Source organism: Pseudomonas sp. LTGT-11-2Z, from assembly GCF_003691445.1.
Classification (GTDB): Bacteria; Pseudomonadota; Gammaproteobacteria; order Pseudomonadales; family Pseudomonadaceae; genus Aquipseudomonas; species Aquipseudomonas monteilii.
This window is the reverse complement of the sequence record NZ_CP033104.1, coordinates 2,298,704-2,414,046: the sequence shown is the minus strand read 5'-3', so window position 1 is coordinate 2,414,046 and position 115,343 is coordinate 2,298,704. Positions and strand designations below refer to the sequence as shown.

Below are 115,343 nucleotides of genomic sequence, written 5' to 3'. Positions count from 1 at the left end.
TACAGGAAATTGTCGAGAGCCTGTAGGGACGAAACCCCGTTGTGGCTAGGTATCACGCGGGGTTCAGCCAAGATTGAATGAAACGATTTGAAATGCAGCTTGTAGGATCTTTTACCGCGCAACGTAGGAGTATTCGCCTCGAAGGGATTTCCCTGTATGAAACATCAGTTTCTGCAGCAAAATCGAGCTGCTACGGTCCGATTTTCCTACAACGGCACGGAAGCCCACAGCGTGAGAAAAGCATGGACCCGTACAATGCCTCGGCCCTGAAGCTGCAGAAGAATTTGCTGAACCTGCGCCTTGAGCGCGATCGCCTGAAAAGGGAGGGTAAGTACAACGAGGCGGACAAGTTGGCTGAACCGATCGCCAAGATAGAGGCGGCTATCCAGCAGTTACCGGATAGCTTCAAGCCCGTGACCTTGCAGTGAGCTGTACCCTTTCCTGGCCCCACAGGATTACGCTGAAGCTGAAACCAGCGCAAAACCTGTGGGAGCGGGCAAGCCCGCTCCCACAGAGACCGCGCAGGTTTTTAGAGCATCTGCACCCTCAGAACAGCTTGACCGTGTAACTCAGGATCAGCCGGTTCTCATCAATGTCCGTGCGGTAATTGGAACGCGCCATCACATTGCGCACCCGTATCCCCAATCCTGCCAACGGCCCGCTTTGCACCACATAGGCCAGGTCCAGATCACGCTCCCGATCTCGTCCTTCAAAGCCCAGCCCGGTGTCCACATCCCGCCCCTTCACATAGCGCAAGGTTGACGTCAGGCCCGGAATGCCCAAGGCGACAAAGTTATAGTCGTGCCGCACCTGCCACGACCGCTCCCCCGGCGCCGAAAACTCGTAGGTCGGCAGCGTGTTGCCCATCGGGTTGGTGTTGGCGCCCACCTGGATAAAGCCGTCATCACCGCCAATCTGCTGGTACCCCACATAGAAGGTATGCCCGCCGGTCTTGGCCGAGAACAGGCTGAACAGTGCGTGATTGTCGTAATCGCCGGCAATCTTGCGCCCGTCCTCGCGGGCATCGAAGTAGCCGGCATTCACCCCCAGCGTCCAGTCACCCAACGGCTCGGCATGCTTGAAGCTGTAGAAGCGCTGCTGGTAGATGTCTTCCAGCTGCGCCTGCCATACGCCAACACTGGTACGGTTGTCGTTGAAGGCATAGTCGGCACCCACGTAGTTGAAACGGTCGCTGGTAAAGCGTGCCAGCCGCGCCGAGTTGATCGGATCGTTGACCAGCGCGTACATCTTCTGGCTGTTGGACGAGTCACGCAAGCTGGTGGAGCGGAACTGCCCGGCATTCAGGGTCAGCCCGGCAAACTCGCGGGACTCCAGCATCGCCCCTTGGTAGGTTGGCGGCAGCAGGCGCAGGTCGCTGAACAGCAGCACAGGCAGGTTGGGCATCAACTCGCCCACCTTCAACTCGGTCTGCGACACCTTGAACTTGATCGCCGCACCCAGGCGGCTGTACTCGTCCGCCGACTTACCGCTGTCCAGGCTGGGCAACAAGCCGGACTTGGCATGCGCCGGGCTGCTGTCGAGCTTGAAGCCAAGCAGGCCGGTAACATCGACACCGACGCCCAGCGTGCCCTGGGTATAGCCGGAGCTGGCATTGAGGATGAAACCCTGCGCCCACTCCTGGGTACGCGATTGGGTGCTCGCCCCCTTGATGTCAGCGTAGTCACGGCTGAAAAAGTAATTGCGCGCCTGCAGCGTGGCACGGGCGCCTTCGATGAAACCGGCCTCTTCAGCCGAAGCCTCGGCACACAGCGCGGCGGCAATACAACCGCCGGCCAGGCGCGCAGACGAAGAAAAACGCGGTGCAGTGGAACCTTGCATGGGGCTACTCCTGGATTCGGGCAACAGCCACCCGGCGCGGTGGCCTTGAACGGCCACCGACGTGCGGGTTGCTTTGAGAGAGGGTGTGCAGGCGGGCACCCGGCCCGCCTGCTCTGCCATTGCGTGAAGCGCTGGGCCGCTAGCGGTTGACCAGCTTCGCCGGCAAGGCAATAACCAGGAAGCAGCTGAGAATCAGACAGCCGGCAAACACCCACAGCGCTGCGTGAGAAGTACCGGTCAGGTCAGTGACCAGGCCCATCAGCGAGTTGCTGACCAGGCCGGCGATATTGGCCACCGAGCAAGCCAGGGCGAAGCCGGTAGCCGCAGCCGTGCCCTTGAGGAAGGTGGCCGGCAGGCTGAAGAACACCGGCACTGCGCCAATGATGGCCGCCGAAGCGATGGCGAACAGCACCACGGTCATCACCAGGTTCTGGCTGAACAAGGTACTGCTGGCCATGGCAATCGCACCGATGATGAACGGCACGATGATGTGCCAGCGGCGCTCGCGGTGGCGGTCGGAGCTGGCCCCGATCATCAGCATGCCAGCCAGCGCGGCCAGGCTCGGGACGGCCGTGAGCAGGCCAATGTGGAAGGTATCACTGACGCCCGCATCACGAATGAAGGTTGGCATCCAGAAGCCCATGGCATAGGCGCTGAGCAGGATCGAGAAATCGATACCTCCCAGCATCCACACCTTCAGGTTGAAGAAGCCGTCGCGGAAGCTGTGCTTGCTGTCTTTGCCCTCGGCATCGTCAGCGGCCAGGTCTGCCGCCAGCTGGGCCTTGTCGTCATCCGACAGCCACTTGGCCTGCTGGAAGTGGTTGGGCAGTGCCCAGAACGTGAGGATGCCAAGCAGCACGCTGGGGATCGCCTCCAGCAGGAACAGCCACTGCCAGCCATGCAGTCCATGCACCTGGTCGAAATGGCCCATGATCCAGCCAGAAATCGGCCCGCCAATCACGCTGGACAACGGCAAGCCGATCATGAACAGGGCAATGATGCGCCCTCGCCGGTAGGTGGGGTACCACATGGTCAGGTAGTACAACACGCCCGGCAGGAAGCCAGCCTCGGCAGCCCCGAGCAGAAACCGCAGGATGTAGAACTGGGTGGTGGTGCTGACGAACATGGTGCAGGCCGACAGCAAGCCCCAGGTGATCATAATGCGGGCGATCCACAGCTTGGCGCCAACGCGCTGCAGGATCAGGTTGCTCGGCACTTCGAAAATGATGTAACCGACGAAGAACAGACCGGCACCCAAGCCGTAGGCTGCAGTGCTGAACTGCAGGTCTTCGAGCATTTGCAGCTTGGCGAAACCGACGTTGATGCGGTCGAGGTACGCAGCGAGGTAGCAGAAGCACAGGAAGGGTATTAGCCTCCAGGTGATCTTGCTGTACAGCGCTTTGGTGCCATGGTCGATGTCACTGTGGACCGTGGTTGCATTCGCAATTGGCATTTCCTGTCTCCTGGCGGGCGACTTTGTGGTTGTTTTAAGGCCAGCAGTTTTCGACGCGCCGGGCACCCCGCGCACTATACGCGGCGCGCCCTGGCAACGCCTGAAGACCCCGAGTGCTCCTGCGGGGCGACCGCCCGGACAGCAGGCGGTCATGGACGGGCTTCCGGCACCGCTCCTTGATTGTTATTGGGTAAGGGCTGCCCGGCGTTCAGCCGGCCAGGTGCCGCAGGTGTTGCATGGCGTCTTGCCGGGTGACGACATCCCCATACTTGCTGTCGATGTCGAACAGGTTGGCTTCATGCGGGTCGTTGTGGCGGTCACCTACGCACTCGCGCACCACGATGGTTCGAAAGCCGTGCTGCATGGCATCCACTGCACTGGCGCGGATGCAGCCGCTGGTGGAACAGCCGGCCAGCACCACGGTATCGATCCCTTGTGCATGCAGCAGCGGGGCCAGGCTAGTGCCGAAGAAGGCACTGGCGTACTGCTTGCTCAACACCACCTCCCCCGCCTGCGGTGCAACGGCCTCGCAGAAGGCAGCTAGCGGGTTGCCTTCGACCATGTCCTTCATCACTGGCGCCTTGCGCACCCACACACCTCCGTCGGCAAAATGCGGCGGCTGGTAGCGAATGTTGGTGTGCACCACCAGGGTACCGCAGTCGCGGGCCAGCGCCAGCAGGCCGGCAGCCTGCTCAACCGCCGCGACAACACCCGGGGCATACAGCGGAGCGCCAGGTGTGGTGTAACCCTGCATGAAGTCGATCATCAACAGGGCTGGCTTGCGGCCGAAGCCAATGCGCTGGCCCCAGACCCCCTGATAGTTGTCACGGGCGCTTTGTGTATCGCTCATGTCCGCCTCCCGGTTTCAGTAAGCGCCCGACAGCAAGGCGCCAGCACCCGGCACAATCGGCTCCAGGTCCAGCGCCTTGAGCATGGCGTAGGTGGTGGCGATGGCGGCGGTGACCACAGGTTTGCCGGTTTGCGCTTCGACCTTGGCCACGGCTGGCAGCGATTGCATCTGCACGCAGGCCGAGAGTACCACCACATCCACGCCTTCCAGGTTCATGCCGGCGACGATGCCTGGCAGGTTGGCCGGGTCGTGGCGGGCCACGGCGAGGTTGTCGGGGATTTCCAGCGCGCGCCAGTCCAGCACTTCAAAGCCTTCCTCGCGGATGTAGTTCACCACCAGTTCGGTCAGCGGCTTCATGTACGGGGCAACGATGGCAATGCGCTTGGCCTTCATCACATGTAACGCTTCTACCAGCGCACCGGCACTGGTGATGACCGGCGCCAACGCATCATTGTCGGCGGTGGCCTGCTGCAGGCGTTTTTCCGATTGGCGGTGGTAGCCCAGGCCCATGGCCATGATCGCCACCAGGCAGGCGTAGCCCAGCACATCGACCTTGGCGTCGGACAGTTCCACGGCGCAGCGGTCGGACTCGGCATCCATGGCGGCCAGCTCTTCCTTCTTCACCTGCTTCATGCGCATGCGGCTGGAATGGAAGGTGAAGCGCTCGGGGCGGATGGCCTGGCGTGCATTGAGCATCGCCGGAATCTCGGTTTCCATGGTGGTGTTGGAACTCGGCACGATCTGGCCGATGCGGTATAGCTGGGTCATGTCTCGTGCTCCGTCAGACAAGGGGTTGGTCGAGGAAGTCGCCAAAGGCGGCGAAGAAGCCTTCAAGGTCATCCCAAGGGATCATGTGGCCGGCGTTATCTACCTGTACCACCTGGATATCTGGCTTCAGCTCGCGGATTTCGGCTATGTCGCGGGGCTCGATCACCCCGCCGCGCCCCGCCACCATCAGCAGCGCCGGCTGGCGCACGGCAGGCAGGTCCTGGTGGATATCCACCTCGTGGAAGTCATCGAAGGCGCGCACGATTGCCGGCTCGTAACAGGTGTGCAGCCACTCGGCGCGCAGGGCCAGTTGCTCGTCGCTCCAGGTGGCACAGAAGGCGCGCATGTCGTCGCCGCTCATGCCAACCGTGGCTTGGCGGATCGAGTCGACATACCACGGCAACTTGCTCGGGTAGACGCGGCGCCCCGGCCCGGATACCGGAGGATCAACCAGCACCAGTCGCTGTAACCCCGACGCCCCTTGGGCAGCAGCACGAATGGCAAAGCGCGCCCCCATCGAGTGCCCGACCAGGTGATAGCTGCCCAGGCCCAGCGCAGCAGCAAACGCGGGGATGTCTGCGGCACAGGCGTCCGTGCCGTAATCCAGCCCAGGCCCGCTCTCCGACAACCCACGCCCACGCACATCCAGCACATAGGTATCGAAGTACTGGCCAAGGCGCTCGGCCACGAAGCCCCAGGTAACCGCCGGGCTGGTGATGCCCGGCACCAGGATCAGCGCATGGCCCTTGCCGCCGTAGCGCAGAAAATGCTGACGGATGCCATTGGCGCTGACGTTGCCGCCGGCGACGAAGGTACTCATGCCGCCTCCCCGCTTTTGAGCGGCTGCCCGTAGAGGTCGTAGCCATAGACCCAGGCCGGGTCTTCCTGGGTGTAGAGCCAGGTGTTGGCATTGGATACCGACTGCACCTGCGATGCCCGCTCCTTGCGGTTGGCCTCGTACAGGGCGAACGCGGTGCGGTGGTCGGACAGCCCGGTCTCTTGCAGGCAGCGGGTCAGCATGGCCGCATCCTCGATGGCCATGCAGGCACCCTGGGCCATGTGCGGCTTCATCGGGTGGCAGGCGTCACCCAGCATGACCAGGCGGCCACGGCTCCACAGCGGCAACGGGTTGCGGTTGCGCAGCGGCCACTTGGTGATCGATTCGGTCGCGTCGATCAGCTTCTGCACGGTGGGGTGGTAACCCTCGAAGGCGGCGCGCATTTCCTCCTGGCTGCTGTCCACATAAGCCCCCTGGAAGTCCCAGGCTTCATGCGGCACACCGGTGACGAAGTAGTACTCGTCACGCTTGCCGGTGGTGTAGTAGACCATCATGTGGCGGTCTTCGGACCACCACTTCACGCAGGGCTCGAACACATCGGCATGCTGCGCCAGGTTCACCCCGCGGATCAGTGCCCGGTGCGCGACCCAGCCGCTGTAGTTCGGCGCTTCAGCGCCCAGCAGTTCTTCGCGGATCTTCGAATGGATGCCATCGGCACCGATGACGATGTCAGCCACGGTGTGCGTGCCGTCGGCGAAGTCCAGGCGGACCTGGTCGCCTTCGTCGACAATCTTTTGCAGGCGCTTGCCGAAGTGCACGGTGCCCGGCTTGATCGCGTCGATCTGCAGCGCGTGCAGGTCGCCACGGTGAATGGTGATGTAGGCGGCGCCGTACTCGCGACGGGCAAATTCGCCCAGCGGAATGCGCGACAGGTAATCACCGGTATTGCCGTCGCGGCTGAACCAGAAGTCCGGGTGCGAGCCCATCAGCTCCAGCTTCTGCTCCAGCCCCATGCGGCGGAAGATTTTCATCACGTTAGGGCCGATATGAATGCCCGCGCCAAGGCGGGTGAATTCCGGCGCCTGCTCGAACACCTCGACATCGAACCCAGCCTGTTGCAGCAACGTGGCGGCGGCTGCCCCACCCAGACCCGCACCGACGATTGCGATTTTCTGCCTACCCCGCATGGGTATCTCTCCTCTTGTTCTGATGTGTGGCCGGCGGCTCGACCGCCTGACGATTTAGAGCGTATACGCTGTAATTGAATTTTGAAAAGAGGGGCAGGCAAATATTTTTCAAACAGCTGATCGAAAAGTTCAGCCAAAGCTCTGTTACCGCAATCACTGGACTTATGTGTGAATAGGTAACGTTTTACAGATAACTTGCGCTCACCGGCGGGATGCGCTTTCATCTGCAAAAGTAGGGTGTACACACTATTAATTTGCACCGAGATGAAGCGCCAGGCACTGCCTTGGTGCAGCACCTCTTCCTCATCAACGCCGCCCAGGAGAACCCCGATGCCGGTGAGCAATGCGCAACTGACCCAGATGTTCGAGCACGTACTGAAGCTGTCCCGCGTGGACGAGACGCAGAGCGTCGCCGTGCTCAAGAGCCACTACTCCGACCCGCGCACGGTCAACGCGGCGATGGAAGCTGCGCAGCGTCTGAAGGCCAAGGTGTATGCGGTGGAGCTGCCCGCGTTCAACCACCCCACGGCGATGGGCAACGACATGACCGCCTACTGCGGCGACACCGCGCTTACCGGTAACCTGGCGGCACAACGGGCACTGGAAGCGGCCGACCTGATCGTCGATACCATGATGCTGCTGCACTCGCCCGAGCAGGAGCAGATTCTCAAGACTGGCACGCGCATCCTGCTGGCCGTAGAGCCACCGGAAGTGCTGGCGCGCATGCTGCCGACCGAAGACGACAAACGCCGCGTGCTGGCTGCCGAAACCCTGCTGAAACAGGCGCGCAGCCTGCACGTGCGGTCCAAGGCCGGCAGCGACTTCCACGCCCCGCTTGGCCAGTACCCGGCCGTGACCGAATACGGCTATGCCGACGAGCCAGGGCGCTGGGACCACTGGCCCAGCGGCTTCCTGTTCACCTGGCCGAACGAGGACAGCGCCGAGGGCACACTGGTGCTGGACGTGGGCGACATCATCCTGCCGTTCAAGAACTACTGCCGCGAGCGCATCACCCTGGAGATCGAGAAAGGCTTCATCACCGGCATTCATGGCGGCTTCGAGGCCGAGTACCTGCGTGACTACATGAAGTACTTCAACGACCCCGAGGTGTACGGCATTTCGCACATCGGCTGGGGCCTGCAGCCACGCGCGCAGTGGACGGCCATGGGCCTGCACGACCGCAACGATGGCATGTGCATGGACGCCCGCGCCTTCTACGGCAACTTCCTGTTCTCCACCGGCCCCAACACCGAGGTCGGCGGCAAGCGCAAGACCCCGTGCCACCTTGACATTCCGCTGCGCAATTGCGACATCTACCTGGATGACCAAGCCGTGGTCCTGGCCGGCGACGTGGTCGCACCAGAGGAGTCGCGGGCGCGATAGGGGTTATACTGGCCGGGCGCTCCGCTCTTGGCGGCCGGCCAGCCTCTTTCCACCCAGCCCAAGCCATTCTATGTCGATAAAAACCACCCCCAGCAGCGCCCCGCTTGACAACACCCCCTACGACGTTACCGAACAGGTCGGCCACTTGCTGCGCAAGGCTTACCAGCGGCACACGGCGATCTTCCAGCAGCAGGCTTGCGACCCGCAGCTGACCTCGATCCAGTTCGTCACCCTGTGCGCCCTGCGCGACCACGGCCCCAGCTCCCAGGCCGAGCTGATCAAGGCGACTGCGGTGGACCAGGCAACCATCCGCGGCATCGTCGACCGTTTGAAGGCACGCGAATTGGTGCAGTTGTCGCCAGACCCGAGCGACCGGCGCAAGGTTATCGTCGAGCTCACCGACAATGGCGCTGCCTTGCTGGACGAAATGATCCCCTGCGCCCGGCAGATCAGCGAGCTGAGCATGGGCAGCCTGAATGCAGGTGAGCGTGTGGCTATCCTGTACCTGCTGCGCAAGATGATCGACAGCGACGAGAACGCCGGCTGACCTCAAGCTTTGGGGCTGCTACGCAGCCCCAGTCACAACTGCCCTCCCAAAAAATCATCCCTGGCCCGCTTCTTGCTCACTCATTTCATGTAGTGAGTACTTACCGAATTTCTCTCCCCGTTTGAGTCCTTCGGTAGCGCAAGCAACCTCCAGAGATGAGCCAATAATGCAAACAACCCTCTCCCTGCGGGTCAACGGCCAAGCCGTCGAAACCAGCGCCGCGCCCGACACACCGCTGCTGCTGGTCCTGCGCAACGACCTGTGCCTGAACGGCCCCAAGTACGGCTGCGGCCTGGGCGAATGCGGGGCGTGCACGGTGATCATCGACGGCGTGGCTGCACGCTCGTGTGTCATTCCCTTAGCTGGCGCCGAGGGCCGTGACATCACCACCCTCGAAGGGCTGGGCAGCAAGGCCGCGCCGCACGCAGTGCAACAGGCGTTCATCGACGAACAGGCCGCCCAGTGCGGTTACTGCATGAACGGCATGATCATGACCGTCAAGGCCTTGCTCGACCGCATCCCAAACCCCAGCGACGAACAGATCCGCAATGAACTGCGCGGCAACCTGTGCCGCTGCGGCACCCACGTCGAAATCCTGCGCGCCGTGCGCCGCGCTGCCCAGACCCGGAGCAAAGCATGAACCACTCTCAACAGGTGCCCAGCCGTGAGCAACTGCTGGCCAAGACCGGCGTGCTGCTGATCGTCGACCAGATCACCCCGCCCTCCGGCCCCGTGGCCAAGGGCGTAACGCCCGTGGTCAAGGAACGCGAACTGGCGTTGTTCATCGCCGTCAGCGACGACGGCATGGTCTATGCCTTCAACGGCCACGTCGACCTGGGCACCGGCATTCGCACCTCACTGGCACAGATCGTTGCTGAAGAGCTGGACCTGCGCATGGACCAGGTTCACATGGTTTTGGGTGACACCGAACGGGCGCCGAACCAGGGCGCAACCATTGCCAGCGCCACCTTGCAGATTTCCGCCGTGCCTTTGCGCAAGGCCGCGGCCACGGCGCGGCGCTTCTTGCTGCAACAGGCCGCGCAACGGCTTGCTTGCGCCCCCGAAGCCCTGCGCATTGAAGAAGGCGCGGTGATCGCCAGCAATGGCAGCACGCTGAGCTTTGCCGAACTGGTGCAAGGCGAAAACCACCAGCGGTACATCGCCGACGATGCGCCGCTCAAGGCCATTGAGGACTACCGCCTGGTCGGGCGCAGTGCCGCACGGGTGGACATCCCCGGCAAGGCCACTGGCGAGCTGACCTACGTGCATGACATGCGCCTGCCCGACATGCTGCACGGCCGGGTCATCCGCCCACCCTACGCCGGCCACGACAGCGGTGACTTCGTCGGCAACAGCCTGCTGGCGGTCGACGAAACTTCCATCGCCCACGTGCCCGGCGTGGTCGCGGTGGTGGTCATCCGTGACTTTGTCGGTGTGGTGGCCGAGCGCGAGGAGCAGGCCATTCGCGCCGCCCATGACCTGAAGGTCAGCTGGAAGCCCTTTACCGCCAAGCTGCCTGACCTCAGTGATGTTGCCCAGGCCATCCGCGACAACCCGCGGGTGCAGCGCACCGTGCTGGACAAGGGTGATGTCGACGGCGGCATCGCCAATGCCAGCCAACGCCTGAGCCGCAGCTACCTGTGGCCGTACCAGTTGCATGCTTCTATTGGCCCGTCGTGCGCGCTGGCCGACTTCACCGATAACCAGATCCGCGTGTGGTCCGGCACGCAAAACCCGCACCTGCTGCGCGCCGACCTGGCCTGGCTGCTGGAATGCGCCGAAGACCGCATCGAAATCATCCGCATGGAGGCTGCTGGCTGCTACGGCCGCAACTGCGCCGACGATGTGTGTGCCGATGCGGTGCTGCTGTCGCGTGCCGTGCAGCGCCCGGTGCGGGTGCAGCTGACGCGCGAGCAGGAACATGTGTGGGAGCCCAAAGGTACCGCGCAGCTGATGGAGATCGACGGCGGCCTGAACGCCGATGGCAGCGTGGCCGCCTACGACTTCCAGACCAGCTACCCGTCCAACGGCGCCCCAACCCTGGCGCTGCTACTGACCGGCGCCGTGGAACCGGTGCCGGCACTGTTCGAGATGGGCGACCGTACCTCGATCCCGCCGTATGACTACGAGCACATGCGCGTCACCATCAACGACATGACGCCGCTGGTGCGCGCCTCGTGGATGCGCGGTGTATCGGCCATGCCCAACAGCTTCGCCCACGAGTCGTACATCGATGAGCTGGCCTTCGCGGCGGGTGTAGACCCGGTCGAATACCGCCTCAAGCACCTGTCCGACCCGCGCGCCATCGACCTGATCAAGGCCACCGCCGAACGCGCCGCATGGCAGCCGCATACCCAGCCCATGCAAACGCAAGCCGAAGGTGACGTACTGCGTGGCAGGGGCTTTGCTTATGCACGCTACATCCACAGCAAGTTTCCCGGCTTCGGCGCGGCCTGGGCGGCGTGGGTGGCTGATGTCGCGGTAGACCGGCGCACCGGCGAGGTCGCCGTCACCCGTGTGGTGATTGGCCACGATGCCGGGATGATGGTCAACCCGGAGGGCGTGCGACACCAGATACACGGCAACGTCATCCAGTCCACCAGCCGCGTGCTCAAGGAACAAGTCAGCTTTGAGGAGTCGACGGTGGCCAGCAAGGAATGGGGCGGCTACCCGATCCTGACCTTCCCCGAGTTGCCAGCCATTGACGTGATGATGCTGCCGCGCCAGCACGAACCGCCGATGGGCAGTGGCGAGTCGGCCTCGGTACCCAGCGCGGCCGCCATCGCCAACGCTATTTTCGACGCCACCGGCATCCGCTTTCGCGAACTGCCGATTACGGCGGAACGGGTGCGCGCAGCGCTCGGTGGCGAGGGCCAGGAGCCTGATGCCCCCACACAGGAACACCCCACAAAGAAGCGCTCGAAGTGGTGGTTCGGCTCGCTGGCCGGGGTATTTGGCGCAGCCCTGGGCATGCTCGCCACTGCCCTGCCCTGGCGCGCTGAAATCGCCCCGGTAACCCCGCCTGGTGCCGGCAGCTGGAGCGCGGCGATGCTCGAACGCGGGCGCCAGGTGGCGGCAGCCGGTGACTGCGCCGTGTGCCACACGGTCAGCGGCGGCAAGGTCAATGCGGGGGGGCTGGCGATGGAAACGCCGTTCGGGACGCTGTACAGCACCAACATCACCCCCGACCCGGAAACCGGTATTGGCCGCTGGTCATTCGCCGCCTTCGAGCGGGCCATGCGCGAAGGCATTAGCCGCGATGGCCGGCACCTCTACCCGGCCTTCCCCTACACCTCGTTTCGCAACATCAACGATGCCGACATGCAGGCGCTGTACGCCTACCTGATGTCGCAAACCCCGGTACGCCAAGCGGCGCCCGCCAACGACATGCGCTTCCCGTTCAACCAGCGGCCGCTGATGGCGGGCTGGAATGCGCTGTTTTTGCAACGCGGCGAGTACCAGCCCGACCCGCAACGCAGTGCGCAGTGGAACCGTGGCGCTTACCTGGTCGACGGACTGGGCCATTGCACGGCCTGCCACTCGCCACGCAATTTGATGGGGGCGGAGAAAGGCGGCGGCAGCTACCTTGCCGGCGGCAGGGTCGACGGCTGGGAAGCCCCGGCACTGAATGCCCTGGGCAAGTCGGCAACGCCTTGGAGCGAAGACGAACTGTTCACCTACCTGAGCACCGGTTTTTCCGAAAAGCACGGTGTGGCGGCAGGCCCGATGGGGCCAGTGGTCAGCGAGCTGGCCACATTGCCCAAAAGCGATATACGCGCCATCGCCCATTACCTCAGCTCGCTCGACGGCGAGCCTGCGACGCTTGCAGCCAACGCTGCGCCGCAAGCGGATATCCAGGTGTCGCTGAGCAACGGTGAGCGGGTATTCAAGGGCGCGTGCCTGGCCTGCCACAGCGATGGCCTGGGGCCGAAGCTGTTGGGTGTCAGCCCGTCGATGGCGGTGAACAGCAACGTCCACAGCGACCTGCCGGACAACCTGCTGCGCGTGGTACTGCACGGCATACCCACCCCGGCAACCCGAGACCTTGGCTACATGCCCGGCTTCAAGGACAGCCTGTCGGACCGCCAGGTCGCCGACCTGGCGGCCTACCTGCGCCAGCGCTTCGCCGCCGACAAACCGGCCTGGCAAGGGCTGGCAGCCAAGGCCGCGCACATACGCGCCAACCCTGGCAGCCACTGAGGGTCAGCGGCGCAACCCGCGCAGGGCCAGGTCGCTGATGAAGGCCAGCCAATCGGCCTTGGCCTGCGGGTCGGCCAGGTCCACGGCCAGGAACGAGCTGAGGGTATGGCGGTTGGAATTATAGAAATAGCAGAGCGAGGCAATCATCAGGTAGGCGTGGGTGATGTCGATGTCGTTGCGGAACAGGCCCTTGGCCTGGCCCGCCTCGATGATCGGCCGCAGCACGCCGACCGCCTCGCCAGACAATGCCTTGAGGTTTTGCGACTTGCGCGCGTGCTGGCCCTGGTGAAGGTTCTCGGTGGCAAGAATGGTGACGAATTCGGGGTGGCGCACGTAGTAGTCCCAGATGAACGCCACCAGCTCACGCAGGGCTTTTTCCGGGTCGTCGAGGTCGATGCGCAGCTTGGCTTCGGCCTGGTTGAAGCTGGCGTAGATGTGCTCCAGTACACTGATGAACAGCTTCTCCTTGTTGCCGAAGTAGTAATAGATCATCCGGTCGTTGGACTTGGCCAGTGTGGAGATCTGCTCGATACGCCCACCGGTGAAGCCTTCCTTGCTGAAGACCTTCACCGCGGCCTTGAGGATGTTGTCCCGGGTGCGGTCGGCCTGTTGGGCGCGTACACCGGTTTTGCGAGTTTGCATGTCGGTCCCTGTGGGGCTGGCCAGATACCCAACACTGCCACAGACGTTGGGCCATTGCGCGGCTTTTTCGGCTGGGCTGAGACGATATGAGCGAGGTAGCGGAGCATGCAGCATCTCGACCTGCAGGTGATCGACAAAGCCCTGCAATGGGCCAGGGCCGGGGACACGGTGTGGCTGTGCACGGTATTGTCCACTTATGGCTCGGCCCCTCGCTCGCCTGGGGCGATGCTGGCTTGCCGCAGCGCGCAGGATTGGGTCGGTTCATTGTCTGGCGGCTGTGTCGAAGAGGAATTTCTCGGCAACCTGGCGCAAGGTGCATTTACCCAGCAGGCACAGGTGGTGCGCTATGGCGATGGCCAGGAGCAGAGCCGGCGCTTGCGCCTGCCTTGCGGTGGCGTATTGGTGGTGCTGGTGGAGCGGCGACAGGCGGACGGCGCATGGCTGGAACACCTGCAATCGCTGCAAGGGGCGCTGTTGGGCCAGCAGCGGGTGACGCGCAAGGTCAGTTTGCCGGCAGGTGATTTCAGCTTGCATGGCGACAACGGCGGGGCCGTACGCATGGACGAAAGCGCCGTGCATATTGGCATCGGCCCCGCACTACGGCTGGTGCTGGCCGGGCTGTCGCCCGTCGCCGAAGCCTGCGCCGACATTGCCCGCACGCTGGGCTGCGAAGTCATCGCCTGCGACCCGCGTGAAGAGATGGCGCATGTCGAGATAGAGGGCGCACAGATGCATCGGGTGCTGCCCTCACTGTTTATCGCGGCGGGTGGTTGCCATGCAGCGACTGCCGTGGTGGCGCTGACCCACGATCCGAAAATCGATGACCTGGCGTTGATGGAGGCGGTGCATACCCCGGCGTTCTACATCGGGGCGATGGGCTCGGCGGCCACCTCGGCCCGGCGTGCCGAGCGGTTGCAGCGGATAGGCGGGTTGACCGCCAAACAGATAGAGCGACTGCACATGCCAATCGGGCTGGACCTGGGCAGCAAGTCGCCAGCGGAGATCGCGCTGGCGGTGATGGCGGATGTGCTGAGGGTGTACCGGGGCAAGGCGCGGGATGCGCTGTGAGCGGCACTAAACGAGATGGGTAGACTCGCATATGCACGCCAGCATAGGCGTAACTGTTTACGCAATCACTGCATAGAATGAACCTGTTGTATCTTTGATCACTCTTAAAAATCCTTATCCCTCTGGTGAGCGCGTGTCAGGCAGTTCATCAGATGCAGCCGCATGGCAGCACGGGCAGCACCGGCATCCTTGCGGGTGATCGCGGCATGCACTTGCTCGCGCTCCCGCGCTTCCAGTGCCCGCTGCTCGGCATCACCCCCTGATACTGCTGGCTGGGCCGCGGCCAGCAAGGTATGCCCAAGGTGGGTCATGGTGTCGATGAAAAAGCTGTTGCCCGTGCATTGGGCTATCTGCAAGTGAAACTCGAAGTCGGTACGCATGCAGGGCACAGACTGCGTATCGACGGCCCCATCGAGCGCCGCCCGCATGGCAGCCAGTTGCTCCGGGGTTGCACGCTGGGCAGCAATGGCGGCCGCCTCGACCTCAAGGCAAAGCCGCAACTCGATGATCGCCACCGCGTTGTATGCACCGCCCATTCCGGGGCTGGCACTCTGGAAGTCACCTGCCGGGATGGCGTCTACCACGAAGGTGCCGATACCACGGCGGGTTTCTACCAGGCCTTCGGCCTGCAACCGTGACATGGCTTCGCGCACCACGGTACGGCTTACGCCCCGCGCTTTGGTCACGGCTTCTTCGGTGGGCAATTTGCTACCCGCCGGCAATTCACCCGAGAGAATCTGCTGCGACAGGTCATGCACCAGTTGCTGTGCGAGATTCAGGCGTTTTTCCGGGGGGGCAGAAGCCATTGGGCGAACCTTTGCAATACGGAAGAGCCCGGAGTATACCCGCTGCCCGGGGCCAAAACGCACTATACTGGCCGCTGCCCACACAAGAGCACAGCAATGCCGGACCCTACCACCAGCCCCACCCAACCGCCCCGCCGCCTGGCCGAAGCGCTGGTCGAACGCTTTGCCCAACGCATGCGCGAGGGCACACTCAAGCGTGGTGACAAGCTGCCGACCGAAGCGACGCTGATCGAAACCGAAGGTGTCAGCCGCTCGGTAGTACGCGAAGCGTTGTCGCGCATGCAGGCAGCGGGCCTGGTCGAGACCCGCCACGGTGTAGGCACCTTCGTGCTGGACATGCCGGCACCGGAGAGCTTCAACGTGGGGCCGGCAACCATCAGCCTGCTGTCCGATGTGCTCGACCTGCTGGAATACCGCCTCAGCCTTGAAGTGCAAGCCGCCGGCATGGCCGCCGAACGGGCCACGCCGCAAGCGCTCGAAGAATTGCAGCAAGCATTGGAGGCGCTGATGCAAGGCCCGGAAAAGTCCGGCAGCACGACCAACGCCGATTTCCAGTTCCACCTGAAAATCGCCAAGGCCGCAGGCAACCAGTACCTGATCGACATCATGAAGCATCTGGGCACCAAGATGATCCCCCGCACGCGCATGAACTCTGCCTACACCGGGCAGAGCAACCGCAGCACCTACCTGGCCGGCATCAACGCCGAACATCAGCAGATCTACGACGCCATCGCCAGCCGCCAGGTCGACGCGGCGCGCGCCGCCATGTACCTGCACCTGAGCAACAGCCGTATGCGCCTGCGGGAGGCGCAACGGTTACAGGCATTCTACAGCGAGGCCTGAGGCTACGGTGCGGGCTCCACGTCCGTGTAGGCAAGCCCTTGGCTGCCCTGTACCTGCCAAGGGTTGGCGCCACCGGTATCGGTGAAGCGCAGCCCGTCGAAGCGCGAATCTTTCAGGCCATCGATCTTCACCGGGGCCGGCCCACTGAAGCGCACCCGCTCGAACACCAACCCCTGGTGCCAGGCGCCATGACCGCTATCGCCTTTCACCTCGATGGCGGCGGTGCGGGCGTTTTCCACGCTCACGTCACTGACCGTGATATCCCGGAACTGCCCCGCCACCGTCGAACGTTTGTAATCGAGCTTGGCATTCGGGTCGTTGTAATCCAGGGTGAAGATGAAGGCCTGTTTCGCTGTGTTGCGGATGGCCGAATCACGGAAGGTAACGTGACGCGCACCACCGCCCATGAAGTTGGTGCTTTTCATGCGCAGCCCGGCATCGGTACCATCCGAGACGTTGTCCTCTGCCAGGATGTTCTGAATCCACGCGCCGGTATGGCTGCCCGCCACGACCATGCCATGGCCTTTGCGGAAATAGTTGTTGAAGATCCAGGCATCCTCCTGCGCCTTCTGGTGGACCGCATCCGCCCCGGTACCGGCGGCAAAGTTGACGCAGTCGTCACCGGTGTCGAAGAAGTTGTTGAATACCAGCGCGCCACGACTGTTGGCAAACTCGATACCGTCGCCGTTGTTGGCGTCGTAAGTACGGTGCGTGGTGTTGGCCAGCACCACATTCTGCGTTTCCAGGTTCATGATGCCGTGATAGGCCGGGTTCACCACCGTGAAGCCGCCATAGAACACGTTTGTCACATTGCGCAGGGTGATCAGCGACGAGCGCATCTGCCCGTAGGCATCCTTGACGTTCATGCCCTCGGCCACCGCCCGCGCCACCTGCGCCTTGGCCAGCACGCCGTCGTGCATATAGCGGGTGTTGTCGCTGGGCAGGTAGAAGGGCAAGGCTCGCCCGCGCTCGTCGACCACGTCCGGGTTACGCTTCCAGCCATTGCCGTCGATGGTGCCCTTGCCGACGATGCGGATGTTCTCGAAGGCCTGGTGCGCATGCGGGTCGCGCGGCAAGGCATTGATCAGCGAAGCCGGGCGCACGGTGGTGGAATACGGGTACTGGATATAGCCCTGGCGCGGGTAGTCCTCGGCACGTTCGGAACCCAACAGGGTAGCGCCCTCGGCGATTTCCAGGGTCATGTCGCTCTTGAGGTAGAGCGCCCCGCTCTTGTACGTGCCGGCAGGCAGCAACACCTTGCAGCCTTTGCTGCACGCATCGATGGCGCGCTGAATGGCAGCCGTGTCGAGCGCCTTGCCATCGCCCTTGGCGCCGTAGCGCTGCACGTTGAACAGTGCCGGTACGTCGGTGGTTCGCTGCACCACCACGGGGCTGTCAGCAGACTCTTTGCCATGGCGATCGACCGAGCGCACGGTGAAGCGGTACTCGGTATCGGGTGCAAGCCCCTGGGCGGTGAAGCTGTGAATGGCGATGCGGTGGTGGAAGTTGTGCAGGTCCTGCTCGTAGAACCGGTCAATGTAGGGTTTGGCCGGTGACACTTGATCGTTGTTGGCGTTGCTGGCCCCCAGCAATCTGCCATTGGCATACACGTGGTAGTCGACGATTTCGGCATGGCTGGCGGGCTTTTCCCACACCAGGATGATCTGCCGGTCGTCGTAGGCCAGCGTCGGCACCTGGACCTTTGCAGGGGCCTCTACGGCCCACAGTGGCAAGCTGCTGCCCATGGCCAGGGCAGCCACGGCAGCACGCACCCGCCAAACGGGCGCAGGGTTGGCATTCGGCATGTTCTTGTCTTCCTTGTAATTGCCGGGTTCAGGCCGACATGGCCGGGGCGGCGTCGGCGCTGAAGTCGCGGCTGGCTTGCACCAGCATTCGGGTGTAATCGTGGGTGGCCTGGTCCTGGCTCAGTGCCCGACAGTCCAGTTGCTCGACGATACGCCCCTGCTGCATCACAGCGACCTTGTCGCACAGGTGGCTGACCACGCCCAGGTCGTGAGTCACCATCAGGTAGGTGAGCTTCTCGCGCTGACGCAGGTCCGACAGCAGGTTGAGGATCTCTGCCTGCACCGACACATCGAGGGCCGACGTGGGCTCATCGAGCAACAGCACCCTGGGCTCAAGGATCAACGCCCGGGCGATAGCCACGCGCTGACGCTGGCCGCCAGACAACTGGTGCGGGTAGCGGTAACGGTAGCTGTCGTTGAGGCCTACCTTGATGAGGATGTCGTTGATGCGATCGTTGCGCTCATCCATGCCGTGGATCACCAACGGCTCGCGCAGTGCAGTGTCGATGGTATGGCGCGGGTGCAGCGAGCCATAGGGATCCTGGAACACCATCTGCACCTTGCGAAAGTGCTCCTTGGGAAGCTTGTGCTGCAACGGTACACCGTCGATGCTCAGGGCCCCGCTCCAGTGCCGGTACTGGCCGGCCAGGCAGCGCAGCACCGTGGTCTTGCCAGAGCCGGACTCCCCTACCAGGCCAAAGGACTCGCCATCTTCGACACTCAGGTCGACATTGTGCAGCACCTGGTTGAGCGCGGCGCCAACGCCAAAGCTCAGGTTCAACGCGTGTGCTTGGATCATGGACATGGTCAGTTACCTCAGCAGGAGAGCCACAGCGGGTCGCGTTGCAACACGGGCAAACGCGGGCGGCGGTTGTCCATGCTTGGCAAGGCGGCCAGCAGGCCTCGGGTGTAGGGGTGTTCGGCACGGTGCAGGTCACTGGCCGCCAGCGACTCCACCACGCGCCCGGCATACATCACCAGCACCCGGTCACAGTAATTGCGCACCAGGTTCAGGTCGTGGCTGACGAAAATCAGCCCCATCTGCTGCTCTACCACCAGCTCTTCGAGCACGTTGAGCACCTGCTGGCGTACCGACACATCCAGCGCCGAGGTCGGTTCGTCGGCAATGATCACTTCCGGGTTGGTGATGACCATCATCGCGATCATGATGCGCTGGCCCATGCCGCCGCTCACCTCATGTGGATAAAGGTTGTAGACGCGCTTCGGGTCACGGATATGCACCTTGTCGAGCATCTGCAGCACCCGTTCACGGGCCTCGCTGCGGCTGGCCCTGTGGTGTGCCAGGTAGGCCTCGGCAATCTGGTCGCCAACGCGCACCACCGGATTGAGCGAGTACTTGGGGTCTTGCATGATCATCGAAATACGCTGGCCGCGGATTTTCTGCATGGCCTTTTCGCTGGCACTGAGCAGGTCGACATCGCCGAACTGCAGGGCTTTTGCGGTGATCTGCGCGCTGCCAGGGTGCAGCTTGAGCAAGCTGCGGCCAACCGTGGACTTGCCCGAGCCGGACTCACCGACGATGGCGAGCTTTTCCCGGCCCAGGGTGAACGACACGTCACGCACCGCGTGCATCACTTTCTTGCCGTTGACGAAGCGCACATTGAGCGATTCGACATTGAGTTTGAGCGCTGACATAAAGCCTCCGGTTATTCGCTACGCGGGTCGAGAATGTCCCGCAGGCCATCGCCCAGCAGGTTGAACGCCAGGCTCACCAGCATGATTGCCGCACCGGGTACCGCTACCAGCCACCAGCATTCGAGCATGTAGCGCCGCCCCGTGGAGATCATCGCCCCCCACTCCGGCAACGGCGCCTGCGCACCCAGGCCGAGGAAGCCCAGCGCCGCCGCCGTGAGGATGATGCCGGCCATGTTCATGGTCAGGCGGATGATCACCGACGACAGGCACATCGGCACGATGTGGCGCAGGATGATGCGGGTCGACGACGCGCCCTGCAGCTCGACGGCCACCACGAAGTCGGCCTTGCGCAGCGACAGGGTTTCGGCGCGGGCCAGCCGTGCGATCGGTGGCCAGGAGGTTAACGCGATAGCCACCACCGCATGCTCAAGGCCAGGGCCCAGTGCAGCGATGAAGGCCAGCGCCAGCACCAGGCTGGGGAACGAAATGAAAATGTCGGTGACGCGCATGAACACGGTATCGACAATGCCGCCGAAATAGCCCGACACCGTGCCGATGAACAGCCCGATGGGGCCGACGATGATCGTCACCAGGGCGATGATGTAGAGGGTGATGCGGGCACCGTAGACCAGCCGACTGAAGATGTCCCGTCCGTATTCGTCGGTGCCGAACCAGTGCGCGGCGCTGGGTGCCTGCAAGGCGTTGGCCAAGTTCTGGATGACCGGGTCGTGGGTGGCGATCCACGGCGCGAACGCCGCCACCACGACCAGCAGCAAGGCCACCAGCAGGCCTGCCAGGGTCATCGGGTTGCGCACCAGCAGGCGCAGCACCCGAAGGCTGCTTTTGCCAAGGGCCTCAAGGCTGGACGCGGGGGCGTCGGCCTGCCGCTTGGCGGTGGTTTCGGTAGAAGAGATGTTGGCAATCATCGGCATGTTCTCGATGTGGAATCATGGCCACTCGGGGTACCCACAGGTGCCCCAGGCGGTTCTCAACGTTGCTTGTAGACGCCCAGGTAGCGGGTGGCTTCGGCGTCATCGCCGCTGAAGCCCTTGACGTCGGCTGCGCTCACGGCGGTGTCGGTCATCTGGGAAATCATCATGATCGGCCCCACCTCCTCGTCGTACAGCTTCTGCGCCTGCTGGTACATGCCCAGGCGTTTGGCCGCATCGCGCTCGACACCTACCCGGTCGATCAGGTCATTCAGCGGGGGGCTGAAGAACGACGCGCGCCAGCCCTGGAAGTTGGGCAAGCCAGCGCTGTCACTGTTGTCGGGGTTGTAGACGAAGGTGCGCAGGCTGAAATACGGGTGCGGGTAACGCTCGGCGCCCCGCGCCACGATCATTTCAAAGTTGCGGGCGCGCATGGCGCCATACACCTGGTTGCCGGTACCGGTGACGATACTGGCCTTGATGCCACCTTCGGCCAGGGTCGACTGCATGCGTGCGGCGATATCGATGAAGGGCGGTTCGGACAGCGTGCGGATGGTTGTGCTGAAACCTTGTGGGTAGCCCGCCTCGGCCAGCAGTGCCTTGGCTTTGGAAACATCCAGCTTGTAGCCAGGGTCTGGCAACCGGGCCTCGAGCCCAAGCTGCATCGGTTGCTGGTTGAGCTTGCCGTAATGCGGCATCACCTGCTGGTCCAGGCCCTGGTAGTCGATCAGGTTGCGCACCGCTTCGCGGACTTTGCGGTTGGCAAACTCCGGCTGCTTCATGCTCATTGCCACGTAGTACAGGGTGCCGCGCTGCAGAGCCTGCACTTGGAGTTTGTCCGAGCTTTCAATGGCCTTGATATCCGGCGCCGCCATGCCGTAGGCCAGGTCCAGGTCGCCGCGTTCGAGCATCAGGCGCAGCGACTGCGACTCGGTCATGTGACGCACCAGCACCCGTTTCATCTTGGCCGGGCCTGCCCAGTAACCGTCGAAGCGGGTCATCACCAGCGCATCGTTGGCGCTCCATTTGGTCAGGGTGAACGGCCCGCTGCCGGCTTCGTTGGTGACCAGCCAGGCCGCGCCCAGGTCACCGTTCTTCTCATGCTCGAGCACTTGCTGGCGGTCGACCACCACAGCGCTGGGTGACACGGCCAGCGAGTCGATCACCAGCAAAGGGTCTACCGGCTGCGGCAGGTCGATCACCAAGGTATGGCTGTCGGTCGCGCGGATCAGCGTTTGAATGTTTTCGACACTGTAGCCGTAGGCCTTCCAGGTGGTGGCCAAGCCATAGTTGAGCTTCATCACCCGGTACAGCGACCAGGCCACATCCTCGGCAGTGAGCGGGTTGCCGGAATGGAACGTGACATCAGTGCGCAGGCGGAAGGTAATCTGCTTGCCGTCTTCACTGACGTCCCAGCGTTCGGCCAGTTGTGGCAGGTGCTTCTCCGGGTTGCCCTGGTCGCGCTTGATGAGCGTGTCGTAGAGGTTGGCATTGATGCCAGAGGCATCCAGGCCGGGCGCGTTGGCCGGGTCGATGGAGAACAGGTTGACCATGCTCATGCCGACGATCAACTGGTCGGCAGGGGTTTTCGCCTGCACCGCAGCGAGCGGGCCGAGCAGCAGCACCGCGCCCAGCACAGCCATGCGCAGCGGCGGGAATACAGTCTTCATGGGGCATCCTTCTTTTTATAGTTATTCAATGTGTTCACGCTGATTGGGGGCTAGCGGGTCCTGGGGTCGAACACCTTGTACAGGGCATCGCTGATCAGGTTGAGTGCGACGAAGATCAGGCCGATGATCAACACGCAGCCCATCACCGCGTTCATGTCACCGAGCATCAGGCTGCTGGTGAGGTACTGACCGAAACCGGGCCAGGCAAATACGGTTTCGATCAGCACCGCCCCCTCCAGCAACGAGCCATAGGCCAGGGCGACCACCGTGAGCAACTGCACGAGGATGTTGCGGAACGCGTGGTTCCAGACCACCTGGCGGCGTGACAGCCCCTTGACCCTGGCGGTGATGATGTATTCCTGCGACAGCTGCTCGAGCATGAAGCTGCGGGTCATGCGGCTGATGTAGGCCACCGAGTTCAGCCCCAGGATCAACGCCGGCAGGACGATATGGCGCAACGCGCTGGTGAAGGCCTCCCAGTCACGCGCCAGCGCCGTGTCGATCAGCAGCAGGCCGGTAACCTCATCGACCATGCCGTCATAGGCCAGGTCGATTCGCCCTGCCCCACCTGCCCAGCCCAACCAGGCGTAGAACACCAGCAGCCCCATCATGCCGACCCAGAAGATGGGCGTGGAATAGCCGAACAGGGTAATCACCCGCGCCACGTGGTCGCCGACCCGGCCCTGGTTACTGGCCGCGACCACCCCCAACGGCAGGCCGATCAGCACGCCGAACAGGATTGCCAGGGTCGCCAGTTCAATGGTGGCCGGGAAGACGCGTTTGATGTCTTCGAGCACCGGGTGGCCGGTGAGCAGCGCATTGCCGAAATCACCGTGTAGCAAGTCGTTCAGGTACAGCCCGAACTGGACCCAGATCGGTTTGTCCAGGCCCATCGCCCGGTATACCTGGTCGTAGGTGGAGCTGTCGGCATCCGGGCCGACCACTGCCAGCACCGGGTCCAGCGGCATGACCCGTCCGATGAAGAACGTCAGCGCCAGCAGGCCAAGCAAAGTCACCAGCACCGTGCTGGCCCGGCGAGCGGTGCCCGAGACACGGGCACCCATTACAGAGGCAGTCGAAGCACACATAACAAGCTCCTGAAAAAGCATTCACCAATCACGCAGGCTTTGCCTCAACGCGACTTGTAGACGTCTTTGTAACGGGTGGTGGCCGCGGTATGGCCCTGGTAGTCCTGCACATCGTGGTAGAGCACTACGGTGTCGGTCATCTGCGACACAGGCAGGATGCCCCCCACCTGCTCGTCCAGGGTTTTCTGGATTTGCTGGTACTGAGCCAGCTGCTGCGCCTTGTCGGGCTCGACTTCCGCCTGCTCGATCAGGCGGTTCAGCTCGGGGCTGTAGAACGAGGTACGCCAGCCCTGGAAGTTGCTCAGCTTGGCTTCGTCACGGTTGTCCGGGTTGTACACCAGGGTGCGCAGGCTTGAATGCGGGTGCCGCTCAGCGCCACCACCACCGCGCCCGACCAGGATGTCGAAGCTGCGCTCACGCATGGCGCCGTAGATCTGGTTGCCGGTACCGGTGACGATGGTGGCCTTGATACCGGCCTGGGCCAGGGTCGACTGCAGGCTGGACGCAATGTTGATGAAGGGCGGCTCGGTGAGCACGCGGATGGTGGTCTTGAAACCCTCGGGGTAACCGGCTTCGGCCAGCAGCTTTTTCGCTTCGGCCACGTTCAGGGCATAGCCCGGATCATCCAGCCGTGCTGGCAGGCCAAGCGGTAGCGGGCGCTGATTGAGCTGGCCATAGTGCGGCATCACCGTCTGGTTGATGCCTTGATAGTCGATCAGAAAACGCACCGCCCGGCGCACGCGCACATCGTCGTAGGGCTTGTTCTTCACGCTGAGGGCCACGTAGTACAGGGTCCCGCGCTGCACGGTCTGGGTGCGAACGTTGTCAGACTTCTCCAGCGCCTCGATGTCTGGCGCGGACATGCCCTTGGCCAGGTCCAGGTCACCCCGCTCCACCATCAAGCGCAGTGACTGCGACTCGGTCATGTTGCGCATGACGATGCGCTTGAGCTTGGCCGGGCCGCCCCAGTACCCGTCAAAACGGTTCATCAGGATGACATCGTTGGCGCGCCACTCCTTGAGCGCGAACGGCCCGCTGCCCGCCGCGTGGGTGGTCAGCCAGGCACCGCCCATGTCATCGCCCTTCTGGTGCTGCTGCACCACCTTGCGGTCGAGGATGAAAGCGCTGGGCGAGGTAGCCAGGGTATTGAGCACCAGCAACGGGTCAGTCGGCCGTGGCAGCTCGATGACGAAAGTAGCGTCATCGACAGCGCGCATGTGCTGGTCGACATTGTCCGCCGAAAACCCGTAGGCCTTCCAGGTCGACGCCAAGGCCAGGTTGAGTTTGAGTACACGCTGCAGCGACCAGGCGACATCCTCGGCACTTAGCGGGTTACCGGACTGGAACGTCACGCCCTTGCGCAGGTTGAACGTGAGGGTCTTGCGGTCATCGCTGACCTGCCAGCTTTCAGCCAGCGCCGGCAGCAGTCGGTCCGGCTGACGCACGTCCTGCACCAGCAGCATGTCGTAGAGGTTGGCATTGACCTCGGACACATCCAGCCCAGTGGCCGCCGCCGGGTCGAGGGACAGTAGATTGATCATGCTCATGCCGACGATCAACTGATCTGCCGGGGTTTTCGCGAAAGCAGCAGGTACCGAGGTCAGCGCCAGAGACGCAGCAAAGACCCCCGCCCAGAGTGTGGGGATAACGCTCATGTGAGATCGCCTTTTTATAGTTATTGGACGCTCGGGCGGCACGCAGCGACGCGTGCCGCCATGACGAATCAGAAGCTCTGCAGCGTATTGGTTTCGACGTAGTCGAAGTCGATGTCCTCACCCAGGCCCGGCAAGTTCGACAGGTGCACGAAACCGTCTTCGTCCATCGGGTCGACCAGGCGTTTGAGGTAGGCAGGTACCTCGTCATAGTCAAGGTACGGGTGCAGCAGGCCGCGCTCGTACCAGGTGCAGTTCTTGATCGCCCCCACGACCGCCAGGTTGGCGGCACCGTTGCCATGGATCTCGCAATCCATGCCGAATGATTCGGCCATGTGCGCAACCTTCAGGCACGGTGCAATGCCCCCCACACCGGCAACCCCCGCTCGCAGGATGTCGCACACATCGTTCTTCACCCAGCTGGCCCGGCTCAGGTGCTTGCCACCGAGGCTTTCCGGGCCAAGCACCGGGATGTCCAGCTGCCCGGCCAGCCAGGCGTAGGACTCGGCGGAATCTTCCATCATCGGCTCTTCGAACCAGGCGAAGTCGAGCTTTTCCAGGGCGCGGCCGATGGTGAGGGCTTCGGTACGGCTGTACCAGTGATAGCCATCGATCATCAGCGCGATGTCCGGCCCCACGGCCTCGCGTACGGCGGCGCATGCCTTGATGTCCATGCTCACGCTGGGCGCGAACGACACCGGTGGCATCCAGGTGTGCAGCTTGATGGCCTTGTAGCCGCGCTTGACCAGGGTTTCGGCGAAGCGACCGTACTCCTCCGGCGTCGACAGGCCGCCCGGCAACTCATCACCGCACATGGTCGAGCCATAGGCCGGCACCTTGTCGCGGTAGCCACCAATCAGCTTGTGCACCGGCAGGTTCAGCTTGCGCCCGGCCCAGTCCCACAGTGCCTGCTCGACCAGCGCCAGGGCGCGGTCAGTCAGCTGGCTGGCGCTGCCGCGCTGCCAGTGGGCCAGGTCGTGCCAGATTTTTTCACGGTCGAAGGCATTGGCGCCAACCAGCACCTTGCGCACGAAGTTATCCAGCACATAAGGGCGAATGAGTTCGGGCGCACCCAGCGCATAGCCTTCGCTGCCGCACTCGGTCCTGATGCGCAGCAGGGCCATTCTGGCCTGGGTCACATCACCTGGGTGGGCATGGCCGGCGCTGTCTACGGCGCGGCGCGTGGGGTAGGAAAACACCTGGACGTTTACAGCAGTAATGATCATGGACGTCTGAGCCTTCTTATTGGATTTGTGGCGGGTGAGTCACGCTCTGGAGGCCATCCTACGTCATCATACAACATTTGAAAAGCACGACTTTAAAGTCGCAAAAACCCCCGATTCATGGTGCTCATGACAATCATTAGCTCCCCACCCAAAGGCTTTTCAATTGCCAAAAACACCGGAATAGAGCCATCCAGACAAGTGATCAGACAACATTTCAATAATTCGTAGACAGCCTCACAGTCGTACGATAACTTATTTGAAAAATCACGGAGCGCTCACCACCTCACCCCACCTTGCTCACACGCCTCATCACGTCCTCAACAAAAACAAAAAAAGAGATCGCATGAACATCACACTTCGCCGCCTCATCGCCGCCAGTACGCTCGGCTTGTCGTTCTACGCCTGCGCGGACTCTGCCAGCATCAACTACCGGCACGGCTTCACCGAAGACGACAGCATTCACTCCGACCGGATAAAGCTGAGTTACCGCAAGGACAGCGGCCTGGGGTTTGCCGCAGAAATCAAATACAAAACTGCCGGCGACCGCGAAGACGTCGCCTACGACAACATGGTCAACAACGGCCACGAGTTCACCGTGGACTACAACTACAAGACCAGCCCCAAGTCGACCTGGACCCCCGCCTTCCAGATGGACAGTTCCAAGGATGCGACTACCTACAAATTCGGCTTGAAGTACAGCTACAAACTCAGCGACACCTGGTATGTCGCCACCCGCGTGCGCCACGACGCACGTAGCCTCGACCGGGATCAGGTCGACCACAGCAAGGCTGACCGCGCCAAGGACGACCAGAACACCACCCGCCTTGAAGGCTGGCTCGGCTACACCCCCAGCGGCCCGTGGGCATTCGAGTACCAGTACATCCACTTCACCACCGACTACATCCGCTACGACAACAAGAAGCGCGACTACGAGCAGAACCTGATCATCAAGTACAAGCTCAACAAGCAGTGGGCACCGTTCATGGAAGTGGGTGACATCAAGGTCAACAGCTACACGGACGATCGCCAGGCCCGTTGGCGCCTGGGTATCCAATACAACTTCCTGTAAGGGCAACCGCCCACCCATGCCGGTGTCGTTCCCGCACGGCACCTTGATGCCGTTTCAGTAAAAGGCCTCTATACAATGACCACGACTACACGCAAACCCTTCAACCGCCTGCTGCTCACCGGTGCCGCCGGCGGGCTCGGGCAAGTGCTTCGCGAAGCACTGCAAGCGCACGCCACCTTCGTGCGCGCATCGGACATCAGCCCCATGGCAACAGCTACGGGGGAGCATGAAGAAACCATCAATTGCGACCTGGCGGACAAGGCCGGCGTACTGGCCCTGGCCAAGGATGTAGACGCCATCGTGCACCTGGGCGGCATCTCCACCGAGCGTGCCTTCGAAGAGATTCTGCAAGCCAACATCGTTGGCACCTTCCACATCTACGAGGCCGCCCGTAAGCACGGCATAAAACGCGTGGTGTTTGCCAGCTCCAACCATGTCACCGGCTTTTACCCCCAGGACGAACAAGTGGATGCGCATTCGCCGCGCCGGCCAGACTGCTATTACGGGCTGTCGAAGGCCTACGGCGAAGACCTGGCGACGTTCTACTTCCATCGCTACGGCATCGAAACGGTCAGCCTGCGCATCGGCTCTTCATTCCCCGAACCCCGCAATGTGCGCATGTTGTCCACCTGGCTGAGCTACGGAGACCTGGCACACCTGGTGGAGCGCGCATTGCTGGCCGAGAACGTTGGCCACACCGTGGTGTATGGCGTCTCGGCCAACCGCGACCTGTGGTGGAACAACCGCCACGCCGCACACCTGGGTTTCAACCCCAAGGACAGCGCCGAACGCTTCCGCCCGGCCCTGGAGCAGCAGCCAAAACCCGCAGCAAATGACCCGACGGCCCAGCTGCAAGGTGGCGCCTTCACCGCTGCCGGCCCTTTTGGCGACTGAACCCTGACAGAGCGCAGACTGCTTCCATGACAGCCGAACTGATCATCGACGTACGCAATGCCACGGGCGAGAGCCCGGTCTGGCACCCGCAGGAAAATGCCTTGTACTGGGTGGATATACCGGCAGGTCGTCTGCACCGCTGGCAGATAGACGGCCAGACAACTCACTGGACCGCAGACGAAATGCTGGGCTGCATTGTCCGCAGCCACCAAGGCCATTGGCTGGGAGCCCAGGAGAGCGGGATCTTCCACCTCACCCCTCAGGCAGACGGCCGCCTGCTGGCCGACAAACGTGCCAGTGTCGAACACGCCAGGCCCGGCATGCGCTTCAATGACGGGCGCTGTGACCGCCAAGGGCGCTTTTGGGCCGGTACGATGCAAACAAACATGGGCGCCGAGCCGGTGGGAGCACTTTACCGATATGACGCGACGGCAGACGCAACGGTAAACCCATTGCAAGCACGACTGGACAAGCTGATCGTGCCCAACGGCATGGCCTTCAGCCCGGACGGCAAAACACTGTATATCTCCGACTCACACCCAAGCGTCCAGCTGATCTGGGCCTTCGACTACGACATCGACAGCGGCACACCGCACAACCGCCGAATCTTCGTCGACATGAACCAGCACGCCGGCCGACCGGACGGGGCCGCGGTGGATGCCGAAGGTTGCTATTGGATCTGCGCGATCGATGCCGGCCAGGTACTGCGCTTCACCCCCGAAGGGAAACTGGACCGCGCTCTGCCGCTACCGGTGAAGAAACCGACCATGTGCGCATTCGGCGGCCCGCAGCTGGATACGCTGTTCGTGACGTCGATTTGCCCACAAGGCATCGATCTGAGCGACCAGCCACTGGCCGGCGGCGTGTTCGCATTGAACCCAGGCGTGAAAGGCTTGCCGGAGCCCATTGCCAGGGGCTGAAGCCTGGCAGTCGCTGTATCAGGGGCGACGCTCAGCAAGCCACCTTGCTGCGCAACCCCTTGCTCCCTACCCCCAGGCACGTCACAGCAAAGGCAATGACCAGCGCCCCCGTCCCCAACAGGAATATCAACTGCTGGTTTGAGCCCTCCACCAGCGTGGTAATCAGTGCCGGCGTCGCGGCTGCCGCCCCCATCAACGTAATACTGACCAGCGGCGTCAGCTTGCCGGTCGGGTCGTTGGTGGTGATCAGCGCCATGTAGTACGACACTGACAGCACCCAGCCCTGCTGATCGAGCGACAGGCTCAGTTGTTCCGTGACCAACCCCATGAAAATGGGTTGCACACCACAGACGATGAATGAAGTACAGGCAATGAAAATCAAGGCGGCACGCAGCAGCTTGGAATCATTGATCATGGAAGGACTCCGACACGGCATTTGTTTTTATTGTGTGTGATGACGTGCCCGGAACACGCCGCAGCAAGCGGTCGGACGGGTCACGCGATCAATCCTGTGCCGAGATCGAAGGCTTTGAAAGTTAATTATCGGAATCCACTTCAGTGGGCTTTTTAATGCAGGCCAACCTCCACTGCCTGTATCCAGAAACGCACTGCTGTCGATCCTGATAATTAATTGGAGACATGCCCGCATCCGCCCTACCGTGGTACGTCACCCAAGCCGTTAGTAAAAAAGGCCCAACCATGAACGACCGTGAGTTCATCAACGCCATCGACGCCGATGGCCTGCCTCTGAACATTGCCGTAAGCAATGGCCGCATCAGCCACATCGGCCCGCAACGCGCCAGCACGCCCGCCCGCGAAACCATCGACCTCGAAGGCCTGCTGGCGCTGCCGGGCTTTGTCGATGGCCACATCCATCTGGACAAAAGCTTCGTCGGTGACCGCTGGCACCCGCACCAACCCGTGGCCAGCCTGCGCGAACGCCTGGCCGTGGAAAAACGCGAACTGGCCGGCGCCCCGCCCATCGTCGAGCGCGCCGATGCGCTGATGCGCCAGGCTGCCTCGTTTGGCACCTTGGCCATGCGTTGCCATGTGGACGTGGACGCCACCACCGGCCTTACCAACCTGCATGCCATGCTCGAAGCCCGGGACATGTGGAAAGACCTGCTCGACATCCAACTGGTGGCCTTCCCCCAGGCCGGCGTGGTGACCTGCCCCGGCACTGCTGAAGTGATGGAAGCGGCCATCCGCGAAGGCGTGCAGGTGGTCGGCGGCATCGACCCGACCACCCTTGATGGCGATGCCGATGGCCAGCTCGACATCGTGTTCGGCATCGCCGACCGACATGGCGTGAAGGTCGACATCCACCTGCATGAGCCTGGCGATATCTGTATCGCCCAACTCGAACGCATCGCCGCCCGCACCCAGGCACTGGGCATGCAAGGCCTGGTGGCGGTCAGCCACGCCTATGGGCTGGGCGACGTATCCGATGCCGTGGTCGACCGCACCGCCGAAGTGCTGGCTGGCGCCGGCATTTCCATCATGACCAACGCCCCCGGCGAGCATGCTTTTCCTCCCGTCCTGCGCCTGCGTAACGGCGGCGTGCGGGTGTTTACCGGCAACGACAACATCCAGGATGCCTGGTGGCCCTACGGCAACGGCGACATGCTGCAACGGGCTATGCTGGTCAGCTACCGCTCAGGCTTCAACACCGACGAGGAACTGCGGGTAGCGTTGCACATGGCGACCGAGGCGGGTGCCGGCGTGATGGGTAAACAGGACTACGGCTTGCAGGTGGGTAATGAAGCCAGCTTCATCCTGTTCAAGGCACCGAATGCCGCTGCGGCGGTGGCGGCTGCCATTCATGAGCGGGTGATCGTGCGCCACGGGGCGTTCTGGGGCGGGCCTGCGCAGTTGCAGTTGAAGGCTGCGCAGTTTGCTGCCGAACTACGCCGCCACTGACAGGCAAAAATCCTGGGGCTGCCATGCAGCCCCATGGCCCTGACTGACAGCCACTAGACCAAGATTTACTCTCCCTCTGCCCGCAAAATACCTATCAGAATTTCGGCCAACGCCATAACCATCGGATCCGCCGTAGGCCGATGAAAAATCGCCGCCTCAAACACTTTGATCGGCTTGAATCCTTCTTCCACCCCCAGCACCCGATGCCCCGCCGTCACCACCCGCGATGGCAACAGGCTCACCCCCAGCCCATTGGCCACCGCCTCCTGAATCCCTGCCAGGCTCGAACTGGTGAATGCAATGCGCCAACTGCGCCCCATGGCCTCGACCGCACTGATCATGTCATCGCGGTACAGCCCACGCGGCGGGAAGGTCACCAGCGGAATCGGGTCCTGGGCAAAGCACGGGTACTGCGCACTGTCGATCCACTCGATACGCTCTGGCTGGCAAGCATTGGCCTCACGGCTGTGCCGCCGTTGCTTGATCAACACCAGGTCCAGTTCGCCCCGATCATAGGTGCTCATCAGGTCACGGCTAAGGCCACCGGTAATTTCCAGCTTTACCGTCGGATTACGCCGGTTGAACGCCGCCAACGCCTGCATCGTCTTGCCCGCGACAAAATCGTCCGGCAGGCCGATGCGCACGGTCACCGTCACCCCACCCGACATGGCCTCGGTCAGCTGATTACTCACCGCCAGCAAATGCCGTGCGTAACGCAGCAGGGTTTCACCGGCGTCGGTCGGGTGCACTTCGCGGTTGCTGCGGTCTAGCAGTTGCTGGCCGACCAGTTCCTCCAGCCGGCGCACCTTCTGGCTGACCGTGGACTGGGTGGAATGCAGGCGGGCTGCGGCGGTGGTGAAACTGCCGCAGTCGGCCACCATGACCACGGTGCGGAGCATGTCCAGGTCGTAGATGGCGCGATTGGGGTTGGTGGATTCTGACATTTGGCGGGTTCAGCTTTTGGAATGGGGCTTGCTGCATGATGCCTGAAGCAGGCGTGCATTAGGCATTGCCCTGATGCGAGGTGCGCTTTGTGCGTGCGCACGAGTGATGTCCAGGGCTTACGATTGAGCGTTTTTGCGGGGTGCGCGTTGAAAACGCGTCACCACGATTTGAACAGCACCTGCCACCAGACACAACACGCCTATTTTCCAGCCCCCTTCCAGGCCGAAGTGCTCGGATGCCTTCCCAGCGGCAATTACGCTTACGAAGATGGCGACAGGGAGGATCAGTTTGTTCATGTAGTCTTCCAGGTGTACTAAGCAGAGATCGGGACAGCGCCCCGTGCGCCATCATCGCTGACTTCGAACTGCCCCACCAGCTTCTGCAACTTGCCGGCATCCACTTTCACCTTCTGCGCACTGCTCTGCAGCACCACTGCTGTCTGGCGCATCTCGCTGGAGGACTGGTTGACCTGGTCGATGGTCTTGCCGTATTCCACACTGCGCCGGTTGAGCTGCTGGATGATGGCGAACATGCCCTCCACCGCCTGGTGCAGTTGCACATTTTCCGAAGAGGCGTCCTCGGCGAGGCGCAGACTGTTGTCGACGTCCTGCACGCCCTGCTCCATGAAGCTTACGGCCTGACGGGTTTCGCCCTGCAGGCTTTCGACCATATGGCGAATATCGTCGGCGGCACGCGAGGTACGCGCGGCCAGGCTACGCACTTCGTCGGCCACCACTGCAAAGCCACGGCCATGCTCCCCGGCGCGCGCCGCCTCGATGGCGGCATTGAGCGCCAGCAGGTTGGTCTGGTTGGTGATTTCGCTGATCAACCCGGTAATGTTGTCGATCTCGACCATGCGGCTGTCGAGCCGCTGCACACTGGACGACGAGCGCGCCACCACATCGCGGATCGACTGCGTGCCCGCCTGCACCGCCAGGTACTGCTCGCGCGCGCGGCTGACCACTTCGTCCATGGCCTGCTTCATCTGCTCGGCACTGACCGAAGCCTGCTGCAACTCGCCAAGCTGCTCTTCCATGATGATCATCATCTGGTGCACGGCGTCGGCCACATCGGCGGAGCTCACGCTGGCTTCCTGGCTGCGCCCGAGCATCATCTGGTTGGTGCTGCCGACGGTACGGCTGGCCTTGACCACCTGCCCCACCACCGCGTCCAGGCGGTCGATGAAGCTGTTGATCCAGCGCGCCATGTCGCCGCTTTCGTCGTTGGCCAAGGTGCTGGTGTCCAGGCGCTGGCGCAGGTTGCCTTCTCCCTCGGCGATGGTGCGCAGCACGCCGCTCATGCCATTCAGCCTGGCCGCCAGGCGCTTGGGCCCGAGCACACCGAACAGCAACGTGGCGCCGAGCATGCTCGCGGCCTCGATCGCGTCGTTCAGCCCTTGCGGCAGGCCTGCACAGTGCTGCACCAGGTAGTTGCAGCCGAACAGGCCCGCCATGATCGCCACATAGGGCTTCATCAAACCGTAGCTCAGCGAGCGCCTGCGGTAGACCTCCTCCAGGTCTGCCTCGCACATCATGCCCCAGCGGTCGAGTGAGCCCGGCAACTGGAACGTTACGCCCTTGCCCACCACCGGCACGTGGCGATAATCCGAATAACCGGGGTAGGTCACGAACAGGTTTTCACCACGCCTTATCGTCTCCCTTACGCCAGGGTGCAGTTCCCGCGTGGAGGGGTCGGTGAAGCGCAGTTCCAGTTCGGTATGGCGCTGCACCTGCACCGTGGTCCAGGGCGTGCGCACGCCGCTTTTGAGGTTTTCGCCATGGGTGAAGGTGGCGTCTTCGAACCGCGAGCGGGACAGCGCGGTGCCAGGCTGAATGGCAAGGTCGAAGCGCGATTGCGCCATGAACAGGTAGTTGTCACCCGACTCGGGGTAAATATGCCCGGCCTCGCGCTGGATCAGATCGCCCAGCACGTCGTTGGGCACCCGGCCGCACAGGCAACCGAGCACTTTGCCCGCGTACCTGAGGGGCTGGTAGAACATCAGCGTGACTTCGTCGTGAAAGCGCGAGGATGACGGGCCGATCTGCAAGGTCAGCGGGTCGCTGTAGGGCCCGTGCAGGAAGGGGGCTTTCAGCCCTTGTGCCAGGGCTGACATATGCTCGATACGCGGCGTGCCACGCTGGGGCCAGGTCGAAGCGATGACAGTGCCGTGGGCATCGACGACAAACAGTTCGGAAAAGTCCTCGGCCTGGGCCAGCGTGCTGCGCAACATCGCGCTATCGACTTGAGCGAGCCCGGGCGCCAGTTGATCGGCCAGCTCGGCCAGATGCTCCCACTGCTCGCACGCCCACTCATGCAGCAACTGCACACGGGTGTGGGCGATGGCTTCGAAGGTTTGCTCGAGCTGCGGGTAACTGGCCCGGTTAAGGCGGCAGGCCCAGCCCATGCTGAATTTGCCGGTTTTACCAAACCACGGCAGCCAGCCCTTCTCACGCGACGACAACTGCATCGAACCACTGGAAAGCGACATTATCTTCACCATACGCGACATCGAATGGCAATTTGATAGCAAGTCGCACGCCAACGCGGCTGGGGTGATTATTCGGTGATTTCGCGAGCTGTTTGCACTTGATCAGTGCAGAACCGTGGCAGAGAAGCGCAGAGCGCACCAGCGAGGGGCAACAACAAAGGGATAACACGTTCAATTTTAGTGGGGCAAATAGTTTCCGAAACTGCTCGCACATCGCACAACAGTTCGATAATCGCACAAATTCAGCCAAACCCCCTCTACTGTTGCCCTATCTTGCGGCACGCTATAGCGAAAGTCAGCAAGTAATTTCAAGCGCTGACAGGCCCCATCGCGTCATGCGCTCCGGCCAGCCCGACAACCACAACTCCAGGAACAACCAGGAGCTCGCCTTGATCAATAAAACGTACGAGTCCATCGCCAGCGCGGTGGAAGGGATTACCGACGGTTCGACCATCATGGTCGGTGGCTTTGGCACGGCGGGCATGCCGTCCGAGCTGATCGACGGCCTGATCGCCACCGGTGCCCGCGACCTGACCATCATCAGCAACAACGCCGGTAACGGCGAGATCGGCCTGGCCGCCCTGCTCATGGCGGGCAGCGTGCGCAAGGTGGTCTGCTCGTTCCCGCGCCAGTCCGACTCCTACGTGTTCGACGAACTGTACCGCGCCGGCAAGATCGAGCTGGAAGTGGTGCCGCAAGGCAACCTGGCCGAGCGCATCCGCGCAGCGGGTTCGGGCATCGGTGCGTTCTTCTCGCCGACCGGCTACGGCACCCTGCTGGCCGAAGGCAAGGAAACCCGTGAAATCGACGGCCGCATGTACGTGCTGGAAATGCCGCTGCACGCCGACTTCGCGCTGATCAAGGCGCACAAGGGCGACCGCTGGGGCAACCTGACCTACCGCAAGGCCGCCCGCAACTTCGGCCCGATCATGGCCATGGCCGCCAAGACCGCCATCGCCCAGGTCGACCAGGTTGTCGAACTCGGTGAACTGGACCCGGAACACATCATCACTCCGGGTATCTTCGTCCAGCGCGTGGTCGCCGTTACCGGTGCTGCCGCTTCTTCGATCGCCAACGCTGTCTGAGGCCTGCCATGACCATCACCAAAAAGCTCTCCCGCACCGAGATGGCCCAACGCGTGGCCGCAGACATTCAGGAAGGTGCCTACGTCAACTTGGGCATTGGCGCACCCACCCTGGTGGCCAACTACCTGGGCGACAAGGAAGTGTTCCTGCACAGTGAAAACGGCCTGCTGGGCATGGGCCCAAGCCCGGCGCCGGGCGAGGAAGACGATGACCTGATCAACGCCGGCAAGCAGCACGTGACCCTGCTGACTGGCGGTGCCTTCTTCCACCATGCCGACTCGTTCTCGATGATGCGCGGCGGCCACCTGGACATCGCCGTACTGGGCGCCTTCCAGGTGTCGGTGAAGGGCGACCTGGCCAACTGGCACACCGGTGCCGAAGGTTCGATCCCGGCCGTAGGCGGCGCAATGGACCTGGCCACCGGCGCCCGCCAGGTATTCGTGATGATGGACCACCTGACCAAGACCGGCGAAAGCAAGCTGGTACCTGAGTGCACTTATCCGCTGACGGGTATTGGTTGCGTGAGCCGCATCTACACCGATTTGGCTGTGCTGGAAGTGACGCCAGAAGGGCTGAAAGTGGTCGAGATCTGTGCGGATATCGACTTTGACGAGTTGCAGACGTTGAGTGGTGTGCCGCTGATCAAGTGATCGGCGAAACCTTCTGGCAAGACGCAATCTCGGTGGCTTGCCTGCGATGGGCTGCCTAGCAGCCCCATGGCCCCAACCAACAGCCACTGTCATTGTTCACTCAGGCGATACCGACACTTGTCAGCAACGTTCCACCACCGGCACTAAAACTCCACCTTGCCCCGCCCCGCCTTGACGGTGCTCCGCCTGGCTTTGCCTTCAAGGCGGCGGGTCTTCGAGCCGAGGGTCGGCTTGGTGGGGCGGCGTTTCTTCTCGGTCTTGCCGGCAGCGATTACCAACTCGGCAAGACGCGCCAATGCGTCAGCACGGTTCTGCTCCTGCGTGCGGTATTGCTGGGCCTTGATGATCAACACGCCGTCACCGGTGATGCGACTGTCCCGCAGCGCCAGCAGCCGCTCTTTGTAAAACTCGGGCAACGATGAGGCCGGGATGTCGAAGCGCAGGTGCACGGCGCTGGACACCTTGTTGACATTCTGCCCACCCGCGCCTTGCGCACGGATGTAGGTCAGCTCGATTTCGGCATCCGGCAGATGCACGTTGTTGGAGATGGTCAGCATTGAATCGCCCCTGGTTTCGTAGACACCTCCAAGCCTCATAATGAGGCCCAAATAGGAGGTGCCATGAGTCGTCAGCGTTACCCTGAAGAATTCAAGATCGAAGCGGTCAAGCAAGTGACCGAGAAAGGCAAGCCTGTCGCTGAGGTCGCCCAGCGCCTGGGCATGTCCGTGCACAGCCTTTACGCCTGGATCAAGGTCTACAGCAAGCCCCAAGAGCAGCGTCAGCAAGACAATGATTGTAGTGGTCAACTAATCCCGAACACCGGATTAAGTTTTTCCTCGGCAATCGCCGGAGGTAACCCACCGTTGAACTGATGCGGTCGCTCCCAGTTGTAGCGCTGCATCAGAAACCTGCCGATGTCCTGCTGTGCCTGCGCAGCACTCATGTAGCCCACACTTGGCACCCACTCCGTTTTCAGGCTGCGGAACAAACGCTCCATAGGCGCATTGTCCAGGCAATTACCTCTGCGGCTCATGCTTTGCTTGAAGCGGTAACGCCACAACCGCTGACGAAAAGCTCGGCTGCCATACTGGCTGCCCTGATCACTGTGAAACAGTACATTCTGCGGCCGCCCGCGGTGCTCGTACGCCATGTCCAGCGCCTTGATGACCAATTCGCTGTCCGGTTTGGGTGAAAACGCCCAACCCACCATGCGACGTGCAAAAAGGTCGATAACTGCCGCCACATAGTGCCACTGGCCTTGAGCCCACACATACGTGATGTCGCCGCACCATACTTGATTCGGTGCCGTAACATCGAATGCGCGCTCCAGCACGTTCGGGATGTCAGGGCGCTCTACTGTGGCCTTCTTGTAGGCATGTGAACCCGGTTGCTTACTGATCAGCTTCATTTCGCGCATCAACTTGCGCACCTTGAAGCGGCCGATCTGAATGCCTTCTTGGCGCATCATGCACATGATGGTTCGACTACCTGCGGCACTACGGCTCTGTGTAAATAGCTCGTTAACCCGAACGCGCAGTGCCAGTCGCGCAACGTCCGGAGATCGCCGTTTATGGCAATGCGCGTAGTAACACGAGCGAGTGACTTCAAACACCGAGCAGAGTAATTCGACAGGCTCCTCGCGGCGGAGCTGATCAATCAACGCGAGCGCTCGTGTTCCTCGGCCATCAAGAGCGCGGTAGCCTTTTTTAAAATCGATTTCTCCCGTTCCAGCCGGTTGATCCGAGCTTCCAACTCTTGGATCTTCTGCTGCTCGGGGGTCAGCGCCTTGCTCGTTGGCGTAGCACCGCCACGTTCTGACTGGAGTTGATTCACCCAGCGGCGCAGCGCCGATTCAACCAAGTCGAGCGACCGGGCGGCTTCAGTAAGGCTATAGCCCTGGTCGAGCACCAGGCCGGCTGCCTCGCGCTTGAATTCGGGGGTGAAAGTACGTCGTTGTCTGCTCATCGAACACCTCTGTGTGGCGACCATTTTCGCCTAAAAAGGTGTCCGGGGTTAGTAGACCACTACAAGGCCGTAATGGGCACCACCGCGGGGGCGTCTCACCTCCAGCGCCGACTGAAAATCGTACAATTCTCAGGCTGCAGGTAGGAGGTTGCGGAAACGGTAGTGAAAATGCGGAAATGGGAGTACCTATCGAGACTGAAAATCCGTATCCCAAAAACGCAAAAAGCCCTGAATAATCAGGGCTTTGAATATGGCGGAAGCGTAGAGATTCGAACTCTAGGATAGTTGCCCATCGACGGTTTTCAAGACCGTTGCCTTAAACCACTCGGCCACGCTTCCAGCTCGTTTTGCGGCCGCCATAATACCGTAATGAAACACGCTGTCAAACTCTCTGTGTCGCGGGTTGCGGGAGCTCTGATAGACTCCTAGCATCTGAACGTTCGAAACCACAGGTTTTACCAAGGAGTGTCGCCATGCGCGAACAGGATTACGCCGTACACCACGGCCAGCAGGTCGAGCAGCAGGAGATCAGCAAGGTCCTGCGCAACACGTACAGCCTGCTGGCACTTACCCTCGCCTTCAGCGGTGTCATGGCCTTCGTCGCCCAGCAGATGCGCGTCGGCTACCCGAACGTGTTCGTGGTGCTGATCGGCTTCTACGGGCTGTTCTTCCTCACCAACAAACTGCGTGATTCGGCCTGGGGCCTGGTGTCTACCTTTGCCCTCACCGGCTTCATGGGCTTCATCCTCGGCCCGATCCTCAACCGCTACCTGGGCATGGCCGGTGGCGCTGAAGTGGTCAGCTCCGCGTTTGCCATGACTGCGCTTGTGTTTGGTGGTCTGTCGGCCTATGTGCTGATCACCCGCAAGGACATGAGCTTCCTCAGTGGCTTCATCACTGCTGGCTTCTTCGTTCTGCTGGGTGCTGTCGTGGCCAGCTTCTTCTTCCAGATCAGCGGCCTGCAACTGGCGATCAGCGCTGGCTTCGTGCTGTTCTCGTCGGTGTGCATCCTGTTCCAGACCAGCGCGATCATTCATGGTGGCGAGCGTAACTACATCATGGCAACCATCAGCCTGTATGTGTCGATCTACAACCTGTTTGTCAGCCTGCTGCAGCTGTTCGGCATCATGGGCCGTGATGACTGATTGATGAATGTGCGAGAAAGCCCGCTTCGGCGGGCTTTTTTGTGGGCGCTACCAAGCCCCGGAAAGCACAACCAATAACTGACCAAAAAGTCAGATAATTAGGCGCATGGTCGCCGATCATGCCGTCATCGTGCTTTTCTCTACCGCAATCCGCCATCACCCCGTAGAATGCGCTCCTTTTTTCTTCCGGGGCAGCTTCCAGCAATGAGCTCACACGAACACAGCCCAGGCGCGGCGGCGCCTGCCAACGAACTGGTGCTTGGCCTAGAAGACAAGCCACGGCTGGTGATCGGCCTGCTGGCGGCCCTGCAGCACCTGCTGGCGATCATTGTGCCAATCGTGACCCCTGGCCTGCTGATCTGCCAGGCGCTGGGTGTTTCGGCGCGTGATACCAACCTGATCGTTTCCATGTCGCTGGTGATCTCGGGGATTGCCACCTTCGTCCAGTGCAAACGCTTCGGGCCGTTCGGCGCCGGGCTGCTGATCGTCCAGGGCACTAGCTTCAACTTCGTCGGTCCGCTGATTGCTGGCGGTGCGCTGATGGTCAAGCAAGGCACGCCGGTAGAAGGCGTGATGGCGGCTATCTTCGGCGTGGTGATCGCAGGCTCGTTCGTGGAGATGGGCGTTTCGCGCATCCTGCCCTTCGTAAAGCGTCTTATCACCCCGCTGGTGACCGGCATCGTGGTGTTGATGATCGGCCTGACGCTGATCAAGGTCGGCCTGATCAGCATGGGTGGCGGCTTTGGCGCCATGGCCAACGGCACCTTCGCCAATGGCGATAATTTGCTGCTGTCGGGCGTGGTACTGGCGATAATCGTGATCCTCAACCGCGTCCCGGTGGTGTGGATGCGCAGCTGCGCCATCGTCATCGCCTTGGCGGTTGGTTATGCGTTGGCCGGTTACATGGGCCGCCTGGACTTCACTGGCATGCATGAAGCCGCGCTGTTCCAGGTGCCTACGCCACTGCACTTTGGTTTGGGCTTCTCGTGGGCGCTGTTCATTCCAATGCTGGTGATTTACCTGGTGACGTCGCTGGAAGCCATCGGTGACGTTACCGCCACCAGCAAGGTGTCGCGCCAGCCGGTCGAAGGGCCGGTGTGGATGCAGCGGATCAAGGGCGGCGTACTGGTCAACGGGGCCAACTCACTGCTGGCTGGCCTGTTCAACACCTTCCCCAGCTCGATCTTTGCGCAGAACAACGGCGTGATTCAGCTGACCGGTATTGCCAGCCGCCATATCGGTATCTGGATTGCCGTGATGCTGGTACTGCTGGGCCTGTTCCCGAGCGTTGCCGGGGTGATTCAGGCGGTGCCGGAGCCGGTGCTGGGTGGTGCGGCCATGGTGATGTTCGGTGCGGTTGCTGCTTCGGGGATCAATATTCTGGCTAGCACTCGGCTGGACCGCCGCGCACTGCTGATTATTGCGGTTTCGCTGGCCTTGGGCCTGGGTGTGGCACAGGTGCCGGAATTCCTGGCGCATATGCCGGCTGCGATTCGCAATGTGCTGGAGTCGGGTGTAGCAACGGGCGGTATCTGTGCCCTGGTATTGAACTGGTTCCTGCCGGAGAGCAAGGAAGACGCCTGAGCCTTTCAGGCCTGACAGAAAGCCCGCCCCGCCATGCACAAGCGGGCGCGGGCTTTTTTGCTTTATCATGGCACCATTCCTTTGCACGAGTTACCCATGAAATTCGCTATCGCGGTGTTCTCTCCGGCCCATGCGCCTTCCTCGCGGCGCGCCTTGCGCTATGCCGAGGCGGTACTGGCCGGCGGGCATGAGATTGCCCGGTTGTTCTTCTATCAGGACGGGGTACACAGTGCCTCGGCCAACGTGGTCGCCCCGCAGGACGAACTCGACGTGGCTGGCCAGTGGCGCGCCTTTATCGAAACCAACCAGCTGGACGCCGTGGTATGCATCGCCGCCGCCCTGCGCCGTGGCGTGCTCGACGAGGCCGAGGCCAGCCGCTACCAGCGCCCGGCCATAAACCTGCCCAAGCCCTGGGAACTTTCGGGCCTAGGCCAGTTGCATGAAGCGGCACAAGTTGCCGACCGCCTTGTCTGCTTCGGAGGCGACTGAAATGGCCAAGTCCTTGTTGATCATCAGCCGCCAGGCACCGTGGAACGGCCCATCTGCCCGTGAAGCACTGGACATCGCCCTGGCCGGCGGCGCGTTCGACCTGCCGCTGGGCATGCTGTTCCTGGACGATGGCGTGTTCCAACTTGCGCCCGACCAGCAACCCACCGCCGTGCAACAGAAGAACCTGGCCGCCAACCTGCAAGCACTACCAATGTTCGGTATTGAAGAGCTGTTTGCCTGTAGCCACAGCCTCACCCGCCGCGGCCTGGCAGCCGACACCCTGGCAATGCCGGTGCAAGTGCTCGATGACGCAGCGCTAACAGTGCTGATCGCCCGTTTCGACCAGGTGGTAACGCTCTGATGACGACCCTGCATGTAATTGCCCACTCCCCGTTCGGCGACGAGCGACTGGCCAGCTGCCTGCGCCTGCTCGGTGCCGACGACGCGCTGCTGCTGTGCGGCGATGCGGTGTATGCCTTGCGCAGCGGCAGCGAGCCGCACCACCTGCTGCAAGCTGCCGGCCTGGCCCAGCGCCTGTACGCCCTGGAAGAAGACGTGCAGGCCCGCGCAGTCGGCAACGACCTGGCCAAGTCCGTGGACTACACCGGGTTCGTCGAACTGTCGCTGCACTACGACAAGGTCAACAGCTGGCTATGAATAACCTCATCATCGGCGATCAGGCGATCGCCCTGGACAAGGACGGTTTCCTGGTCGACCTGCAAGACTGGTCCCACGCTGCCGCCGAGGCCTTGGCCGAGCGCGAGGGCATCCCGTTGACCGCTGACCACTGGGAAATCCTCGAACTGCTGCGCCAGTTCTACCAGGAGTACCAGCTGTCTCCAGCCACACGCCCGCTGATCAAGTACACAGCCCTGAAGCTGGGCCCGGAAAAGGGCAACAGCCCCCACCTGAATCGCCTGTTCAACGGCACCCCCGCCAAACTTGCCGCCAAGCTGGCGGGCCTGCCCAAGCCGACCAATTGCATATGAACGAACCTCGCCCACTTACCCTGGTAACCCCGGCCGAACACCCGTTCGCCGAATTCGTGCGCATTCTCGGCAAAGGCAAACGCGGCGCGCGTGGCCTGACCCGTGAAGAGGCCCGCGCAGCCATGACCCTGCTGCTGGAAGGCAAGGTCGAAGACACCCAGCTGGGTGCCTTCCTGATGCTGCTGCGCCACAAGGAAGAAAGCGCCGAAGAGCTGGCGGGTTTCACCGAAGCGCTACGCGCCCACCTGCACGCGCCGAGCATTGCGGTAGACCTGGACTGGCCCACCTACGCCGGCAAAAAGCGCCACCTGCCCTGGTACCTGCTGGCGGCCAAATGCCTGGCCGGCAACGGCGTGCGCATCCTGATGCACGGTGGCGGCGCACACACCGCCGGGCGCATGTACTCCGAGCAACTGCTCGACCTGCTGCAAATCCCGCTGTGCCGCAACTGGGCCGCTGTCGGCAGCGCCCTCGACCAGCATCAGCTGGCTTTTTTTCCGCTGCACGACTGGGCGCCACAATTGCAGCGCATGATCGACCTGCGCAACACCCTGGGCCTGCGCTCACCCATCCACTCACTGGCGCGTGTGCTTAACCCGCTGGGCGCACGCTGTGGCCTGCAAAGTATCTTCCACCCCGGTTACCAGGCCGTGCACCGCGAGGCTAGCCGCCTGCTGGGCGACCATGCGGTGGTAATCAAGGGCGATGGCGGCGAGATCGAAGTAAACCCCGATGTCATCAGCCACCTGTACGGCACCACGGCAGGCGAAGCGTGGGACGAAGAGTGGCCAGCGCTGAGTGAGCGCCGTCATGTGAAACCAGCCAGCCTGCAAGCCGAACACTTGCTGGCGTTCTGGCGGGGCGAAGTTGAAGACAGCTATGGCGAGAAGGCCCTGATCGCCACCATGGCCCTGGCCCTGCGTGGCCTGGGGCAGGACCGCGAGCAGGCCTTCACAACCGCCCAAGGCTATTGGGACACACGCAACAAATCGATTTAACCGATCATAACCCCCGGTTATTTGCGCTATTTATTCGAACGATTTGGCCTAGACTGGGCTCCAACGACAAACAACTTTGTTCCGAGGAGCTCACTCATGGGCCTTTTGATCGACGGCCGCTGGCATGATCAGTGGTATGAAAACGGCAAGGACGGCACGTTCAAACGCGAAAACGCCCAACGCCGTAACCAACTGCCCGCCCCTGAGGCCGGCCGCTACCACCTGTACGTCTCGCTGGCCTGCCCATGGGCCCACCGCACCCTGATTGTCCGCGCCCTCAAAGGCCTGGAGCCCTTGATCGATGTGTCGGTAGTCAGTTGGCTGATGCAGGATCACGGCTGGACCTTCGATGTGCAGCAAGGCTCCACGGGCGACCACCTCGACGCCTTACAGTACCTGCACCAGCGCTACACCCAGGATGACCCGCACTACACCGGCCGCGTGACTGTACCCGTGCTGTGGGACAAGAAAGAGAAGCGCATCGTCAACAATGAATCGTCGGAAATCATTCGCATCTTCAACAGCGCGTTCAACGAGCTGACCGGCAATACACTGGACCTGTACCCCGAACCGCTGCGCCCCACCATCGAAGCACTAAACGAGCGCATCTACCCGGCCGTGAACAACGGCGTGTACCGTGCAGGCTTTGCCACCACGCAGGAGGCGTACGAAGCGGCGTTCGACGATGTGTTCAATGAGCTGGATTATCTGGAAGACGTGCTAAGCCGCAATCGCTACCTGGCAGGTGAATACCTGACCGAAGCCGATGTGCGCCTGTTTACCACGCTGGTGCGCTTCGATGCCGTGTACCACGGGCACTTCAAGTGCAACCTGCGCCGCCTGAGCGACTATCACAACCTGTCGAACTGGCTTCGCGAGCTGTATCAGTGGCCTGGGGTGGCGGGCACGGTGGATATGGAGCATATCCAGAAGCACTATTACATGAGCCACAAGACCATCAACCCGACCGGGATCGTGCCCAAAGGGCCGTTGCAAGACTTCAGCCTGGCACATGATCGGGAGCGGCTCGCAGGTAAAGGGATTTGGCAGGCTTGAGATAGCCGGGGCTGCTTTGCAGCCCCAACGATATCAGCTGTTTTGCGCCCCTTCGAACCAGGCCAGCTTTTCACGCAGTTGCACCACTTCCCCCACAATTACCAGGGTCGGCGCATGCACTTCATGCCGCGCCACCAGCTCCGGCAAATCCGCCAGGGTACCGGTGAACACCCGCTGATTACGCGTAGTGCCCTGCTGAACCAACGCAGCCGGCGTACTGGCCGCCCGCCCATGACGAATCAGCTCGGCACAGATGGTCGGCAACCCCACCAACCCCATGTAGAACACCAAGGTCTGTGCCGGCGCTACCAGATCATTCCACGGCAGGTTGCTGGTGCCATCCTTAAGGTGGCCGGTTACGAAGCGTACCGACTGAGCGTAGTCGCGGTGAGTCAGCGGAATCCCGCCATAGGCGGAGCAGCCACTGGCCGCAGTAATGCCCGGCACCACCTGGAACGGGATGCCATGCTCGGCCAGCTCTTCGATCTCTTCGCCACCCCGGCCGAAGATAAACGGATCGCCACCTTTCAGCCGCAGCACACGCTTGCCCTGCTGAGCCAAATCGACCAGCAGACGGTTGATCTGATCCTGCGGCACGGCATGGTCGGCGCGACGCTTGCCCACGTAGATACGCTCGGCATCACGCCGGCACATCTCGATGATCGCGGGGGCCACCAGGCGGTCGTAAAGCACCACGTCAGCCTGCTGCATCAGGCGCAAGGCACGGAAGGTAAGCAAGTCCGGATCACCCGGGCCCGCACCTACCAAGTACACCTCCCCCCCCTGCTGCACCGGCGCGCCGTCGACCATCGCCTGCAACAGGCGTTCGGCCTCAGCGCCCTGCCCAGCCAGCTGGCGCTCGGCAATCGGCCCCTGGAACACGGTTTCCCAGAAGCCCCGGCGCTGGTTGACGTCCGGGTACAAGGATTTCACCTTGTGCCGGAAACGCGCTGCCAGCCCGGCCAGCTCACCATAGGCCGACGGAATCCAGGCCTCCAGCTTGGCGCGAATCAACCGCGCCAGCACCGGGGCGTCACCGCCACTGGAAACCGCAATCACCAAGGGTGAACGGTCGACAATCGCCGGGAAGATCACCGTGCACAGGGCCGGTGCGTCCACCACATTGACTGGTAGGCTAAGGGCCTGCGCATCCGCCGACACCTGGGCGTTCAGCCCAGGATCGTCGGTCGCCGCAATCACCAACCGGCAGCCGACCAGGTCGGCGGCCTGATAGCCACGCACCAGCACCTCACCGCCACCTTCCCGGGCCAACGCGGCCAACTGGCCGTCGACATCCGGCGCCACCACGCGCAGCACGCTACCGGCATCCGCCAGCAAGCGCGCCTTGCGCAAAGCGATCTCACCGCCACCGACGACCAGCACACGGCCGCCTTGCAGCTTGTGGAACAGCGGCAGGTAATCCATTTAGCGGATGACCTCGACGCCGCCCATGTACGGTTTCAGCACTTCCGGCACCCGGATCGAACCATCAGCCTGCTGGTAGTTTTCCAGCACGGCAACCAGGGTACGGCCGACGGCCAGGCCAGAACCGTTAAGGGTGTGCACCAACTCTGGCTTGCCGGTTTCCGGGTTGCGCCAGCGGGCCTGCATGCGGCGCGCCTGGAAGTCGCCGCAGTTGGAGCACGAGCTGATTTCGCGGTACTTGTCCTGGCTCGGCACCCACACTTCCAGGTCATAGGTTTTGACGGCGCCAAAGCCCATGTCGCCGGTGCACAGGGCCAGCACGCGGTATGGCAGCTCCAGCAGCTGCAGTACGCGCTCGGCGTTGGCGGTCAGGCCTTCCAGGGCTTCCATCGACTTGGCCGGCTCTACCACCTGCACCATCTCGACCTTGTCGAACTGGTGCTGGCGAATCATGCCGCGGGTGTCACGGCCGGAAGCACCGGCTTCACTGCGGAAACACGGCGTGTGGGCAACCAGTTTCAGCGGCAGCTGCTTGGCGTCGAGGATTTCACCGGCCACCAGGTTAGTCAGCGACACTTCGGCGGTCGGGATCAGATAGAAGTCCGCCTCACCTTCGCGGGTGATCTTGAACAGGTCTTCCTCGAACTTCGGTAGCTGGCCGGTGCCTTGAAGGGCCGGGGCCTGCACCAGGTACGGGGTGTAGTGCTCCTCGTAGCCGTGCTCGCCGGTGTGCAGGTTGATCATGAACTGCGCCAGGGCGCGGTGCAGACGGGCGATAGGGCCACGCAGCACGGCAAAACGGGCGCCAGACAGCTTGGCAGCGGCTTCGAAGTCCAAGCCACCGCTGACTTCGCCCAGGGCGACGTGGTCCTTGATTTCGAAGTCGAAGGCCTTCGGCGTGCCCCAACGGCGCACTTCGACGTTGTCGTCTTCGCTGGCACCGACCGGCACGCTGGCGTCCGGCAGGTTGGGGATGGTCAGCAGGATACCGTCCAGTTCGGCCTGGATGGCGTCCAGTTCGGTCTTGCCAGCAGCCAGTTCATTGGCCATGCGCTCGACGTCGGCCATCAATGGCGCGATGTCTTCGCCCTTGGCCTTGGCCTGTCCGATGGACTTGGAACGGGCGTTGCGCTCGGCTTGCAGCTGCTCGGTGCGAGTCTGCACTGCCTTGCGGCGCTCTTCCAGTGATTCGATGCGCGCGACATCCAGGCTGAAGCCACGGGAGGCCAGGCGATCCGCCACTTCCTGAAGTTGGCCGCGTAACAGTTTGGAATCGAGCATATCGTTCTCTCGTTATAAGTAGGTGTTGGTTCAGAATCGGGTCAGGGACAGGCCGGCCCAGGTCGCGAGCAGCCCGCCCACCACGCTGATACTGGTATAGCCCAAGGCAAGGGGCACCTGCCCGCTTTCCATCAGGCGCACGGTATCGAGCGAGAAGGAGGAAAAGGTTGTCAGGCCGCCGAGGAAGCCGACAATCAGGCCGGCGCGCAGCTCGACCGGCGCCAGCGGCTTGTGCAGGAACAGGCCGTAGAGCAGGCCGATCAGCAGGCAGCCAACCAGGTTGACCGCCAGCGTACCGGCATAGAAGTGCCGTGGCCAGTGGGCCGCTACCCAGTTGGCGGTAGCAAAGCGCAACAAGGTACCGGCGATACCGCCCGCGCTGACCGCAGCGATGAGTGCAATCACGGTTTTCTCCGTTGACGGGGGCTGTTGCGGTCGAGCTCGGCCAGGTAGCGTAGCTTCTCGCCAATCTTCAGTTCCAGGCCACGGGGCACTGGCTGGTAGTACTGACGCGGCTCCAGTTCATCAGGGAAGTAATCTTCACCGGCGGCATAAGCGTCGGGTTCATCATGGGCGTAGCGGTACTCGTCACCATAGCCCAGCTGTTTCATCAGCTTGGTCGGGGCGTTGCGCAAGTGCAGTGGCACCTCCAGCGAGCCATGTTCGGCCGCTTCACGCAGGGCGGTCTTGAAGCCCATGTACACCGCGTTGCTCTTCGGCGCACAGGCCAGGTAGGTGATGGCCTGGGCCACGGCCAGCTCGCCTTCGGGGCTGCCCAGGCGTTCCTGCACGTCCCACGCCGCCAGGCACAGGCTGAGCGCTCGCGGGTCGGCGTTACCGATATCCTCGCTGGCCATGCGCACCACGCGGCGGGCGATGTACAGCGGGTCGCAACCGCCGTCGAGCATGCGCGCAAACCAGTACAGGGCGCCATCGGGGTTGGAACCGCGCACCGACTTGTGCAGCGCGGAGATCTGGTCGTAGAACGCCTCACCCCCCTTGTCGAAACGACGGCGGCTATCGCCGAGCAGGCTTTGCAGCATCTCGACGTCAATCTCGCTGCCGTCTTCGGCCAGGTCCGAGGCGTTCTCAAGGAAGTTGAGCATGCGCCGCCCATCGCCATCGGCGGCAGCCATCAGCATCTTGAAGGCGTCGTCGCCCACCCGCAGGTTGCGCTTGCCCAGCCCGCGCTCCTCGGTCAGCGCACGGTTCACCAGCTTGCGCAATGCCGCCTCGTCCAGACTTTTGAGCACGTACACCCGCGCCCGCGACAGCAACGCGTTGTTCAGCTCGAAGGAGGGGTTTTCAGTGGTGGCACCGATGAACAGCAGCGTGCCGTCTTCCACGTAGGGCAAAAAGGCATCCTGCTGCGACTTGTTGAAGCGGTGTACTTCGTCGACGAACAGGATGGTGCGGCGGCCATACTGGCCGGCCTGCTGCTTGGCCACTTCAACGGCCTGGCGGATTTCTTTCACCCCGGCCAGTACCGCCGACACGGTTTCGAAATGCGCGTCACAAAACTGCGCCAGCAGCCGCGCAAGGGTGGTCTTGCCCACCCCCGGCGGCCCCCAGAAGATCATCGAGTGCAGCGCACCCTGCTCCAGCGCCTCGCGCAACGGCTTACCGCGCGCCAGCAGGTGCTCCTGGCCCACGTACTCGTCCAGGTTGGACGGGCGCAGGCGAGCGGCCAGGGGCTGGGCGACGGGTTCGCTTCGAAACAGGTCCATGACGGGCTCTGGTTACTCCTTGATCACGTCCGCGCCTTTGGGGATGTCGAACTTGAACTGGCTGTCCGGCACCGCCTGGTTGGCCTTGACGCCATTGAACAGGATGTTGGTGCGCTGGCCGACACTGTCGATCAGCTGCATGTCATTGATCAGGCCTTTGCGGAACGACACGCGCAGCGAGTCGAACAGGGTGTCCTTGGTCTTCGGCTTGAGGGTGAAGTCCATCACCTCGCCCTGCTCCTTGGAAGCAATGTCGAAACTCTGGCTGATCTTCGACACATCACCGGACAGCAGCAGCGCAGGGGTCTGGTTCAGTCGCACATCGAGCTTCTTGATGGTGGCCTGTTCCAGGTCCGGGTCCCACAGGGTGACGTTCTTTCCGTCCGAAACCACCACCTGCTCCTGCGGCGCATCAGTGTGCCAGTAGAACAGGCCCGGGCGCTTGACCGCCATCCTGCCCGAGGTTTCCTGCAGGCTGGTGCCATCGGCGCCGAGGGTCAGCTGGGAGAAGTTGGCCTCGATGGTCTGCGACTTTTCCAGCAGCTGGGTCAGGCGTTGTACGTCTTGCTCACCGGCATAAGCAGTAACCGAGCCCAGGGTCAGGGCAGAAACCAACAGCATGCGAATCGCGCGCATGGGAATCCTCATTGAGCATTGAAAAGGCCGGGCGCCACCGTTGGCGCCCGGCAAGGTGTTCTTCAGTCGCGCGGGCCGCCCGGGGCAATCACTTCCCGCGAGCCGTTGCTGTTCATGGGGGTGACCACACCGGCCATTTCCATGGCTTCGATCATGCGGGCGGCGCGGTTGTAACCAATTTTCAGCTTGCGCTGCACTGCCGAGATGGACGCGCGGCGGCTTTCCAGCACGAATTGCACGGCCTCATCATACAGGGCGTCGCTCTCCGAATCTTCACCATCACCGCCACCACCGCCGCCGCCATCGAAGCCACTGCCGGCTTCTTCCACACCGTTGAGGATGTCGTCGTTGTAATCCGGCGCGCCACGCAGCTTCCAGGCCTCGACCGTACGGTGCACTTCGTCGTCGGAAACGAACGCACCGTGGACGCGGATTGGCAGGCTGGTGCCCGGTGGCATGTACAGCATGTCACCATGACCCAACAGCTGCTCGGCACCACCCTGGTCGATGATGGTGCGTGAGTCGATCTTGCTCGACACCTGGAACGCCATGCGGGTCGGGATGTTGGCCTTGATCAGGCCGGTAATGACATCCACCGACGGGCGCTGGGTGGCGAGAATCAGGTGGATACCGGCTGCCCGCGCCTTCTGGGCGATACGGGCGATCAGCTCTTCGACCTTCTTGCCGACGATCATCATCATGTCGGCGAACTCGTCCACCACCACCACGATGGTCGGCAAGGTTTTCAGCGCTGGCGGCTCGTCGTCCATGCTCTCGCGGCGGTACAGCGGGTCGTGGATGATTTCGCCGGCTTCCTGGGCGTCCTTGATCTTGCGGTTGAAGCCGGCCAGGTTACGCACGCCCATGGCCGCCATCAGCTTGTAGCGCCGCTCCATCTCGGCCACGCTCCAGCGCAGGGCGTTGGCGGCGTCTTTCATGTCGGTGACCACCGGGCACAGCAGGTGCGGGATGCCTTCGTAGATCGACAGTTCAAGCATTTTCGGGTCGATCATGATCAGCCGCGCATCTTCCGGGCTGGACTTGAACAGAATCGACAGAATCATCGCGTTCACACCTACCGACTTACCGGAGCCGGTAGTACCGGCCACCAGCAGGTGGGGCATCTTGGCCAGGTCGGTAATCACCGGCTTGCCGCCGATGTCGTGGCCCAGGGCCAGTGTGACCGGGGACTTCTGCTCGTCGTACTGCGGGGTGGCCAGCACCTCGGAGAAGCGCACCATCTGCCGGTTTTCGTTGGGGATCTCGATACCCACGGTGGTCTTGCCGGGGATCACCTCGACCACGCGCACGCTGGTCACGGCCAGCGAGCGCGCCAGGTCCTTGGCCAGGTTGGCGATGCGGCTGACCTTCACGCCAGCGGCCGGCTGGATTTCGTAACGGGTAATCACCGGGCCGGGGTGGATTGAGTCCACCGCCACTTCTACACCGAATTCCTTGAGTTTGATTTCCAGCAGTTGGCCGACACCGGCCAGGGACTCTGGCGAATACTCGATCTTCTTCTGCTCGGCAGGGTCGAGGATGGAAATCGACGGCAAGGTGCCTTCTACCGCGCTGTCGATGAACAGCGGTGCCTGCTTCTCCTTCATCACCCGCTTGCTCGGCTCCGGGGCCTTGGCGGCGGCGGGTGGCACGATGGTCGGGGCGGCATGCTGCTCGCGCGGGACCACGGTTTCACGCGGCACTACGGGCTCACGGGCGGCCTCACGTGGTGGCACAACAGGCTCACGGCCAAGCGTCGGCTCACGGGGCTCAACGACTGGGGCCGGCGCTTCTTCACGTTTGAAAATGCGCTCACGCAACGCCGGCTTGGCCGGCTCACGCTTCTCGGCAGCCATCGGCGCGGGCTTGATCACCGGCTCATCCTCGCGCAGTTGCGCCTCCAGGCGTTTGCGCTCGTTGCGGGCTTCCCACCAACGGTTAGCGGCGCCCTGCACCAGCTCGAACAGGTCGAGGGTGATCTTGCCGGTCAGGTCCATCACCTTGAACCACGACAAGTCGGTGAACACCGTCAGGCCGAACAGGAACAGGGCAATGAACATCAGCGTGCTGCCCTGCACGTTCAGCAGGTTGCGCGCCAGGTCACCGAGGCTTTCGCCCAATGCGCCACCTGCAGAGAACGGCAAGCTCGCCGGCGGGTGGAAGTGGATATGCGCCAGCGCCGCCCCGGACAACACCAGAAACACCAGGCCGATCAACCGCCAGGAGAACAGCCAGCCACTCCAGTCCCACGGCTGGTGGCGTTCGCGGAAGATCTGCCAGGTCTTCACCGCCAGCAGCAGCGGGAAGATATAGGCGAAGTAACCCAGCACCATGAACAGGATATCGGCGAAGTAGGCGCCGGCACGCCCGGCGGCGTTCTGCACCTGGTCGACGGTGGCGGTGTGGCTGAAGCCCGGGTCCGAAGTGTCGTAGGTCAGCAGGGCCATCCACAGGTACAGGCACAGAGCGCCGACAGCGATCAACGCACCTTCCTTGAGGCGATAATGCAGCTGCTGCCGCCACAGGGGCACGGGCAAAGGAGCTGGGGTTGCGGTGGATTTCTTCAAAACGCGTCTATTCCTGCGCGTGCTGCGCGTCCAATAGTGATCGGCCGGCGGTGCGGCCAATTAACCACTACTTTTAACATTACTGCCCGACAGCCGCCATGGCGGCACGCCGTATGGGGGTTTGGCCGGGGGCGACTTTCATATACCTGCAATTTGAGCACGCATTTTCTTTTGTGACAAAGGCTTATGCTGTGTTTTTGCACAGGTGTGACAGCAAATGTAGCGGATGGTGCCTGCGGTTTCATGAATGTGTAGGAAATTGCCTGAATTCACCCCCCGCAAAGAAGCCACAACCATTGACCCTGCCATGCGCGCAGGCCATGCTGCCCTCTCCCCTCCCCCACCGCACGATAGACCATGCTCACCTGGCTGACCCGCGACTCGCTGACCTTCCCGCCCTTGGAAAAGGCCCTGCACGACCCCAACGGCCTGCTGGCCGCCGGCGGCGACCTTACCCCCGAGCGCCTGGTCCAGGCCTATCGTCACGGTTGCTTCCCGTGGTATCAGGATGGCCAGCCGATCCTGTGGTGGTCACCCGACCCGCGCACGGTGCTGTTGCCCGACCAACTGCACGTATCACGCTCACTGGCCAAGCTGATGCGCCAGGGCCGCTACCAGGTCAGCTTCGACACCGACTTCCCCGCCGTGATCGCCGCCTGCGCCGCGCCACGCGACTACGCCGACGGCACCTGGATCACCGACACCATGCGCAACGCCTACTGCGAACTGCACCGACGCGGCATTGCCCACTCGGTGGAAGTGCGCCAGGACGGCGAACTGGTCGGCGGCCTGTACGGCCTGGCCATGGGCCAGCTGTTCTTCGGTGAATCGATGTTCAGCCGCGCCGACAACGCCTCCAAGGTCGGCTTCGTGACCTTGGTCAACCACCTGCGCCAGGCCGGGTTCGTGCTGATCGACTGCCAGATGCCCACCAACCACCTGCACAGCCTGGGCGCCCACACCATCAGCCGCGCCGAATTCGCCGGCTACCTGGCACGCCACCTCGACCAGCCCAACAGCGCCACGTGGGTTGCCTAGGCGAGTTCCCGTAGCTGGCTTACACTTAAAACAAAGTCTCACCGAGGGGGTTGATCATGACAGAGTTGGCGCGGTTGAAGTTTTATGCCACTCAGCCCCACTCCTGCAGCTACCTGCCCGAGGAGCAGGCCACCACGCTGTTCCTCGACCCCAGCCAGCCGATGGACGTGAACGTGTACGCCGACCTGTCGGAAATGGGCTTCCGCCGCAGTGGTGACCATCTGTACCGCCCGCACTGCCAGAACTGCAACGCCTGCGTGCCGGCACGCATCCCGGCGGCGCGCTTTATCCCCAACCGCCAGCAACGGCGCATCCTCAAGCGCAATGCCGACCTGACCGTGACGGCGGCGCGCCCAACGTTCAAGGAAGAGTACTTCGAGCTGTACCGGCGCTATATCGAAACACGCCACGCCGACGGTGACATGTACCCGCCCAGCCGCGACCAGTTTTCTACCTTTCTGGTGCGCGACCTGCCGTTCTGCTGGTTCTACGAGTTCCGCCTGGAAGGCCGCTTGATGGCAGTGGCCGTATGCGACCTGCTGCCCAACGGCCTGTCGGCGGTGTACACCTTCTACGAACCGGACGAAGAGCGACGCAGCCTGGGGCGCTTTGCCATCCTGTGGCAAATCACCGAAGCCCTGCGCCAGGACCTAGAGGCGGTATACCTGGGTTACTGGATCAAGAACTGCAAGAAAATGAACTACAAGACGCAGTATCGGCCCATCGAATTGCTGATAAACCAGCGCTGGGTCACCCTCAACTGAAAGCATTGGCTTGACACGCAGTTTTCGGGCATAATCCACGCCACTTTTTTGCCCGATGCGGATATGCGTCGGGCCAACACTGGATCCGAGGGCTCTACTGCATGTCGAAAGAAGACAGCTTCGAAATGGAAGGTACTGTCGTCGACACCCTGCCCAACACCATGTTCCGCGTGGAGTTGGAAAACGGGCACGTCGTAACCGCGCACATCTCCGGAAAGATGCGCAAGAACTACATCCGTATTCTCACTGGCGACAAGGTCCGCGTCGAACTGACCCCATACGACCTGAGCAAGGGCCGCATCACTTACCGTGCGCGCTAAGCTCAAGCCGTGAAAAAGCCCGGCCATGTGCCGGGCTTTTTTGTCCCTGTCAGAACCGCGTCGCGGCCATCGCGAGCTGCGCTCGCTCCTACATGGGGTCGCGATACCCCCGTAGGAGCGAGCATAGCTCGCGATAGGCCGCAAAGCGGCCCCTGTATCACGCCACCTCAGCCGTGGTCTCGAAGTCGAACACCAGCTCGCCATCGCGCAGGTCGACGTGCACCACGCCACCATGCTCGGCCAGTTCGCCAAACAGGATCTCCTCGGCCAGCGGCCGCTTGATCTTGTCCTGGATCAGCCGCGCCATCGGCCGCGCCCCCATCTGCACGTCGTAGCCAGACACCGCCAGCCAGCCGCGTGCGGCATCGCTGACTTCCAGCAGCACACGCTTGTCTTCCAGCTGCGCCTGCAGTTCGATAAGGAACTTGTCGACGATGCTCTTGATCGTCTCGGTGCTCAGGCGGCCGAACTGGATAATGGTATCCAGACGGTTGCGGAACTCTGGCGTGAAGCTCTTACGGATCACTTCCATGGCATCGGACGCGTGGTCCTGATGGGTGAAGCCGATCGAGGCCCGCGCTGCCGTTTCCGCGCCAGCGTTGGTGGTCATGATCAGGATCACGTTACGGAAGTCGGCCTTGCGCCCATTGTTGTCGGTCAGGGTACCGTGGTCCATCACCTGCAGCAGCAGGTTGAAGACTTCCGGGTGGGCCTTCTCGATTTCGTCGAGCAGCAATACGCAGTGCGGTTGCTTGGTAATCGCCTCAGTCAGCAAGCCACCCTGGTCGAACCCTACATAACCAGGAGGCGCACCGATCAGACGCGACACGGTGTGGCGCTCCATGTACTCGGACATGTCGAACCGCACCAACTCAACGCCCAGGGCCTTGGCCAGCTGGCGCGCCGCTTCGGTCTTGCCGACGCCGGTAGGGCCAGCGAACAGGAACGAACCGACAGGCTTGTCTGGAGACTTCAGGCCAGCACGGGACAGCTTGATGGCAGTAGCCAGCGAGTCGATAGCCTGATCTTGGCCGAACACGGTCAGCTTCAGGTCACGTTCAAGGTTACGCAGCAGTTCCTTGTCGGAGCTGGTGACGTGCTTTGGCGGAATCCGCGCGATCTTGGCGACGATATCCTCGACTTGAGGCACATCGATGCGCTTGACGCGCATGGCCTCCGGCTGCAGGCGCTGGTAGGCACCGGCTTCGTCAATCACATCGATGGCCTTGTCCGGCATGTGCCGGTCATTGATGTAGCGCGAGGCCAGTTCCGCGGCGGCGCGCAGGGCTTCGTCGCTGTACTCGATGTTGTGATGGCTCTCGAAGCGCCCTTTCAGGCCGCGCAGAATGCCCACGGTGTCTTCGACCGACGGCTCGCTGACATCCACCTTCTGGAAGCGACGTGCCAGGGCACGGTCCTTCTCGAAGATGCCGCGGAATTCCTGGAAGGTGGTCGAGCCGATGCAACGGATCTCACCCGACGACAGCAGCGGCTTGAGCAGGTTGGAGGCATCCATCACCCCGCCCGATGCCGCACCGGCACCGATGATGGTGTGGATTTCGTCGATGAACAGGATCGCCTGCGGGCGCTTGCGCAGCTCGCCGAGCAGCGCCTTGAAGCGCTTCTCGAAGTCGCCACGGTATTTGGTACCGGCCAGCAGCGCGCCCAGGTCAAGGGAATACACCACGCTTTGTGCCAACAGGTCGGGCACCTGGCCATCGACAATGCGCTTGGCCAGGCCTTCGGCGATAGCCGTCTTGCCGACGCCTGCCTCACCCACCAGCAACGGGTTGTTCTTGCGCCGGCGTGCCAGGATTTGCGCCACGCGCTCCACTTCCTGCTCGCGGCCCACCAGCGGGTCGATACGGCCAGCACGGGCCAGCTCGTTCAGGTTGCTGGCATAGGCGTCCAGCGGGTTGCTCGAAGAGGAGGTTTCGCCACCCTCTTCGTCCTGCATGTCCTGGTCGCTTTCAGATTGCGAACCATGCCCCGGCACCTTGGAGATGCCATGGGCGATGTAGTTGACCACGTCGATGCGGGCCACGCTCTGCTGTTTCAGCAGGAACACAGCCTGGCTTTCCTGTTCGCTGAAGATCGCCACCAGCACGTTGGCGCCGGTCACTTCGCGCTTGCCGGAGCTTTGCACGTGGAACACGGCACGCTGCAGCACCCGCTGGAAGCCCAGGGTCGGCTGGGTTTCACGGTCTTCGTCGTTGACAGGAATCAGCGGCGTGGTGGAATCGATGAACTCTTGCAGGTCGTGCTTGAGCTTGTCGAGATTGGCGCCACAGGCGCGCAGAACGGTCGCGGCAGCCTCATTGTCAAGGAGTGCCAGCAGCAGATGTTCGACGGTCATGAACTCATGACGCTTCGAACGGGCCTCCTTGAAGGCAAGATTGAGGGTGACTTCGAGCTCGCGGTTTAACATAGCTTCACCTCATACCCAAGTGGTCGGCGATTAACCGTCCTTCTCGATTTCACAGAGTAGCGGATGCTGGCTTTCCCTGGCGTATTGGTTGACCTGCATAGCCTTTGTTTCGGCGATGTCACGGGTAAACAATCCGCACACTGCCCGCCCTTCGGTGTGGACGGTCAGCATGATCTTGGTCGCCAGCTCGCGGTTCAGATTGAAGAACGTCTCGAGCACTTCGACGACGAAATCCATCGGCGTGTAGTCATCGTTGAACAAAACCACCTTGTACATCGGTGGCGCCTGCAGGATCGGCTTGGCTTCCTGAACTGCAAGACCTGAGCCGTCGTCCTCATTCGATTGCGGGCGATCCTGATTGAATGTTAGTCGAATCTCACTAGGTGCATGCATGGAAAGAATTTCATCATGAGCGTCAGGTTAAGGTTGTGGGTTGACCGCACAGGCCACGAACGGCGCAGGCGCCGGGCGACCTTGACTATCGGTAAAACGGTGTTACAACCAATAAGAACCCACCGTGGTCGATAAAGATCCGCGCAGTCAACCAGATTTTTCGCAAGGTTCGTATGCGGATGAAGTGGATGATACTCCAGTGATGGAGTCCTTTGCAGAGGGACATAGGGATGGCAAGCGGTAAAGTCAAGTGGTTCAACAATGCCAAGGGCTACGGATTCATCAACGAGGAAGGTAAATCCGATGACCTTTTCGCTCATTACTCGGCCATCCAGATGGACGGATACAAAACACTGAAGGCTGGCCAGGCCGTGGAGTTCGAGATCATCCAGGGCCCCAAAGGCCTGCACGCGGTGAAGATAATGGACGCCGCTGCCGCTGCGGCTGCCAAGAGCCAAGGCCAGGCCGCGAGCGAAACCGTGCGCGCCTGATCGCCGCCCCGTGTCGCAATACGAAAAAACCGGTCGCCCCTTTACCCAGGCGACCGGTTTTCTCTTGCCTTACATATGCTTGATCATTTCATCGCCAAAGCCTGAGCTGCTCACCAGCTTCGCCCCGTCCATCAGCCGCTCGAAGTCGTAGGTCACGGTCTTGGCCGCAATCGCGCCATTGGTGCCCTTGATGATCAGGTCGGCCGCCTCGGTCCAGCCCATGTGCCGCAACATCATCTCTGCAGACAGGATCACCGACCCCGGGTTGACCTTGTCTTGCCCGGCATACTTGGGCGCAGTGCCGTGGGTGGCCTCGAACATGGCCACGGTGTCGGACAGGTTGGCGCCCGGCGCGATACCGATACCGCCTACCTCCGCCGCCAGCGCGTCGGACAGGTAGTCACCGTTGAGGTTGAGGGTGGCGATCACGTCGTACTCGGCCGGGCGCAGCAGAATCTGCTGCAGCATGGCGTCGGCGATGGCGTCCTTGACGATCACCTCGCGGCCGGTCTTGGGGTTCTTGAACTTCATCCACGGGCCGCCATCGAGCAGTTCGGCGCCAAACTCATCCCGGGCCACTTCGTACCCCCAGTCTTTGAAGGCACCTTCGGTGAACTTCATGATGTTGCCTTTGTGCACCAGGGTCAGCGACTCGCGGTCATTGTCCACCACGTATTGCAGGGCCTTGCGCACCAGACGCTTGGTGCCTTCTTTCGAGACCGGCTTCACGCCAATGCCGCAGTCCTGGTCGAAGCGGATCTTGGTGACGCCCATTTCCTCCTTGAGGAACTTGATCACCTTGTTGGCCTCGGGCGAGCCGGCCTTCCACTCGATGCCGGCATAGATATCCTCGGAGTTCTCACGGAAGATCACCATGTCGACGTCGCCAGGCTTTTTCACCGGGCTCGGTACACCCTGGAACCACAGCACCGGGCGCAGGCACACGTACAGGTCCAGTTGCTGGCGCAGGGCCACGTTGAGCGAGCGGATGCCGCCACCCACAGGGGTTGTCAGCGGGCCCTTGATCGACACCACGTAATCACGCACGGCGTCGAGGGTTTCCTGAGGCAGCCAGGTGTCCTGGTCGTACACCTGGGTGGCCTTCTCGCCGGCGTACACTTCCATCCAGGCAATCTTGCGCTTGCCGCCGTAGGCCTTCTGCACGGCGGCATCGACCACCTTGATCATCACGGGCGAAACATCGACGCCGATCCCGTCACCTTCGATGTAAGGAATGATCGGGTGGTCAGGCACGTTAAGCGAATGGTCTGCATTGACGGTGATCTTGGTGCCGTCGGTCGGAACCTTGATTTTCTGGTATCCCATGCTTGCACTACTCCGCTGTCGGGTGTGGTTTGGACATCATGCGATGCAATGAGCCTAAACCACATCTGCCGACCTGCAAGGCATGCGACAACCCGCCACATTGCCGCTTAGTCTTTGGTCTTATAAATGGGCCGATATCACTTGGCCTTGCTGATTAGCCCGAATGGTTTGGTATACTGCGCCGCGACCGAAGGGTCATCGGGGCGAATCCCAGGAAAATGCGGACCGCCCTAGGCCATGAATGGCCGTAAAGCCTGGGCTGTTACCGCAGTTCAGCACTTGACGCTCGACTGATGCATCCACCATCACCGCTCGCAGCCTCTCGACTTTCCGCTCATGGCGTTGCCAGGGCGATGCGCCTACCCTGCGCACCACGAGACTCGAGCACGCTCAGCACACAGAGAGTTAACCCGCATGCCCACCCGTTCCAAGATCATCTATACCTTCACCGACGAAGCCCCCGCCCTCGCCACTTACTCGCTGCTGCCGATCGTCGAAGCCTTCACCGCTTCGGCTGACATCGCCGTCGAAACCCGCGACATCTCCCTGGCCGGCCGTATCCTCGCCGCCTTCCCGGAGCAACTGGGCGCAGAGAAGCGAGTAGGCGATCACCTGGCGGAACTGGGCCAGCTGGCTACCACCCCTGAAGCCAACATCATCAAGCTGCCGAACATCAGCGCCTCGGTACCGCAGCTCAAAGCCGCGATCAAGGAACTGCAAGGCAAGGGCTTCAACATTCCTGACTACGCCGACGAGCCGGCCACCGAGGACGAGAAAGAGTCCCGCGCCCGCTACGACCGCATCAAGGGTTCCGCCGTGAACCCGGTGCTGCGCGAAGGCAACTCCGACCGCCGTGCGCCGCTGTCGGTGAAGAACTACGCCCGCAAGCACCCACACAAGATGGGCGCCTGGGCCGCCGACTCCAAGTCGCACGTTGCCCACATGACCCAGGGCGACTTCTACGGCAGCGAAAAAGCTGCCCTGATCGAAGCTGACGACAGCCTGCGCATCGAGCTGGTCGGCAAAGACGGCAGCACCACCGTGCTGAAAGAAAAGACCGCCGTCAAAGCTGCTGAAGTGATCGACTGCGCCACCATGAGCCGCAAGGCCCTGAAAGCCTTCATCGCCGAGCAGATCGCCGATGCCAAGGCCTCCGGCGTACTGCTGTCGGTACACCTGAAAGCCACCATGATGAAGGTTTCCGACCCGATCATGTTTGGCGTCATCGTCGAAGAGTTCTACAACGACGTGCTGGCCAAGCACGCCGCCGCCCTGGCTGAAGTAGGCTTCAACGCCAACAACGGCATCGGCGACCTGTACGCCCGCATCAAGGACCTGCCAGCCGACAAGCAGGCCGAGATCGAAGCCGACATCCAGGCCCTGTACGCTCAGCGCCCAGCCCTGGCCATGGTCAACTCCGACAAAGGCATCACCAACCTGCACGTACCGAGCGACGTCATTGTCGACGCTTCGATGCCGGCCATGATCCGTGACTCGGGCAAGATGTGGAACACCGCTGGCGAACTGCAAGACACCAAGGCCGTGATCCCGGACCGTTGCTACGCCGGCATCTACCAGGCCACCATCGAAGACTGCAAGAAAAACGGCGCCTTCGACCCAACCACCATGGGCAGCGTGCCGAACGTTGGCCTGATGGCGCAAAAAGCCGAAGAGTACGGCTCCCACGACAAGACCTTCCAGATCAAGGCCGACGGCGTGGTCCGTGTGGTCGATGGCAAGGGCAACGTCGTACTTGAGCAGAACGTCGAAGCTGGCGACATCTTCCGCATGTGCCAGACCAAAGACGCGCCGATCCAGGACTGGGTCAAGCTGGCCGTCAACCGTGCCCGCCTGAGCAACACCCCTGCGGTGTTCTGGCTGGACCCGGCCCGTGCCCACGACGGCGTGATGATCGAGAAGGTGCAGAAGTACCTGAAAGATCACGACACCACCGGCCTGGACATCCGCGTTCTGGCTCCGGTCGACGCCATCAAGTTCTCCCTGGCCCGCATCCGCGAAGGCAAGGACACCATCTCGGTGACCGGCAACGTGCTGCGTGACTACCTGACCGACCTGTTCCCGATCATGGAACTGGGCACCAGCGCCAAGATGCTGTCGATCGTGCCACTGATGAACGGCGGTGGCCTGTTCGAAACCGGCGCCGGCGGTTCGGCTCCGAAGCACGTGCAGCAGCTGGTTGAAGAGAACTTCCTGCGTTGGGACTCGCTGGGTGAGTTCCTGGCCCTGGCCGCTTCCCTGGAGCACCTGGGCAACACCTACGACAACCCGCGTGCCAAGGTTCTGGCCAACACCCTGGACCAGGCTACCGGCAAGTTCCTCGACACCAACAAGTCGCCTTCGCGCAAAGTTGGCGGTATCGACAACCGCGGCAGCCACTTCTACCTGACCCTGTACTGGGCCCAGGCCCTGGCTGCCCAGACTGACGACGCTGCCCTGCAGGCACGCTTCGCCCCGCTGGCAAAAACCCTGACCGAGAACGAGGAGACTATCGTCGCCGAGCTCAACGCCGTTCAGGGCAAGCCAGCCGACATCGGTGGCTACTATGCCCCGGATGCCGAGCTGACCGCCAAGGTGATGCGCCCAAGCCAGACCCTGAACAGCGCCATTGCCGCCCTGTAAGGTTCGCTTGAAGTAACAGCACAAACCCCGGCCACGCACCGGGGTTTGTGCTTTCTGGGAAATGAGACCGCTTTGCGGCCCAATCATGCAAAAGGACTCACTAATGACCTGGCAACCCCACATCACCGTCGCCACTATCGTCGAACACGAAGGCAAGTTCCTTTTCGTCGAAGAATTCAAAGCCAACCAGCACGTCTTCAACCAACCCGCCGGCCACCTGGAACCCAACGAGACCCTGCCCCAGGCCGCCCTGCGCGAAACCCTGGAAGAAACCGCCTGGGAAGTCGAGCTCACCGGTGTAGTCGGCATCTACCTCTACACCGCCCCAAGCAACGGCGTGACGTACCAGCGCATCTGCTTTGCCGCCCGCCCCGTGCGCCACCATGCCGACCTGGCCCTAGACAGCGACATCGTCCGCGCCGTGTGGCTGAGCCAAGACGAACTGCTGGCCGACCCCACCCGCTGGCGCAGCGAGCTGGTGCCGCGCTGCCTCGACGACTACCTCAAGGGCCCCTTGCACAGCCTCGAACTGCTACGCGACTGACGCAACGTCGCGGGTTTGATAGAATCGGCGTTTTTCCCCTCTGATACACACCGGTACCCATGACCAGCCCAGCACTCAAAGACCCCGCCAAGACCCGCGTCATCGTCGGCATGTCCGGCGGCGTGGACTCTTCCGTCTCCGCCCTTCTGCTCATGGAGCAGGGATACCAGGTGGAAGGGCTGTTCATGAAGAACTGGGAAGAAGACGACGGCACCGAATACTGCACCGCCCGCGAAGACCTGGCCGACGCCCAGGCCGTGTGCGACCGCATCGGCATCAAGCTGCACACCGCCAACTTCGCCGCCGAATACTGGGACAACGTGTTCGAGCACTTCCTTGAAGAATACAAGGCTGGCCGCACGCCCAACCCAGACATCCTCTGCAACCGCGAAATCAAGTTCAAGGCGTTTCTCGACTACGCCCTGTCGCTGGGTGCCGACCTGATCGCCACCGGCCACTACGTACGCCGCCGCGACACCGGTGAGATCACCGAACTGCTCAAGGGCCTGGACCCGAACAAGGACCAGAGCTACTTCCTGCACGCCGTCGGCGGCAAGGAAATCGCCCGCACCCTGTTCCCGGTCGGCGAACTGGAAAAGCCCGAGGTGCGCGCCATCGCCGAAAAGCACGGCCTGGCCACCGCCAAGAAAAAGGACTCCACCGGCATCTGCTTCATTGGCGAGCGCCGTTTCAGCGACTTCCTCAAGCAGTATCTGCCGGCCCAGCCGGGCGATATCGAAACCACCGAAGGTGAAGTGATCGGCCGCCACCATGGCCTGATGTACCACACCATCGGCCAGCGCCAGGGCCTGGGGATTGGCGGCCTGAAAGACGCCGGTGACGAGCCGTGGTACGTGCTGCACAAGGACCTGACCCGCAACGTGCTGGTGGTCGGCCAGGGCAACGAACACCCATGGCTGTTCTCCCGCGCCCTGCTCGCCTCGGAAATTTTCTGGGTCAACCCGATCGACCTCAGCCGCCCACGCCAGCTGACTGCCAAGGTGCGTTACCGCCAGAGCGACCAGCAATGCACCCTTGAGCTGACCGAAACCGGCTACCGCGCCGTGTTCGACGAGCCGCAGCGCGCCGTCACCCCGGGCCAGTCGGTGGTGTTCTACGACGGCGAAGTGTGCCTGGGCGGTGGTGTGATCGAAGCCGCCGAGCCGTGGAGCCCGCGCGCATGAGCAACCTGCAGGAGCAATTGATTGCCCTGGGCGGTGTATTCCAGGCTGCCGTGCTGGTTGACCGTATCGCCCGCACCGGCCAGGCCAGCGAGGCCAACATTGGCTGCATGCTCGGCAGCTTGCTGGTGCGTGACCCCAAGGACACCCTGGAGGTGTTCGGCGGCGACGACCTGAACCTGCGCGACGGCTACCGTGCACTGGCAGGCGCCCTGGAGCGCGACCCCAGCAGCCTGCAGCGCGAGCCGCTGCGCTATGCCCTGTCGATGCTGGGCCTGGAGCGTCAGCTGAACAAGCGTGGCGACCTGCTCGACACCATCGGCAACCGCTTGCCGCAAATCCAGTCCCAGGCCGAGCATTTCGGCCTGGTTCATGAAAACGTCATTGCTTCCAGCGGAGCCTTGTACCAAGACACGCTCAGCACCTTGCGCCAGCGCATCCAGGTGCATGGCGACATGCGTTTCCTGCAGCAGGCCAGCAACGCTTCCAAGATCCGTGCCCTGCTGCTGGCCGGCATCCGCGCCGCGCGCCTGTGGCGCCAGCTGGGCGGGCACCGCTGGCAGCTGGTGTTCAGCCGACGCAAGTTGCTGAACGAACTGTACGACATGATGCGTTCGCCTTCCTGAAGACGCTTTTATAGGCCCGACCTTTGGTCAGCCACCCGACTCGGGCGCGATTTTCATGTATGATATGCGCCCTTCCAAAAGCCTGACTGTCCGAGAACACCCCATGCAGCTTTCTTCGCTCACTGCGGTTTCCCCTGTAGACGGCCGTTATGCCGGCAAAACCCAGGCCTTGCGCCCCATTTTCAGCGAATTCGGCCTGATCCGTTTCCGCGCCCTGGTCGAAGTGCGCTGGCTGCAGCGCCTGGCCGCCCACCCGCAAATCGGCGAAGTGCCGGCGTTCTCCGCCGAAGCCAACGCCCTGCTGGACAGCCTGGCCACCGATTTCAAGCTGGAACACGCCGAGCGCGTCAAGGAAATCGAGCGCACCACCAACCACGACGTCAAGGCGATCGAATACCTCCTCAAGGAGCAGGCCGCCAAGCTGCCTGAGCTGGCCAAGGTCAGCGAATTCATCCACTTCGCCTGCACCAGCGAGGACATCAACAACCTGTCCCACGCCCTGATGCTGCGCGCCGGCCGTGACGACGTGCTGCTGCCGCTGATGCGCCAGATCGCCGACGCCATCCGTGCCCTGGCCCACGCCCACGCCGACGTGCCGATGCTGTCGCGCACCCACGGCCAGCCAGCCTCGCCAACCACCCTGGGCAAAGAACTGGCCAACGTGGTGTACCGCCTGGAGCGTCAGATCGCCCAGGTTGCCGCCGTGCCGCTGCTGGGCAAGATCAACGGCGCCGTGGGCAACTACAACGCCCACCTGTCGGCCTACTCGCAGATCGACTGGGAGCAGAACGCCCGCGCCTTCATCGAAGACGAACTGGGCCTGCAGTTCAACCCGTACACCACCCAGATCGAGCCGCACGACTACATCGCCGAGCTGTTCGACGCCATTGCCCGCTTCAACACCATCCTGATCGACTTCGACCGTGATGTGTGGGGCTACATCTCGCTGGGCTACTTCAAGCAGAAGACCGTCGCTGGCGAAATCGGCTCGTCGACCATGCCGCACAAGGTCAACCCGATCGACTTCGAAAACTCCGAAGGCAACCTGGGTATCGCCAACGCGCTGTTCCAGCACCTGGCCAGCAAGCTGCCGATCTCGCGCTGGCAGCGTGACCTGACCGACTCCACCGTGCTGCGTAACCTGGGCGTGGGCTTTGCCCACAGCGTCATCGCCTACGAAGCCAGCCTGAAAGGCATCGGCAAGCTGGAAGTGAACGAAGCCCGCATCGCCGCCGACCTGGACGCCTGCTGGGAAGTGCTGGCCGAGCCGATCCAGACCGTGATGCGCCGCTTCAACATCGAAAACCCCTACGAGAAGCTCAAAGAGCTGACCCGTGGCAAGGGCATCACCCCGGACGCGCTGCTGACCTTCATCGACGGCCTGGACATGCCAGCCGACGCCAAGGCCGAGCTCAAGCTGCTGACCCCCGCTACCTACATCGGTAACGCGGCAGCGCAGGCCAAACGCATCTAAGCTGACCGTCGCGTACAACGCCCGGCCTGGCCGGGCGTTTTTATTCCCGTACGAAAATTACGTTTTTTCAATAGGTTGAACATGAATCCTGATACTCCACTGCAGCTGCTCGGCGGCATCTCGGCCCGCGAATTCATGCGCGACTACTGGCAGAAGAAGCCGCTGCTGGTGCGCCAGGCCTTCCCGGACTTCATCAGCCCCATCGACCCCGACGAACTGGCCGGCCTGGCCCTGGAAGACGAAGTCGAGTCGCGTATCGTGCTGGAGCACGGCGCCCACCCGTGGGAGCTGCGCCGCGGCCCGTTCAACGAAGACACCTTCGCCGAGCTGCCAGAAAAAGACTGGACCCTGCTGGTACAGGCCGTGGACCAGTTCGTCCCGGAAGTGGCCGAACTGCTGGAAAACTTCCGCTTCCTGCCCAGCTGGCGTATCGATGACGTGATGATCAGCTTCGCCGCCCCGGGTGGCAGCGTTGGCCCGCATTTCGACAACTACGACGTCTTCCTGCTGCAAGGCCACGGCCAGCGCAACTGGAAGATCGGCCAGATGTGCAGCAGCGACAGCCCGCTGCTGGAGCACGCCGACCTGCGTATCCTGGCCGAGTTCGAGCAGAGCGAAGAATGGACCCTGGAGCCAGGCGACATGCTCTACCTGCCACCGCGCCTGGCCCACTACGGCGTGGCCGTGGACGACTGCCTGACCTACTCGGTCGGCTTCCGCGCCCCAAGCGCCGCCGAAGTGCTGACCCACTTCACCGACTTCCTGGGCCAGTTCCTGCCTGACGAAGAGCGCTACAGCGATGCCGACGCCCAGCCGGCCAGCGACCCGCACCAGATCCAGCACGACGCCCTCGACCGCCTCAAGGCGCTGCTCGACAAGCACATGAACGACAAGGACCTGCTGCTGACCTGGTTCGGTCAGTTCATGACCGAGCCGCGTTACCCCGAGCAGATCGTTGGCGAAGAGCTGAGCGAAGAAGAGCTGATCGATGCCCTGGAACAAGGCGCCATCCTGATCCGCAACCCAAGCGCACGCCTGGCCTGGTCGGAATTCGAAGACGACCTGCTGCTGTTCGCCAGCGGCCGCAGCTGCCCGCTGCCAGGCAAACTGCGCGAGCTGCTGAAGCTGGTGTGCGCGGCCGATGCCCTGCATATCGACAACCTGGCAGACTGGCTGCAAGACGAAGATGGCCTTATGCTGGTACAGCAGCTGGTCAAACAAGGAAGCCTGGGATTCGCCAATGAATAAGATCAGCGTTCGCCTCGCCGACTGGCACAAAGACAACGCCGACATTCGCCGTATCCGTGAGGCGGTGTTCATTGCCGAACAGCATGTACCGCCGGAGCTGGAGTGGGACTCGGATGACCCGACCGCTGCACACTTCCTGGCCCTGGAAGGCGACTACCCGATCGGCACTGCCCGCCTGCTGCCAGACGGGACTATCGGCCGGGTATCGGTGCTGAAGGACTGGCGCGGCTTGAAAGTGGGTGACGCGCTCATGAACGCAGTCATCGTCGAAGCGCATAACCGCGACCTGAAGCAGCAGATGCTCAGCGCTCAGGTGCATGCCACGCCGTTCTACGAGCGCTTGGGCTTTCGCGTAGTCAGCGAGGAATTCCTCGAAGCCGGCATCCCGCACGTGGACATGGTGCGCGACTCGCGCGCCTGACCCACAACGGCACCGGCCTCTGCGCGGGCAAGCCCGCGCAGAGGCCGGCACAGGTCAATGACACGCTCACTGACAAAAACCTGTACATCCATCCAGATAAAACTTGCCTCCGCGCCCCCGCTTGCGCATCCTAGTGCCCATCACCCCCGATGAAGCGTTCCCGGCCATGCGCCTGTTCCTCTGCGAAAAACCCTCCCAGGCAAAAGACATCGCCAAAGTGCTCGGCGCCAACCGTAAGGGCGACGGCTGCTGGCAAGGCACCGACGTCTGCGTCACCTGGTGCATCGGCCACCTGCTGGAAACCGCCCCGCCCGACAGCTACGACGAACGCTACAAGCGCTGGAACCTGGCCGACCTGCCGATCATCCCGGACAAGTGGAAGATGCTGGTCAAGCCCAAGACCGCCAGCCAGTTCAAAGCGGTCAAACGCCTGCTTGGCGAAGCGCGGGAACTGGTGATCGCCACCGACGCCGACCGCGAAGGCGAAATGATCGCCCGCGAACTGGTCGAACATTGCCGCTATCGCGGCCCGGTGCAACGCCTGTGGCTGTCGGCACTGGACGACGCGTCCATCCGCAAGGCCTTGGCCCGCCTGCTGCCCGGCCACGAAACCTTCAACCTGTACCACTCGGCGCTGGGCCGCTCGCGCGCCGACTGGCTGATTGGCATGAACATGAGCCGGCTGTTCACCCTGCTAGGCCGCCAATCCGGCTACCAGGGCGTGTTGCCGGTGGGTCGGGTGCAAACGCCCACCTTGCGCCTGGTGGTCGACCGCGACCGCAGCATCGCCGACTTCGTGCCCGTGCCGTTCTGGGCCATCGATGTGCAACTGGAACACGCCGGCCAACACTTCAATGCCCAATGGCGCGCCCCCGAGGACGCCTGCGACGACCAAGGCCGCTGCCTGAAGCAAGCCTTGGCACAACAAGCGGCCACCGACATCGGTAACGCCGGCACGGCCCGCGCCGTCAAGGTTGCCACCGAGCGCGTGCGTGAAGCCGCACCACTCCCCTTCGACCTCGGCACCCTGCAGGAGCTGTGCTCGAAAAAGTTCGGCCTCGGCGCCCAGGAAACCCTCGACATCGCCCAGGCCCTGTACGAAACCCACAAGCTGATCACCTACCCGCGCAGCGACTGCGGCTACCTGCCGCAAAGCCAGCACGCCGAAGCGCCGGCCATCCTCGCTGCCTTGCAACGGGCCGATGCCAGCCTGGCGCCTTTACAGCCCTACCTGGAGCCGCAGCGCCGCTCGCGGGCATGGAACGACGCCAAGGTCAGCGCCCACCACGGCATCATCCCCACCGCCGCCGCCAGCGACCCGTCGCGCCTGCCGGCCAAGCACAAGGCGGTGTATACCCTGATCCGCGCCCGCTACCTGGCACAGTTCCTGCCCAACCATGAGTATGACCGCACCCAGGCCGACTTCGACTGTGCCGGCCATGCCCTGCGCGCGGTGGGCAAGCAGATTGTCGAGCCGGGTTGGCGCCGCGCCCTGCCCGAGGCGTTGACCCCGGCCAAGGGCCGCGAAGCGCCACCCGCCCAAGTACTGCCAGCACTGCGCGAAGGCCAGGATTGCAATGTACAAGGCCTGCAACTGAAAGACCTGTGGACCCAGCCGCCCAAGCCGTTCACAGAAGGCGACCTGATCAAGGCGATGAAGAACGTGGCCAAGCTGGTGGATGATCCGCGCCTGAAGCAGAAGCTCAAGGAAACCACCGGCATCGGCACCGAGGCCACCCGCGCCAGTATCATCCAGGGCCTGCTTGACCGAGGCTACCTGGTGAAGAATGGCAAGGCACTGGCCGCAACGCCTGCGGCCTTCAGCCTGATCGATGCCGTGCCCCGCGCCATCGCCGACCCTGGTACCACGGCGATCTGGGAGCAGGCGCTGGACATGGTGCAGAGTGGTGAGATGAGCCTGGAAGAGTTCGTCGCCCGGCAGTCGGCGTGGATGGGCAAGCTGGTCGAGCGGTGCAGCGGCATGCGCATGACCATCAGCGGGCCGGCTGCCGGTGCGGCGCCGCCTTGGAAGAAGAAGCGGCGCGGTGGCGGGAAAAGCAAAACGGCTGGCAGCAAGTCGGCCGCCAGCAAGCCGCGTCAGCCTCGGAGAAAAGCGACAACCTGAGGTTTATGCCATTTCAGGACTGGCCGCTTCGCGGGTAAACCACAAACTGGACTGACAGATTGGCACCATGAATTTTACCTGCTAAGTTTTCATGAAAATAATCACAATAATTTTCATGAGGTCTATGCATGTTCAAGCAGTCCGCCCAGCACGTCGCCAGCTACTACGCCCAGACCTACCCCGCCAGTATCCCCCTGCGCCCGACCCTGCAAGGCCCTCACGACACCGATGTGCTGATCATCGGCGCCGGTTTCAGCGGCCTGCATACCGCCCTGCGCCTGACCCAGGCCGGCAAGCGCGTCACGCTGTTGGAAGCCAGCCGCGTGGCCTGGGCCGCCTCCGGGCGCAACGGCGGCCAGGCGCTGTTGGGCTGGTCGTGCGACATGCCGCCGCTGGAGAAGGCCTTGGGCACCGAACGCACCCAACGGCTGTGGGCCAGCATGTGCTGGGCCGCTGACGAAATGCGCGACCTCCCCCAGCGCCACGGCTTCGATATCGATTACCGGCTGGGCAGCCTATGGACCGCCGTGCTACCGCGCCGGGTGAAACTGCTTGAAGAAGCCCTACACGAGGCTGAACACAAATGGGGTTACGACGCCCTGCGCCTGATCGGCCGAGAAGAGCTGCCGCAATGGATCGACAGCCCGCGCTATCAGGCCGCGCTGTACGACGCCAAAGGTGCCCACCTCAACCCGCTGAAGCTGGCTCAGGGCCTGGCCAGCACCATCGAAGCCGCTGGCGGCCATATCTACGAACAAAGCCAGGTACTCAGCTACCAGCAGGCCGGCGATGGCTACATTGCTCGAACCGACAAAGGCGAAGTGCGCTGCAACGTGTTGGTGCTGGCCTGCAACGCCTACATCGACCGCCTCGACCGCGGCCTGTCGCGCCGCCTGTTACCTGTCGGTTCCTACCAGGTGGCCACCGCACCACTGGACCCCGGCTTCGCTCGTTCGCTGCTACCGCGCAACAGCTGCGTGATCGACAACCAGTTCGTACCCGACTACTTCCGCCTTACGCCGGACCACCGCCTGCTGTTTGGTGGCGGCTGCACCTATCTGGGCGGTATCCCCAAGGACGTCGCCAGCGCCACCCGTCCCTACCTGGAGCGCGTCTTCCCGCAACTGGCCGGGGTGGCCATCGACTATGCCTGGGGCGGCCATATCGACTGCAGCATCCAGCGTACCCCAGACGTCGGCCACGAGGGCCAACGCTACTGGCTGCAGGGTTTCTCCGGCCACGGCGTACTGCCAACCCTGGCGGCAGCGCGGGCGGTCAGTGATGCCATTCTCGGCAACGAGGACCTGCTGGCGCTGTACCAAGGCATCGACAACGGTAGCTTTCCAGGCGGCGACCTGCTGGCCGCACCGCTGGAAGCTGCCGCCAAGGCCTGGTACCGGTTGCGCGACCGCGCGTGAAGACGACTGGCGCTTGCTGCGTCTGAATCCCTCCTATTCTCAATAGCTCCCTTCGGTTCCTACACACAGGAGACACGACCATGAGCTATGTAACCGCGAAGGACGGGGTGCAGATTTTCTACAAGGATTGGGGCCCACGCGACGCACCGGTGATCCACTTCCACCACGGCTGGCCGCTCAGCGCCGATGACTGGGACGCGCAGATGCTGTTCTTCCTCGCCCACGGTTTCCGTGTGGTCGCCCACGACCGCCGTGGCCATGGCCGGTCCAGCCAGGTATGGGATGGCCACGACATGGACCATTATGCCGACGACGTGGCAGCCGTGGTCACCCACCTTGGTACTCAAGGCGCCGTGCATGTTGGCCACTCGACCGGGGGTGGCGAGGTGGTGCGTTACATAGCCCGGCACCCTGAAGACAAGGTGGCGAAGGCAGTGCTGATCGCTGCCGTACCGCCACTGATGGTGCAAACCCCCGGCAACCCCGGCGGCCTGCCCAAGTCAGTGTTCGACGGCTTCCAGGCCCAGGTGGCCAGCAACCGGGCGCAGTTTTACCAGGATGTGCCGGCCGGGCCGTTCTATGGCTACAACCGCCCCGGCGTCAAAGCCAGCGAAGGCATCATCGCCAATTGGTGGCGCCAGGGCATGATCGGCAGTGCGAAGGCCCACTACGATGGCATCGTGGCGTTTTCCCAGACGGACTTCACAGAGGACCTGAAAAGCATCCAGCAGCCGGTGCTGGTGATGCATGGCGACGACGACCAGATCGTGCCATATGAAAATTCCGGGGTGTTGTCGGCGAAGCTGCTGCCCAACGGCACGCTGAAGACCTACAAGGGCTACCCGCATGGCATGCCGACTACCCATGCCGATGTGATCAATGCGGATTTGCTGGCGTTTATTCGCAGCTGACGTGATTTTCTGTACCGGCCCTTTCGCGGGCGAGCCTGCGAAAGGGCTGGCGCAGACAAAACTCGGTCAGCGTCCATAAAAACTGGTGCTGGCAACCCTGGCCCGTGAGGATTACCATCCCGGGCTTTCAGAGCGGCCATTCCCGCTCCGGCCTTCTTCCCTGTACCTGCCAAAAACCCATGCCCTTCGAACTCACCGTAGAACCCCTCACCCTGCTGATCCTGGCCCTGGTCGCCTTCGTCGCCGGTTTCATCGATGCCATCGCCGGCGGCGGTGGCCTGCTGACCACCCCGGCCCTGCTCACCGCCGGCATGCCACCCCACCTGGTACTGGGCACCAACAAGCTCAGTTCCACGTTCGGCTCGGCCACCGCCGGTTTCACCTACTACAAGCGCAAACTCTTCCACCCGGCGCAGTGGCGCCCGGCATTGTTCGCCACCCTGACCGGGGCGTTGCTCGGCGCCGTCATCGCCCACTACATGCCCGCCGAATGGCTGAACAAAATGTTGCCGGTGATCGTCTTCGCCTGTGGCATCTACCTGTTGTTCGGTGGCACGCCCAAAGCACCGCTGGATGCCGATGCGCCGATCAAGAAAAAGTGGCAAGTACCACAAGGCTTCACCCTGGGCTTCTACGATGGCGTAGCCGGCCCAGGTACCGGGGCGTTCTGGACGGTCAGTACCCTGCTGCTTTATCCCATCGACCTGGTCCGCGCCAGTGGCGTGGCGCGCAGCATGAACTTCGTCAGCAACATCGCGGCGCTGACGGTGTTCATCATTTCCGGGCAGGTGGACTACATCGTCGGCCTGTGCATGGGCCTGTCGGTGATGGTCGGTGCCTTCTTCGGCGCACGCACGGCGATCAGCGGCGGCAGCAAGTTCATCCGCCCGGTGTTCATCACCGTGGTGCTGGCGTTGACCGTGCGCCTAGCGTGGCAGCACTGGTTCGGGCAGGCCTAAGCGACGCGCAACGTACAAATCGATCAGATAACGGGCGATGGAGCGCCCGGCCGGCAGCGGCGGCAGGTCGTGGACGCTGAACCACTTGGCATCCTCGATCTCGTCCGGCTGCATCACAATGTCGCCCCCGGCATATTCGGCATGGAAGCCGAGCATCATCGAATGCGGGAACGGCCAGCACTGGCTGCCGACGTACTGAATGTTCTGTACCTCCACCGCCACTTCTTCACGCACTTCGCGTACCAGGCAGTCTTCGGCCGACTCACCCGGCTCTGCAAAACCGGCCAAGGTGCTGTACACCCCGGTGACGAAGCGTGGCGAGCGCGCCAGCAGGATTTCATCGCCACGGGTCACCAACACGATCATGCTGGGTGAAATACGCGGGTAGCTGCGCAGGTCGCACGGCTGGCAATACATCGCCCGCTCCCAGCGAATTTGCGTCATGGCCTGACCGCAGCTGCCGCAAAAGCGGTGCTCGCGGGCCCAGGTGCCGATCTGCGCGGCATAACCCAGTACTTTGTAGGTGTCGAAGTCGCCTTCGAGCATGAATGCCCGCAGGCCACGCCAGTGGCAACCGGGCACGTCGGCGGCGCTGCGCAGCTCCAGCAGGAACACCGGCTGGCCGTCGAAATGACCGATGCCGTGCTCGCACAGCACGTCGAGGTCCTGGCGCTTGAGCCAGTCGCGGGGGAACAGCGCGCCGTTGTCGTCCACCAAAAACCCTTCCGGGCTGCGGGCCACGGCCACCCCCCCGGTGATCTGCGGGTCGAGTACTGCGGTAGTCCAGCGTGCTGACATATCGGGGGTTCCTTTACTGCACGTCCCCCGGCCCGATCAGTCGGCGAACGTCGGTTTCTGTTTGCTCATGTGTGCCGTCACGGCCACACGCAGGTCTTCGGACTGCAACATCGCGGCGTTCCAGGTGGCGATGTAGTCCAGGCCATCGTCAATGCGATGGTCACGCATGTAGCTGAGCATTTCCTTGGTGCCGGCCACGGCGATCGGCGATTTTGCGGCAATCTCGCGGGCGATGGCAAAGACCCCGTCAAGCAATGCGGCCTGATCATCATAGACCCGGTTTACCAAGCCGATGCGCAGGGCTTCGTCCGCCGCAACGTTGCGCCCGGTGAAGGCCAGCTCACGCATGATGCCGTCACCGATGATACGTGGCAAACGTTGCAGTGTGCCGACATCGGCGGCCATGCCCATGTCGATTTCCTTGATCGAGAACTGGGCATCGTTGCTGCAGTAGCGCATGTCGCAGGCCGAGATGAGGTCGATGGCACCACCGATGCAGTAGCCGTGCACGGCAGCCAGCACCGGCTTGCGGCACTTGTCCACGGCAGTGAACGAGGCCTGCAGGCGCTGGATGGTCTTGCGCAGGAAGCGCGCATTGCGGCCCACATCCTTGCCCATCTGCCCGGCCAGCGACGCCAGCATCATCAGGTCGATACCGGCGGAGAAATGCTTGCCGGCACCGCTGATCACCACCGCGCGCACCGCATCGGTGTCGTCGATCCACTGGAAGATTTCAATGATCTCCTCCCAGAAGGCGGCGTTCATCGCGTTGACCTTTTCCGGGCGGTTGATCTGAACGTGGGCGATGTTGTCGGTCAGTTCGACCTTGAATGCGCTGTACTCGGTCACGGGCGGCACTCCTGCGGGTGAAGGGTTCATGGCTCGGATGGTAACCCAGCCCGATGACCGCACTTGTGCCAAAAACGGGACTGCACGCCTTGCCTAAGACGCGCCGATCCGGCACCGTGCGCCATCGCCGAATTATAAGGATACAAATACATGTCACGCTCCCCGACCGGCGCCCTCGCCCACAGTTTTCTGGGCCAGTCGCCGCTTTGGTACAAGGCGGTCATCTGCCTGTTCCTGGTGCTCAACCCACTGCTGTTGGTCACCCTTGGTCCGGTTGCCGCCGGCTGGGCGCTGGTGCTCGAGTTCATTTTCACCTTGGGCATGGCGCTGAAGTGCTACCCGCTGATGCCCGGTGGCCTGTTGCTGATCGAAGCCCTGTTGTTGCAGATGACCACGCCACAGGCGCTGTACGAGGAACTGCAGCACAACTTCCCGGTGATTCTGCTGCTGATGTTCATGGTTGCCGGTATCCACTTCATGAAGGAACTGCTGCTGTTCCTGTTCTCACGCATCCTGCTGGGCGTTCGCTCGAAAGCGGTCCTGTCGCTGCTGTTCTGCGTGCTGTCGGCATTCCTCTCGGCGTTTCTCGATGCGCTGACCGTGACGGCGGTGATCATCAGCGCTGCGGTTGGCTTTTACGCCGTTTACCACCGTGTCGCCTCCGGGGCCAACCCGCGTGAAGACAGCGCGCTCGATAGCGATCAGCAAGTGGCACAATTGCACCGCGAAGACCTCGACCAGTTCCGCGCCTTCCTGCGTAGCCTGCTGATGCACGGCGCGGTGGGTACTGCCCTGGGCGGTGTTTGCACGCTGGTGGGCGAGCCGCAGAACCTGCTGATCGGCCATGAAATGGGCTGGCACTTCGCCGATTTCTTCTTCAAGGTGGCGCCCGTGTCGCTGCCGGTACTGGGTGCCGGCCTGCTCACTTGCGTGCTGCTGGAGAAGCTTCGCCTGTTCGGCTACGGCACGCTGATGCCTGAACCCGTGCGTCAGGTGCTGGCCACCTATGCGGCCGAAGACGACGCGGCGCGCACCCAGGCCCAGCGCCTGGCGCTGTGGGTGCAAGGGTTGGCTGCGCTGATCCTGATCGTATGCCTGGGGCTGCACGTGGCCGAAGTTGGTCTGATCGGCCTGATGGTGATTGTGCTGATCACGGCCTTTACCGGCATCACCGATGAGCACCGCCTGGGCCGTGCCTTCCAGGACGCCATGCCGTTCACGTCCTTGCTGGTGGTATTCTTCGCCGTGGTGGCAGTGATTCATCAGCAGCAACTGTTCAGTCCCTTGATTAGCTGGGTGCTGACGCTGCCTGCCGAGCAACAGCCAGGTATGCTGTACCTGGCCAACGGCCTGCTGTCGGCAATCAGCGACAACGTGTTCGTTGCCACCATCTACATCACCGAAGTGAAGCAGGCGTTTCTCAATGGCGGCATGAGCCGCGAGCATTTCGAGACGCTGGCGGTGGCGATCAATACCGGTACCAACCTGCCCAGCGTGGCGACACCGAATGGCCAGGCTGCGTTCCTGTTCCTGCTGACCTCGGCGATTGCGCCGTTGATACGGCTGTCGTATGGGAGGATGGTGTGGATGGCTTTGCCTTACACAGTGGTCATGGGTGGGCTGGGGTGGTGGGCGGTGACCTACTGGTTGTAATCGTTCGACGGGGACTTATGTACACCCTCCGCCACAATCCCGTACAACTTTTGCCCCGCGCCCGCATCGAAGCACAGGTAAGCCCCCATCCGTTCCAAGGAGTTTCGCCATGGCACTACGCACCCCATTGCTGCTGTCCTGCATCACCCTGGCCCTGCTCGGTTGCGCCGGTAACGATCACCCGGCGCCGCCGCGTACCCAGCAGGTCGACCTGCAACGCTACCAGGGCACCTGGTACGAACTGGCGCGGCTCCCGATGTTCTTCCAGCGCAACTGCGTGCAGTCCGAGGCGCACTATGGGCTGCGTGCCGATGGCCGCATCGACGTGACCAACCGTTGCCAGGAAAAGGACGGCCAGTGGAATGAAGCCAAAGGTGTCGCCGAGGCCCAGCAACCGGGCAGCACCGACAAGCTGTGGGTACGCTTCGACAACTGGTTCAGCCGGCTGGCCCCGGGCCTGACCAAGGGCGAATACTGGGTGCTGTACCACGACAAGGACTACCGCGTGGCGTTGGTCGGCCACCCCAACCGTGAGTACCTGTGGCTGCTGTCGCGCACGCCGGCGGTCACCGACCAGCAACGCGAGCAACTGCTGAGCATCGCGCGGGAGCAAGGCTATGACACCAGCAAGCTCATCTGGCGGCAGGCAGACTAGCTCACCATCGACGGCCTGCGGCAATCCGGTTAAGGTGTGCGCCCTTTATCGACTCGAAGGATGCGCGCTTCGATGACGCCAGCCTGTACGAGCAAGGAGCCCTGAGCATGGACCTGCTGTTCCTGGGCACCTCTGCCGGGGTGCCGACCAAGGCGCGCAACGTCACCGCCACTGCCGTGATCGAAGCCAGTGGCAGCCACTGGTACCTGGTCGACTGTGGCGAAGGCACCCAGCATCAACTGCTGCACACGCCACTGTCGATCCGTGACTTGCGTGCCATTTTCATCACCCATGTGCACGGCGACCATTGCTTTGGCCTGCCAGGCTTGCTGGCCAGTGCCGGGATGAGCGGGCGCACCCGGCCGCTGGAGCTGATTTTGCCCGCCGCACTGCATGACTGGGTACGTCAGGGCCTGTTGGCCAGCGACACCTTCCTGCCCTTCGAACTGCGCCTGCTGGCCGTGGAGGACGTAGCCGAATGGCGCAGCGAGACCCTGCAAGTGACCACCGTGCAGTTGTCACACCGGGTACCGAGCGTCGCTTTCGTGTTCACCGAACTCAACCCCGAGCCGCGCCTGGACATCCAACGCCTGGAAGCCGAAGGCATTCCACGCGGTCCACTGTGGGGCGAGCTGGCCAAAGGCCTGAAGACGCAGCATGGCGGGCAGTGGCTCGACGGTAACGACTACTTGCGCCCTTCGCGCCCGCCGCGCCGGGTGATCGTGTGCGGGGACAACGACAACCCCGAATTGCTGGCCGATGCCGCCAAAGGCGCGGATGTGCTGGTGCACGAAGCCACGTTCACCCAGGCAGTGGTCGAGCGCACCGGGGTTACCTTCGGCCACAGCACCGCAGCAGCGGTAGCGCGCTTTGCCGAAGCGGCAGGCGTGCGCAACCTGGTGCTGACGCACTTCAGCGCCCGCTACCAGAGCGATCCCAGACGCAGCCCGAATATCGATAACGTGCGTGACGAAGCCCTCGCCCACTACCACGGGCAACTGACCCTGGCGCAGGACCTGCAGCGCTATCACATAGGCCGCGATGGCTGTCTTGTAGCTGTTGGGTGATTTATGCCAAGAGATAGGCTTGGTGCTGACTGGTGCCAGCCTTGAATTTTGAGGTGGCGCGTAAACCGAGCGCCGCGCGGCCGGCGCTCGATCTCAAAGACGCCACATAACCCACGCCAGGCTAGGCCGCCAAGCGCCCGCTGGCAATGGCCTCCGATGCCGCCAGCATCGCCCGCAGCAATACCGCACACCCTGCCGCCAGGTCACCCGGCGTGGCGTTCTCGATCTCGTTGTGGCTGATGCCGTTTTCGCACGGCACGAAAATCATCCCCGCCGGCCCTAGCTCGGCCAGGAAGATCGCGTCATGCCCCGCACCGCTGACGATGTCCATATGCGGCAGGCCCAATGCCTTGGCCGACTCGCGCACCGCATTGACACAGCCCTTGTCGAAGTACAGCGCCGGGAAATCAGCCGTGGGGACCAGTTCATGGCTCAGGCCATGCTTGGCACAGGTGGCTTCGATCACCCCGCGCACCTCGGCAATCATCGCATTCAATTGCTCGCCCTCCAGGTGGCGGAAGTCCAGGGTCATGCGTACTTCACCCGGAATCACGTTACGCGACCCGGGGTATGCCTGCAGGCATCCTACGGTGCCGCAGGCATGGGGCTGATGGCCGAGGGCGGTGCGGTTGACCGCTTCCACTACCGCAGCGGCACCGACCAATGCATCCTTGCGCAGGTGCATGGGCGTCGGGCCGGCATGGGCCTCGACACCACGCAGTGTCAGATCGAACCACTTCTGGCCGAGGGCACCCAGCACCACGCCGATGGTCTTGGCCTGATCTTCGAGGATTGGCCCCTGCTCGATATGCGCTTCGAAATACGCCCCCACCGGGTGGCCCAGCACTGCACGAGGGCCCGCATAACCGATGGCATTCAAGGCCTCGCCAACGCTCACACCCTGGGCATCGCGCTTGGCCAGGGTTTCTTCCAGTGTGAATTTGCCGGCAAACACCCCCGAGCCCATCATGCACGGCGCAAAACGTGAGCCTTCTTCGTTGGTCCACACCACGACTTCCAGCGGTGCTTCGGTTTCCAACCCCAGGTCGTTGAGGGTGCGGATCACCTCCAGCCCGGCCATCACCCCGAAGCAGCCATCGAACTTGCCGCCCGTAGGCTGAGTGTCGATATGGCTGCCGGTCATCACCGGGGGCAGCTTGGGGTTACGCCCGGGGCGGCGGGCAAAGATGTTGCCGACGGCGTCGATGCTGACCGTGCAACCGGCGGCCTCGCACCACTGCACGAACAGGTCGCGGGCCTGGCGGTCGAGGTCGGTCAGGGCCAGGCGGCAAACGCCCCCTTTCGCGGTGGCGCCGAGGCGAGCCAGGTCCATCAGCGATTGCCACAGACGGGTGCTGTCGACATGGTGAGCGGTGGTCTTCAGGATGTCTTGAACTGGATTCACAGGTTTCTCCTTCAGGCTTTATTGTTTTCTGCTCTGGCCTCTTCGCGGTCTTACGGCAGGGGCTTGGCCACCCGCGCCGGATTGCGCGCCACCACGCCAGCGAAGACGTAGTACAGCCCCCCGCCCAGCAGCGAGCCGGTAAACCAGCCGTAGTCGTAGAACCAGCTGAAACTGCTGTTGCCAATGGCCATCACCGTAAGCGCCACCGGCAACGCAAAGGCAGCGAACCCGGCCCAGTTCCACGCGGGATACACGTCATCCCGGTACAGCCCGGGCAGGTCCAGCTGCTGCCGACGGATCAGGAAGTAGTCCACCACCATGATCCCGGCAATCGGCCCGAGCAGGCTGGAATAGCCAAGCAACCAGTTGGAATACACGCTCTCCAGGCTCAGGTCGGACACGATCCAGCCCAGCTTTTTCAGCAGCTCATGCCCCATCAGCGCCAAACCGATGAAGCCGGTCAGCCATACCGCACGGCTGCGCCCGATCAGGCGAGGGGCAATGTTCTGGAAGTCGTTAGTCGGTGACACAATGTTGGCGGCGGTGTTGGTCGACAGCGTGGCAATCACGATCAGTGCCATGGCCAGGGCCACCCAGAACGGGCTGTGGATTTTGCCGATCAGGCTGACCGGGTCGGACACCGTTTCGCCCACCAGCGATGCCGAGGCAGCGGTCAGCACCACACCCAGTGAAGCGAACAGGAACATGGTCAGCGGCAGGCCGAAGATCTGCCCCAGAATCTGGTCTTTCTGGCTGCGGGCGTAGCGGCTGAAGTCGGGAATGTTCAGCGACAACGTGGCCCAGAAGCCGACCATGGCGGTAAGCCCGGCGCAGAAGTAACTGACCACGCTCGCCCCTTCCGGACGCTTGGGTGGCTGGGCCAGCAGTTCGGTCATCGACATGTGCGGCAACGCCCAGAACAGCAGCCCGACGCCCACCGCCACCAGCAGTGGTGCCGACAGTGTTTCCAGCCACTTGATCGACTCGGCGCCGCGCAGCACCACCCACAGGTTCAGGCACCAGAAGATCATGAAGCCGATCACCTCGCCGGTGCCGCCCAGTGCTTTCCAGTCATCGAACACCGACCCGAGGAACAGGTGAATGGCCAGCCCGCCAAACATCGTCTGGATACCAAACCAGCCGCACGCGACCACCGCGCGGATCAGGCACGGGACGTTGGAGCCGAGGATGCCGAAGGACGAGCGCAACAGCACCGGAAACGGGATGCCGTACTTGGTGCCGGGAAACGCGTTGAGGGTAAGCGGAATCAGCACGATCACGTTGGCCAGCAGGATAGCCAGCAACGCCTCGCCCACGCTGAGGCCGAAGTAAGCCGTGAGCACGCCGCCCAAAGTGTAGGTGGGTACGCAGATGGACATGCCTACCCACAGGGCAGTGATGTGCCATTTGTTCCAGGTGCGCTGGTGCACTTTGGTGGGCGCGATGTCGTGGTTGTAACGCGGGCTGTCGAGGACATCACTGCCCTCGGACAGTTCGAACAGGCCATCTTGCTCGACCACTTCCGATCTGCTCTGTTGCATGGGCCCTTCTCCAGATTTTCTTTTAGTTGTTTGCTCATCGGGCTAACTCGATGGCCGGAGTACGCACGCGTAATCGTGCTTAAAAATCTCGACCAGATTTTCATCTTGTCAAGTAAGTCAAAAACCTCCGAAAGCCCCGAAACCAGCGCTAATTAAATAATTAGTCGTTAAATATCAGTCACTTAAAAACCACAAAAATAATAGGAAAATTTCCTTGATGAATCACCAATCAGCATCTAGCCTCGAATCTTGTCAGGACTGACAGGATTAACCGCCCTGCCCGCCCTGCACCCGTGACAATTCCAAGAACCGGCCCAGACCGGTCAGCCTGCGAGGAAAACGGCATGTCCCTGTTGATCCGTGGCGCCACCGTGGTTACCCACGAAGAAAGTTACCCCGCCGATGTCCTGTGTGCCGATGGCCTGATCCGCGCCATCGGGCAAAACCTCGAACCCCCGACCGACTGCGAGATTCTCGACGGCAGTGGCCAGTACCTAATGCCCGGCGGTATCGACCCGCACACCCACATGCAGTTGCCGTTCATGGGCACCGTGGCCAGCGAGGACTTCTTCAGCGGCACCGCTGCGGGCCTTGCTGGTGGCACCACCTCGATCATCGATTTCGTCATCCCCAATCCGCAGCAATCGCTGCTGGAGGCCTTCCACACCTGGCGCGGCTGGGCACAGAAAAGCGCCAGCGACTATGGCTTCCACGTCGCCATCACCTGGTGGAGCGAGCAGGTGGCCGAAGAGATGGGCGAGCTGGTGGCCAAGCACGGGGTGAACAGTTTCAAGCACTTCATGGCCTACAAGAACGCCATCATGGCCGCCGACGACACCCTGGTGGCCAGCTTCGAGCGCTGCCTGCAACTGGGTGCCGTGCCGACCGTGCATGCCGAAAACGGCGAGCTGGTGTACCACCTGCAGAAAAAACTGCTGGCCCAAGGCCTGACCGGGCCGGAAGCCCACCCGCTGTCGCGCCCGTCCCAGGTCGAGGGCGAGGCGGCCAGCCGCGCCATCCGCATTGCCGAAACCCTCGGCACGCCGCTGTACCTGGTGCATGTTTCCAGCCGCGAGGCACTGGATGAAATTGCCTATGCCCGGGGCAAGGGGCAACCGGTGTATGGCGAGGTGCTGCCCGGCCACCTGCTGCTGGATGACAGCGTCTACCGTGACCCGGACTGGGCCACTGCGGCCGGCTACGTGATGAGCCCGCCGTTCCGCCCGCGTGAACACCAGGAAGCCCTGTGGCGCGGCTTGCAGTCGGGCAACCTGCACACCACCGCCACCGACCACTGCTGCTTCTGCGCCGAGCAGAAAGCCATGGGCCGCGACGACTTCAGCCGTATTCCCAACGGCACCGCCGGCATCGAGGATCGCATGGCGGTGCTGTGGGATGCCGGGGTGAACAGCGGGCGCTTGTCGATGCATGAGTTCGTTGCCCTCACCTCCACCAACACGGCGAAGATCTTCAACCTGTTCCCGCGCAAGGGTGCCATCCGCGTTGGCGCCGACGCCGACCTGGTGCTGTGGGACCCGCAGGGCACCCGCACCATCTCCGCCCAGACCCACCACCAGCGGGTGGACTTCAACATCTTCGAAGGCCGCACCGTGCGTGGCATCCCCAGCCACACCATCAGCCAGGGCAAGGTGCTGTGGGCCGATGGCGACCTGCGTGCCGAAGCGGGCGCGGGGCGGTATGTGGAACGGCCGGCGTATCCGTCGGTGTATGAGGTGCTGGAACGCAGGGCCGAGCATCAGCGCCCGACGCCCGTGCAGCGTTAAGGCCCTTGGGGCTGCGAAGCGGCCCCTGTCGCCTGCCCCCATAAAAATAGAGAGGCTACAACCGTGATCGACGCCCTGAAACACTTGCCGCGCCCAAGGGCCGGTGCCGACCAGTTGGCCGAGCGCTTCAGCGACCTGGCCCCACCCCTCACCGCTCGCCAGGCCGCCGTCGAAAGCGCACGCTGCCTGTACTGTTACGACGCGCCCTGCGTCAACGCGTGCCCAAGCGACATCGACATCCCCTCGTTCATCCACCGCATCAGTGACGAAAACCTGCAAGGCGCCGCCGAGCGCATCCTCTCCGCCAACATCCTCGGCGGCAGCTGCGCCCGTGTATGCCCCACCGAAATCCTCTGCCAGCAAGCCTGCGTGCGCAACAACGCGCAGGAGTGTGCACCGGTACTGATCGGCCAGCTTCAGCGCTACGCCCTGGACAACGCCCACTTCACCAAACACCCGTTCAAGCGTTCCCCGGCTACCGGCAAGCGCATCGCCGTGGTCGGTGCCGGGCCTGCCGGGCTGTCCTGTGCCCATCGCCTGGCCATGCACGGGCATGACGTGGTGGTGTTCGAGGCCTGTGACAAGGCTGGCGGCCTCAACGAGTACGGCATCGCCCGCTACAAACTGGTCGACGACTATGCGCAACGTGAAGTGGAATTCCTGCTGGGCATCGGTGGCATCGAAATTCGCCATGGCCAGCGCCTGGGCGGCAACCTCAGCCTGGGCGAGCTGCGCGACCAATACGATGCGGTGTTCCTCGGCCTCGGCCTGAATGCGGTGCGCCAGCTGGGCCTGCCCGATGAAGAGGCCCCCGGCTCACTCGCCGCCACTGCGTACATCCGCGAGCTGCGCCAGGCCGATGACCTGAGCCAACTGCCCTTGGCCGACCGCTGCCTGGTGATCGGTGCCGGCAACACCGCCATCGACATGGCTGTGCAGATGAGCCGCCTGGGCGCCCGCGACGTCAACCTGGTGTATCGCCGTGGCCACACCGACATGGGCGCCACCGGCCACGAGCAAGACATTGCCAAGGCCAACCAGGTGCGCCTGCACACCTGGGCCCGCCCCGATGCCGTACTGCTGGATGACGCTGGCAAGGTGCGCGGCATGCGCTTCGCCCGTACCGAGCTGGCCGACGGCCGCCTGCGCGACACTGGCGAAACCTTCGAGCTGGCCGCCGATGCCATCTTCAAGGCCATCGGCCAACGCTTCGACGATGCCAGCCTCGGCGACCCGGTGGCTGCACAGCTGGTCCGCGAGGGTGAGCGCATCCGTGTCGACGAAACCCTGCAAACCAGCCTGCCGGGCGTGTATGCCGGCGGTGACTGCACCGCCCTGGGCCAGGACCTTACCGTCCAGGCCGTACAGCACGGCAAGCTGGCCGCCGAAGCCATCCATGCCCGACTCATGCTCAACGTGGAGGCAGCGTAAATGGCCGACTTGTCTATTGTGTTTGCCGGCATCAAGGCACCGAACCCGTTCTGGCTGGCTTCCGCGCCGCCCACCGACAAAGCCTACAATGTGGTCCGCGCCTTCGAGGCCGGCTGGGGCGGCGTGGTGTGGAAAACCCTGGGCGAGGACCCGGCGGCGGTCAACGTGTCATCGCGTTACTCAGCACACTACGGCGCCAACCGCCAGGTGCAGGGCATCAACAACATCGAGTTGATCACCGACCGTTCGCTGGACATCAACCTGCGCGAAATCACCCAGGTGAAGAAGGACTGGCCCGATCGCGCATTGATCGTGTCACTGATGGTGCCGTGCGTGGAGGAATCGTGGAAGTTCATCCTGCCACTGGTGGAGGCCACCGGGGCCGACGGCATCGAGCTGAACTTCGGTTGCCCGCACGGCATGCCTGAACGGGGTATGGGCGCGGCGGTCGGCCAGGTGCCGGAGTACGTGGAAATGGTCACCCGCTGGTGCAAGACGCACTGCTCGCTGCCGGTGATCGTGAAGCTTACGCCGAACATCACCGACATCCGCCAATCGGCCCGTGCCGCGCACCGGGGCGGGGCCGATGCGGTGTCGCTGATCAACACCATCAACTCCATCACCAGTGTCGACCTGGACCGCATGGTCGCCCACCCCATTGTGGGGGACCAGAGCACCCACGGCGGTTACTGCGGCTCGGCGGTCAAGCCGATTGCGCTGAACATGGTGGCGGAAATCGCCCGCGACCCGGAAACACGCGGTTTGCCAATTTGCGGCATTGGCGGCATTGGCAACTGGCGTGATGCGGCGGAGTTCATGGCCCTGGGCAGCGGCGCCGTGCAGGTGTGCACGGCGGCGATGCTGCATGGGTTCCGCATTGTCGAGGACATGAAGGACGGCCTGGCGCGCTGGATGGACCAGCATGGGCATGCCAACATCGAAGCATTTCGCGGGCAAGCGGTGGGGCATACCACCGACTGGAAGTACCTGGACATCAACTATAAATCGGTTGCCCATATCGACCAGGAAGCGTGCATTGGCTGTGGGCGTTGCCACATAGCCTGTGAGGATACGTCTCACCAGGCCATTGCCAGCACGCTGAAGGCTGACGGCACGCATGCCTACAGTGTGATCGAGGAGGAATGCGTGGGCTGCAACCTGTGCCAGATCACTTGCCCGGTGGAAAGCTGCATCGAGATGCAGGCGCAGGATACGGGCAAGCCGTACATGAACTGGACGCAGGATCCGCGTAATCCCTATCGCGAGGCCAGCTGAGCAATTGGGGCCGCACAGCGGCCCCATTTTCCGGTTCAGGGCTCTAGCCCAATCCCCCGCAAGATCACGCTGGTCACCGTCTGCACCGCACTCTCGAACGCCATGTCCGAGAGCATCTCCCCGCCATTGAGCAATTCAACCTGGTAACCAAAGTCGGCGTAATGCTGAGTCGAAGCCCAGATCATGTACAGCAATGCCGACGGCTCCACCGGCAGAATGCGCCCCTCCTCTACCCAGCGGCGGATCTTGTTCTCTTTCAACTTGGCCCAGGGCACCAGGCTTTCATCCAGGTTCACCCCCAGCACCGGCGCCCCGTGCAGCATTTCTTCGGCCCAGATCTTCGAACCCAGCGGCCGCGAACGCGAATGCCCCATCTTCGCGCGGATGTAACTGGTCAACACCACGCGTGGGTCGTCGAAGTTCTCGAAGCACAGCGCGTCCTGCTTCCACACGTCCAGCAAGTCTTGCAGTACGGCGCGGAACAGGTCGTCCTTGGTGCTGAAGTAATAGTGCAGGTTGGAGCGCGGCAACTCGGCCTGTTCGGCAATATCGCCCATGGACGTGGCGCCATAGCCTTTTTCGGCGAACACCTTTTCCGCCGCCTGCAGAATCTTCTCGATATTGCGCCGGCGGATTTCGATCTTGTGGTTGGCCATCAGCCCTGAGCCGTCCACACCGCCAGTTCATAACCGTCCGGGTCGATGAAGTGAAAGCGTCGCCCGCCGGGGAAGGCAAAAGTTGCCCGGCTGATTTTCGCCCCCGCCGCCTCGACCCGCTGCTGCGTGGCCTCCAGGTCGTCAGCGTACAAAATGACCAGCGGACCACCCGGGCGTACCGGCTCGCCGGTGGTAAAGCCCCCGGTAAGGCGACCATCGCTGAACTCGGTGTAGGTGGGCCCGTAATCGGTGAACGCCCAGCCGAACACGCTGCCGTAGAAGGCCTTGCTCCGTGCGATGTCGCTGACATTGAACTCGATGTTGTCGATCTGTCGATCAGTACCGCGAATGCCCATGGGTGCTCCGTGCCTAAGGGGTTTGGCCTAGTCTACTCCGCTTGCTCCAACGTGGTGCAATCCCTTGGTGCACGTCGCACCTATCTGCAACTCGCCCGATCACGCACCGGGCACTGTGCCCGATGCAGGTTCAGTGCGGTGTTGATGATGCCGATATGGCTGAACGCCTGGGGAAAATTGCCGAGCATGCGCTGACCTGCCGGGTCGTACTGTTCGGCCAGCAGGCCAAGGTCGTTGCACAGGCCGGTCAGGCGTTCATACAGCGCCTGCGCCTCTGCCTGGCGCCCGAGTAATACATACACGTCAGCCAGCCAGAACGAGCACACCAGGAAAGTACCCTCCCCGGGCGTCAGGCCATCACTGCAACTGTCGCTGTCATAACGCAACAGCAGGCCGTTCTTCAGCAAGCGCTGTTCGATCTGTTCAAGCGTACGTAAAAAGCGTGGATCATCTGCCGGCAGAAATCCGGTCAGGGCGACCTGCAACAGGCTGGCGTCCATTTCTGAAGAACCGTAGGCCTGGACGAAATAAAGACCGCTGGCATCAAGGCCGCGCTCACAGACTTCACGGTGAATCTCATCGGCCACCTGGCGATAATGCCGCCCACGCTCGCGGCCTTCCTCCGTGGTGTCGGCCAGCCCCGCAGCACGGTCGAAGGCGACCCACGCCATCACTTTGGAGTGCACGAACTGCTGCCGGCCACCGCGTACTTCCCAGATGCCTTCGTCCGGCTCGCGCCAGATGCGCTCGACGTAAGGCAGGATCAGGCGGGAAATGGCAGCGCTGCGCGGGTGGCGCGGCAAACCGCCCTTGATCGCCTGGGTCATGGCATCGGCCAGTTCGCCGTAGATGTCCAGCTGCATCTGCTGCGAAGCGGCGTTGCCCACCCGCACGGGTTGCGAATGCTCGTAACCGGCCAGCCACGGCAACGTGTATTCCTGCAAGTCGCGCTCGCCAGCCAGGCCGTACATGATCTGCATCTGTTCAGGGTTGCCAGCCACCGAACGCAGCAGCCATTCCCGCCAGGCCTGGGCTTCATCGAAATAGCCCAGGTTCATGAACGCCAGCAGGGTCATGGTGGCGTCGCGCAGCCAGCAGAAGCGGTAGTCCCAGTTACGCTCCCCACCTAGGCGCTCGGGCAGCGAGGTGGTAACGGCGGCGACGATGCCGCCGGTAGGCGCGTAGGTCATTGCCTTGAGGGTAAGCAACGAACGGCGCACCAAGGCCGTGTAGGGGCCTACCTGCGGGCAACGGGCGGCGAAGGCCTGCCATTGATCGATGGTGTGGGCCAGGGCCTGGTCACTGTCGCGGTCGGGTTGCACTGGCAGGTGCGAGGGCTGATGGCGCAGGCTGAAGATATGCCGCTTACCTGTAGCAACGCGAAAACGGGCGACGGTATGGTGGTCGCGGGCATGCGGCGGCACGGTGCTGCACAGGATCAGCCGGTCAGGGCCGGCGACGGCGCTGAGGGTGAGTGGGTCGAGCCGTTCCACCCAGGGCACGCTGCGCCCGTAGTCGAAGCGCATGACCAGGTCCATTTCGAAGTTGGTTTCACCAGAGATGCCCTCGACGATTCGCACCACCGAATTGACCTCGCCCAAAGGCATGAAGTCGAGCACGCGGGCACTGCCATTGGCGGTGACCCAGGTGGTTTCCAGCACCAGGGTATCGTCCAGATAACGCCGGCTACTGTGCTCGACCGGGTCGCTGGGGGCCAGGCGCCAGCGGCCGTTTTCTTCGTTGCCCAGCAGTGCGGCGAATACGGCTGGGGCGTCGAAGCGTGGCAAGCACAGCCAGTCGAGCGAGCCATCACGGCTGACCAGGGCAGCGCTGCGGCAGTTGCCCAGCAGCGCGTAGTCTTCGATGTGGGTGGGCATTCAACCTCCTTGATGTGGTTGCCTGTGCTGGCCCTTTCGCGGGCTCGCCCGCGAAAGGGCCAGCACAGGCATAACAAGAACCTCACCCCAGCCGATGCCACTCTCGCTTGTCCCGCGCCAGCAGTTCATTGCCAGCCTCGGGCCCATCTTCACCCGCCGGGTACTCATGCACCTCGCCATCCTGCGCCCAGGCATCGAGAAACGGCTGCACCGCGCGCCAACCGTTCTCGATGTTGTCGGCGCGCTGAAACAGGGTCTGATCACCGGTCAGGCAGTCGTAGATCAAGGTCTCGTAGCCGGTCGCCGGGGTCATCTTGAAGAAGTCCTTGTAGGCAAAGCCCAGCTCGACGTTCTCCATCACCAGCTCCGGCCCCGGCCGCTTGGCCTGCAGGTCGAACCACATGCCTTCGTTGGGCTGAATCTGGATTTTCAGGTAGTTGGGCTTGGGGCGCTCCAGCTCCGACTCGCGAAACTGCGCATAGGGCGCGGGCTTGAAGCAGATGGCGATTTCCGTATCGCGCACGCTCATGCGCTTGCCGGTACGCAGGTAGAATGGCACGCCAGCCCAGCGCCAGTTGTCGATCATGACCTTCAGTGCCACGAAGGTTTCGGTCTGGCTGTCGGCAGCGACGTTGGCCTCCTGGCGGTAGCCGGGCAGCGGCTTGCGCCCCTGCTTGCCGGCGATGTACTGGCCGCGCACGGAGTTTTTCAGGGCCATTTTCGCCGACCACGGGCGGATGGCGCCGACCACCTTGGCCTTTTCACTGCGCACGGCATCGGCGCCGAACGCTGCGGGTGGCTCCATGGCTACCATCGCCAGCAACTGGAACAAGTGGTTGGGGACCATGTCGCGCAAGGCCCCGGTGCTGTCGTAGAACGCGCCCCGGGTTTCGACGCCGACGGTTTCCGCAGCGGTGATCTGCACATGGTCGATGTAGTGGTTGTTCCAGAACGATTCGAACAGGCCGTTGGAAAAACGGCTGACCAGAATGTTCTGCACCGTTTCTTTGCCCAGGTAATGGTCGATGCGGTAAATCTGCCGCTCACCCATCACCTTCAGCAGGCAGGCATTGAGCGCCTCGGCACTGGCCAGGTCGGTGCCGAACGGCTTTTCGACCACCACACGGCGAAAGCCCCCTGCAGACTCGTCGAGCAACCCGGCCTGCCCCAGGCGCTGGGCTACTTCGGGGAAGAAGCGCGGCGAGGTTGCCAGGTAGAAGATCGCATTGCCGTGGCTGGTCTTTTCGATACGCTTGGCGATGGCCTGATAGGTCGCCGGATCGAGGAAATCGCCGGTCTGGTAATCCAGGCGCTTGGCCAGGCGTGCCCACAGTTTTTCGTCCAGGCATTTGGCCGTGCCCTTGTCCCGCTCGACCATGAACGCATGCAGGCGCCCGGCAAAATCCTCGGCGCTGGCCGGATTGTGGTCAACGCCGACAATGCGCAGGTTGCGGTCCAGCAAACCGTCGCGGCTAAGGTTGTAAAGTGCCGGCATCAGCAGGCGCTTGACCAGGTCGCCATTGGCGCCGAACAGGAACAGGGTGCAAGGCGGTGCAGCAGGAATGGTCTGTTTGGTCATTCGGCTTTCTTCTCGACATGGCCACCAAAGCCCAGGCGCATGGCCGAGAGGATCTTGTCACCGTAAGTGCCCTGTTGCTGGCGCGAGCGGAAGCGGGCGAACAGCGCGCTGGACAGCACCGGCACCGGCACTGCCTGTTCCACGGCGGCGTCGATGGTCCAACGGCCCTCGCCACTGTCGGACACCGAGCCGCTGAACTGCGACAGCTGCGGGTCGGCCACCAAGGCATCGGCGGTGAGATCGAGTAGCCACGAAGTGACCACGCTGCCGCGCCGCCACACTTCAGCGATCTCGGCCACGTTCAGGTCGAAGCGCTGGTCTTCGGGCAGCTCGTTGCCGCCTTTGCTGCGCAGCAGGTCGAAGCCTTCGGCATAGGCCTGCATCAGGCCGTATTCGATGCCGTTGTGCACCATTTTCACGTAGTGCCCGGCGCCAGGCGGGCCGGCGTGAATATAGCCGTGTTCGGCACGCTGATGCTCACCGCTACGGCCATGAGTACGCGGGATTTCGCCCACGCCCGGCGCCAATACCTTGAACAAAGGCTCCAGGCGCTCGAATACGTCCTTTTCACCACCGATCATCATGCAGTAGCCACGGTCCAGGCCCCACACACCGCCGGAGGTGCCCACGTCCAGGTAATGCAGGCCGCGCTTGGCCAGTTCAGCAGCGCGGCGCATGTCGTCCTTGTAGAAGGTGTTGCCGCCGTCGATGATCGCATCGCCCGGCTCCAGCAGTTCGGCCAGTTGGGCGATGGTCTGCTCGGTCGGCTCGCCGGCCGGCAGCATGACCCACACTGCGCGCGGCGCTTTCAGTTTTTGTACCAGCGCACCGAGGTCGTGTGCGCCTTGAGCACCCTCGGCTTCCAGCCCGGTGATGGCCTCTCGGTTGCGGTCGTGTACCACGGTGCGGTGGCCGGCGCGCATCAGGCGCCTTGCGATATTGCCGCCCATGCGGCCCAGCCCGACGATTCCCAGTTGCATGAGCCGATGCTCCCCTTACGAAATGGTTGACGACACAGTCCAGCTTTCCAGATTAGTCCAGCGTACCGCATGAGGGTTCAGCGACGAACGGCGAGACCACGATAAACAAAAAAGTTCCCAAGCCCTGCAAAAGAATTCAGAATGCGCCCCGCGTGAAGCGTCTACGCTTTGACTTGTCACCAGCCAAAACCGCGAGGTGTGCTCATGGGTACCTTGATGCCTGCAACCCCAACCCAGACACTCTATGTCTCCGTGCGCCGTGATGAGCTGCGTAAACTGAAAGACGAACGTGACCAACTGCGCCAGCAGGTCGCCCAACTGAACCTGCTGCTGGCGCAAGCGCGTACCGACGGCAAGGCCGTCAGCCTCTGATCTTTCCTTCCTCTCAGTGGGGGCTGTAGGGCTCCCACCTGCTGACTCTACCTTTCCAGGTCAGGCCCCTTCGCGGGTCACTGGCAAAGACACAAACACCTTTCCAACGCCCCACTATGGTGCAAGCTCCCATTCCAGCCACAATTTGGCGCACCCGCAAAACGCCTCCGGCAAACCTTTTCACATCCAGTCGAATACGCCAACGTTTGCGTCTATTTCGCACCTCACATTAATGACCAGTGGGTCACCTTTTTATCGCGTTCTCTCCTACACTCGGTTTTCGGCCCGCCATTTGCTCAAGGGAAGAGTGACGAAAAAAAGTCGAACTTTAAGGAAAGCCGGTAGGTCAGGAATTAAGTAGGCCAAACGGATGGGGCACTCCCAGCCACGGCCCACCCACCCCAACCAGTCCACTCGCCTGCGGCCGGAATGCCGACAGCGCTGTGCCTGCGCGCACGACTCAGGGGCATGGAACGCACTACGCAGATCCGAATTAGAGAGAACTCACACGATATATCGCCACGGGTGCCAGCACCCGGCCAAAGCATAGGGACGGAGAGAAGTATGATCAGTGCCGCTGTCGAGCCTCACGTAGATTCATTCAACCCGGACAACCGCGAGCCGCTCACCCCGGACTTCGCCAAGACAGGCACGGCACCCGGCGCCCAGCGCCAACACAACCCCAACAAGCGCAAGATCCTGTTCGTGACGTCGGAAATCGCCGACCTGGTGAAAACCGGTGGCTTGGGTGACGTATCTGCCGCCCTGCCCCGCGCCCTGGCGCACCTGCACGATGTGCGGGTGCTGATCCCCGGCTACCGCCAGGTGATGGATAGCGACAACCCCATCCACATCGTCGGTGAACTGGGCGGCCACGCCGCACTGCCGCCGTGCAAGATCGGGCGCATGGACATGGCCGACGGCCTGGTGATCTATGTGCTGATCTGCCCCGAACTGTACCAGCGCGACGGCACGCCCTATGGTGCCAACAATGGCCGCGACTGGCCCGACAACCACATCCGCTTCGCCCGCCTGGGCCTGGCTGCGGCCGAAATCGCCGCAGGCGAAGGCAAGATCCACTGGACACCCGAAGTGGTGCACGCCCATGACTGGCCCGCCGGCCTGGCCCCGGCCTACATGCATTGGCGCGGGCTAAGCACGCCTACCCTGTTCACCATTCACAACCTGGCCTACCAGGGTGTGTACAGCCGGGGTTGCAGCCCTGAGCTGGCGATTCCCGACCACGCCATGCAGCAAGAAGGCATGGAGTTCTACGGCAAGCTGTCGTTCCTCAAGGCGGGCCTGGCCTACTCTAGCCACATCACCACGGTCAGCGCCACCTATGCCCGGGAAATCACCACACCCGAATTTGGCTGCGGCCTGGACGGCTTCCTGTCCAGCAAGGCCCAGCAAGGCCTGCTCGGGGGTATTCCCAACGGTATCGATGAAAGCTGGGACTCGGCCACCGACAAGCACCTGCAGCACAACTTCAGCATCAACGACTGGGAAGGCAAGGCACGCAACACCCAGGAAGTGCGTGATCTGTTCGGCCTGGAAGCCTCGGAAGGCCCGCTGTTCGCCGTAGTTTCGCGGCTCGTCTATCAAAAGGGGCTGGACCTGACTCTGGGTGTGGCCGACTACATCGTCGAGCAAGGCGGGCAGATTGCGATCATCGGCCGTGGCGAGCCCGAAGAGGAACAGGCCATGCGCGAGCTGGCGCTGCGCCACCCGGGCCGCATCGGCGTGCGCATCGGCTTCAACGAAACCGACGCCCGGCGCATGTTCGCCGGCAGCGACTTCTTGCTGATGCCGTCGCGCTACGAGCCGTGTGGCCTCAGCCAGATGTATGCACAACGCTTCGGCTCGCTGCCGGTGGCGCGCAATACTGGCGGCCTGGCCGACACCATCGAGTGCGGCGTTACCGGCTTCCTGTTCAACGAGTCCACCGTCGAGAGCTACCGCCAGGCACTCAGCCGCGCCTTCTATGTGTACGGCAAGAAGGACCTGCTGAACGCCATGCGCTGCCTGTCGATGACTCAACCGTTCAACTGGTGCCAGGCGGTGGAACCCTACGCCCGCCTCTACGAGGACCTGGTCAAGCAGGCACAGTTGAGCCATTACTGAGCGGGGGCCAGAAGATGCACAGGCATGGCGCACACTTGCTGGACGCCACGTCGGCGCGCTTCGCCCTCTGGGCACCCGATGCGCGCAGCGTGAGCGTGGAACTGGAGCAGCAGCCGGCCATCGCGCTGCTGCCGGATGAAGATGGCTGGTACACCGGCGTTGCACCGTGTCAGGCCGGTGACCGTTACCACTACCGCATCGACGGCGAGTTGCAGGTGGCCGACCCGGCCTCGCGCTACCAGCCTGAAGGCGTACAGGGGCCGAGCCAGGTGGTGGATGTGGCCGGTTACGCCTGGCAACACCCGTGGCAAGGTCGCCCCTGGCACGAGGCAGTGATCCAGGAGCTGCATGTGGGCCTGCTCGAGGGTTACACCGGGGTTGCCCGACAGTTGCCACGCTTGGCCGAGCTGGGCATCACTGCCATTGAGCTGATGCCGCTGGGGCAGTTCCCCGGCGAGCGCAACTGGGGGTACGACGGCGTGCTGCCGTTCGCGCCACAAAACACCTACGGCCCCCCCGAGCAGCTGTGTGCACTGGTCGACCAGGCCCACGGCCTGGGGCTGATGGTGCTGGTGGACGTGGTGTACAACCACTTCGGCCCCGACGGCAATTACCTGCACCAGTACGCCAGCCCGTTCTTCCGCGAAGACCGGCAGACGCCCTGGGGCGCCGCCATCGACTTCCGCCGCCCGCAGGTGCGCGAGTACTACATCCAGAACGCCCTGATGTGGCTGTGCGATTACCGTTGCGATGGCCTGCGCCTGGATGCCGTGCATGCCATCGACCAGCCCGATTTCCTGATCGAGCTGGCGCAACGCGTGCGCGCCGCCGTGGAACCTGGCCGCCAGGTGTGGCTGGTGCTGGAGAACGAGCACAACCAGGCCGGCCTGCTTGAGCAGGGCTTCGACGCCCAGTGGAACGACGACGGCCACAATGCCCTGCATGTGCTGCTGACCGGCGAAACCGAAGGCTACTACGCCGATTACCAGCAACGCCCCATCGACCAGCTGGCGCGCTGCCTGGCCGAAGGCTTCGTGTTCCAGGGCCAGGCCAACCGCCATGGCACGCCACGCGGTGAACCCAGCGGGCACCTGGCGCCCAGTGCCTTTGTGTTGTTCCTGCAGAACCACGACCAGGTCGGCAACCGCGCCTTGGGCGAACGCCTGACCCGCCTGTGCCCGCCGCCGGCCTTGCGGGCGGCCACTGGCCTGCTGCTGTTGGCACCGATGATCCCGCTGCTGTTCATGGGCGATGACGATGGCAGCTGCCGGCCGTTCCTGTTTTTCACCGACTTTCATGATCAGCTGGCTGACGCCGTGCGCGAAGGCCGGCGCGGCGAATTCGCTCACTTCAACGCGTTCGCCGACCCCGAGCAACGCGCACGCATTCCCGACCCCAACGCCGAACAGACCTTCGAAGCGTCACGCCCGCAAAACAAGGAAGTGATCGCCGGCTGGCACGACCTGTACCAGCAACTGCTCGACCTGCGCCACCGCCATGTCATCCCGCACCTGCCCGGTAGCCGTTCACTGGGCACCGAGGTGCACGGCGAAAAGGCGCTGACCGCACGCTGGCGCCTGGGCGATGGCAACACCCTGCGTATCGACCTGAACCTGGGCGACACACCGCAGTCCATCGAATTACCCGCAGCGTCCACTCGGCTGTTCGACAGCAGCGACACCCGACACCCCGATAGCCAACTGGCGGCCTACAGCTGTGTGGTCAGCCTGCTTCCCCCTGATCTGGAGCGTCCATGAGCGAAACCGCCCTGCACCGCTTGGCAAACCGCGTCGGGCTGAGCCGCGACTGGGTCGACGCCAACGCCCGGCCCCAGCGCGTCAGTGATGAAGTGCTGCGCAATATTCTGGAAGGCCTGGGCCACCCCGCCGCCGATGACACCGCCATTGCCGCCAGCCTGCGCGCTGTGGAGGCAGCGGAAGACAGCGAGCACCTGCCACCACTGCTGACCGCCGACCTTGGCCAGCCACTGGCGCTGGCACGCTACTTCAGTGCTGCCAGCGTCGCGCACTGCACGCTTGAAGACCACGCCTCGCTTACCCTCAGCCTCGACGATCAGGCACGCCTGCCCGGTGAGCTACCCATCGGCTACCACCACGTGGAAATCGACAGCCGCCGCTTCACCGTGGCCGTGGCACCGCCGCGCTGTCACAGCCTGGAAGACAAGGTGCCGCAACCCCCGCCGCGCTGCTGGGGCCTGGCCGTGCAGCTGTACAGCCTGCGCCGCCCCGGCGACGGCGGCTACGGCGATTGCCTGGCCCTGGAGCAGCTGGCCCGTTCCGCTGCCGAACGCGGCGCCGATGCCTTGGCCATCAGCCCGATCCACGCCCTGTCGGCCATCGACCAGGAGCACTACAGCCCCTACTCGCCCTCCAGCCGCCTGCTGCTCAACACCCTGTACGCCAGCCCCGCTGCGCTGCTGGGTGAACGGGAGGTGCGCATGGCCATCGAAGCCTGCGGCCTGGAGCAGCAACTGGAAGAGCTGGAACAACGCTCACTGGTCGATTGGCCACGCGCCGCCAGCGCCCGACTGCGCCTGCTCGAAGCACTGTACCAAGGCTTTAGCCAGGGCAACCATCCACTGCGCGCGGATTTCGACAGCTTCCGCGAAGCCGGCGGCCAGGCGCTTGAGCACCACTGCCGCTTCGAGGTACTGCAAGCGCAAGCCGTGGAGCATGGCCTGGGCGCCGACTGGCGCAACTGGCCCAAGGCCTGGCACGACCCTTACCACCCTGAAGTGGAAGCCTTTGCCAACGCCTACCCGGCCAAGGTCGAGTTCCATGCCTTTTGCCAATGGCTAACCGAACGGGGCCTGCAGCGAGCGCAGGAAGCCGCCCGCAGCAACGGCATGAGCGTTGGCCTGATCGCCGACCTGGCCGTGGGTGCCGACGGCGCCGGCAGCCAGGCCTGGAGCCGCCAGGATGAATTGCTGGCAGGCCTGAAGGTGGGCGCGCCGCCGGACATCCTCAACCGTGCCGGGCAGGACTGGGGCATCTGCGCGTTCTCGCCTGAAGGGCTCAAGCGCAATGGCTACCGCGCCTTCATAGAAATGCTGCGCGCCAACCTCGCCCACGCGGGCGGCCTGCGCATTGACCATGTGATGGGCCTTCGCCGGCTGTGGTTGATCCCGCAAGGGGCAAAACCCAGCGAAGGCGCCTACCTCAACTACCCGCTGGACGACCTGCTGCGTCTGCTAGCGCTGGAGTCGGTGCGCCATCAGGCGATCATTCTCGGCGAAGACCTGGGTACAGTGCCCGATGGCCTGCGCGAAACCCTGGCAGAGAAAGCCGTGCTGGGCATGCGCGTGCTGCCCTTCGAGCAAACCCAGCCCGGCCAGTTCAAGCCGATTCTTGACTGGCCGGAAAACGCGCTGGCCACCACCGGCACACACGACCTGGCGCCCCTGGCCGGCTGGCTGGAAAACCGCGACATCGACTGGAGCCACCGCTTGCAGCTGATCGATGCCGCCACCGAATTGCACTGGCGCCATGACCGCCAGAAAGAGCACGACGGCCTGCGCCGCACCCTGGAAGCCAACTACGGTGCGCTGAAGGACAACGAAGCGTTGATCGATGCCGCCATCCGCTACGTCGGCCATACCCGCGCACCACTGGTGCTGGTGCCTTTGGAAGACCTCCTCGGTTGTGACGAGCAGCCCAACCTGCCGGGCACCACCGCCGGGCACCCCAACTGGCGCCGGCGCTTCGCCTTGCCAGTGCGCGATCTGCTCGATGACGAAGATGCCGCACGACGCCTGGAACTGCTGGCCCAGGCCCGCGAACAGGCCTGGGAGCGTGACCGATGAAGCCGCTGACCGCGACCCTGCGCCTGCAATTTCACAGCGACTTCACCCTTGACCATGCCGTGCCGCTGGTGCCGTACTTCGCCCAGTTGGGCATCAGCCACCTGTATGCATCGCCCATCCTCAAAGCCCGTGCTGGCTCGCGCCATGGCTACGACGTGGTCGACCCGACCTGCGTCAACCCCGAGCTGGGTGGCGAGGCGGCACTGGAGCGGCTGGTCGCCGCGCTGCGCCAGCATGGCATGGGGCTGATCCTCGACACGGTGTCCAACCACATGGCTGTGGGCGGCGCCGACAACCCCTGGTGGCAGAGCGTGCTGGCCTGGGGCCGGCGCAGCCCGTATGCAGAATTCTTCGACATCCAGTGGCATTCCAGCGACCCGCTGCTGGCCGGGCAACTGCTGCTGCCGTTCCTGGGCAGCGACTATGGCGTGGCCTTGAAGCATGGCGAGATACCGCTGGAATTCGACAAGCATCACGGCCTGCTGCAAGTGGCGCATTACGAGCACCGCTTCCCGATCTGCCCGGTCGACTATGGCTGGATCCTGGCGCTCAGCCCGGAGCCGGCCCTGAAAGCCCTGGCCGAGCACTTCACCGCCTTGAGCGACTCGGTCACGCCGCTTGCCGATGCCCTCCCGCTGCAAACTGAGCTGGCCCGCCTGGCCCGCGAGGGCGCCGACCTCGATTCGGCCCTGCTGGCGTTCGACAGCCGCAGCGAGGCCGGTTTCAAGCGCCTGCACCTGCTGCTGGAGCGCCAGACCTACCGCCTGGCCAGCTGGCGCACCGCCGCCGACGACATCAACTGGCGGCGCTTTTTCGACATCAACGAGCTGGGCGGGCTGCGGGTGGAGCGCGCGGCGGTGTTCGAGGCCACCCACGCCAAGCTGTTCGAACTGATCGAACGCGGCCTGGTGGACGGCCTGCGCATCGACCATATCGACGGCCTTGCCGACCCACGTGGCTACTGCCGCAAGCTGCGCCGGCGCGTCGATGGCCTGTTGGCACGCCGGCCTTTGCAGGCTGCCCTGGAGCACTTCCCGATCTACGTGGAGAAAATCCTCGGCGCCAACGAACACCTGCACCGCGACTGGCTCACCGACGGCACCACCGGCTACGAGTTCATGAACCAGGTCTCGCTGCTGCAACACGACCCGACCGGCGAAATGCCGCTGACGGAACTGTGGGCCAACGTCACCGAGCGCCCGGACTTCCCTGAAGAAGTGCGTCAGGCGCGCCACCTGGTGCTCAACGCCAGCCTGGCCGGGGACTGCGAATCGGTGGCCCAAGCGCTATTGCAGGTTGCCCGCAACGACCTGATGACCCGCGACCTGACCCTGGGTGCGATTCGCCGGGCCTTGCAGGCACTGGTGGCGCATTACCCGGTGTACCGCACCTACTTCAACGCCTGTGGGCGCCCGGCTGAAGACGAAGGGTTTTTCCAGCAAGCGTTGGCCAATGCCCGGCAGGACCTGGGCGAAGCCGACTGGCCGCTGCTGGAGCAGCTTGAGCAATGGCTGGGCGGGCAAGGCTGGCGGCACCTGCCACCGGGCCGCGTCCGCAAGCAGTTGCGTCACGCCTGCGTGCGTTTCCAGCAGTTGACCGCTCCCAGTGCCGCCAAGGCCGTGGAGGACACTGCCTTCTACCGCAGTGCCCGGCTGCTGTCGCGCAACGACGTAGGCTTCGAGGCCGAACGTTTCAGCGCCCCGCCCATCCACTTCCACTACGAAGCCCAGCGGCGCCTGCGCGACTTCCCCGATAACCTGCTGACCACCGCCACGCACGACCACAAGCGCGGCGAAGACACCCGCGCACGCCTGGCCGTGCTCAGCGAGCGTGGCCCGTGGCTGGCCAGCCGGGTAGAACATTGGCGCGAGCTGGCCGAACCGCTACGTACGCAGCTGGAAGATGGTCAGGCCCCCAGCCCCGGCGACGAACTGATGTTGCTGCAAACCCTGCTCGGCAGCTGGCCGCTGGACCTCGACCTCCACGATGGCAATGCCCTGCGCCAGTATGCGGAGCGCATTCGCCAGTGGCAGCAGAAAGCCCTGCGCGAAGCCAAGTTGCGCAGCAGCTGGAGCGCCCCGAACGAAGGCTACGAAAGTGCCTGTGCCCGCTACATCGACAGCCTGTTGCTGGACAACGAGAACCAGCAACTGCGCAAATCCGTGGCCGATGCCGCGCAACTGCTGGCCTGCCCCGGCGCCCTCAATGGCCTGGTGCAGGCCTTGCTACGCATGACCACGCCCGGCGTACCCGACCTGTACCAGGGCAACGAATACTGGGACTTCAGCCTGGTCGATCCGGACAACCGCCGCGCCGTGGACTACGCTTGCAGGCGGGCCACTCTGGACGATGCAACGCCCACCACCGAGCTGCTGGCACACTGGCGCGACGGCCGCATCAAGCAGGCCTTGATCGCCCGGCTGCTGGACTTCCGCCAGGCCCATGCCGACCTGTTCCGTCGCGGCGCCTACCTTCCGCTGACGGTGCAAGGCCGGCATGCAGACCATGTGATCGCCTTTGCCCGCCTGGGTGAAGGCGAACGCGCCATCGTCGTCGCCCCACGCCTGGCCAGTGGCCTGCTGGGCGGCGCTGCAACCCCGTTGATCCCGGCGCAGAACTGGGACGACACCCGGCTGGTACTACCGTTTGCCTTGTCGCCTGCCAACTCGACGGGACTTTTCCCCTGTGCGGCGGTCAGCCCTTCTAGGGAGCTGATGTTGAGCGCTGTGCTGGCAGAGTTTCCGGTCAACCTGTTGATACAACAATCTTGAGCATCAGGAGCGTCATGATGAGTGTCGATGAAAAACGTATTCGCGAATTCGCCTACCAGATCTGGGAGTCCGAGGGTAAGCCTGTAGGCGAGGAAGAGCGCCACTGGGACATGGCCCGCAAGCTAGCCGAGGCTGAGGCACTGGCACCGAAGGCGGAGCCGCGCAAGCGGGCGCCGGCCAAGCCCAAGGTAGCAGCTGAGCCCAAAGCGCCTGCCGACCCCAAGGTAGCTGCCCTTCCGGGCGTCAAACCCGCTGCGGCGAAAAAGCCCCGGGCGGCGAAAAAACCGGCTGCCGGTTAAGCCTGCACCGGCCTCTTCGCGGGCTCGCCCGCTCCCACACGTACAGCATCAACCTCCAGCGCTGTGGAGGTACTGTGGGAGCGGGCAAGCCCGCGAAGAGGCCGGTGCAGGACTAAACAATTCCCCTTCCACCAAGGCCCCTGAGGATTGCCATGAGCCCTCGCACCCCAAAGAAAACCCGCTCAGTTGCCCCATCGCGCATCCGCGAAGGCCTGCCCTTCCCCCTTGGCGCCACCTGGGATGGCCTTGGGGTGAATTTCGCCCTGTTCTCGGCCAACGCCACCAAGGTCGAGCTGTGCCTGTTCGACTCCACCGGCGAACAGGAAATCGAGCGCATCGAACTGCCCGAGTACACTGACGAGATCTACCACGGCTACTTGCCCGACGCTCACCCCGGGCTTGTGTATGGCTACCGGGTATACGGCCCCTACGAGCCAGAGAACGGCCACCGCTTCAACCCCAACAAACTGCTGATCGACCCCTACGCCAAGCAGCTGGTCGGCAGCCTGAAATGGTCCGAGGCGCTGTTCGGCTACACCATCGGCCACCCCGACGGCGACCTGTCGTTCGACGAACGCGACAGCGCGCCCTTCGTGCCCAAATGCAAGGTGATCGACCCCGCGTTCACCTGGGGCCGCGACCAGCGCGTGCTCATCCCCTGGGAACGCACCATCATCTACGAAGCGCACACCCGCGGCATCAGCATGCGCCACCCGGCCGTACCGGAAGAACTACGTGGCACCTTTGCTGGCCTGGCCAATGACGAGTTGCTCAAGCACATCAAGGAACTGGGCGTTTCCAGCATCGAGTTGCTGCCAATCCACGCCTTCGTCAACGACCAGCACCTGCTGGACAAAGGCCTGAACAACTACTGGGGCTACAACAGCATCGCCTTCTTCGCCCCCCACCCGCGCTACCTGGCCAGCGGCAAGATCGCCGAGTTCAAGGAAATGGTCGCGCACCTGCACGACGCCGGGCTGGAGGTGATTCTGGACGTGGTCTACAACCACACCGCCGAAGGTAACGAGCGTGGCCCCACCCTGTCGATGCGCGGCATCGACAACGCCTCGTACTACCGCCTGATGCCGGACGACAAGCGCTACTACATCAACGATTCCGGCACCGGCAACACCCTGGACCTGAGCCACCCCTGCGTGCTGCAACTGGTCACCGACTCGCTGCGCTACTGGGCCGGCGAAATGCATGTGGATGGCTTTCGCTTCGACTTGGCAACCATCCTGGGCCGTTACCGCGAAGGGTACAGCGAGCGCCACGGTTTCCTCGTTGCCTGCCGACAAGACCCGATGCTGAGCCAGGTCAAGCTGATTGCCGAACCCTGGGACTGCGGCCCCGGCGGCTATCAGGTCGGCAATTTCGCTCCGGGCTGGGCCGAATGGAACGACCGCTTCCGCGACACCGTGCGGGCGTTCTGGAAAGGCGACGAAGGCCAGCTGGCCGACTTTGCCTCGCGCATGACCGCCTCGGGCGATATGTTCAACAACCGTGGCCGGCGCCCGTATGCCTCGGTCAACTTCGTCACCGCCCACGATGGCTTCACCCTGCGCGACCTGGTGTCTTACAACCACAAGCACAACGAAGACAACGACGAGAACAATCAGGACGGCACCGACAACAACCTGTCGTGGAACTGCGGCGTGGAAGGGCCGACCGACGACCCGGGCATCAATGCCTTGCGCATGCGCCAGATGCGCAACTACTTCGCCACCTTGCTGCTGGCCCAAGGCACGCCGATGATCGTTGCCGGCGACGAGTTCAGCCGTACCCAGCACGGCAACAACAATGCCTACTGCCAGGACAGCGAGATCGGCTGGGTGAACTGGGACCTGGACCAGGACGGCGAGGAGCTGCTGGCCTTCGTCAAACGCCTCACCCGTCTGCGCCTGGCCTACCCGGTGCTGCGCCGCTCGCGCTTTCTGGTGGGGGACTACAATGAGGCCATCGGTGTCAAGGACGTGACTTGGCTGGCACCCGATGGCAGCGAAATGAGCGTGGAGCAATGGGAAGATCCGCACGGGCGTTGCCTGGGCATGCTCATCGACGGTCGTGCGCAGGTCAGTGGTATTGCCCGGCCGGGTGCCGAGGCCACCGTATTGCTGATCTTCAATGCTCACCATGACATCGTGCCGTTCAAGTTACCGGCTGTGCCAGAAGGCGAGTACTGGAGCTGCCTGGTCGATACCGACCGGCCGGAGCTGCGCAAGGGGCAGCACTTGCAGTTCGACAGCACGTTCGAGGTCAAAGGGCGGTCGATGCTGCTGATGGTGTTGCAGCACGAGGAAGACTGAATCACCTGGCAGTGCAGGTGAGCGCTAGCAATCATTCTTCATAGCCGGGGCGCGGCAAATAGCTAACCCGGCTATGCCCTACTTCTTTGCTCAAAAAATCAAGGGCTTGAGCCCAACCACGAAGCGTGAACAGTTCTTTCACGCTTTCTTGACGCAAGCGGCGTCGTCTCCTTAGCTGAAGATTATCTAGCAGTAAAGATCTCGCGCCGGGCCTCTAGCTCGCGCCTTTGTGCGCGCTTGCGAAGGCTGGCGTGCTGGTTTGGGTCGCCCCCTGTTTTTGCCGTACAGCTCGTGACAACAGACCAGGTCCTCGGGCTGTAACTCACAAAAACAAAGGAGATCCGCCATGAAATGCACCTCGAACCCCTTGCGCTTCGACAGCATTTTCTACGCGGTTTCCACGTCGCTGCTTCTGGCAACCCCGGTGGAAACGTTCGCGTACGAATTGCAGGGTGACCCCACCTCGCCCGGCTTTTTGCAGCAGGCTGCGGTGCCGCAGCTGTCGCTTGACCCGGTCAGCGCCAGTGGCCTGAGCATCGGCACGCTGAATGCCTTTTCACAGAAGATGAGCGAACGCCACGGGCAGGCGGCACCGGACCTGGTTGCCAGCCAGTGGGCGCAGTTTTTCCCGACCACCTCGCGCAACGGCGCACAACCCCCGGAGCAGCTTGAGGCACCCAGCCAGCAACTGATGATAGGCCCGGACCTGTTCGTGCGTGAAACGGCTGCGGGTAATGTGCATCGCGCAGGGATTTTCGTGGGGCACAACAACCTGCAAAGCAGCTTCAACGGCATGCGCCCACTGTTGGGCGACAAGCAGCGCAATGCGGTGAACCTAAGCGGGGAAAGCCTGGGCGTTTACTGGAGCATGACCCATGAACAGGGCTGGCACCTGGACGCCGTGGCCATGGGCTCGCGCATCGATGTGCTGGGACGTGGCGAGAACGGCCAGCGCGTGGACGACAACGGCCACGCGATGACCTTTTCGGTGGAAGGTGGTTACCCGATTCGCCTGGGTGGCAACTGGGTGATCGAACCCCAGGCACAGTTGATCAACCAACAGTTCTTCCCCGGGAACCAGGTGCAGGAAGAAACCCTGCAGGCCTTTGACAGCCAGCCGAGCTGGAGTGGCCGGGTGGGTGCGAAATTGTCCGGGCGCTACGAAGTGCGCGGCATGCCGATTGAACCCTATGTGCGGACCAACGTGTGGTATGACTTCAGCAATGCCGACGAGGTGAAGCTGGACCAGGTCGACAAGATCTCCAGCTCGCGCTACTCGACCACGGTGGAATTGGGGTTGGGGTTGGTGGCGCGGGTGACGCCTTCGGTGGCCTTGTTTGTGAGCGCAGATTACAGCAGTGACGTGGATGACAATGATTTGAATGGGCTGATTGGTAGCCTTGGGGTGAGGATGCGGTGGTAGAGGCAGGCCCGGCCTCATCGCGATTAAGCTCGCGCCTACAGGGGGTGTGCGATACCTGTAGGAGCGAGCTTGCTCGCGATGAGACCGGGACAGCCAGCCAACTAGATGGGCTTGAGCACCAATACCCCAAGCGGAGGCAAGTTCAACGCCAGCGACAGCGGCTGCCCATGGCTGGCCACTGCCTCACTGGCCACCGCGCCCAGGTTACCCACATTGGAACCTGCGTAAAGCTCGGCATCACTGTTCAACAACTCCTGCCAACGCTCACCAAACGGCACGCCAATCCGATACCCCTCACGCGGCACCGGGGTGAAGTTGGCCACCACCAGCACCGGCTCGCCACTGCTGCTCCAGCGCAGCCAGGCGTACACGCTGTTCTGCGCATCATCACCGATCAACCACTGGAAGCCCTGCGGCTGACAGTCCTGCTCATGCAGTGCGGGCACCTCGCGGTACAGCCGGTTGAGATCGCTTACCAGCCGCTGCACACCTTGGTGCTCGGGGTACTGCAACAGGTACCAGTCCAGTTCGCTGTCATGGTCCCACTCACGCCACTGGCCGAACTCGCAGCCCATGAACAGCAGCTTCTTGCCCGGGTGCGCCCACATGAAGGTGAGGTAGGCACGCAGGTTGGCGAACTTCTGCCAGCGGTCGCCGGGCATCTTGTCGATCAGCGAATGCTTGCCATGCACCACTTCGTCGTGGGAGATGGGCAGGATGAAGTGCTCGGAGTAGGCATAGATCAGCCCGAAGCTCATCTCGTTGTGGTGGTAGGTGCGGTGCACCGGGTCGTTCTGGATGTAATGCAGGGTGTCGTGCATCCAGCCCATGTTCCACTTGTAGGCAAAGCCCAGCCCGCCTTGCTGGGTCGGCTGGCTGACACCAGGCCAGGCGGTGGATTCCTCGGCGATGATGAGCGCGCCCGGGGCCTCGTGGGCGGCCACGCCGTTGAGGTGACGGATGAAGTCGATGGCTTCCAGGTTCTCGCGCCCGCCGTAGCGGTTGGGCACCCACTCGCCGGCCTTGCGCGAGTAGTCGCGGTACAGCATGGAAGCCACCGCATCGACCCGCAAGCCGTCGATGTGGAAGTGCTTCAACCAGTGCAGGGCCGAGGCCATCATGAAGCCGCGCACTTCGTTGCGGCCCAGGTTGTAGATCAGGGTGTTCCAGTCCTGGTGGTAGCCTTCCAGGGGGTTGTCGTATTCGTACAGGGCGGTGCCGTCGAAGCGCGCCAGGCCGTGTTCATCGGTGGGGAAATGCGCGGGCACCCAGTCCAGCAGCACGCCAATGCCGCCTTGGTGGCAGGCATCGACGAAGGCGGCGAAGTCCTCGGCACTGCCGTAGCGAGAAGTAGGCGCGAACATCGACAGCGGCTGGTAGCCCCAGGAGCCGCCGAACGGATGCTCCATGATCGGCAGCAGTTCGATGTGGGTGAAGCCCAGTTGCTGTACGTAAGGCACCAGGCGCTCGGCCAGTTCGCGCCAGTTGTAATAGCGCCCGACTTCGCCCGCTTCATCCAGCTCGCAGCGCCACGACCCAGGGTGCAGCTCGTAGATCGACAGCGGCGCGTTGTAGGTATGGCGCTGCGCGCGCTGTGCCATCCAGTCGTGGTCCTGCCAGTCGTGGCTCAGCGCATGGGCGACCTTGGACGCGGTGCTCGGCGGCAATTCGGTGGCGCGGGCCAGCGGGTCGGCCTTCAGCGGCAGAATCCCCTCCTTGCCCAGCACCTCGAACTTGTAGGTTTCGCCCACGCCCAGGCGCGGCACGAACAGCTCCCACACCCCGGCGCTGTGGCGCAGGCGCATGGGGTGGCGGCGGCCGTCCCAATTGTTGAAATCACCGACGACCGACACCCTGCGGGCATTGGGCGCCCACACCGAGAAGCACACGCCGTCGATGCCTTCGACCTGGATCGGCTGGGCGCCGAAACGCCCGGACAAATCGCGATGGTTGCCCTCGGCGAACAGGTACAGGTCCATGTCGCCAAGCTGTGGGCCAAAGCTGTAAGGGTCTTCAGTCACCTGCTCGCCGCCGGCCCAGCCGATGTGCAACAGGTAGGGCTGTGCCTCATCAAGGTGCGCGCTGAACAACCCGGGCAGGCTACCCTGCTCCATTTCAGCGAGGATGCGCCCGTCATGCCGCGCCAGGATGCGCACATTCAGGGCATTGGGCAGAAAGGCGCGAACCACCTGCCCGCCCGCACCGTCACCATGGGGGCCGAGTACCGCAAATGGATCGGCGTGTTCGGCGCGGGCCAGGGCGTCGAGGTCCCGTTGCCGAAGGCCACCGTTTTCACGCGTTGTAACGTTCATTCTGACTCTCCCCAGGTACTGATCAGTCCATGCAGGCCATGCAAAGGCACGGCCAGCCAGCTTGGACGGTTCTCGGCTTCGTATGTAATTTCGTAGGCAGCTTTTTCCAGGCAGAACAGTTCCAGTGCGGCGCGCTCGCCCTGGGCCTGTTGCCAGGCATGGGGCATGGCGGCGGTGGCCAGGCCGTAGGCTTCGACGAAGGCGTGGCGCGACTGATGCAGGTACTGCCGGGCAACCCGCTGACGCGCCTGGCGCGCCGGGCCGGAAAGGTCGACCGCAGACGCGCTGCGCAAGATCATGGCAGCAGCATAGTCGAAGGATCGCAGCACGCCGCTCACATCCTTGTACGGGCTGTGTTTTGCCCGTCGCGCCTCCAGCGGCCGGGCCGGTTCGCCTTCGAAATCGATCAGGTAGGCATCGCCCTGCACCACCAGCACCTGGCCCAGGTGCAGGTCGCCGTGCACGCGCATCAGCAGGCCACCCTGGGCCTGCACGGCCAGCTGGCTAATGTGTTCGGCAAGGCCGTCGCGTTGTTGCTGCAGGTCGTCGACCAAGGCCTGGCTGTCGCTGTCAAGGTTGTCGCGGTGCTGGGCCAGCAAGTCGAGGGCACGGGTCAGTTCGGCGCTGATCTGCGTGGCCCAGTGCTGGCTGTCGCTGGCATCGCTGGGGCGCGGGCGGAACGCCTCATCGTCAGTGGGTGCCGCCAACAGCAGGTGCATTTCACCTAGGCGCTGGCCAAGCAAGGCCGCGAAACCGCTGAGTTCGGCCAGCGCGTCGGTGTGCGGCTCGGCATCATTGGCGGTGGGCTCCATCTGGTCGCGGATCGCCCGCTCCAGGGTGTTCTGGGTCCAGGCCCAGGCATCGCCCTGGTTGTTCAGGTAGCCCTGGGCAATCATCAGCAAATGGGGCGCATGTTGTTCGTCCACCCGGCTGACCCAGGCCAGCAACGGCGAGATATTGGCAAAGCCGGCAGCGGTGAGGTAGGCACTCATTTCCAGTTCGGGGTGGATACCCGGGTTGACCCGGCGGATCAGCTTGAGCACCACCCGGTCGCCGATCACCACCGAGCTGTTGGACTGTTCGGCGCTGAGGTAGCGCACTGCACTTTCGTCGTTCAACGCCAGGCCTGCCAACGGCTCCGTGCTTTCGAAACGCAGCTCACCCTCGCCGTTGCCACACGGCAGGCGCATGCCCTCCTGGCAGGCGCGCAGCACGGCGCGGATGAAGGGTTCGAGGACGAAGGCATCGGTGATCAGGCCGACCTGATGGGCGCGGCGCACCCGCGACAGGGCCAGTTGCTGCGGCAGCGCGGTGTTGATGTCCTCTTCGCGCAACAGGCCGAACGGCAGCTGATACCGATTGGCCGTGCCGTCGCCGAGCACTTCGATTTCGCTGAGCAGAACTGGCGTGGTGGCGGTGCCGAAGCGTACGCCATAGCACAGCCTGACTGCGTCGATTGGCCCTTCCTTGCCGGCGAACCAGCGCCGTTTTGGCAAGTATTGCGGCAGGATGCTGTTTTGAAGGGTGTCGCTTGACGGAGCTTCCAGCAATTCTTCCATGCGTTTGCGCAGCACTAGCGTAGTCAATTCGGGTAACCCCTCAGTGGCCTGGACGTGCCAGCTGGGCATGCGGTCGTGCGAAGCCAGCAGGAACCAGTAGAAGGCATAGGGTGGCAAGGTGAGCAGGAACGGCAACTGGCCAATCGGCGGGAAGGCGCTACCGCCGAGCATCTCCACCGGCACTTTGTCGGCGTAGTGTGACAATTCCAGTTCGGCGGCCTGGGCGGCACGGGAAACGTTGGCCACGCACAGGATCACCTCGGTATTGCCATCGGCATCGGTGTGCTCGCGGATATAGGCGAGGATACGCCGGTTGCTGGGCGTGAGCGTGCGCAAGCTGCCACGACCAAAGGCCTTCTGCTGCTTGCGCACCGCCAGCATGCGCCGCGTCCAGTTCAACAGCGAATGCGGGTCGTGGCTCTGGGCTTCGACGTTGACGGTCTGGTAGCCGTACAGCGGGTCCATGATCGGCGGCAACACCAGGCGCTGCGGGTCGGCGCGCGAAAAGCCGCCGTTGCGGTCTGGCGACCACTGCATGGGCGTGCGCACGCCATCGCGATCACCCAGGTAGATGTTGTCACCCATGCCCAGTTCGTCGCCGTAGTACAAGGTCGGCGTCCCGGGCATCGACAGCAGCAAGCTGGTGAGTAGCTCGATACGCCGGCGGTCACGCTGCAGCAGTGGCGCCAGGCGCCGGCGGATGCCTAAGTTGATGCGGGCGCGGCGGTCTTCGGCGTAGTAGTTCCACAGGTAGTCGCGCTCGCGGTCGGTGACCATTTCCAGGGTCAGCTCATCGTGGTTGCGCAGGAAGATCGCCCATTGGCAGTTGGCGGGGATTTCCGGCGTCTGGCGCAGGATGTCGGTGATCGGAAAACGATCTTCCATGGCCAGGGCCATGTACATGCGCGGCATCAGCGGGAAATGGAAGGCCATATGGCACTCGTCGCCTTCGCCTTCGCCGAAGTACGGGCGGGTGTCCTCGGGCCACTGGTTGGCCTCGGCCAGCAGCATGCGGTCGGGGTAGTTGGCGTCGATTTCGGCGCGGATGGCCTTCAGGACATCGTGGGTTTCGGCGAGGTTTTCGTTGTTGGTGCCATCACGTTCGATCAAGTAGGGGATGGCATCCAGGCGCAGGCCGTCGACGCCCAGATCGAGCCAGAAACGCATAACGCCGATCACCGCCTTGAGCACTTGGGGATTGTCGAAATTGAGGTCGGGCTGGTGCGAATAGAAGCGGTGCCAGAAGTACTGGCCGGCGACCGGGTCCCAGGTCCAGTTGGACTTTTCAGTGTCGAGAAAGATGATGCGCGTGCCGTCGTACTTCTGGTCATCGTCCGACCACACGTAGAAGTCCCTTGCCTTGCTGCCGCGCTTGGCATGGCGGGCACGCTGGAACCACGGGTGCTGGTCGCTGGTGTGGTTGATGACCAGTTCGGTGATCACCCGCAGGCCGCGCTTGTGGGCCTCGGCGATGAAACGGCGGGCGTCTGCCAGGCTGCCGTAATCAGGGTGCACGGCCTTGTATTCGGCGATGTCGTAGCCGTCATCGCGCCGTGGCGAGGGGTAGAACGGCAGCAGCCACAGGGTGTTGACGCCCAGCTCGGCGATGTAGTCGAGCTTGCTGATCAGGCCGGCGAAGTCGCCGATGCCGTCGTTGTTCGAATCGAAGAACGACTTGATGTGCAGCTGGTAGATGACGGCGTCCTTGTACCACAGCGGGTCGTCGATGAAGGCTGCCGGGCGGGAACGCTTGGCCATGGGTGACTCCTTTCTATCCTTTGTTGCTCTAGCCCTGATGCAAAAGCAACTGACTGGACACGATCCCTATGAGAGCGGGCGTGTGTACCTTGCTAGCGGGCGTTTTCGATACGCCAGATACCGAATGGCTGGTGCCAGGGCTCGATGCGCATGAACTGGGTCTTGCCATACCACGACCAGCGGTGGCCGTTCATCAGGTCTTCGCCATGGGTTTCGGCGTTGTCGTCCAGGCCCAGCTCCCACAGCGGCAGCTCGAAATGCGCCTCCTGGGCGTTGTGCGGATCGAGGCTGATTGCCACCAGGATGTAGTTGTCGCGCTCGGGCGTGCGTTTGGCGAAGTACAGGATGTTGTCGTTCCAGCAGTTGAAGAACGCCACGCCCAGGTGGGTCTGCAAGGCGCGGTTCTGGCGGCGGATGCGGTTGAGCTGGGCGATCTCGGCAATGATGTTGCCAGGCTGGGTGAAATCCCGTGGGCGGATTTCGTATTTCTCCGAATCCAGGTACTCCTCCTTGCCCGGCAGCGGCGTGCCTTCGCACAGTTCGAAGCCCGAATACATGCCCCACAGCCCCGAGCCCATGGTGGCCAGTGCGGCGCGGATGAGGAAGCCGGCGCGGCCGGAGGTGTGCAGGAAGTACGGGTTGATATCCGGCGTGTTGACGAAAAAGTTGGGCCGGTAGCACTGGCTCCACGGCGGCTGGTTGAGCTGCTCGTAGAATTCGCGCAGCTCCTGTTTGGTGTTACGCCAAGTGAAGTAGGTATAGCTTTGCGCATAGCCGACCTTGCCCAGCCGCGCCATCATGGCAGGCCGGGTGAAGGCCTCGGCAAGGAAGATCACGTCCGGGTGCCGGGCGCGCACGTCGGCAATCAGCCATTGCCAGAACGGCAGCGGTTTGGTGTGCGGGTTGTCGACGCGGAAGGTTTTTACGCCCTCCTCTACCCAGCCGATGATCACATCGCGCAGGGCCAGCCACAGGCTCGGCACTGCGTCGGGGGCGTAGAAGTCGACGTTGACGATGTCCTGGTATTTTTTTGGCGGGTTCTCGGCATAGCGGATGGTGCCGTCCGGACGCCAGCTGAACCAGCCTGGGTGCTCCTTGAGCCAGGGGTGGTCCTGAGAGCACTGGATGGCGAAGTCGAGGGCGATTTCCAGGCCATGCTCGGCAGCCGCAGCCACCAAGCGGCGGAAGTCGTCGCGGCTGCCCAGCTGCGGGTGGATCGCATCGTGGCCACCTTCGGCGCTGCCGATGGCGTAAGGGCTGCCCGGGTCGCCCGGCTGGGCCGTGAGTGCGTTGTTGCGGCCTTTGCGATGTTGCATGCCAATGGGGTGGATGGGCGGGAAGTACAGCACGTCGAAGCCCATGTCGCGGATCATCGGCAGGCGTTCGTGCACATCGTTGAACGTGCCGTGGCGCTTGGGGTCGTCAGTGATCGAGCGTGGGAACAACTCGTACCAGCTGGCAAACTGGGCTGCCGGGCGGTCAACATCAACGGGGAATTCACGGCTGCGAGCCAAGTAGCTGCGGTGTTCGGCCTCACTCATCAGGCGTGCGGTGGTCGGGTCGAGAAACAGCGCTACCTGGTCGTCGGTACCGAGTGTGGCCAGGCGCTGCTGCGTGTCCTGTAGCGCTTCACGCAGGGCGCCTTTGCACAGATCGATGCCTTTGCCCAGCATCAACCGGCCCTCTTCCAGCTCCAGCGTTACCTCGACACCGGCGTGGTACTTTTTCTCCAGGTCGTGGCAATAGGTGGCGAACGGGTCGACCCAGGCTTCGATGCTGAACAGGTGTGGGCCCAGCTCGGTGGGGGTGAACTCGGCCAGCCAAAGGTCGTTGCCCGGTGAGTGCATGGGCACGCAATGCCAGCGGCGGCTATTGGCCTTGCGCCAGCTGAGCATCACCGCCAGGCGGTCGTGGCCATCGCAATAGACGTTGCTGCTGACCGCCACCGGCTGGCCGCTGATGGCCTTGGCGGCGAAGGTGCCTGCTTCGAGAACGGGTTGGGTGTCTTCGATCACGATACGCGGCGCCAGCAGCGCCTGGGACAAGCTGATGGCCTGATCCGCGTGATCATTCGCCGTGGGCACGCTTTCAAAGGGCTCGTTACGTGACATCGACCTTGCTCCCTCAGGCTGGTGGCGGTAAGGGTTCAGAGCCGGGCACAGGCGTGGGGTTCAAAAAAATTGAGCGAACGGCAGCTGCGCGAAGTCGAAGCCTGCAGCACCTCTTCATTCACCCACGCGAGGTCAGGCCATGAACATTCCCATTCCACCGGAAACCCCCGATCCCAACATCGACGACCCCAGCTTGCCGCCGCCCGTGCCGGAAGAAGAACCGGACGAACTGCCGATCAAGCCGACGGTGCCACCGACGGTGGGCGATCCGCCGAATCAGGAGCCACCGGTGAAAGCCTAAGGATGCTCCGATCAACTTGTCGTGCAGCCGCGGCAAGTTGCAATTTTCCAGGCACCTACAGCGTCATTGGACGAAAAGTGACCGAAAAATCATGTACGGAGAGCTTTTTCGACCGGTTCTCCGTGTTAAACGCGAACCTCACCCATACCCATGAGCTGTTTTCGAACCCTCCACAGGTTTGCCAGGGCGAACAGCGTGGTCAACTGAGCCGTGTTTTTCATCAGCCCACGAAAACGTATTTTCACGTAACCAAACTGCCGCTTGATCACGCGAAACGGATGCTCGACCTTGGCCCGTGTCTGAGCCTTGCAGAACTCGATCTTGCGCTTGGCTTTGTACAGTACGCTGCGCTGGTTCAGCTTGGAATAGGTGCTGCGACGCGCTGCAATCTGCCAGATCACCCCCCGATTTTCATGCTCTTCGCGCCTTTCGACACCGGTGTAACCGGCATCTGCATACACGGCGTTTTCTTCGCCATGCAGCAGTTCAGCCACCTGCGTGACATCGGCCACATTGGCAGCGGTGCCATGGACGTGATGCACCAGGCCGGACTCGACATCGGCACCGATGTGCGCCTTCATCCCGAAGAAATACTGACCGCCTTTCTTGGTCTGGTGCATCTCGGGATCACGCTTGCCTTCTTTATTTTTGGTCGAGCTGGGGGCATGAATAATGGTGGCATCGACGATGGTGCCTTGGCGCAGCGACAGGCCTTTTTCCTGCAGATAACCATTGATGACCGCAAGGATTGCCGGTGCGAGCTGATGCTTCTCCAGCAAGTGCCGGAAGTTCATGATCGTGGTGTCTTCGGGGATTGGCGCGCTCAGCGTCAGGCGTGCGAACTGGCGCATGGGCGTGATTTCGTAGAGCGCTTCCTCCATGGCCGGGTCGCTCAGGGAGAACCAGTTCTGCAACAGATGGATGCGCAGCATGGTTTCCAGAGGATAGGGTTTTCTACCGCCGCCGGCCTTGGGGTAGAACGGTTCGATCAGCTCCAGCAGGCCTGCCCAGGGCACCACCTGATCCATTTCGGCGAGGAAGCGCTCTCGGCGGGTTTGCTTGCGCTTGCCGGCGTACTCAAAGTCGGAAAAGCTCATCTGGCTCATGGGCGGCTCGGATCAGGTGTTGCGGGGATTCTCGCATAACTGAAGGCTTGTTCGGAGATTCCCTAAGGGTAGACCACTGCACCTGATATTTTTGCCAGTAGCGGTGCCGACGGGTTGTGCTGAAGATTGAGGCATTCGATTGCACAACTCGAGCCGCCTTTATCGTGGCCCCCGCAACCCGTCGGAAACGATCTTACATTCAGAGAAGCAATTCTATCAGAGGCGCTTACCAATGACTGAACACTACTTCTATCGTGGGACTAACCTTGTCACAACACTGCAGCCTTTTAATAATACTACTGTATTTTCCCATGACCGTAAGACCATGGCCTTTCTGAAGGCTTCTCCCGTCCAACCGTCCATTGCCTTAGTCGCAGTAGATAGCCAGAGGTCGCCAGCTCAATGCAATTCCATGGCGGCAAATCAACAAATCATATTCAGCGTGTACGGGCATGCACCGGGGAACAATTTAATGCCGGTCGCATTCAAGGGGGAGCGGCTTGATCCTTTAAGTTGCAGCTATTTACTCGGGATGGGATATCGTAGTTACAGCCCGGTTTTGATGAGATTCGCCAGCCCCGATGTTGACAGTCCGTTCGACCGCGGAGGTCTTAACCCCTATGCTTTTGTATTGGGCGACCCAGTAAATTACAGCGACCCTGATGGGCACGGAATCGGTGTATTTATCCAGCCACAATTGAAAATTGTCCGCCCCTACACTACATTCGGAAAGCCTAGACGAGACAACAAACATCTCAAGGACATTGTCGTGACCAGCGGCAGAGAATTTGGCCAAAGTGAGTATACGATGGACGTCATTTTTGGCCACGGCGACGGAACAAAAGTGGGAGGCTTGACACCCACCGCTTTAAAAGAGCAACTAAAAGCAAATAATGCCCCGCTTTCTAAAGGCCCGATTCATCTTATCGCCTGTATGGCAGGCGCAACGGCGGCGACACATGGCGACGGTTTTCCAAAGGTCGCATACGGCCAACAGTTTGCCAACATTATGAAAAGGCCGGTAACCACATATACCGAACCTGTAATTTTTGACTTAGGTCTTAATCCCTCACTCACAATGATTGACTTGGAGCTTCAGGAGTCAAGCTATCTGTTTTCAAACCCGGTTACTTTCTACCCCGACAAGCGAGGCAAGGAATCTGGTAGCGGACTGCTACGAAGGCTCGTATCGAACCTTCGCGCCTAGTCGCGAGTAAGCGCACGCTTACACGTATTCACAGTCATCTGGCCAAGTGAGCCCTGCATGGACTTACCCGCGCCGGTACCCTTTATGCCGAATTTCAGCCCGATGGCACAGCCGAAATCTCCGCCACACTGATCTCCCGCATGCGGAACTTCTGCACCTTGCCCGTCACCGTCATCGGGTATTCGTCAACGAAACGGATATGCCGTGGCACCTTGAAGTGTGCGATGCGTGCCTTGCACCAGCCCTGCAGCTCTTCCACGGTGGCGCTGTGCCCGGGGTGCAGCTTGATCCAGGCCACAATCTCTTCGCCGTATCGGCTGCACGGAATGCCGATCACCTGCGCATCGGCCACCGCCGGGTGGGTGTAGAAGAACTCTTCCAGTTCACGCGGGTAAATGTTCTCACCGCCGCGAATGATCATGTCCTTGTTGCGCCCGACGATGCGCACGTAACCGTGCGCGTCCATCACCGCCAGGTCGCCCGAGTGCATCCACCCCGCCGGGTCGATGGCGCCCGCCGTGGCTTGGGGGTTGTTCCAGTAACCCAGCATCACGCTGTAACCACGGGTGCACAGCTCGCCGATCTCACCGCGCGGGACGATGCAGCCGTCGGCGTCCACCAGTTTGTTCTCCAGCTGCGGCTGGGTGCGGCCGACGGTGGTCACGCGTAGCTCCAACTCATCGTCGGGGCCGGTTTGCAGCGATACCGGGCTGGTTTCGGTCATGCCATAGGCAATTTGCACTTCGGCCATGTGCATCTGGTCGATGACCCGGCGCATGACTTCGATCGGGCAAGTGGCACCGGCCATGATGCCGCTGCGCAGGGTCGACAGGTCCATGCCTTGGCGAGCCGGGTGGTCGAGCATGGCGATGAACATGGTCGGCACGCCGTACAGGATGCTGGCACGCTCCTCGGCCACAGCGCGCAGGGTGAGTTCGGCGTCGAAGGCATCGTTGGGGTAGATCATGGTGCTGCCGTGGGTGATGCAACCGAGGTTGGCCATGACCATGCCGAAGCAGTGATACAGCGGCACCGGGATCACCATGCGGTCGCGCTCGGTCAGGCCCAGGCTTTCGCCGACCATGAAGCCGTTGTTGAGGATGTTGTAGTGGCTGAGCGTGGCGCCCTTGGGCGCGCCGGTGGTGCCGGAGGTGTACTGGATGTTCACCGGCTGGTCGAACTGCAGGCTTTGCTGACGAGCGGTGTAGGCCTCTGTCGAGGTCTGCCCTGCCCTCTCAGCCAGCGCCTGCCAGGGCAGGAAGCCGGCAGGCGGGTTGGCCGCCAGGCTGATGACCCCGCGCAACTCGGGCAGGCGTTCGCACGCCAGTTCGCCTGGCGTGGCACTGGCCAGCTCCGGCGCCAGTTCCTGGACCATGGCGTGATAATCGGAGGTCTTGAAGGCATCGGCGCACACCAGCCAGCAGCAGCCGGACTG

97 protein-coding genes, 1 tRNA gene and 2 pseudogenes (1 of these 100 cut by a window edge) are annotated in these 115,343 nt (G+C 62.8%); 53 read left to right on the top strand and 47 right to left on the bottom strand.

The window, feature by feature from the left end:
* Window positions 1-242: 242 nt before the first annotated feature.
* Window positions 243-428, top strand: a complete 186-nt coding sequence (locus D8767_RS11135; protein WP_016711452.1) for a hypothetical protein — start codon at window positions 243-245, stop codon at window positions 426-428.
* Between the two features lie 118 nt (window positions 429-546).
* On the opposite strand, the gene D8767_RS11130 is transcribed toward D8767_RS11135, so the two are convergent.
* From D8767_RS11130 to nicC, 6 genes are all read right to left on the bottom strand, one after another.
* Window positions 547-1,839, bottom strand: a complete 1,293-nt coding sequence (locus D8767_RS11130) for an OprD family porin (RefSeq protein ID WP_016711453.1) — start codon at window positions 1,837-1,839, stop codon at window positions 547-549.
* Window positions 1,840-1,978: 139 nt separating this feature from the next.
* Window positions 1,979-3,292: an MFS transporter gene (locus D8767_RS11125; protein ID WP_016711454.1), complete on the bottom strand. Its 1,314-nt coding sequence runs from the start codon at window positions 3,290-3,292 to the stop codon at window positions 1,979-1,981.
* A gap of 208 nt (window positions 3,293-3,500) precedes the next feature.
* Window positions 3,501-4,142 (bottom strand): N-carbamoylsarcosine amidohydrolase, encoded by a 642-nt coding sequence (locus D8767_RS11120; RefSeq protein ID WP_016711455.1) that lies wholly within the window; start codon window positions 4,140-4,142, stop codon window positions 3,501-3,503.
* Window positions 4,143-4,157: 15 nt separating this feature from the next.
* The gene (locus D8767_RS11115; RefSeq protein ID WP_016711456.1) at window positions 4,158-4,910 is read right to left on the bottom strand and encodes an Asp/Glu racemase; all 753 of its coding nucleotides are present in this window, start codon (window positions 4,908-4,910) and stop codon (window positions 4,158-4,160) included.
* A gap of 13 nt (window positions 4,911-4,923) precedes the next feature.
* On the bottom strand, window positions 4,924-5,730 hold the full coding sequence (nicD, locus tag D8767_RS11110) for an N-formylmaleamate deformylase (RefSeq protein WP_016711457.1): 807 nt from the start codon (window positions 5,728-5,730) through the stop codon (window positions 4,924-4,926).
* Window positions 5,727-6,875 carry a 6-hydroxynicotinate 3-monooxygenase gene (gene nicC / locus D8767_RS11105; RefSeq protein ID WP_016711458.1) on the bottom strand — a complete coding sequence of 383 codons (1,149 nt, stop codon included), beginning with the start codon at window positions 6,873-6,875 and terminating at the stop codon, window positions 5,727-5,729. The genes nicD and nicC overlap by 4 nt, the downstream gene beginning before the upstream one ends.
* A gap of 330 nt (window positions 6,876-7,205) precedes the next feature.
* Between nicC and D8767_RS11100 the strand changes: the two genes are divergently transcribed.
* The 4 genes from D8767_RS11100 (at window position 7,206) to D8767_RS11085 (ending at window position 13,005) form a co-directional block, all read left to right on the top strand.
* Entirely contained in the window at window positions 7,206-8,258 is a 1,053-nt protein-coding gene (locus D8767_RS11100; protein WP_016711459.1) for a 2,5-dihydroxypyridine 5,6-dioxygenase, read from the top strand.
* A 70-nt stretch (window positions 8,259-8,328) separates the two neighbouring features.
* Window positions 8,329-8,805 (top strand): MarR family winged helix-turn-helix transcriptional regulator, encoded by a 477-nt coding sequence (locus D8767_RS11095; protein WP_016711460.1) that lies wholly within the window; start codon window positions 8,329-8,331, stop codon window positions 8,803-8,805.
* 166 nt (window positions 8,806-8,971) lie between these two features.
* A complete protein-coding gene (locus D8767_RS11090) occupies window positions 8,972-9,445 on the top strand; it encodes a (2Fe-2S)-binding protein (RefSeq protein WP_016711461.1) in 474 nt (157 codons plus the stop codon).
* Complete coding sequence (locus D8767_RS11085) at window positions 9,442-13,005, top strand: molybdopterin cofactor-binding domain-containing protein (RefSeq protein ID WP_016711462.1); 3,564 nt, start codon at window positions 9,442-9,444, stop codon at window positions 13,003-13,005. Before D8767_RS11090 ends, D8767_RS11085 begins: the two co-directional genes overlap by 4 nt.
* 3 nt (window positions 13,006-13,008) lie before the next feature.
* Here the strand turns inward: D8767_RS11085 and D8767_RS11080 are convergent, their stop codons facing one another.
* The gene (locus D8767_RS11080) at window positions 13,009-13,647 is read right to left on the bottom strand and encodes a TetR family transcriptional regulator (protein ID WP_016711463.1); all 639 of its coding nucleotides are present in this window, start codon (window positions 13,645-13,647) and stop codon (window positions 13,009-13,011) included.
* Window positions 13,648-13,752: 105 nt separating this feature from the next.
* On the opposite strand from D8767_RS11080, the gene D8767_RS11075 reads away from it, so the two are divergent.
* A complete protein-coding gene (locus D8767_RS11075) occupies window positions 13,753-14,715 on the top strand; it encodes an XdhC family protein (protein ID WP_016711464.1) in 963 nt (320 codons plus the stop codon).
* Between the two features lie 104 nt (window positions 14,716-14,819).
* Here the strand turns inward: D8767_RS11075 and D8767_RS11070 are convergent, their stop codons facing one another.
* Window positions 14,820-15,521, bottom strand: coding sequence for a FadR/GntR family transcriptional regulator (locus tag D8767_RS11070; RefSeq protein WP_016711465.1), 702 nt, complete (start codon window positions 15,519-15,521; stop codon window positions 14,820-14,822).
* Window positions 15,522-15,617: 96 nt separating this feature from the next.
* On the opposite strand from D8767_RS11070, the gene D8767_RS11065 reads away from it, so the two are divergent.
* Window positions 15,618-16,364 carry a FadR/GntR family transcriptional regulator gene (locus D8767_RS11065; RefSeq protein WP_016711466.1) on the top strand — a complete coding sequence of 249 codons (747 nt, stop codon included), beginning with the start codon at window positions 15,618-15,620 and terminating at the stop codon, window positions 16,362-16,364.
* A gap of 2 nt (window positions 16,365-16,366) precedes the next feature.
* Here D8767_RS11065 and D8767_RS11060 read toward each other — a convergent pair whose 3' ends face one another.
* From D8767_RS11060 to D8767_RS11025, 8 genes are all read right to left on the bottom strand, one after another.
* The gene (locus tag D8767_RS11060) at window positions 16,367-18,169 is read right to left on the bottom strand and encodes a glycosyl hydrolase family 28 protein (RefSeq protein ID WP_016711467.1); all 1,803 of its coding nucleotides are present in this window, start codon (window positions 18,167-18,169) and stop codon (window positions 16,367-16,369) included.
* Between the two features lie 28 nt (window positions 18,170-18,197).
* Window positions 18,198-18,974 carry an ABC transporter ATP-binding protein gene (locus tag D8767_RS11055; protein WP_029380197.1) on the bottom strand — a complete coding sequence of 259 codons (777 nt, stop codon included), beginning with the start codon at window positions 18,972-18,974 and terminating at the stop codon, window positions 18,198-18,200.
* 11 nt (window positions 18,975-18,985) lie between these two features.
* Window positions 18,986-19,825 carry an ABC transporter ATP-binding protein gene (locus D8767_RS11050; RefSeq protein ID WP_028699478.1) on the bottom strand — a complete coding sequence of 280 codons (840 nt, stop codon included), beginning with the start codon at window positions 19,823-19,825 and terminating at the stop codon, window positions 18,986-18,988.
* An 11-nt stretch (window positions 19,826-19,836) separates the two neighbouring features.
* The gene (locus D8767_RS11045; RefSeq protein WP_016711468.1) at window positions 19,837-20,751 is read right to left on the bottom strand and encodes an ABC transporter permease; all 915 of its coding nucleotides are present in this window, start codon (window positions 20,749-20,751) and stop codon (window positions 19,837-19,839) included.
* Window positions 20,752-20,813: 62 nt separating this feature from the next.
* Window positions 20,814-22,424, bottom strand: a complete 1,611-nt coding sequence (locus tag D8767_RS11040) for an ABC transporter substrate-binding protein (RefSeq protein ID WP_063977461.1) — start codon at window positions 22,422-22,424, stop codon at window positions 20,814-20,816.
* Between the two features lie 50 nt (window positions 22,425-22,474).
* The gene (locus D8767_RS11035) at window positions 22,475-23,488 is read right to left on the bottom strand and encodes an ABC transporter permease subunit (protein ID WP_016711470.1); all 1,014 of its coding nucleotides are present in this window, start codon (window positions 23,486-23,488) and stop codon (window positions 22,475-22,477) included.
* A gap of 68 nt (window positions 23,489-23,556) precedes the next feature.
* Window positions 23,557-25,167 (bottom strand): ABC transporter substrate-binding protein, encoded by a 1,611-nt coding sequence (locus D8767_RS11030; protein WP_016711471.1) that lies wholly within the window; start codon window positions 25,165-25,167, stop codon window positions 23,557-23,559.
* A 68-nt stretch (window positions 25,168-25,235) separates the two neighbouring features.
* Window positions 25,236-26,390, bottom strand: coding sequence for a mandelate racemase family protein (locus D8767_RS11025; protein ID WP_019096746.1), 1,155 nt, complete (start codon window positions 26,388-26,390; stop codon window positions 25,236-25,238).
* A 343-nt stretch (window positions 26,391-26,733) separates the two neighbouring features.
* Between D8767_RS11025 and D8767_RS11020 the strand changes: the two genes are divergently transcribed.
* The 3 genes from D8767_RS11020 (at window position 26,734) to D8767_RS11010 (ending at window position 29,273) form a co-directional block, all read left to right on the top strand.
* Entirely contained in the window at window positions 26,734-27,459 is a 726-nt protein-coding gene (locus tag D8767_RS11020) for an oligogalacturonate-specific porin KdgM family protein (protein WP_016711473.1), read from the top strand.
* 75 nt (window positions 27,460-27,534) lie between these two features.
* Window positions 27,535-28,353 carry an NAD(P)-dependent oxidoreductase gene (locus D8767_RS11015; protein ID WP_016711474.1) on the top strand — a complete coding sequence of 273 codons (819 nt, stop codon included), beginning with the start codon at window positions 27,535-27,537 and terminating at the stop codon, window positions 28,351-28,353.
* A gap of 26 nt (window positions 28,354-28,379) precedes the next feature.
* Window positions 28,380-29,273, top strand: a complete 894-nt coding sequence (locus D8767_RS11010; RefSeq protein WP_016711475.1) for an SMP-30/gluconolactonase/LRE family protein — start codon at window positions 28,380-28,382, stop codon at window positions 29,271-29,273.
* 31 nt (window positions 29,274-29,304) lie between these two features.
* On the opposite strand, the pseudogene D8767_RS11005 reads toward D8767_RS11010, so the two are convergent.
* A pseudogene (locus tag D8767_RS11005) lies at window positions 29,305-29,568 on the bottom strand (MFS transporter); the annotation flags it as partial.
* A gap of 404 nt (window positions 29,569-29,972) precedes the next feature.
* Between D8767_RS11005 and D8767_RS11000 the strand changes: the two are divergent.
* Complete coding sequence (locus D8767_RS11000; protein WP_016711477.1) at window positions 29,973-31,193, top strand: amidohydrolase family protein; 1,221 nt, start codon at window positions 29,973-29,975, stop codon at window positions 31,191-31,193.
* A gap of 65 nt (window positions 31,194-31,258) precedes the next feature.
* Here D8767_RS11000 and D8767_RS10995 read toward each other — a convergent pair whose 3' ends face one another.
* The 3 genes from D8767_RS10995 to D8767_RS29585 form a co-directional block, all read right to left on the bottom strand.
* Window positions 31,259-32,137 carry a LysR substrate-binding domain-containing protein gene (locus D8767_RS10995; RefSeq protein WP_016711478.1) on the bottom strand — a complete coding sequence of 293 codons (879 nt, stop codon included), beginning with the start codon at window positions 32,135-32,137 and terminating at the stop codon, window positions 31,259-31,261.
* Between the two features lie 117 nt (window positions 32,138-32,254).
* On the bottom strand, window positions 32,255-32,434 hold the full coding sequence (locus tag D8767_RS10990) for a hypothetical protein (protein WP_016711479.1): 180 nt from the start codon (window positions 32,432-32,434) through the stop codon (window positions 32,255-32,257).
* A 17-nt stretch (window positions 32,435-32,451) separates the two neighbouring features.
* Complete coding sequence (locus D8767_RS29585) at window positions 32,452-33,111, bottom strand: methyl-accepting chemotaxis protein (protein WP_371104840.1); 660 nt, start codon at window positions 33,109-33,111, stop codon at window positions 32,452-32,454.
* A gap of 1,904 nt (window positions 33,112-35,015) precedes the next feature.
* On the opposite strand from D8767_RS29585, the gene D8767_RS10980 reads away from it, so the two are divergent.
* Entirely contained in the window at window positions 35,016-35,711 is a 696-nt protein-coding gene (locus D8767_RS10980; RefSeq protein WP_026020319.1) for a 3-oxoacid CoA-transferase subunit A, read from the top strand.
* A gap of 8 nt (window positions 35,712-35,719) precedes the next feature.
* Entirely contained in the window at window positions 35,720-36,361 is a 642-nt protein-coding gene (locus tag D8767_RS10975; protein WP_016711482.1) for a 3-oxoacid CoA-transferase subunit B, read from the top strand.
* A 143-nt stretch (window positions 36,362-36,504) separates the two neighbouring features.
* Here the strand turns inward: D8767_RS10975 and arfB are convergent, their stop codons facing one another.
* Window positions 36,505-36,918 carry an alternative ribosome rescue aminoacyl-tRNA hydrolase ArfB gene (gene arfB / locus D8767_RS10970; protein WP_016711483.1) on the bottom strand — a complete coding sequence of 138 codons (414 nt, stop codon included), beginning with the start codon at window positions 36,916-36,918 and terminating at the stop codon, window positions 36,505-36,507.
* Between the two features lie 63 nt (window positions 36,919-36,981).
* On the opposite strand from arfB, the pseudogene D8767_RS10965 reads away from it, so the two are divergent.
* Window positions 36,982-37,170 (top strand): annotated as a pseudogene (locus D8767_RS10965) (transposase); the annotation flags it as partial.
* On the opposite strand, the gene D8767_RS10960 reads toward D8767_RS10965, so the two are convergent.
* Window positions 37,164-38,326 (bottom strand): IS3 family transposase gene (locus D8767_RS10960; protein ID WP_121757726.1). Its coding sequence is split into 2 segments (ribosomal slippage): window positions 37,164-38,071 and window positions 38,071-38,326, totalling 1,164 coding nucleotides; the frame shifts between segments, so codons are not numbered across the junction. The pseudogene D8767_RS10965 and the gene D8767_RS10960 sit on opposite strands and share 7 nt — an antisense overlap.
* A 251-nt stretch (window positions 38,327-38,577) precedes the next feature.
* A tRNA-Ser gene (locus D8767_RS10955) sits at window positions 38,578-38,665 on the bottom strand.
* A 134-nt stretch (window positions 38,666-38,799) separates the two neighbouring features.
* Between D8767_RS10955 and D8767_RS10950 the strand changes: the two genes are divergently transcribed.
* From D8767_RS10950 to D8767_RS10910, 8 genes are all read left to right on the top strand, one after another.
* The gene (locus tag D8767_RS10950; RefSeq protein ID WP_003251184.1) at window positions 38,800-39,471 is read left to right on the top strand and encodes a Bax inhibitor-1/YccA family protein; all 672 of its coding nucleotides are present in this window, start codon (window positions 38,800-38,802) and stop codon (window positions 39,469-39,471) included.
* 204 nt (window positions 39,472-39,675) lie between these two features.
* Window positions 39,676-41,055, top strand: coding sequence for a nucleobase:cation symporter-2 family protein (locus tag D8767_RS10940; RefSeq protein WP_016711485.1), 1,380 nt, complete (start codon window positions 39,676-39,678; stop codon window positions 41,053-41,055).
* A gap of 96 nt (window positions 41,056-41,151) precedes the next feature.
* Window positions 41,152-41,544, top strand: a complete 393-nt coding sequence (gene tusD, locus D8767_RS10935; protein ID WP_016711486.1) for a sulfurtransferase complex subunit TusD — start codon at window positions 41,152-41,154, stop codon at window positions 41,542-41,544.
* Between the two features lies 1 nt (window position 41,545).
* The gene (tusC, locus tag D8767_RS10930; protein ID WP_016711487.1) at window positions 41,546-41,905 is read left to right on the top strand and encodes a sulfurtransferase complex subunit TusC; all 360 of its coding nucleotides are present in this window, start codon (window positions 41,546-41,548) and stop codon (window positions 41,903-41,905) included.
* Window positions 41,905-42,201, top strand: a complete 297-nt coding sequence (gene tusB / locus D8767_RS10925) for a sulfurtransferase complex subunit TusB (RefSeq protein ID WP_016711488.1) — start codon at window positions 41,905-41,907, stop codon at window positions 42,199-42,201. The genes tusC and tusB overlap by 1 nt, the downstream gene beginning before the upstream one ends.
* Window positions 42,198-42,533: a TusE/DsrC/DsvC family sulfur relay protein gene (locus tag D8767_RS10920; RefSeq protein ID WP_016711489.1), complete on the top strand. Its 336-nt coding sequence runs from the start codon at window positions 42,198-42,200 to the stop codon at window positions 42,531-42,533. The genes tusB and D8767_RS10920 overlap by 4 nt, the downstream gene beginning before the upstream one ends.
* A complete protein-coding gene (locus D8767_RS10915) occupies window positions 42,530-43,531 on the top strand; it encodes a glycosyl transferase family protein (RefSeq protein ID WP_016711490.1) in 1,002 nt (333 codons plus the stop codon). Before D8767_RS10920 ends, D8767_RS10915 begins: the two co-directional genes overlap by 4 nt.
* Window positions 43,532-43,627: 96 nt before the next feature.
* On the top strand, window positions 43,628-44,587 hold the full coding sequence (locus D8767_RS10910) for a glutathione S-transferase family protein (protein ID WP_016711491.1): 960 nt from the start codon (window positions 43,628-43,630) through the stop codon (window positions 44,585-44,587).
* 33 nt (window positions 44,588-44,620) lie between these two features.
* Here the strand turns inward: D8767_RS10910 and cysG are convergent, their stop codons facing one another.
* The 6 genes from cysG to D8767_RS10880 all read right to left on the bottom strand — a co-directional run bounded on the left by cysG (window position 44,621) and on the right by D8767_RS10880 (window position 52,283).
* Window positions 44,621-46,012, bottom strand: a complete 1,392-nt coding sequence (cysG, locus tag D8767_RS10905; RefSeq protein ID WP_016711492.1) for a siroheme synthase CysG — start codon at window positions 46,010-46,012, stop codon at window positions 44,621-44,623.
* Complete coding sequence (serS, locus tag D8767_RS10900) at window positions 46,013-47,293, bottom strand: serine--tRNA ligase (RefSeq protein WP_016711493.1); 1,281 nt, start codon at window positions 47,291-47,293, stop codon at window positions 46,013-46,015.
* Between the two features lie 30 nt (window positions 47,294-47,323).
* Complete coding sequence (gene crcB / locus D8767_RS10895; RefSeq protein ID WP_016711494.1) at window positions 47,324-47,698, bottom strand: fluoride efflux transporter CrcB; 375 nt, start codon at window positions 47,696-47,698, stop codon at window positions 47,324-47,326.
* Complete coding sequence (locus D8767_RS10890; RefSeq protein WP_016711495.1) at window positions 47,695-49,020, bottom strand: replication-associated recombination protein A; 1,326 nt, start codon at window positions 49,018-49,020, stop codon at window positions 47,695-47,697. The genes crcB and D8767_RS10890 overlap by 4 nt, the downstream gene beginning before the upstream one ends.
* A 12-nt stretch (window positions 49,021-49,032) precedes the next feature.
* On the bottom strand, window positions 49,033-49,656 hold the full coding sequence (gene lolA / locus D8767_RS10885; protein ID WP_016711496.1) for an outer membrane lipoprotein chaperone LolA: 624 nt from the start codon (window positions 49,654-49,656) through the stop codon (window positions 49,033-49,035).
* A gap of 62 nt (window positions 49,657-49,718) precedes the next feature.
* Window positions 49,719-52,283 (bottom strand): DNA translocase FtsK, encoded by a 2,565-nt coding sequence (locus D8767_RS10880; protein WP_371059034.1) that lies wholly within the window; start codon window positions 52,281-52,283, stop codon window positions 49,719-49,721.
* Window positions 52,284-52,580: 297 nt separating this feature from the next.
* Here D8767_RS10880 and aat point away from each other — a divergent pair, with 297 nt between their 5' ends.
* The 3 genes from aat to infA all read left to right on the top strand — a co-directional run bounded on the left by aat (window position 52,581) and on the right by infA (window position 54,345).
* A complete protein-coding gene (gene aat, locus D8767_RS10875) occupies window positions 52,581-53,261 on the top strand; it encodes a leucyl/phenylalanyl-tRNA--protein transferase (protein WP_016711498.1) in 681 nt (226 codons plus the stop codon).
* Window positions 53,262-53,317: 56 nt separating this feature from the next.
* A complete protein-coding gene (locus tag D8767_RS10870) occupies window positions 53,318-54,025 on the top strand; it encodes an arginyltransferase (protein WP_016711499.1) in 708 nt (235 codons plus the stop codon).
* A gap of 101 nt (window positions 54,026-54,126) precedes the next feature.
* Window positions 54,127-54,345: a translation initiation factor IF-1 gene (gene infA, locus D8767_RS10865; protein ID WP_002553999.1), complete on the top strand. Its 219-nt coding sequence runs from the start codon at window positions 54,127-54,129 to the stop codon at window positions 54,343-54,345.
* Window positions 54,346-54,502: 157 nt separating this feature from the next.
* Here the strand turns inward: infA and clpA are convergent, their stop codons facing one another.
* The gene (gene clpA, locus D8767_RS10860) at window positions 54,503-56,773 is read right to left on the bottom strand and encodes an ATP-dependent Clp protease ATP-binding subunit ClpA (protein ID WP_016711500.1); all 2,271 of its coding nucleotides are present in this window, start codon (window positions 56,771-56,773) and stop codon (window positions 54,503-54,505) included.
* A 30-nt stretch (window positions 56,774-56,803) separates the two neighbouring features.
* Complete coding sequence (gene clpS / locus D8767_RS10855) at window positions 56,804-57,166, bottom strand: ATP-dependent Clp protease adapter ClpS (RefSeq protein WP_013973290.1); 363 nt, start codon at window positions 57,164-57,166, stop codon at window positions 56,804-56,806.
* 230 nt (window positions 57,167-57,396) lie between these two features.
* Between clpS and cspD the strand changes: the two genes are divergently transcribed.
* Window positions 57,397-57,657 (top strand): cold shock domain-containing protein CspD, encoded by a 261-nt coding sequence (gene cspD / locus D8767_RS10850; protein ID WP_016711501.1) that lies wholly within the window; start codon window positions 57,397-57,399, stop codon window positions 57,655-57,657.
* A 69-nt stretch (window positions 57,658-57,726) separates the two neighbouring features.
* Here cspD and icd read toward each other — a convergent pair whose 3' ends face one another.
* On the bottom strand, window positions 57,727-58,983 hold the full coding sequence (icd, locus tag D8767_RS10845) for an NADP-dependent isocitrate dehydrogenase (protein WP_016711502.1): 1,257 nt from the start codon (window positions 58,981-58,983) through the stop codon (window positions 57,727-57,729).
* A 414-nt stretch (window positions 58,984-59,397) separates the two neighbouring features.
* On the opposite strand from icd, the gene D8767_RS10840 reads away from it, so the two are divergent.
* The 11 genes from D8767_RS10840 (at window position 59,398) to D8767_RS10790 (ending at window position 72,530) form a co-directional block, all read left to right on the top strand.
* Window positions 59,398-61,623: an NADP-dependent isocitrate dehydrogenase gene (locus D8767_RS10840; protein ID WP_016711503.1), complete on the top strand. Its 2,226-nt coding sequence runs from the start codon at window positions 59,398-59,400 to the stop codon at window positions 61,621-61,623.
* Window positions 61,624-61,726: 103 nt separating this feature from the next.
* The gene (locus tag D8767_RS10835) at window positions 61,727-62,167 is read left to right on the top strand and encodes an NUDIX hydrolase (RefSeq protein WP_016711504.1); all 441 of its coding nucleotides are present in this window, start codon (window positions 61,727-61,729) and stop codon (window positions 62,165-62,167) included.
* Between the two features lie 59 nt (window positions 62,168-62,226).
* Window positions 62,227-63,351: a tRNA 2-thiouridine(34) synthase MnmA gene (mnmA, locus tag D8767_RS10830; protein ID WP_016711505.1), complete on the top strand. Its 1,125-nt coding sequence runs from the start codon at window positions 62,227-62,229 to the stop codon at window positions 63,349-63,351.
* A complete protein-coding gene (gene hflD, locus D8767_RS10825; protein WP_016711506.1) occupies window positions 63,348-63,974 on the top strand; it encodes a high frequency lysogenization protein HflD in 627 nt (208 codons plus the stop codon). The genes mnmA and hflD overlap by 4 nt, the downstream gene beginning before the upstream one ends.
* Before the next feature lie 103 nt (window positions 63,975-64,077).
* Window positions 64,078-65,448: an adenylosuccinate lyase gene (gene purB, locus D8767_RS10820; RefSeq protein ID WP_033693092.1), complete on the top strand. Its 1,371-nt coding sequence runs from the start codon at window positions 64,078-64,080 to the stop codon at window positions 65,446-65,448.
* An 81-nt stretch (window positions 65,449-65,529) separates the two neighbouring features.
* Window positions 65,530-66,696 (top strand): cupin domain-containing protein, encoded by a 1,167-nt coding sequence (locus D8767_RS10815; protein ID WP_016711508.1) that lies wholly within the window; start codon window positions 65,530-65,532, stop codon window positions 66,694-66,696.
* Window positions 66,689-67,117 carry a GNAT family N-acetyltransferase gene (locus D8767_RS10810; protein WP_016711509.1) on the top strand — a complete coding sequence of 143 codons (429 nt, stop codon included), beginning with the start codon at window positions 66,689-66,691 and terminating at the stop codon, window positions 67,115-67,117. Before D8767_RS10815 ends, D8767_RS10810 begins: the two co-directional genes overlap by 8 nt.
* A gap of 166 nt (window positions 67,118-67,283) precedes the next feature.
* Window positions 67,284-69,242, top strand: a complete 1,959-nt coding sequence (locus D8767_RS10805; RefSeq protein WP_028699042.1) for a DNA topoisomerase III — start codon at window positions 67,284-67,286, stop codon at window positions 69,240-69,242.
* 128 nt (window positions 69,243-69,370) lie between these two features.
* Window positions 69,371-70,660 (top strand): FAD-binding oxidoreductase, encoded by a 1,290-nt coding sequence (locus D8767_RS10800; protein ID WP_060709246.1) that lies wholly within the window; start codon window positions 69,371-69,373, stop codon window positions 70,658-70,660.
* Window positions 70,661-70,740: 80 nt separating this feature from the next.
* Window positions 70,741-71,571: an alpha/beta fold hydrolase gene (locus D8767_RS10795; RefSeq protein WP_016711512.1), complete on the top strand. Its 831-nt coding sequence runs from the start codon at window positions 70,741-70,743 to the stop codon at window positions 71,569-71,571.
* A gap of 179 nt (window positions 71,572-71,750) precedes the next feature.
* Window positions 71,751-72,530, top strand: coding sequence for a TSUP family transporter (locus tag D8767_RS10790; RefSeq protein ID WP_003251244.1), 780 nt, complete (start codon window positions 71,751-71,753; stop codon window positions 72,528-72,530).
* Here the strand turns inward: D8767_RS10790 and nudC are convergent.
* Together nudC and D8767_RS10780 are read right to left on the bottom strand one after the other, a co-directional pair.
* On the bottom strand, window positions 72,498-73,328 hold the full coding sequence (nudC, locus tag D8767_RS10785) for an NAD(+) diphosphatase (protein ID WP_016711515.1): 831 nt from the start codon (window positions 73,326-73,328) through the stop codon (window positions 72,498-72,500). The two genes, D8767_RS10790 and nudC, sit on opposite strands and share 33 nt — an antisense overlap.
* A gap of 36 nt (window positions 73,329-73,364) precedes the next feature.
* Window positions 73,365-74,177, bottom strand: coding sequence for a crotonase/enoyl-CoA hydratase family protein (locus D8767_RS10780; RefSeq protein ID WP_016711517.1), 813 nt, complete (start codon window positions 74,175-74,177; stop codon window positions 73,365-73,367).
* A gap of 150 nt (window positions 74,178-74,327) precedes the next feature.
* On the opposite strand from D8767_RS10780, the gene nhaB reads away from it, so the two are divergent.
* The 3 genes from nhaB to D8767_RS10765 all read left to right on the top strand — a co-directional run bounded on the left by nhaB (window position 74,328) and on the right by D8767_RS10765 (window position 77,552).
* The gene (gene nhaB, locus D8767_RS10775) at window positions 74,328-75,830 is read left to right on the top strand and encodes a sodium/proton antiporter NhaB (RefSeq protein ID WP_016711518.1); all 1,503 of its coding nucleotides are present in this window, start codon (window positions 74,328-74,330) and stop codon (window positions 75,828-75,830) included.
* Window positions 75,831-75,939: 109 nt separating this feature from the next.
* Window positions 75,940-76,485, top strand: a complete 546-nt coding sequence (locus D8767_RS10770; RefSeq protein WP_016711519.1) for a lipocalin family protein — start codon at window positions 75,940-75,942, stop codon at window positions 76,483-76,485.
* Between the two features lie 107 nt (window positions 76,486-76,592).
* On the top strand, window positions 76,593-77,552 hold the full coding sequence (locus D8767_RS10765; RefSeq protein ID WP_016711520.1) for a ribonuclease Z: 960 nt from the start codon (window positions 76,593-76,595) through the stop codon (window positions 77,550-77,552).
* A gap of 121 nt (window positions 77,553-77,673) precedes the next feature.
* Here the strand turns inward: D8767_RS10765 and D8767_RS10760 are convergent, their stop codons facing one another.
* Window positions 77,674-78,957: a Zn-dependent hydrolase gene (locus D8767_RS10760; protein ID WP_016711521.1), complete on the bottom strand. Its 1,284-nt coding sequence runs from the start codon at window positions 78,955-78,957 to the stop codon at window positions 77,674-77,676.
* 50 nt (window positions 78,958-79,007) lie between these two features.
* Window positions 79,008-80,498 (bottom strand): NCS1 family nucleobase:cation symporter-1, encoded by a 1,491-nt coding sequence (locus D8767_RS10755; protein WP_016711522.1) that lies wholly within the window; start codon window positions 80,496-80,498, stop codon window positions 79,008-79,010.
* A 344-nt stretch (window positions 80,499-80,842) separates the two neighbouring features.
* Between D8767_RS10755 and hydA the strand changes: the two genes are divergently transcribed.
* From hydA to preA, 3 genes are all read left to right on the top strand, one after another.
* The gene (gene hydA / locus D8767_RS10745) at window positions 80,843-82,282 is read left to right on the top strand and encodes a dihydropyrimidinase (protein ID WP_025753444.1); all 1,440 of its coding nucleotides are present in this window, start codon (window positions 80,843-80,845) and stop codon (window positions 82,280-82,282) included.
* A gap of 63 nt (window positions 82,283-82,345) precedes the next feature.
* Entirely contained in the window at window positions 82,346-83,713 is a 1,368-nt protein-coding gene (locus tag D8767_RS10740) for an NAD(P)-dependent oxidoreductase (protein WP_016711524.1), read from the top strand.
* The gene (gene preA, locus D8767_RS10735) at window positions 83,714-84,988 is read left to right on the top strand and encodes an NAD-dependent dihydropyrimidine dehydrogenase subunit PreA (protein ID WP_016711525.1); all 1,275 of its coding nucleotides are present in this window, start codon (window positions 83,714-83,716) and stop codon (window positions 84,986-84,988) included. It abuts the gene before it with no gap.
* A gap of 35 nt (window positions 84,989-85,023) precedes the next feature.
* Here preA and D8767_RS10730 read toward each other — a convergent pair whose 3' ends face one another.
* The 5 genes from D8767_RS10730 to gnd form a co-directional block, all read right to left on the bottom strand.
* Complete coding sequence (locus D8767_RS10730; protein ID WP_016711526.1) at window positions 85,024-85,644, bottom strand: TetR/AcrR family transcriptional regulator; 621 nt, start codon at window positions 85,642-85,644, stop codon at window positions 85,024-85,026.
* On the bottom strand, window positions 85,644-86,000 hold the full coding sequence (locus D8767_RS10725; protein WP_016711527.1) for a VOC family protein: 357 nt from the start codon (window positions 85,998-86,000) through the stop codon (window positions 85,644-85,646). The genes D8767_RS10730 and D8767_RS10725 overlap by 1 nt, the downstream gene beginning before the upstream one ends.
* An 80-nt stretch (window positions 86,001-86,080) precedes the next feature.
* On the bottom strand, window positions 86,081-87,877 hold the full coding sequence (locus D8767_RS10720) for a glycoside hydrolase family 15 protein (RefSeq protein ID WP_016711528.1): 1,797 nt from the start codon (window positions 87,875-87,877) through the stop codon (window positions 86,081-86,083).
* Window positions 87,878-87,959: 82 nt separating this feature from the next.
* A complete protein-coding gene (zwf, locus tag D8767_RS10715) occupies window positions 87,960-89,456 on the bottom strand; it encodes a glucose-6-phosphate dehydrogenase (protein ID WP_016711529.1) in 1,497 nt (498 codons plus the stop codon).
* A complete protein-coding gene (gene gnd / locus D8767_RS10710; protein ID WP_016711530.1) occupies window positions 89,453-90,436 on the bottom strand; it encodes a phosphogluconate dehydrogenase (NAD(+)-dependent, decarboxylating) in 984 nt (327 codons plus the stop codon). Before gnd ends, zwf begins: the two co-directional genes overlap by 4 nt.
* Before the next feature lie 204 nt (window positions 90,437-90,640).
* On the opposite strand from gnd, the gene D8767_RS28680 reads away from it, so the two are divergent.
* The 7 genes from D8767_RS28680 (at window position 90,641) to glgX (ending at window position 102,131) form a co-directional block, all read left to right on the top strand.
* Window positions 90,641-90,808, top strand: coding sequence for a DUF6026 family protein (locus D8767_RS28680; RefSeq protein WP_013973320.1), 168 nt, complete (start codon window positions 90,641-90,643; stop codon window positions 90,806-90,808).
* A gap of 564 nt (window positions 90,809-91,372) precedes the next feature.
* Window positions 91,373-92,932: a glycogen synthase GlgA gene (gene glgA, locus D8767_RS10705; RefSeq protein ID WP_016711531.1), complete on the top strand. Its 1,560-nt coding sequence runs from the start codon at window positions 91,373-91,375 to the stop codon at window positions 92,930-92,932.
* A gap of 14 nt (window positions 92,933-92,946) precedes the next feature.
* Window positions 92,947-94,689, top strand: coding sequence for a malto-oligosyltrehalose trehalohydrolase (gene treZ, locus D8767_RS10700; RefSeq protein WP_016711532.1), 1,743 nt, complete (start codon window positions 92,947-92,949; stop codon window positions 94,687-94,689).
* Window positions 94,686-96,755, top strand: a complete 2,070-nt coding sequence (gene malQ, locus D8767_RS10695; protein ID WP_016711533.1) for a 4-alpha-glucanotransferase — start codon at window positions 94,686-94,688, stop codon at window positions 96,753-96,755. Before treZ ends, malQ begins: the two co-directional genes overlap by 4 nt.
* Window positions 96,752-99,526 carry a malto-oligosyltrehalose synthase gene (locus D8767_RS10690; protein ID WP_016711534.1) on the top strand — a complete coding sequence of 925 codons (2,775 nt, stop codon included), beginning with the start codon at window positions 96,752-96,754 and terminating at the stop codon, window positions 99,524-99,526. The genes malQ and D8767_RS10690 overlap by 4 nt, the downstream gene beginning before the upstream one ends.
* Window positions 99,527-99,543: 17 nt before the next feature.
* On the top strand, window positions 99,544-99,825 hold the full coding sequence (locus D8767_RS10685) for a DUF2934 domain-containing protein (RefSeq protein WP_371059035.1): 282 nt from the start codon (window positions 99,544-99,546) through the stop codon (window positions 99,823-99,825).
* Between the two features lie 152 nt (window positions 99,826-99,977).
* On the top strand, window positions 99,978-102,131 hold the full coding sequence (glgX, locus tag D8767_RS10680; protein ID WP_016711536.1) for a glycogen debranching protein GlgX: 2,154 nt from the start codon (window positions 99,978-99,980) through the stop codon (window positions 102,129-102,131).
* 31 nt (window positions 102,132-102,162) lie between these two features.
* Here glgX and D8767_RS29140 read toward each other — a convergent pair whose 3' ends face one another.
* Window positions 102,163-102,288 (bottom strand): hypothetical protein, encoded by a 126-nt coding sequence (locus tag D8767_RS29140; protein WP_256127519.1) that lies wholly within the window; start codon window positions 102,286-102,288, stop codon window positions 102,163-102,165.
* Window positions 102,289-102,477: 189 nt separating this feature from the next.
* Here D8767_RS29140 and D8767_RS10675 point away from each other — a divergent pair, with 189 nt between their 5' ends.
* Complete coding sequence (locus D8767_RS10675) at window positions 102,478-103,554, top strand: autotransporter outer membrane beta-barrel domain-containing protein (RefSeq protein WP_016711537.1); 1,077 nt, start codon at window positions 102,478-102,480, stop codon at window positions 103,552-103,554.
* Between the two features lie 101 nt (window positions 103,555-103,655).
* Here the strand turns inward: D8767_RS10675 and glgB are convergent, their stop codons facing one another.
* From glgB to D8767_RS10660, 3 genes are all read right to left on the bottom strand, one after another.
* Window positions 103,656-105,866, bottom strand: a complete 2,211-nt coding sequence (gene glgB / locus D8767_RS10670) for a 1,4-alpha-glucan branching protein GlgB (RefSeq protein ID WP_016711538.1) — start codon at window positions 105,864-105,866, stop codon at window positions 103,656-103,658.
* A complete protein-coding gene (gene treS / locus D8767_RS10665; protein ID WP_016711539.1) occupies window positions 105,863-109,183 on the bottom strand; it encodes a maltose alpha-D-glucosyltransferase in 3,321 nt (1,106 codons plus the stop codon). The genes glgB and treS overlap by 4 nt, the downstream gene beginning before the upstream one ends.
* A gap of 92 nt (window positions 109,184-109,275) precedes the next feature.
* Window positions 109,276-111,294: an alpha-1,4-glucan--maltose-1-phosphate maltosyltransferase gene (locus D8767_RS10660; RefSeq protein ID WP_016711540.1), complete on the bottom strand. Its 2,019-nt coding sequence runs from the start codon at window positions 111,292-111,294 to the stop codon at window positions 109,276-109,278.
* Window positions 111,295-111,433: 139 nt separating this feature from the next.
* Between D8767_RS10660 and D8767_RS28675 the strand changes: the two genes are divergently transcribed.
* A complete protein-coding gene (locus tag D8767_RS28675; RefSeq protein WP_016711541.1) occupies window positions 111,434-111,595 on the top strand; it encodes a hypothetical protein in 162 nt (53 codons plus the stop codon).
* 125 nt (window positions 111,596-111,720) lie between these two features.
* Here D8767_RS28675 and D8767_RS10655 read toward each other — a convergent pair whose 3' ends face one another.
* Window positions 111,721-112,701, bottom strand: a complete 981-nt coding sequence (locus D8767_RS10655) for an IS5-like element ISPa41 family transposase (protein ID WP_003117291.1) — start codon at window positions 112,699-112,701, stop codon at window positions 111,721-111,723.
* 232 nt (window positions 112,702-112,933) lie between these two features.
* Between D8767_RS10655 and D8767_RS10650 the strand changes: the two genes are divergently transcribed.
* Window positions 112,934-113,908, top strand: a complete 975-nt coding sequence (locus D8767_RS10650; protein WP_080578072.1) for an RHS repeat-associated core domain-containing protein — start codon at window positions 112,934-112,936, stop codon at window positions 113,906-113,908.
* A 94-nt stretch (window positions 113,909-114,002) separates the two neighbouring features.
* Here the strand turns inward: D8767_RS10650 and D8767_RS10645 are convergent, their stop codons facing one another.
* Window positions 114,003-115,343: the 3' portion of an AMP-binding protein gene (locus D8767_RS10645; RefSeq protein WP_016711543.1), read on the bottom strand. It continues 342 nt past the right edge of the window; 1,341 of the gene's 1,683 nt are visible here — the last part of the coding sequence; its start codon lies off the right edge, out of view; it ends in the stop codon at window positions 114,003-114,005.

Excerpts from the sequence above, each read along its gene's own strand:
- D8767_RS11135 (WP_016711452.1), top strand. The coding sequence starts at position 243 with ATGGACCCGTACAATGCCTCGGCCCTGAAGCTGCAGAAGAATTTGCTG.
- D8767_RS11130 (WP_016711453.1), bottom strand. The coding sequence starts at position 1,839 with ATGCAAGGTTCCACTGCACCGCGTTTTTCTTCGTCTGCGCGCCTGGCC.
- D8767_RS11125 (WP_016711454.1), bottom strand. The coding sequence starts at position 3,292 with ATGCCAATTGCGAATGCAACCACGGTCCACAGTGACATCGACCATGGC.
- D8767_RS11120 (WP_016711455.1), bottom strand. The coding sequence starts at position 4,142 with ATGAGCGATACACAAAGCGCCCGTGACAACTATCAGGGGGTCTGGGGC.
- D8767_RS11115 (WP_016711456.1), bottom strand. The coding sequence starts at position 4,910 with ATGACCCAGCTATACCGCATCGGCCAGATCGTGCCGAGTTCCAACACC.
- nicD (WP_016711457.1), bottom strand. The coding sequence starts at position 5,730 with ATGAGTACCTTCGTCGCCGGCGGCAACGTCAGCGCCAATGGCATCCGT.
- nicC (WP_016711458.1), bottom strand. The coding sequence starts at position 6,875 with ATGCGGGGTAGGCAGAAAATCGCAATCGTCGGTGCGGGTCTGGGTGGG.
- D8767_RS11100 (WP_016711459.1), top strand. The coding sequence starts at position 7,206 with ATGCCGGTGAGCAATGCGCAACTGACCCAGATGTTCGAGCACGTACTG.
- D8767_RS11095 (WP_016711460.1), top strand. The coding sequence starts at position 8,329 with ATGTCGATAAAAACCACCCCCAGCAGCGCCCCGCTTGACAACACCCCC.
- D8767_RS11090 (WP_016711461.1), top strand. The coding sequence starts at position 8,972 with ATGCAAACAACCCTCTCCCTGCGGGTCAACGGCCAAGCCGTCGAAACC.
- D8767_RS11085 (WP_016711462.1), top strand. The coding sequence starts at position 9,442 with ATGAACCACTCTCAACAGGTGCCCAGCCGTGAGCAACTGCTGGCCAAG.
- D8767_RS11080 (WP_016711463.1), bottom strand. The coding sequence starts at position 13,647 with ATGCAAACTCGCAAAACCGGTGTACGCGCCCAACAGGCCGACCGCACC.
- D8767_RS11075 (WP_016711464.1), top strand. The coding sequence starts at position 13,753 with ATGCAGCATCTCGACCTGCAGGTGATCGACAAAGCCCTGCAATGGGCC.
- D8767_RS11070 (WP_016711465.1), bottom strand. The coding sequence starts at position 15,521 with ATGGCTTCTGCCCCCCCGGAAAAACGCCTGAATCTCGCACAGCAACTG.
- D8767_RS11065 (WP_016711466.1), top strand. The coding sequence starts at position 15,618 with ATGCCGGACCCTACCACCAGCCCCACCCAACCGCCCCGCCGCCTGGCC.
- D8767_RS11060 (WP_016711467.1), bottom strand. The coding sequence starts at position 18,169 with ATGCCGAATGCCAACCCTGCGCCCGTTTGGCGGGTGCGTGCTGCCGTG.
- D8767_RS11055 (WP_029380197.1), bottom strand. The coding sequence starts at position 18,974 with ATGTCCATGATCCAAGCACACGCGTTGAACCTGAGCTTTGGCGTTGGC.
- D8767_RS11050 (WP_028699478.1), bottom strand. The coding sequence starts at position 19,825 with ATGTCAGCGCTCAAACTCAATGTCGAATCGCTCAATGTGCGCTTCGTC.
- D8767_RS11045 (WP_016711468.1), bottom strand. The coding sequence starts at position 20,751 with ATGATTGCCAACATCTCTTCTACCGAAACCACCGCCAAGCGGCAGGCC.
- D8767_RS11040 (WP_063977461.1), bottom strand. The coding sequence starts at position 22,424 with ATGAAGACTGTATTCCCGCCGCTGCGCATGGCTGTGCTGGGCGCGGTG.
- D8767_RS11035 (WP_016711470.1), bottom strand. The coding sequence starts at position 23,488 with ATGGGTGCCCGTGTCTCGGGCACCGCTCGCCGGGCCAGCACGGTGCTG.
- D8767_RS11030 (WP_016711471.1), bottom strand. The coding sequence starts at position 25,167 with ATGAGCGTTATCCCCACACTCTGGGCGGGGGTCTTTGCTGCGTCTCTG.
- D8767_RS11025 (WP_019096746.1), bottom strand. The coding sequence starts at position 26,390 with ATGATCATTACTGCTGTAAACGTCCAGGTGTTTTCCTACCCCACGCGC.
- D8767_RS11020 (WP_016711473.1), top strand. The coding sequence starts at position 26,734 with ATGAACATCACACTTCGCCGCCTCATCGCCGCCAGTACGCTCGGCTTG.
- D8767_RS11015 (WP_016711474.1), top strand. The coding sequence starts at position 27,535 with ATGACCACGACTACACGCAAACCCTTCAACCGCCTGCTGCTCACCGGT.
- D8767_RS11010 (WP_016711475.1), top strand. The coding sequence starts at position 28,380 with ATGACAGCCGAACTGATCATCGACGTACGCAATGCCACGGGCGAGAGC.
- D8767_RS11000 (WP_016711477.1), top strand. The coding sequence starts at position 29,973 with ATGAACGACCGTGAGTTCATCAACGCCATCGACGCCGATGGCCTGCCT.
- D8767_RS10995 (WP_016711478.1), bottom strand. The coding sequence starts at position 32,137 with ATGTCAGAATCCACCAACCCCAATCGCGCCATCTACGACCTGGACATG.
- D8767_RS10990 (WP_016711479.1), bottom strand. The coding sequence starts at position 32,434 with ATGAACAAACTGATCCTCCCTGTCGCCATCTTCGTAAGCGTAATTGCC.
- D8767_RS29585 (WP_371104840.1), bottom strand. The coding sequence starts at position 33,111 with ATGGACGAAGTGGTCAGCCGCGCGCGCGAGCAGTACCTGGCGGTGCAG.
- D8767_RS10975 (WP_016711482.1), top strand. The coding sequence starts at position 35,720 with ATGACCATCACCAAAAAGCTCTCCCGCACCGAGATGGCCCAACGCGTG.
- arfB (WP_016711483.1), bottom strand. The coding sequence starts at position 36,918 with ATGCTGACCATCTCCAACAACGTGCATCTGCCGGATGCCGAAATCGAG.
- D8767_RS10950 (WP_003251184.1), top strand. The coding sequence starts at position 38,800 with ATGCGCGAACAGGATTACGCCGTACACCACGGCCAGCAGGTCGAGCAG.
- D8767_RS10940 (WP_016711485.1), top strand. The coding sequence starts at position 39,676 with ATGAGCTCACACGAACACAGCCCAGGCGCGGCGGCGCCTGCCAACGAA.
- tusD (WP_016711486.1), top strand. The coding sequence starts at position 41,152 with ATGAAATTCGCTATCGCGGTGTTCTCTCCGGCCCATGCGCCTTCCTCG.
- tusC (WP_016711487.1), top strand. The coding sequence starts at position 41,546 with ATGGCCAAGTCCTTGTTGATCATCAGCCGCCAGGCACCGTGGAACGGC.
- tusB (WP_016711488.1), top strand. The coding sequence starts at position 41,905 with ATGACGACCCTGCATGTAATTGCCCACTCCCCGTTCGGCGACGAGCGA.
- D8767_RS10920 (WP_016711489.1), top strand. The coding sequence starts at position 42,198 with ATGAATAACCTCATCATCGGCGATCAGGCGATCGCCCTGGACAAGGAC.
- D8767_RS10915 (WP_016711490.1), top strand. The coding sequence starts at position 42,530 with ATGAACGAACCTCGCCCACTTACCCTGGTAACCCCGGCCGAACACCCG.
- D8767_RS10910 (WP_016711491.1), top strand. The coding sequence starts at position 43,628 with ATGGGCCTTTTGATCGACGGCCGCTGGCATGATCAGTGGTATGAAAAC.
- cysG (WP_016711492.1), bottom strand. The coding sequence starts at position 46,012 with ATGGATTACCTGCCGCTGTTCCACAAGCTGCAAGGCGGCCGTGTGCTG.
- serS (WP_016711493.1), bottom strand. The coding sequence starts at position 47,293 with ATGCTCGATTCCAAACTGTTACGCGGCCAACTTCAGGAAGTGGCGGAT.
- D8767_RS10890 (WP_016711495.1), bottom strand. The coding sequence starts at position 49,020 with ATGGACCTGTTTCGAAGCGAACCCGTCGCCCAGCCCCTGGCCGCTCGC.
- lolA (WP_016711496.1), bottom strand. The coding sequence starts at position 49,656 with ATGCGCGCGATTCGCATGCTGTTGGTTTCTGCCCTGACCCTGGGCTCG.
- aat (WP_016711498.1), top strand. The coding sequence starts at position 52,581 with ATGCTCACCTGGCTGACCCGCGACTCGCTGACCTTCCCGCCCTTGGAA.
- D8767_RS10870 (WP_016711499.1), top strand. The coding sequence starts at position 53,318 with ATGACAGAGTTGGCGCGGTTGAAGTTTTATGCCACTCAGCCCCACTCC.
- infA (WP_002553999.1), top strand. The coding sequence starts at position 54,127 with ATGTCGAAAGAAGACAGCTTCGAAATGGAAGGTACTGTCGTCGACACC.
- clpA (WP_016711500.1), bottom strand. The coding sequence starts at position 56,773 with ATGTTAAACCGCGAGCTCGAAGTCACCCTCAATCTTGCCTTCAAGGAG.
- clpS (WP_013973290.1), bottom strand. The coding sequence starts at position 57,166 with ATGCATGCACCTAGTGAGATTCGACTAACATTCAATCAGGATCGCCCG.
- cspD (WP_016711501.1), top strand. The coding sequence starts at position 57,397 with ATGGCAAGCGGTAAAGTCAAGTGGTTCAACAATGCCAAGGGCTACGGA.
- icd (WP_016711502.1), bottom strand. The coding sequence starts at position 58,983 with ATGGGATACCAGAAAATCAAGGTTCCGACCGACGGCACCAAGATCACC.
- D8767_RS10840 (WP_016711503.1), top strand. The coding sequence starts at position 59,398 with ATGCCCACCCGTTCCAAGATCATCTATACCTTCACCGACGAAGCCCCC.
- D8767_RS10835 (WP_016711504.1), top strand. The coding sequence starts at position 61,727 with ATGACCTGGCAACCCCACATCACCGTCGCCACTATCGTCGAACACGAA.
- mnmA (WP_016711505.1), top strand. The coding sequence starts at position 62,227 with ATGACCAGCCCAGCACTCAAAGACCCCGCCAAGACCCGCGTCATCGTC.
- hflD (WP_016711506.1), top strand. The coding sequence starts at position 63,348 with ATGAGCAACCTGCAGGAGCAATTGATTGCCCTGGGCGGTGTATTCCAG.
- purB (WP_033693092.1), top strand. The coding sequence starts at position 64,078 with ATGCAGCTTTCTTCGCTCACTGCGGTTTCCCCTGTAGACGGCCGTTAT.
- D8767_RS10815 (WP_016711508.1), top strand. The coding sequence starts at position 65,530 with ATGAATCCTGATACTCCACTGCAGCTGCTCGGCGGCATCTCGGCCCGC.
- D8767_RS10810 (WP_016711509.1), top strand. The coding sequence starts at position 66,689 with ATGAATAAGATCAGCGTTCGCCTCGCCGACTGGCACAAAGACAACGCC.
- D8767_RS10805 (WP_028699042.1), top strand. The coding sequence starts at position 67,284 with ATGCGCCTGTTCCTCTGCGAAAAACCCTCCCAGGCAAAAGACATCGCC.
- D8767_RS10800 (WP_060709246.1), top strand. The coding sequence starts at position 69,371 with ATGTTCAAGCAGTCCGCCCAGCACGTCGCCAGCTACTACGCCCAGACC.
- D8767_RS10795 (WP_016711512.1), top strand. The coding sequence starts at position 70,741 with ATGAGCTATGTAACCGCGAAGGACGGGGTGCAGATTTTCTACAAGGAT.
- D8767_RS10790 (WP_003251244.1), top strand. The coding sequence starts at position 71,751 with ATGCCCTTCGAACTCACCGTAGAACCCCTCACCCTGCTGATCCTGGCC.
- nudC (WP_016711515.1), bottom strand. The coding sequence starts at position 73,328 with ATGTCAGCACGCTGGACTACCGCAGTACTCGACCCGCAGATCACCGGG.
- nhaB (WP_016711518.1), top strand. The coding sequence starts at position 74,328 with ATGTCACGCTCCCCGACCGGCGCCCTCGCCCACAGTTTTCTGGGCCAG.
- D8767_RS10770 (WP_016711519.1), top strand. The coding sequence starts at position 75,940 with ATGGCACTACGCACCCCATTGCTGCTGTCCTGCATCACCCTGGCCCTG.
- D8767_RS10765 (WP_016711520.1), top strand. The coding sequence starts at position 76,593 with ATGGACCTGCTGTTCCTGGGCACCTCTGCCGGGGTGCCGACCAAGGCG.
- D8767_RS10755 (WP_016711522.1), bottom strand. The coding sequence starts at position 80,498 with ATGCAACAGAGCAGATCGGAAGTGGTCGAGCAAGATGGCCTGTTCGAA.
- hydA (WP_025753444.1), top strand. The coding sequence starts at position 80,843 with ATGTCCCTGTTGATCCGTGGCGCCACCGTGGTTACCCACGAAGAAAGT.
- preA (WP_016711525.1), top strand. The coding sequence starts at position 83,714 with ATGGCCGACTTGTCTATTGTGTTTGCCGGCATCAAGGCACCGAACCCG.
- D8767_RS10730 (WP_016711526.1), bottom strand. The coding sequence starts at position 85,644 with ATGGCCAACCACAAGATCGAAATCCGCCGGCGCAATATCGAGAAGATT.
- D8767_RS10725 (WP_016711527.1), bottom strand. The coding sequence starts at position 86,000 with ATGGGCATTCGCGGTACTGATCGACAGATCGACAACATCGAGTTCAAT.
- D8767_RS10720 (WP_016711528.1), bottom strand. The coding sequence starts at position 87,877 with ATGCCCACCCACATCGAAGACTACGCGCTGCTGGGCAACTGCCGCAGC.
- zwf (WP_016711529.1), bottom strand. The coding sequence starts at position 89,456 with ATGACCAAACAGACCATTCCTGCTGCACCGCCTTGCACCCTGTTCCTG.
- gnd (WP_016711530.1), bottom strand. The coding sequence starts at position 90,436 with ATGCAACTGGGAATCGTCGGGCTGGGCCGCATGGGCGGCAATATCGCA.
- D8767_RS28680 (WP_013973320.1), top strand. The coding sequence starts at position 90,641 with ATGGGTACCTTGATGCCTGCAACCCCAACCCAGACACTCTATGTCTCC.
- glgA (WP_016711531.1), top strand. The coding sequence starts at position 91,373 with ATGATCAGTGCCGCTGTCGAGCCTCACGTAGATTCATTCAACCCGGAC.
- treZ (WP_016711532.1), top strand. The coding sequence starts at position 92,947 with ATGCACAGGCATGGCGCACACTTGCTGGACGCCACGTCGGCGCGCTTC.
- malQ (WP_016711533.1), top strand. The coding sequence starts at position 94,686 with ATGAGCGAAACCGCCCTGCACCGCTTGGCAAACCGCGTCGGGCTGAGC.
- D8767_RS10690 (WP_016711534.1), top strand. The coding sequence starts at position 96,752 with ATGAAGCCGCTGACCGCGACCCTGCGCCTGCAATTTCACAGCGACTTC.
- D8767_RS10685 (WP_371059035.1), top strand. The coding sequence starts at position 99,544 with ATGAGTGTCGATGAAAAACGTATTCGCGAATTCGCCTACCAGATCTGG.
- glgX (WP_016711536.1), top strand. The coding sequence starts at position 99,978 with ATGAGCCCTCGCACCCCAAAGAAAACCCGCTCAGTTGCCCCATCGCGC.
- D8767_RS10675 (WP_016711537.1), top strand. The coding sequence starts at position 102,478 with ATGAAATGCACCTCGAACCCCTTGCGCTTCGACAGCATTTTCTACGCG.
- glgB (WP_016711538.1), bottom strand. The coding sequence starts at position 105,866 with ATGAACGTTACAACGCGTGAAAACGGTGGCCTTCGGCAACGGGACCTC.
- treS (WP_016711539.1), bottom strand. The coding sequence starts at position 109,183 with ATGGCCAAGCGTTCCCGCCCGGCAGCCTTCATCGACGACCCGCTGTGG.
- D8767_RS10660 (WP_016711540.1), bottom strand. The coding sequence starts at position 111,294 with ATGTCACGTAACGAGCCCTTTGAAAGCGTGCCCACGGCGAATGATCAC.
- D8767_RS28675 (WP_016711541.1), top strand. The coding sequence starts at position 111,434 with ATGAACATTCCCATTCCACCGGAAACCCCCGATCCCAACATCGACGAC.
- D8767_RS10655 (WP_003117291.1), bottom strand. The coding sequence starts at position 112,701 with ATGAGCCAGATGAGCTTTTCCGACTTTGAGTACGCCGGCAAGCGCAAG.
- D8767_RS10650 (WP_080578072.1), top strand. The coding sequence starts at position 112,934 with ATGACTGAACACTACTTCTATCGTGGGACTAACCTTGTCACAACACTG.